This is a genomic window from Pseudoalteromonas sp. SG43-4 (assembly GCF_014164325.1).
GTDB classification, from domain to species: domain Bacteria; phylum Pseudomonadota; class Gammaproteobacteria; order Enterobacterales; family Alteromonadaceae; genus Pseudoalteromonas; species Pseudoalteromonas distincta.
In genome coordinates this window covers 1-115,343 of the sequence record NZ_JACJFB010000002.1, presented here as the reverse complement: position 1 = coordinate 115,343, position 115,343 = coordinate 1, and the positions used below count along the sequence as shown (strand labels likewise).

General features: G+C 38.9%; 93 protein-coding genes, 1 rRNA gene and 1 pseudogene (1 of these 95 running past the window's edge). 35 read left to right on the top strand and 60 right to left on the bottom strand.

Features of this window, described 5'->3' with window-relative positions; all coding sequences use genetic code 11:
• The 7 genes in view from H5160_RS02545 to H5160_RS02515 are tightly spaced (at most 2 nt apart) and all read right to left on the bottom strand, a layout consistent with a single transcriptional unit that may run on beyond the window.
• On the bottom strand, window positions 1-860 hold the 5' portion of the coding sequence (locus H5160_RS02545; protein WP_182736642.1) for a tetratricopeptide repeat protein. The gene continues 283 nt to the left of window position 1, outside the view; 860 of the gene's 1,143 nt are visible here — the first part of the coding sequence; it begins with the start codon at window positions 858-860; its stop codon lies beyond the left edge, outside the window.
• The gene (locus H5160_RS02540) at window positions 857-1,759 is read right to left on the bottom strand and encodes an ExeA family protein (protein WP_182736640.1); all 903 of its coding nucleotides are present in this window, start codon (window positions 1,757-1,759) and stop codon (window positions 857-859) included. Before H5160_RS02540 ends, H5160_RS02545 begins: the two co-directional genes overlap by 4 nt.
• A 2-nt stretch (window positions 1,760-1,761) precedes the next feature.
• A complete protein-coding gene (mshL, locus tag H5160_RS02535; protein WP_182736802.1) occupies window positions 1,762-3,420 on the bottom strand; it encodes a pilus (MSHA type) biogenesis protein MshL in 1,659 nt (552 codons plus the stop codon).
• Window positions 3,404-3,730: an agglutinin biogenesis protein MshK gene (locus H5160_RS02530; RefSeq protein ID WP_182736638.1), complete on the bottom strand. Its 327-nt coding sequence runs from the start codon at window positions 3,728-3,730 to the stop codon at window positions 3,404-3,406. Before H5160_RS02530 ends, mshL begins: the two co-directional genes overlap by 17 nt.
• On the bottom strand, window positions 3,708-4,385 hold the full coding sequence (locus H5160_RS02525; RefSeq protein WP_024598056.1) for a hypothetical protein: 678 nt from the start codon (window positions 4,383-4,385) through the stop codon (window positions 3,708-3,710). Before H5160_RS02525 ends, H5160_RS02530 begins: the two co-directional genes overlap by 23 nt.
• Window positions 4,382-4,981 carry a PilN domain-containing protein gene (locus tag H5160_RS02520; protein WP_259416465.1) on the bottom strand — a complete coding sequence of 200 codons (600 nt, stop codon included), beginning with the start codon at window positions 4,979-4,981 and terminating at the stop codon, window positions 4,382-4,384. Before H5160_RS02520 ends, H5160_RS02525 begins: the two co-directional genes overlap by 4 nt.
• Window positions 4,978-5,901, bottom strand: coding sequence for an MSHA biogenesis protein MshI (locus H5160_RS02515; protein WP_182736636.1), 924 nt, complete (start codon window positions 5,899-5,901; stop codon window positions 4,978-4,980). Before H5160_RS02515 ends, H5160_RS02520 begins: the two co-directional genes overlap by 4 nt.
• A 76-nt stretch (window positions 5,902-5,977) precedes the next feature.
• On the opposite strand from H5160_RS02515, the gene H5160_RS02510 reads away from it, so the two are divergent.
• A complete protein-coding gene (locus tag H5160_RS02510; protein WP_182736634.1) occupies window positions 5,978-6,886 on the top strand; it encodes a 1-aminocyclopropane-1-carboxylate deaminase/D-cysteine desulfhydrase in 909 nt (302 codons plus the stop codon).
• 3 nt (window positions 6,887-6,889) lie between these two features.
• On the opposite strand, the gene H5160_RS02505 is transcribed toward H5160_RS02510, so the two are convergent.
• The 6 genes and pseudogenes from H5160_RS02505 to H5160_RS02480 all read right to left on the bottom strand — a co-directional run bounded on the left by H5160_RS02505 (window position 6,890) and on the right by H5160_RS02480 (window position 15,830).
• On the bottom strand, window positions 6,890-8,578 hold the full coding sequence (locus tag H5160_RS02505; protein WP_182733625.1) for an EAL domain-containing protein: 1,689 nt from the start codon (window positions 8,576-8,578) through the stop codon (window positions 6,890-6,892).
• Window positions 8,579-8,804: 226 nt separating this feature from the next.
• Window positions 8,805-9,820, bottom strand: a pseudogene (gene arsB / locus H5160_RS02500) (ACR3 family arsenite efflux transporter).
• Between the two features lie 9 nt (window positions 9,821-9,829).
• Window positions 9,830-10,546, bottom strand: a complete 717-nt coding sequence (gene arsH / locus H5160_RS02495; RefSeq protein WP_182724166.1) for an arsenical resistance protein ArsH — start codon at window positions 10,544-10,546, stop codon at window positions 9,830-9,832.
• Window positions 10,547-10,730: 184 nt separating this feature from the next.
• The gene (locus H5160_RS02490) at window positions 10,731-13,460 is read right to left on the bottom strand and encodes a response regulator (RefSeq protein WP_182724165.1); all 2,730 of its coding nucleotides are present in this window, start codon (window positions 13,458-13,460) and stop codon (window positions 10,731-10,733) included.
• Window positions 13,461-13,722: 262 nt separating this feature from the next.
• Window positions 13,723-14,442 (bottom strand): single-stranded DNA-binding protein, encoded by a 720-nt coding sequence (ssb, locus tag H5160_RS02485; RefSeq protein WP_182720223.1) that lies wholly within the window; start codon window positions 14,440-14,442, stop codon window positions 13,723-13,725.
• Window positions 14,443-14,462: 20 nt separating this feature from the next.
• A complete protein-coding gene (locus H5160_RS02480) occupies window positions 14,463-15,830 on the bottom strand; it encodes an MFS transporter (RefSeq protein ID WP_182720224.1) in 1,368 nt (455 codons plus the stop codon).
• Window positions 15,831-15,992: 162 nt separating this feature from the next.
• On the opposite strand from H5160_RS02480, the gene uvrA reads away from it, so the two are divergent.
• Entirely contained in the window at window positions 15,993-18,818 is a 2,826-nt protein-coding gene (uvrA, locus tag H5160_RS02475) for an excinuclease ABC subunit UvrA (RefSeq protein WP_182736633.1), read from the top strand.
• A 274-nt stretch (window positions 18,819-19,092) separates the two neighbouring features.
• Here the strand turns inward: uvrA and H5160_RS02470 are convergent, their stop codons facing one another.
• Window positions 19,093-21,234 (bottom strand): helix-turn-helix domain-containing protein, encoded by a 2,142-nt coding sequence (locus H5160_RS02470; protein WP_182736631.1) that lies wholly within the window; start codon window positions 21,232-21,234, stop codon window positions 19,093-19,095.
• A gap of 282 nt (window positions 21,235-21,516) precedes the next feature.
• Here H5160_RS02470 and H5160_RS02465 point away from each other — a divergent pair, with 282 nt between their 5' ends.
• Together H5160_RS02465 and H5160_RS02460 are read left to right on the top strand one after the other, a co-directional pair.
• Window positions 21,517-21,882 carry a hypothetical protein gene (locus H5160_RS02465; protein ID WP_182736629.1) on the top strand — a complete coding sequence of 122 codons (366 nt, stop codon included), beginning with the start codon at window positions 21,517-21,519 and terminating at the stop codon, window positions 21,880-21,882.
• Between the two features lie 36 nt (window positions 21,883-21,918).
• Window positions 21,919-22,839, top strand: a complete 921-nt coding sequence (locus tag H5160_RS02460) for a TraB/GumN family protein (RefSeq protein WP_182736628.1) — start codon at window positions 21,919-21,921, stop codon at window positions 22,837-22,839.
• Window positions 22,840-22,953: 114 nt separating this feature from the next.
• Here H5160_RS02460 and trpS read toward each other — a convergent pair whose 3' ends face one another.
• The 3 genes from trpS to rpe are packed head-to-tail and all read right to left on the bottom strand — an operon-like array spanning window position 22,954 to window position 25,339.
• A complete protein-coding gene (gene trpS / locus H5160_RS02455) occupies window positions 22,954-23,958 on the bottom strand; it encodes a tryptophan--tRNA ligase (RefSeq protein WP_182736626.1) in 1,005 nt (334 codons plus the stop codon).
• A 32-nt stretch (window positions 23,959-23,990) separates the two neighbouring features.
• The gene (locus H5160_RS02450) at window positions 23,991-24,656 is read right to left on the bottom strand and encodes a phosphoglycolate phosphatase (RefSeq protein ID WP_024606487.1); all 666 of its coding nucleotides are present in this window, start codon (window positions 24,654-24,656) and stop codon (window positions 23,991-23,993) included.
• A complete protein-coding gene (gene rpe, locus H5160_RS02445) occupies window positions 24,656-25,339 on the bottom strand; it encodes a ribulose-phosphate 3-epimerase (protein ID WP_002958386.1) in 684 nt (227 codons plus the stop codon). Before rpe ends, H5160_RS02450 begins: the two co-directional genes overlap by 1 nt.
• Before the next feature lie 161 nt (window positions 25,340-25,500).
• Here rpe and H5160_RS02440 point away from each other — a divergent pair, with 161 nt between their 5' ends.
• A complete protein-coding gene (locus tag H5160_RS02440; RefSeq protein ID WP_002958385.1) occupies window positions 25,501-25,797 on the top strand; it encodes a hypothetical protein in 297 nt (98 codons plus the stop codon).
• Between the two features lie 3 nt (window positions 25,798-25,800).
• A complete protein-coding gene (locus H5160_RS02435) occupies window positions 25,801-25,986 on the top strand; it encodes a DUF2970 domain-containing protein (RefSeq protein ID WP_002958384.1) in 186 nt (61 codons plus the stop codon).
• On the opposite strand, the gene H5160_RS02430 is transcribed toward H5160_RS02435, so the two are convergent.
• The 9 genes from H5160_RS02430 to H5160_RS02390 all read right to left on the bottom strand — a co-directional run bounded on the left by H5160_RS02430 (window position 25,943) and on the right by H5160_RS02390 (window position 34,870).
• Window positions 25,943-26,800 (bottom strand): Dam family site-specific DNA-(adenine-N6)-methyltransferase, encoded by an 858-nt coding sequence (locus tag H5160_RS02430; protein WP_002958383.1) that lies wholly within the window; start codon window positions 26,798-26,800, stop codon window positions 25,943-25,945. The genes H5160_RS02435 and H5160_RS02430 overlap by 44 nt on opposite strands.
• 53 nt (window positions 26,801-26,853) lie before the next feature.
• Entirely contained in the window at window positions 26,854-28,206 is a 1,353-nt protein-coding gene (locus tag H5160_RS02425; RefSeq protein ID WP_182736624.1) for an SPOR domain-containing protein, read from the bottom strand.
• Window positions 28,207-29,277 carry a 3-dehydroquinate synthase gene (gene aroB / locus H5160_RS02420; protein ID WP_024596026.1) on the bottom strand — a complete coding sequence of 357 codons (1,071 nt, stop codon included), beginning with the start codon at window positions 29,275-29,277 and terminating at the stop codon, window positions 28,207-28,209. It abuts the gene before it with no gap.
• A gap of 27 nt (window positions 29,278-29,304) precedes the next feature.
• Window positions 29,305-29,823, bottom strand: coding sequence for a shikimate kinase AroK (gene aroK, locus H5160_RS02415; protein ID WP_004589350.1), 519 nt, complete (start codon window positions 29,821-29,823; stop codon window positions 29,305-29,307).
• Between the two features lie 184 nt (window positions 29,824-30,007).
• A complete protein-coding gene (locus tag H5160_RS02410; protein ID WP_024596027.1) occupies window positions 30,008-32,113 on the bottom strand; it encodes a type IV pilus secretin PilQ in 2,106 nt (701 codons plus the stop codon).
• A complete protein-coding gene (locus H5160_RS02405; RefSeq protein ID WP_002958378.1) occupies window positions 32,100-32,639 on the bottom strand; it encodes a pilus assembly protein PilP in 540 nt (179 codons plus the stop codon). The genes H5160_RS02410 and H5160_RS02405 overlap by 14 nt, the downstream gene beginning before the upstream one ends.
• On the bottom strand, window positions 32,636-33,241 hold the full coding sequence (locus tag H5160_RS02400; protein WP_024596028.1) for a type 4a pilus biogenesis protein PilO: 606 nt from the start codon (window positions 33,239-33,241) through the stop codon (window positions 32,636-32,638). Before H5160_RS02400 ends, H5160_RS02405 begins: the two co-directional genes overlap by 4 nt.
• A complete protein-coding gene (locus H5160_RS02395; RefSeq protein ID WP_002958376.1) occupies window positions 33,231-33,803 on the bottom strand; it encodes a PilN domain-containing protein in 573 nt (190 codons plus the stop codon). The genes H5160_RS02400 and H5160_RS02395 overlap by 11 nt, the downstream gene beginning before the upstream one ends.
• A complete protein-coding gene (locus tag H5160_RS02390; RefSeq protein ID WP_024596029.1) occupies window positions 33,791-34,870 on the bottom strand; it encodes a pilus assembly protein PilM in 1,080 nt (359 codons plus the stop codon). Before H5160_RS02390 ends, H5160_RS02395 begins: the two co-directional genes overlap by 13 nt.
• A gap of 130 nt (window positions 34,871-35,000) precedes the next feature.
• Here H5160_RS02390 and H5160_RS02385 point away from each other — a divergent pair, with 130 nt between their 5' ends.
• Complete coding sequence (locus tag H5160_RS02385) at window positions 35,001-37,493, top strand: penicillin-binding protein 1A (RefSeq protein ID WP_182736622.1); 2,493 nt, start codon at window positions 35,001-35,003, stop codon at window positions 37,491-37,493.
• A gap of 64 nt (window positions 37,494-37,557) precedes the next feature.
• On the opposite strand, the gene metL is transcribed toward H5160_RS02385, so the two are convergent.
• Window positions 37,558-39,903, bottom strand: a complete 2,346-nt coding sequence (gene metL / locus H5160_RS02380; protein WP_182736620.1) for a bifunctional aspartate kinase/homoserine dehydrogenase II — start codon at window positions 39,901-39,903, stop codon at window positions 37,558-37,560.
• A gap of 169 nt (window positions 39,904-40,072) precedes the next feature.
• The gene (metB, locus tag H5160_RS02375) at window positions 40,073-41,320 is read right to left on the bottom strand and encodes a cystathionine gamma-synthase (RefSeq protein WP_182693844.1); all 1,248 of its coding nucleotides are present in this window, start codon (window positions 41,318-41,320) and stop codon (window positions 40,073-40,075) included.
• A gap of 289 nt (window positions 41,321-41,609) precedes the next feature.
• Here metB and metJ point away from each other — a divergent pair, with 289 nt between their 5' ends.
• Complete coding sequence (metJ, locus tag H5160_RS02370) at window positions 41,610-41,930, top strand: met regulon transcriptional regulator MetJ (RefSeq protein WP_002958371.1); 321 nt, start codon at window positions 41,610-41,612, stop codon at window positions 41,928-41,930.
• A 64-nt stretch (window positions 41,931-41,994) separates the two neighbouring features.
• Here metJ and H5160_RS02365 read toward each other — a convergent pair whose 3' ends face one another.
• Window positions 41,995-43,236 carry a malic enzyme-like NAD(P)-binding protein gene (locus H5160_RS02365; protein WP_002958370.1) on the bottom strand — a complete coding sequence of 414 codons (1,242 nt, stop codon included), beginning with the start codon at window positions 43,234-43,236 and terminating at the stop codon, window positions 41,995-41,997.
• Window positions 43,237-43,762: 526 nt separating this feature from the next.
• The gene (rpmE, locus tag H5160_RS02360; RefSeq protein ID WP_002958369.1) at window positions 43,763-43,978 is read right to left on the bottom strand and encodes a 50S ribosomal protein L31; all 216 of its coding nucleotides are present in this window, start codon (window positions 43,976-43,978) and stop codon (window positions 43,763-43,765) included.
• A 230-nt stretch (window positions 43,979-44,208) separates the two neighbouring features.
• On the opposite strand from rpmE, the gene priA reads away from it, so the two are divergent.
• From priA to H5160_RS02335, 5 genes are all read left to right on the top strand, one after another.
• Entirely contained in the window at window positions 44,209-46,395 is a 2,187-nt protein-coding gene (priA, locus tag H5160_RS02355) for a primosomal protein N' (RefSeq protein WP_182736618.1), read from the top strand.
• Between the two features lie 20 nt (window positions 46,396-46,415).
• Complete coding sequence (locus H5160_RS02350) at window positions 46,416-46,943, top strand: SPOR domain-containing protein (RefSeq protein WP_024596311.1); 528 nt, start codon at window positions 46,416-46,418, stop codon at window positions 46,941-46,943.
• A gap of 79 nt (window positions 46,944-47,022) precedes the next feature.
• Window positions 47,023-47,541 (top strand): ATP-dependent protease subunit HslV, encoded by a 519-nt coding sequence (gene hslV / locus H5160_RS02345; protein WP_002958366.1) that lies wholly within the window; start codon window positions 47,023-47,025, stop codon window positions 47,539-47,541.
• A gap of 11 nt (window positions 47,542-47,552) precedes the next feature.
• On the top strand, window positions 47,553-48,881 hold the full coding sequence (gene hslU / locus H5160_RS02340) for an HslU--HslV peptidase ATPase subunit (protein ID WP_024596310.1): 1,329 nt from the start codon (window positions 47,553-47,555) through the stop codon (window positions 48,879-48,881).
• A 63-nt stretch (window positions 48,882-48,944) separates the two neighbouring features.
• The gene (locus H5160_RS02335) at window positions 48,945-49,319 is read left to right on the top strand and encodes a gamma-butyrobetaine hydroxylase-like domain-containing protein (RefSeq protein ID WP_182736616.1); all 375 of its coding nucleotides are present in this window, start codon (window positions 48,945-48,947) and stop codon (window positions 49,317-49,319) included.
• Window positions 49,320-49,348: 29 nt separating this feature from the next.
• Here H5160_RS02335 and H5160_RS02330 read toward each other — a convergent pair whose 3' ends face one another.
• From H5160_RS02330 to H5160_RS02320, 3 genes are all read right to left on the bottom strand, one after another.
• On the bottom strand, window positions 49,349-51,229 hold the full coding sequence (locus H5160_RS02330) for a methyl-accepting chemotaxis protein (RefSeq protein WP_165723718.1): 1,881 nt from the start codon (window positions 51,227-51,229) through the stop codon (window positions 49,349-49,351).
• A gap of 109 nt (window positions 51,230-51,338) precedes the next feature.
• Entirely contained in the window at window positions 51,339-52,370 is a 1,032-nt protein-coding gene (locus tag H5160_RS02325) for an MJ1255/VC2487 family glycosyltransferase (protein ID WP_002958362.1), read from the bottom strand.
• Window positions 52,367-52,906, bottom strand: coding sequence for a phosphatase PAP2 family protein (locus H5160_RS02320; RefSeq protein ID WP_024596307.1), 540 nt, complete (start codon window positions 52,904-52,906; stop codon window positions 52,367-52,369). The genes H5160_RS02325 and H5160_RS02320 overlap by 4 nt, the downstream gene beginning before the upstream one ends.
• A 201-nt stretch (window positions 52,907-53,107) precedes the next feature.
• On the opposite strand from H5160_RS02320, the gene rraA reads away from it, so the two are divergent.
• Window positions 53,108-53,605: a ribonuclease E activity regulator RraA gene (gene rraA, locus H5160_RS02315; RefSeq protein ID WP_182736614.1), complete on the top strand. Its 498-nt coding sequence runs from the start codon at window positions 53,108-53,110 to the stop codon at window positions 53,603-53,605.
• Window position 53,606: 1 nt separating this feature from the next.
• On the top strand, window positions 53,607-54,656 hold the full coding sequence (locus H5160_RS02310; protein ID WP_182736612.1) for a formimidoylglutamase: 1,050 nt from the start codon (window positions 53,607-53,609) through the stop codon (window positions 54,654-54,656).
• Here H5160_RS02310 and H5160_RS02305 read toward each other — a convergent pair.
• Both H5160_RS02305 and hutI read right to left on the bottom strand, forming a co-directional pair.
• Window positions 54,653-56,317: an EAL domain-containing protein gene (locus H5160_RS02305; RefSeq protein ID WP_165723729.1), complete on the bottom strand. Its 1,665-nt coding sequence runs from the start codon at window positions 56,315-56,317 to the stop codon at window positions 54,653-54,655. The two genes, H5160_RS02310 and H5160_RS02305, sit on opposite strands and share 4 nt — an antisense overlap.
• A gap of 120 nt (window positions 56,318-56,437) precedes the next feature.
• The gene (hutI, locus tag H5160_RS02300; protein ID WP_182696196.1) at window positions 56,438-57,685 is read right to left on the bottom strand and encodes an imidazolonepropionase; all 1,248 of its coding nucleotides are present in this window, start codon (window positions 57,683-57,685) and stop codon (window positions 56,438-56,440) included.
• A gap of 119 nt (window positions 57,686-57,804) precedes the next feature.
• On the opposite strand from hutI, the gene hutC reads away from it, so the two are divergent.
• The 3 genes from hutC to hutH all read left to right on the top strand — a co-directional run bounded on the left by hutC (window position 57,805) and on the right by hutH (window position 61,790).
• Window positions 57,805-58,512 carry a histidine utilization repressor gene (gene hutC / locus H5160_RS02295; RefSeq protein WP_024596303.1) on the top strand — a complete coding sequence of 236 codons (708 nt, stop codon included), beginning with the start codon at window positions 57,805-57,807 and terminating at the stop codon, window positions 58,510-58,512.
• A gap of 66 nt (window positions 58,513-58,578) precedes the next feature.
• The gene (gene hutU, locus H5160_RS02290; RefSeq protein ID WP_182736610.1) at window positions 58,579-60,252 is read left to right on the top strand and encodes a urocanate hydratase; all 1,674 of its coding nucleotides are present in this window, start codon (window positions 58,579-58,581) and stop codon (window positions 60,250-60,252) included.
• A 2-nt stretch (window positions 60,253-60,254) separates the two neighbouring features.
• Window positions 60,255-61,790, top strand: a complete 1,536-nt coding sequence (gene hutH, locus H5160_RS02285; protein WP_182197460.1) for a histidine ammonia-lyase — start codon at window positions 60,255-60,257, stop codon at window positions 61,788-61,790.
• Here the strand turns inward: hutH and H5160_RS02280 are convergent.
• Window positions 61,787-62,557 (bottom strand): NADP-binding protein, encoded by a 771-nt coding sequence (locus tag H5160_RS02280; RefSeq protein ID WP_182682814.1) that lies wholly within the window; start codon window positions 62,555-62,557, stop codon window positions 61,787-61,789. The two genes, hutH and H5160_RS02280, sit on opposite strands and share 4 nt — an antisense overlap.
• Before the next feature lie 116 nt (window positions 62,558-62,673).
• Between H5160_RS02280 and H5160_RS02275 the strand changes: the two genes are divergently transcribed.
• The 4 genes from H5160_RS02275 (at window position 62,674) to H5160_RS02260 (ending at window position 69,371) form a co-directional block, all read left to right on the top strand.
• A complete protein-coding gene (locus tag H5160_RS02275; RefSeq protein WP_182712157.1) occupies window positions 62,674-64,701 on the top strand; it encodes a methyl-accepting chemotaxis protein in 2,028 nt (675 codons plus the stop codon).
• 371 nt (window positions 64,702-65,072) lie between these two features.
• A complete protein-coding gene (gene secA / locus H5160_RS02270) occupies window positions 65,073-67,781 on the top strand; it encodes a preprotein translocase subunit SecA (protein ID WP_182736609.1) in 2,709 nt (902 codons plus the stop codon).
• 68 nt (window positions 67,782-67,849) lie between these two features.
• On the top strand, window positions 67,850-68,248 hold the full coding sequence (mutT, locus tag H5160_RS02265; RefSeq protein ID WP_007377262.1) for an 8-oxo-dGTP diphosphatase MutT: 399 nt from the start codon (window positions 67,850-67,852) through the stop codon (window positions 68,246-68,248).
• A 22-nt stretch (window positions 68,249-68,270) separates the two neighbouring features.
• Window positions 68,271-69,371 (top strand): phosphotransferase enzyme family protein, encoded by a 1,101-nt coding sequence (locus H5160_RS02260; RefSeq protein WP_182696200.1) that lies wholly within the window; start codon window positions 68,271-68,273, stop codon window positions 69,369-69,371.
• Window positions 69,372-69,407: 36 nt separating this feature from the next.
• Here H5160_RS02260 and H5160_RS02255 read toward each other — a convergent pair whose 3' ends face one another.
• The 3 genes from H5160_RS02255 to pmbA all read right to left on the bottom strand — a co-directional run bounded on the left by H5160_RS02255 (window position 69,408) and on the right by pmbA (window position 73,806).
• The gene (locus H5160_RS02255; RefSeq protein ID WP_182696201.1) at window positions 69,408-71,483 is read right to left on the bottom strand and encodes a M13 family metallopeptidase; all 2,076 of its coding nucleotides are present in this window, start codon (window positions 71,481-71,483) and stop codon (window positions 69,408-69,410) included.
• 421 nt (window positions 71,484-71,904) lie between these two features.
• Complete coding sequence (locus H5160_RS02250) at window positions 71,905-72,384, bottom strand: DUF721 domain-containing protein (protein ID WP_002959934.1); 480 nt, start codon at window positions 72,382-72,384, stop codon at window positions 71,905-71,907.
• A 72-nt stretch (window positions 72,385-72,456) separates the two neighbouring features.
• Window positions 72,457-73,806, bottom strand: coding sequence for a metalloprotease PmbA (gene pmbA, locus H5160_RS02245; RefSeq protein ID WP_165723708.1), 1,350 nt, complete (start codon window positions 73,804-73,806; stop codon window positions 72,457-72,459).
• Between the two features lie 144 nt (window positions 73,807-73,950).
• On the opposite strand from pmbA, the gene yjgA reads away from it, so the two are divergent.
• Window positions 73,951-74,484 (top strand): ribosome biogenesis factor YjgA, encoded by a 534-nt coding sequence (gene yjgA / locus H5160_RS02240; RefSeq protein ID WP_002959930.1) that lies wholly within the window; start codon window positions 73,951-73,953, stop codon window positions 74,482-74,484.
• A gap of 123 nt (window positions 74,485-74,607) precedes the next feature.
• Window positions 74,608-75,981 (top strand): oxygen-independent coproporphyrinogen III oxidase, encoded by a 1,374-nt coding sequence (hemN, locus tag H5160_RS02235; protein ID WP_182736607.1) that lies wholly within the window; start codon window positions 74,608-74,610, stop codon window positions 75,979-75,981.
• A gap of 76 nt (window positions 75,982-76,057) precedes the next feature.
• Here hemN and H5160_RS02230 read toward each other — a convergent pair whose 3' ends face one another.
• The 3 genes from H5160_RS02230 to H5160_RS02220 form a co-directional block, all read right to left on the bottom strand.
• Window positions 76,058-76,573 (bottom strand): DUF2489 domain-containing protein, encoded by a 516-nt coding sequence (locus tag H5160_RS02230; RefSeq protein ID WP_002959926.1) that lies wholly within the window; start codon window positions 76,571-76,573, stop codon window positions 76,058-76,060.
• A 12-nt stretch (window positions 76,574-76,585) separates the two neighbouring features.
• Window positions 76,586-77,170 carry a Der GTPase-activating protein YihI gene (yihI, locus tag H5160_RS02225; RefSeq protein WP_002959924.1) on the bottom strand — a complete coding sequence of 195 codons (585 nt, stop codon included), beginning with the start codon at window positions 77,168-77,170 and terminating at the stop codon, window positions 76,586-76,588.
• Between the two features lie 753 nt (window positions 77,171-77,923).
• The gene (locus tag H5160_RS02220; RefSeq protein ID WP_182682808.1) at window positions 77,924-78,556 is read right to left on the bottom strand and encodes a cytochrome c; all 633 of its coding nucleotides are present in this window, start codon (window positions 78,554-78,556) and stop codon (window positions 77,924-77,926) included.
• 281 nt (window positions 78,557-78,837) lie between these two features.
• Here H5160_RS02220 and yihA point away from each other — a divergent pair, with 281 nt between their 5' ends.
• A complete protein-coding gene (yihA, locus tag H5160_RS02215) occupies window positions 78,838-79,506 on the top strand; it encodes a ribosome biogenesis GTP-binding protein YihA/YsxC (protein ID WP_002959920.1) in 669 nt (222 codons plus the stop codon).
• 9 nt (window positions 79,507-79,515) lie between these two features.
• Here yihA and H5160_RS02210 read toward each other — a convergent pair whose 3' ends face one another.
• From H5160_RS02210 to polA, 3 genes are all read right to left on the bottom strand, one after another.
• Window positions 79,516-80,034 (bottom strand): DUF1285 domain-containing protein, encoded by a 519-nt coding sequence (locus H5160_RS02210; RefSeq protein WP_182716524.1) that lies wholly within the window; start codon window positions 80,032-80,034, stop codon window positions 79,516-79,518.
• Window positions 80,031-80,618: a YceI family protein gene (locus H5160_RS02205; protein ID WP_182694000.1), complete on the bottom strand. Its 588-nt coding sequence runs from the start codon at window positions 80,616-80,618 to the stop codon at window positions 80,031-80,033. Before H5160_RS02205 ends, H5160_RS02210 begins: the two co-directional genes overlap by 4 nt.
• Window positions 80,619-81,107: 489 nt before the next feature.
• A complete protein-coding gene (polA, locus tag H5160_RS02200; RefSeq protein WP_138488411.1) occupies window positions 81,108-83,843 on the bottom strand; it encodes a DNA polymerase I in 2,736 nt (911 codons plus the stop codon).
• A gap of 524 nt (window positions 83,844-84,367) precedes the next feature.
• Between polA and elbB the strand changes: the two genes are divergently transcribed.
• From elbB to H5160_RS02185, 3 genes are all read left to right on the top strand, one after another.
• Window positions 84,368-85,015 (top strand): isoprenoid biosynthesis glyoxalase ElbB, encoded by a 648-nt coding sequence (gene elbB, locus H5160_RS02195; RefSeq protein WP_182716523.1) that lies wholly within the window; start codon window positions 84,368-84,370, stop codon window positions 85,013-85,015.
• 233 nt (window positions 85,016-85,248) lie between these two features.
• The gene (locus H5160_RS02190; protein ID WP_002959908.1) at window positions 85,249-85,644 is read left to right on the top strand and encodes a cytochrome c5 family protein; all 396 of its coding nucleotides are present in this window, start codon (window positions 85,249-85,251) and stop codon (window positions 85,642-85,644) included.
• Between the two features lie 161 nt (window positions 85,645-85,805).
• Window positions 85,806-88,370: a diguanylate cyclase domain-containing protein gene (locus H5160_RS02185; RefSeq protein WP_182736605.1), complete on the top strand. Its 2,565-nt coding sequence runs from the start codon at window positions 85,806-85,808 to the stop codon at window positions 88,368-88,370.
• A 15-nt stretch (window positions 88,371-88,385) separates the two neighbouring features.
• Here H5160_RS02185 and rep read toward each other — a convergent pair whose 3' ends face one another.
• A complete protein-coding gene (gene rep, locus H5160_RS02180) occupies window positions 88,386-90,404 on the bottom strand; it encodes a DNA helicase Rep (protein ID WP_024596949.1) in 2,019 nt (672 codons plus the stop codon).
• Window positions 90,405-90,565: 161 nt separating this feature from the next.
• Between rep and H5160_RS02175 the strand changes: the two genes are divergently transcribed.
• Window positions 90,566-90,829: a ubiquinone biosynthesis accessory factor UbiK gene (locus tag H5160_RS02175; RefSeq protein ID WP_002959905.1), complete on the top strand. Its 264-nt coding sequence runs from the start codon at window positions 90,566-90,568 to the stop codon at window positions 90,827-90,829.
• 217 nt (window positions 90,830-91,046) lie between these two features.
• Here H5160_RS02175 and H5160_RS02170 read toward each other — a convergent pair whose 3' ends face one another.
• The 8 genes from H5160_RS02170 to ilvG all read right to left on the bottom strand — a co-directional run bounded on the left by H5160_RS02170 (window position 91,047) and on the right by ilvG (window position 100,164).
• Window positions 91,047-91,691 (bottom strand): NAD(P)H-binding protein, encoded by a 645-nt coding sequence (locus tag H5160_RS02170; protein WP_182736603.1) that lies wholly within the window; start codon window positions 91,689-91,691, stop codon window positions 91,047-91,049.
• Window positions 91,692-91,695: 4 nt separating this feature from the next.
• On the bottom strand, window positions 91,696-92,358 hold the full coding sequence (gene can, locus H5160_RS02165; protein WP_002959903.1) for a carbonate dehydratase: 663 nt from the start codon (window positions 92,356-92,358) through the stop codon (window positions 91,696-91,698).
• A gap of 30 nt (window positions 92,359-92,388) precedes the next feature.
• On the bottom strand, window positions 92,389-93,564 hold the full coding sequence (locus H5160_RS02160; protein WP_182736601.1) for a methyltransferase: 1,176 nt from the start codon (window positions 93,562-93,564) through the stop codon (window positions 92,389-92,391).
• Window positions 93,565-93,624: 60 nt separating this feature from the next.
• Window positions 93,625-94,659 carry an ABC transporter substrate-binding protein gene (locus H5160_RS02155; protein ID WP_182736599.1) on the bottom strand — a complete coding sequence of 345 codons (1,035 nt, stop codon included), beginning with the start codon at window positions 94,657-94,659 and terminating at the stop codon, window positions 93,625-93,627.
• 97 nt (window positions 94,660-94,756) lie between these two features.
• The gene (gene ilvA / locus H5160_RS02150; RefSeq protein WP_182736597.1) at window positions 94,757-96,310 is read right to left on the bottom strand and encodes a threonine ammonia-lyase, biosynthetic; all 1,554 of its coding nucleotides are present in this window, start codon (window positions 96,308-96,310) and stop codon (window positions 94,757-94,759) included.
• Between the two features lie 2 nt (window positions 96,311-96,312).
• Complete coding sequence (gene ilvD, locus H5160_RS02145; protein WP_024596945.1) at window positions 96,313-98,169, bottom strand: dihydroxy-acid dehydratase; 1,857 nt, start codon at window positions 98,167-98,169, stop codon at window positions 96,313-96,315.
• A gap of 103 nt (window positions 98,170-98,272) precedes the next feature.
• The gene (ilvM, locus tag H5160_RS02140; protein ID WP_002959893.1) at window positions 98,273-98,518 is read right to left on the bottom strand and encodes an acetolactate synthase 2 small subunit; all 246 of its coding nucleotides are present in this window, start codon (window positions 98,516-98,518) and stop codon (window positions 98,273-98,275) included.
• Window positions 98,515-100,164, bottom strand: coding sequence for an acetolactate synthase 2 catalytic subunit (gene ilvG / locus H5160_RS02135; RefSeq protein WP_182736596.1), 1,650 nt, complete (start codon window positions 100,162-100,164; stop codon window positions 98,515-98,517). Before ilvG ends, ilvM begins: the two co-directional genes overlap by 4 nt.
• A gap of 540 nt (window positions 100,165-100,704) precedes the next feature.
• On the opposite strand from ilvG, the gene H5160_RS02130 reads away from it, so the two are divergent.
• The 6 genes from H5160_RS02130 (at window position 100,705) to H5160_RS02105 (ending at window position 107,763) form a co-directional block, all read left to right on the top strand.
• Window positions 100,705-102,375, top strand: a complete 1,671-nt coding sequence (locus H5160_RS02130; RefSeq protein ID WP_182736594.1) for a phosphoethanolamine transferase — start codon at window positions 100,705-100,707, stop codon at window positions 102,373-102,375.
• Window positions 102,372-102,743, top strand: coding sequence for a diacylglycerol kinase (locus H5160_RS02125; protein ID WP_182736592.1), 372 nt, complete (start codon window positions 102,372-102,374; stop codon window positions 102,741-102,743). The genes H5160_RS02130 and H5160_RS02125 overlap by 4 nt, the downstream gene beginning before the upstream one ends.
• A complete protein-coding gene (locus tag H5160_RS02120) occupies window positions 102,734-104,680 on the top strand; it encodes an LTA synthase family protein (protein WP_182736590.1) in 1,947 nt (648 codons plus the stop codon). The genes H5160_RS02125 and H5160_RS02120 overlap by 10 nt, the downstream gene beginning before the upstream one ends.
• A 63-nt stretch (window positions 104,681-104,743) precedes the next feature.
• The gene (locus H5160_RS02115) at window positions 104,744-105,418 is read left to right on the top strand and encodes a response regulator transcription factor (protein WP_182736589.1); all 675 of its coding nucleotides are present in this window, start codon (window positions 104,744-104,746) and stop codon (window positions 105,416-105,418) included.
• Window positions 105,399-106,835, top strand: coding sequence for a HAMP domain-containing sensor histidine kinase (locus tag H5160_RS02110; protein ID WP_182736587.1), 1,437 nt, complete (start codon window positions 105,399-105,401; stop codon window positions 106,833-106,835). The genes H5160_RS02115 and H5160_RS02110 overlap by 20 nt, the downstream gene beginning before the upstream one ends.
• Before the next feature lie 49 nt (window positions 106,836-106,884).
• Window positions 106,885-107,763, top strand: coding sequence for a TraB/GumN family protein (locus H5160_RS02105; RefSeq protein ID WP_182733598.1), 879 nt, complete (start codon window positions 106,885-106,887; stop codon window positions 107,761-107,763).
• 47 nt (window positions 107,764-107,810) lie between these two features.
• On the opposite strand, the gene H5160_RS02100 is transcribed toward H5160_RS02105, so the two are convergent.
• From H5160_RS02100 to rrf, 6 genes are all read right to left on the bottom strand, one after another.
• Window positions 107,811-109,220, bottom strand: a complete 1,410-nt coding sequence (locus H5160_RS02100; RefSeq protein WP_182736586.1) for an ATP-binding cassette domain-containing protein — start codon at window positions 109,218-109,220, stop codon at window positions 107,811-107,813.
• A 76-nt stretch (window positions 109,221-109,296) separates the two neighbouring features.
• Complete coding sequence (locus tag H5160_RS02095; protein WP_154903893.1) at window positions 109,297-111,027, bottom strand: response regulator; 1,731 nt, start codon at window positions 111,025-111,027, stop codon at window positions 109,297-109,299.
• 128 nt (window positions 111,028-111,155) lie between these two features.
• On the bottom strand, window positions 111,156-113,489 hold the full coding sequence (locus H5160_RS02090) for a fatty acid cis/trans isomerase (protein ID WP_182736584.1): 2,334 nt from the start codon (window positions 113,487-113,489) through the stop codon (window positions 111,156-111,158).
• Window positions 113,486-113,851 carry a hypothetical protein gene (locus H5160_RS02085; protein ID WP_002959878.1) on the bottom strand — a complete coding sequence of 122 codons (366 nt, stop codon included), beginning with the start codon at window positions 113,849-113,851 and terminating at the stop codon, window positions 113,486-113,488. Before H5160_RS02085 ends, H5160_RS02090 begins: the two co-directional genes overlap by 4 nt.
• An 88-nt stretch (window positions 113,852-113,939) precedes the next feature.
• Window positions 113,940-114,734, bottom strand: coding sequence for a VOC family protein (locus H5160_RS02080; protein WP_182736583.1), 795 nt, complete (start codon window positions 114,732-114,734; stop codon window positions 113,940-113,942).
• A 499-nt stretch (window positions 114,735-115,233) separates the two neighbouring features.
• Window positions 115,234-115,343 (bottom strand): 5S ribosomal RNA (rrf, locus tag H5160_RS02075); the annotation flags it as partial.

The following is a 115,343-nucleotide window of genomic DNA, read 5'->3' as shown; positions in this document are numbered from 1 at the left end:
TCACTTAAAAGCAGCAATACTCCTTCATACTGCTGTTGCATAATGAGTATTTTGCTTAGCATTACACGCCATTCAAGTACGTTAGGGTTTTGGCGAATACCCGCTTGCAAAACCTGTTGTGCTGAATTTATATCTTGTTGTTTAAAGTAGGTTGCAGCTAGTAAATTTCGAGCCTCTACGTGTAAAGGCGATTGCGCTAAAATAATATTTAAATCGCTAATGGCTTCGTTGTATAAGCCAAACTGTATTGCTTGTTTAGCTGCGGCTAATTGCTCAACCAATAAAGCCTGTGGCGACTTAGCTTCTGCCACGCTTTTAGTCATAGTATTTTGAGACTTAGTTTTAATCATTGGAGTAATTTTTGGTTTGCTGACAATAGCTTCGCTAGTTACCAGCACATTATCTTTAGCTAGTGCAGGGCTTTGTTTAACCTCGGCAATTACAACTGGCTCAGCCGTTGGTTGAGAAACCAGTAATGTTGCTTCACTCAATTCAGATTCAGCTAAATCATTCACTTCTGGTTTTATTTGCTCAACTTGCACAAGCGTTTTCACAACATCTTGCTCAACTAAAGGTTCTACATTGCTTTTTTCATCTTGATAATCAGATAAATTAGAGCTTAGAACAGCGACCATTTTTTTCTGTGGTAACACAGACTCACGTTGGGTCTCTTTTTTGTCGGCGGTCGGTAAATATAGGTATGCTAAAAAAATGACACTTAGCATAATAAGTACAATTACGGCTTTAAATGCAATATTTTTTACATCATATATCGGCTTTAAGCTTATACCTTCTTGAGTACTTACTTGTTTAGCTTCTCGCTGCTCAATATTTTTAAGCATATTATTTATAACGCTCATAACCACTGCCTCCATGCCCATATGGCAGCAATAGCTAAAACACTAAACATTAAAGCACTGTAGCTCCAATATTGTCCGGTTCGATACTTTGCGCAGTCTTCGGTATCTTTTATGGCAAGTTGAATATGGCGATTTGTTATTGTATTTAACCCTTCACCGTAAGCTTGTAATAGTGCTTTGTGGCATAAAATATTAACTAATCTAGGAATTCCACGGCTAGCTCTAGCAATTTTGAGCCCCATACTATTATTAAATAAAGGAGGCCTATTAAATCCTGCAACTTGTAAGCGATGATTAATATAATAAACAACCTCAGCGCCAGTCATCGCCCGTAATTTATACGAAAAACTGATACGTTGGCGTAATTGCCTTACTTTATTGTTTGCCAGCTTTTCATCAAGTTCAGGTTGCCCAAATAACACAACTTGAATTAGTTTTTCGCTTTCTGTTTCTAAGTTTGTAAATAATCTCAGCGCCTCTAGAGTCTCCCAACTCAAGCATTGCGCCTCATCTATCAAAAGCACTACACGCTCATTATCTTCTTGTAAGTCGAGTAAGTGATGATTTATAAGCTGCCCTAGTGCTTGCTGATCTAATGCTTTATCTACGTCCATACCAAGCTCAATTGCAATTGCCCATCTAAGCTCTTCTGGGCTTAAATAAGAGTTAGGTAAATAAGCCACAATGTAATCTGGCTCAAGTTGGTTTAATAGCTTTCTACAAAGTAGCGTTTTACCAGTCCCAACTTCACCAGTGACTTTAATAAACCCTTCACCCATTTCAATAGCTGTTGTTAACACTTGCATCGCTTCGTGGTGCGGTTCAAGTGCACAAAAAAACTCTGTGTTAGGGGTTAACGTGAAAGGCATTTCACTTAAATTAAAAAAGCTTAAATACATAGTTAGTTTTCATACCATGTTTTTAAAAGCTGACGGCTTTCACCTTGTTGTTTTTTCCAAGTATCTGGCATAACAACCGTTGGTTTGATTAGAATAATCAGTTCTTTTTTCTCTTGGCGTTTACGAATACTTTTAAATAAATTGCCAAAAATCGGAATGTCACCTAATACCGGTGTTTTTGATTCTTCATCTTCTGTTGTCGTTTGCATTAAACCGCCAATAACAACTATCTCACCACTTTGTGCACGAATTACCGTATCTGACTCTCTAATATTGCTTTGCGCTAGTGGCAACTCAAAACGCTGATCATCTAACGTGATTACTTTTAATTGTTCTTCGGTTTCAGTTACTGAGGGGTGAACATGCAAAATAACTGAGCCGTACTTGTCAATTTGCGGCGTTACATCAAGGGCAATACCAGAAAAGAACGGCGTTAAATCAATTTCAGGCGAGGTCGTTGTAGCAGTACCCGTTACCGTCGTACTTGATACATTAGTAACAAAATATTCGTCTTGCCCTACTTTTATAACTGCTTTTTGATTGTTTGTAGCGGTAACTCGAGGGTTAGATAGCATTTGCACATCACCTTGCGTTTCAAGCAAATTAATAACCCCGTTAAAGTCTCCTTTTTGAATGGTTAGCGATGACGCTCCACCAATTGCGGCTGAAATACTATTACTAATAGTAGAACCCGCTGTTGTAGCAAACGAAATACCGCCTTCTAAACCACTCGCTATACGCTCCCAGTTAACTCCCTGTTGGTACTCATCTTTTAAAGTTACTTCTATTATTTTTGCTTCTAGAATAACTTGGCGTTGCAGGTTTTCTTGGCTTTGACGCAAAAACTCTTTTAGCTGACTAATTTCGCTTGGTAATGCATTTACGGTTACCAAACTAGCTTGTGGGCTTGCAACAACATAGCGCCCATCGCTTGCGCCAATTAAAGACTTAAGGGCGACTTCTAATTCTTTCCAAAAGTCATTTTTATTAATTGTTTGGATTCGAGAACCGTTTAAATCTAAGCTTTGATTATCGCCGCCAAACTCATTATTTTGCTGGTTACTACTACCTGAACTTGAACCATTCGAACTACTGCCACTTTGTGCAAATTGACTAACCCCACCAGCAACCACACTCACTGTAGACTGACCATGGCGCTGCATCATTAAATAATTTACAGGTATTGTTTCTGTGCGCATTTTGGCTGGCAGTACTTGTACTATTCGTCCTTCATTAACAATATCTAAAGGATACATACGCTTAATAACAGCAATGACTTCATTAAACGTAACGCTTTTAAGATTTAAACTAATTGTGCCATTTACCTCAGGATGCACAGCAACACTAAAAGGCGTATCGTCTGTTAAGCCTGCAAAAAAGGCGCCTATTTCAACGTCATTAGCGGCTACATCAAAACGCTTGATGGATAAATCATCACTTATAGTTTGCTCATTATTTATTGATGATAGTAGGCTTTGTGTAAGCTCACTCGGCATCTGTAAAGGCGCAATAGCTTTAGCTTCTACAGGCTTTTCAGCCAGCTCTTGCTCTATATGAGTTTTAACCTCTTTACCTGGTTTAAAGCTATGGCACGCAGTTAAAAATGTAGGTAACAATAGAAGAACAAGCCACGGATGAGATAAATTATTTTTTAATTTCATAGTCATATAATTCTAATTTTATTTGTTTATCATCATTTGCTAACACAACCTGTTTTGAGTTAATGCTTAGCACCCGAAAATCGTCTACAGCATCACCGACTCGATAAATATGGCCTGAAATAATGGCCTTAAATGCTGTACTGTTTTTAATAATAGATTGCAATTTAAGCTCTGTACTTTGGGCTACACTCTTGTTGTTATTTACATACATATTTGGTTGAGTAGGATCGCGTAATTGCGCTAATGCACTGTGTGCGAAAGTGAATAAAAATAATAAAAAACATAAATTATAATGCGATAAATTTTTCATTAGCGCTCACTGTAGCAATTTGTAAAGTTAATTCAGCTTGAGGGTACTCTAGTACCTGATAACTAAACTCTTGTATTAATAACTTATCTTGATTATTTTTTAATGCGGCTAAATATTTTTGTAAGCTAAAGTAGCTACCTTCTAAAGTAACGACCATCTGATGCTCAAAAAATAATGTTTGCGTATCATGTTCACCTAGTTTTTCTACATCGATAGCCTGTGCTGGTTTGACATTAAAGCTACTCACTTTTACATCGCTACTATCTACGAGCAAATCTTTTAAAACGGCAGGTACATTTTTAGCCGCTACAAAGCCTTGGCTAAAACTATTAAGTTGATTATTTATTTCAGCTAATTCATCTCTGGTTTGTGCAATTTGACTGCGTAAAACCTTAGTGTAGTCGTAGTTTAGTGCTTGATTTAACATGGAGAGTTGCGCATTTATCTGCTGTAACTCCTGCAATGCTGCATTTTGTTCAGAGCGAATATGAGCAACTTCATCTTGCTGTGGAAAAATAACAAACCACAGACCGAGGTAAATCACCATGAATAAGCCTACAAATACAGTGGAATACTTCTCACGCTTTTGCAGCGATGCAAATTGAGCTCGATACTTTGCCCAAATAGGCCAACCTTTGTCTTTCTTGTTGTTCATGGTTTAGCGCCTTTATCAGCAAGGTCGGTCGCCACATTAAATTCACTCAGACCATCTTTTGTTGACAGTTCTAAAACTGAAAATTCTTTATCAATAAAAAAAGGTGACTGCTTTAAATTATTAAACCACATAGGTAAAAATTTTGACTGCGATACTTGCCCTTGAAACGTGACACTTTGCCCTACAAATTTAATATGAGTAAGCCAGATATTAGGCTCGTGATACTTGGCTAAATCTTGCATAACCTGCGCATAGTCGGTTGCGGATTGATCTGAGCTTTGCTCTAAATAACTAAATATTTGCTGCTTATGCAAAACCTCTTGCTGAAGTGTTTTTAGCTCATTAATAAAAATTGTTTTATTTTGCTTCTCTGCTAGCTGCTTTTTTACAACTTCTAACTGAGCTTTTCCTTGTTTGAGATATTCCTTTTTTTGTTCTAAATCAAGCTCACTTGAATAAGTTTTATAACTGTAAAAAGCCCACGTGATTGCAATAATTAATAGCGCACCTAACCACAGTGTAATCATTCCCGATAAAGGGACTGGGTCTCGGCGTACTCGTAAGGTTTTTTGATAAAAATTAATCCGGGTTTTCATAGCACAGACTCCGGATCTGTTAATTGATAGGCTGCTCCGAGCGCATAATAAAAGTTTGGCTCTAATTGCTGCGCTAATTCTAAGTTAGGCGCAAAATCTACAACTTTTACTTGTAAAAACTCAGCAAGACCGGCTCTAAGAGTTAATGAAGACAAATCATCGCACTGTAGCTGTATGCTGCGAATTGGCGGTTGCTTGAGCTGGCTTTCAAAAAAGTCCATCGAACGCTGAATTTCTAACCCTAACGCCTCTACTAGTTCTTGGTTTTGATCCTTGTCAGAAATACCTAAAAAACCATTTAATCGCCTAGCTAATACTAATTGCCCATTACGAATAATTAAGATTCGAGGTTCATGATTAGCATGCTGCACAATCAGCATATGCGCCTCTTTGTATGAGCCAAATAAAGTTACTAAAACCATTTCTTCAGAGGTCATTGCACGCAAAACTGGTTTAGTTTGTTCAAAACTGTCTATAAACGGAAGTAGCTGCAGCTTATTGGTAATAAATACATTCATTTTGCTGCTTTGCATTGGTAACGTTATTGGATAATCGATAAAATCAGCCACAATATTTTCAGAAGCTATATCAACTAAGTCTTTTGTAGTCCAAGGGAGTGACTGAATGATTTCTTCATCACTAAGGTTTGGTTTATCCATTTGCACTATTTGATAAAAGTAGTGCGGTATGACTAAATTAACTGCACAAATATCAGTAGAAACCTCATTTGTACAAGCAACAATTGCAGCGGTATAATCGGTTTGCTCAGACACATTTACACTGTGAGAACTGTGAACCATCCATTGGTCGCGTTGTTTTTTTAAACATACTGCGTTAACAGTATCTGCATACGTTGCAACACCAATAGCTGTATTTGGATCTAAACTACGATTTAACCATGAAAACAGCTTTTCTTTCATATAGCTACTATTGTTAATTATGTATGAAATAAGTGTCGTACATTTTAACTACTTTGCCAAATTGAAAACCAATAAAATGCGTGAAAAATTCAAAATAGATGAAAATAACTATATTCAACAATTAGATAGCTCGTTTCTAAAAAAGAGAAATATTTGTTTAGGTATAAAACGTGATGATTTACTCCATCCGCTAATAAGTGGCAATAAATGGCGTAAATTAAAATACAATTTAGCGTATATGCAAAAGATAAATAAAACAGAGCTTCTGACTTTTGGTGGTGCGTTTTCAAACCATATTCATGCCTGCGCAGCGGCAGGAAAAGAATTTAATATAAAAACTCGCGCGATTATTCGCGGACCAGAACTGGATAACAACAACCCAACAATCCAATTTGCAAAACATTGTGGTATAAACCTGCATGTTGTTAATCGTATAGAATATCGAAAACGCCACAACATCGATTACCTTAATGCTCTGCAAGAGCGCTTTCCAAATGCTTATATTATTCCTGAAGGTGGTACAAATGAACATGCTTTATTAGGGTGTAAAGAATTAGTACAAAGCTTACCCGAACATAGCTACTTAGTTTGTCCTACAGGTAGTGGTGGCACGCTTGCTGGACTAATAGAAGGCAGTGCTTCAACAACACAAGTTATTGGTATCGCGGTATTAAAACAAGCTGAATATTTAAATGAAGAAATAAAAAAGCTGAGCGCTAGAGCTAATAACCAAACTAACTGGCAGTTACTCACAGAGTTTCATGATGGTGGCTATGGTAAGTTTTCACCTGAGTTATGGCAGTTTTGCCAAGATATGAGTCACACTTATAATCTGCCACTTGAGCCTATTTATAGCGGAAAAATGATGTATGCATTGTGGCAGCTTATTGAGCAAGATTATTTCCCATCTGGGAGTAAAATTATTGCTGTTCATACTGGCGGGCTTCAAGGCTTAAATGGGCTTAAATATAGAGGGTTAATCTAGACCTTAATTAAATACCGCTTGCGTAAACTCTTGAAGTGGCTCTGAAAAGTAAAAACCTTGAGCTCCTACCACTCCCAATTTGGTAAGCGTAAGTAGCTCTTTTTGAGTCTCTACGCCCACCGCGTATACGGGTAGATTTAAAAGACTAGCGGCTTCGACTATCCTTTTTATTTTCTTTTGACTTTGAGTTTTTTCATCTAATAAATGAACCAGTTCGTAAGATAACTTAAGCCCACATACTTGGTTATAATCAACTAGCATGGCTACTTTCTCACTGCTTTTTACATTATCAATCACAATATGTGAATGCCCTTTTTTAATAACATTGAGTGCATTAGTTATCGACTCTCTATGAGTAAAAAATTCTGCCTCACTTATTTCAAATTGTAATTTAGTATTTAACTTAAGCTCTGCCATTTGATTGGCTAACCACTCCCAAAATACAGTATTAAACCAATTTTTAGGGTGTAGATTTACACTAACTGTTAAAGCCGAAGACTCACTGAGCATTAGCTTTTTGACTTGTGTTATTACAGCTTTATCTAATATTAAAGCGTCTTGATCACTATAAACCTGCTTAATAAAATAACGAGCGGCCAGTAAACCAAGTTGGCTATGCCTAACCCGAATAAGAGCTTCATGCTGCAGGATATCTCCACTAGAGAGTTCAAATACAGGCTGAAAGAATAATATAAATTTATTCTTTTTAATGTTTTCTATAACCTGTTTGCTAGAGAGGTGTTTTTCTTGGCAGTGATTTAACGTTAAACGGTGGCAATGCTGCAATAGGCTGCTTTGTGATAGCGCGAGTGCTGATTTTGCTAGCTTATAAACCGCCACTTGATCAGCGCCTAATTGATAATCACACGCACCTATTTTAATATTTTTATGAGTAATATTTTTTTGATGATTTTGACATATTAAAAACACATTTTTATGAAGCTTTTCAACGTAGCTATTCAACTCGCTAATAGAAATGTTTGGTAAGGTAACCGCTAAGTAATTAGAGTTTAGTATTTTTACCGACACACCTTTAAGTTCGGCTAATTTTTTAGTAATTAAGACTTTAAAATTGGCTTCTATATCCGTTTTTTTATCATAGCTACAATCACACTCAATAAGTAAAAATAAGTTATGTGATGCAGTATTAACTCCATACAAAGAACTTAAATCACATTTTTTTGCCTGTTCGATTAGTTGAGTATTTTTATACCTTTGTTGAATAATTTTAGTCGGCTGTATAACTGTATTTTTAAGCATTACTTTACGGTTTACTTTTAACAGGCTCCACCAGCGATAAGACCAATTAGCAGCGCCTAATATAATCAGATTCAAAAATATAAATAAGTAGCTTTGTGTTACCCACACTGGATAGTGATAAAGGCTCAAACTTAACGTTTTAAAAGTAAAAACTTCGCGTTCTAAATTTACTAAGTTCCTAAAGTGATCAGAAGAATTTTGCAGCTCTAACTTAAAGCCTTCATTTTTAGCTAATGCGACCAACACTTCATTATTTATAGAGGGAGATAAATTTAATTCATAAACGCGTTTAACAAACTGCTGCCCAGAAACATGTGCTTTTTGATGTAATGCATCATTTAAAATGAAATTAAAACTAATAAGTATCATCAAAAACAAAACAAAAGAGATACCTTTGAAGTACTTTAAAAGCCAGAGTTTACTCTTTTGCATAGCCTGCCACTCGTTATATTGATAACTAAAGTGTTGTTCAATATCTATAGAAGCACAAGGCTGCAAACTAAGTTTAAACGTTTATTAATAGTACTAAACAAAAAACACTCAGATAAACGAGAACTTACAAAAATAAACAGCTATGCCCTTTATTCTGTAAATAGATGAAAGCCATCGACAGATCATTTTAAAAAGTATGCCAGCAGAGATTATGCTGCATACCGCCTTAATTAAACCAATGGCGGGTTTTATTTGCAAAGTATACCAAGCTTAGCATTACGGGGACTTCTACCAACACTCCCACCACAGTGGCAAGTGCAGCCCCAGAATGTAAACCAAATAATGAAATAGCAACCGCAACAGCTAGCTCAAAAAAGTTTGAAGTGGCAATCATACATGCAGGCGCCGCTATGTTATGTGCAAGCCCCATTTTTTAGCTGCAATATAAGCAATCGCAAAAATACCGTAAGTTTGAATTAAAAGCGGGATTGCAATAAGAACTATTGCCTCTGGTTTTTCTATTAATATCTGCGATTGGAAACCAAACAATAGCGCTACTGTCGCGAGTAAGCCAATAATAGAATAAGGTTTCATTACCTTTAAAAAGTTATTTAAACACGTATGGTCATCTTCTTTATCAAGCTTTTTACGGGTAACAGCACCGGCCACCAGCGGGATAAGTACATACAATACCACCGATAATAGCAGTGTATCCCAAGGTACAGTAATATCAGTCACACCAAGTAATAGCCCTGCAATAGGTGCGAAGGCAAAAATCATAATTATGTCATTTATTGATACCTGCACTAAGGTGTAATTAGCATCGCCTTTTGTCAATTGACTCCACACAAACACCATAGCGGTACAAGGCGCAACACCCAACAAAATCATACCAGCTATATATTCTGTAGCTGTTTGTGGGTCAACAAAATCGGCAAAAATACCCTTAAAAAATAACCAGCCTAGTAGCGCCATAGTAAAGGGCTTTATAAGCCAATTAATAACGATAGTGAGCACTAACCCTTTTGGTTTTTTACCTACATCTTTAATTGATGAAAAATCAATTTGCACCATCATTGGGTAAATCATCAACCAAATAAGTACTGCGATTACAATATTTACATGGGCATATTCAAAACCAGCAATTAAGCTAAATGCACTTGGCATTATAGAACCAGCTACAATACCAAAAGTAATAGCTAAGGCTACCCACACAGAAAGATAACGTTCAAATAATCCCATTGTTCTGTCCTAAATAGAGCTTTGATTAACGCGTTGGCTAAGTTCTTCTGCAGATTCCACACGTTCAGAATAACGATCTACAAAGTAATCTTTTTGATCTCGTAATAACAAAGTAAATTTTATCAACTCCTCCATAACATCAACAATCCGATTATAAAGTGGAGAGGGTTTCATGCGCCCATTTTCTTCAAATTCTAAATGAGCTTGTGGCACTGAGGACTGATTTGGTATTGTTACCATACGCATCCAACGCCCTAATACTCGTAGTTGATTCACTACATTAAATGATTGCGATCCACCACAAACTTGCAGCACTGCGAGTGTTTTACCTTGCGTTGGCCTTACACCACCTAAATTGAGTGGTATCCAATCAATTTGGTTTTTGAATATACTCGTCATTGACCCATGACGTTCTGGAGAGCACCATACTTGCCCTTCTGACCAAAGCATTAAATCTCGTAACTCTTGTACTTTAGGGTGTGATTCATCTTCACTATCGGTTTGAGGTAAACCTTCAGGATTAAAAATTTTAACCTCAGCACCAAAATACGTTAATAAACGTGCACTCTCCTCTATTACCAACTTACTATAAGAACGCGCTCTTAATGATCCATATAACAATAAAATTTTAGGTTTGTGCTCAGAAAAACTAACATTAAAATTTTTAGTATGTGGAACAACGCTGTGTATTTTATTTGTATTTGGTAACCCATTAACTTCTGACATTTATAACTCAACCTTTACCAAGTGAATATACGAAAAATCGAATATGTGGAATTTCACATGCAAACACGCGTGAGTCAAATTCTATTTTATAAATTTTTTTAAGTTATTAAAAAATCGGCTCAAGCCAATGGAAGGGATGGCGGAAGGTATTTGATAAAAATATTAAGTTACTTATATAGCGCAACTATTTATTTAAACAGCGAATTATAGTTTCACGTAGTTTTTGTGTTTTAATGGGTTTTGCAACATGAGCATTCATGCCAATAGATAAGTATCGTGTAATATCATCTTTCATAACATTAGCTGTTAAGGCAATTATTGGAATATTTGCGATAGTTTCATCACTATCATTACGAATAATTTGAGTCGCCTCAACACCGTCCATGATAGGCATATGAATATCCATTAAAATTATATCAAACGGCTCTAATTTTACTGTTTGGATGCACTCTAATCCATTATCAACTAAGTAAACCTGAGCGCCGCTATTTTCTAGTATGTTGGTAACTATGAGTCGATTGATTGAATTATCTTCCACAACTAATACTTTAATACCCGCCAGCGACTGTTCACTCACAGTATTTACTTTAGGCACTTCATTAAAAAAACCTAACACTCTACTGCTCACCTCCTTATACAAGACACTCGAATAAACAGGTTTTTGCAAAATTGTGTTTATATTTATTTTGTTAGCCACATCATTAAGTAAAACCTCATGATCCCTTGTAAGTACAATTATATTACTGCAAAGCTGGGGATTAATATTATAAATACGCGTTAAAAATGTTTCACTACTCATCGCTGGCATTATCCAATCGACAATAATGACTTTAAATTTTTCTTTATTCTGTTCAATAATATCAATAGCTTGCTTAGCAGACGAGCACGCAGTACATGCTAAACCCATAGCTGTAAACTGATTTTCAATTACTTTAAGGTCCTCTTCATTATCATCTATAATTAATACATCAAACGGATCAGTAAAGATTAGGTTAGGCGTATCATCAATCAACGCTTGGTTGTTCAATTTAACTTCCACCGAAGCTACAAACTCACTACCCACACCTTGAGTGCTGTGTACTGTTATATCACCACCCATCAATTGGCATAAACGCTTACTAATTGTTAAACCTAACCCTGTACCACCAAACTTCCTAGTTGTAGAACTATCTGCCTGAGTAAATGATTCAAATAAATTACTAAGATTATCCTCAGCGATGCCAATACCTGAGTCTTTAACTGTAAAATATAAGCAAACACTTTGCGGATCGTCTAATAACTTTCTTGACTCAATTAAAACCGATACAGTGCCGTGAGGGGTGAATTTAATTGCGTTAGAGCATAAATTTAACAGCACCTGATTTATTCGCACTACATCGCCGATTAAGTCCAGTTTAACTGCCTCATCAATGACAATATCAAATGTGACCCCTTTACTTTGGGCCAATTCATTGAAGGTTGCTTTGATATAATCAACAATCGAATTTACAGAAAAAGGAAATTCCTCAAGGTTAATGTTTCCAGACTCAATTTTTGAAAAGTCTAAAATATCGTTAATAACCACCAGGAGTTGATCTGAGGAGTATTTAATTTTATCTAAATAATACTCATACTCACCAGGTAAACCTTTTTCGAGCAAAATATTAGTCAAACCAATAATCCCACTCATAGGGGTTCTAATTTCATGACTCATATTTGCTAAAAACTCAGACTTAGCGGATGTCAGATGCTCTGCTTCTTCCTTGGCGTGCAAAAGCTCTTCAGTGCGCTCTTCAACGCGCGACTCTAATCTTTGCTTTTCTTCATCAAGCTCTTTTAAAAGTTGAATGCGGCGTTGGTTTAAAAACAAAACAAAAACTAAAAAACTGCTAAGAATAAAAATAATTACAGTAGCGCTGTAAATTAATATTTTATTTTTCTCAAAGTAAGTTGGCTCGTAATAAGAGATAATTGACTCTTCTGGCAAGCTCTGCGGAGCAATATTAAACTTACTTAATTGTCGCCAATCATATGAGTATGTACTAAGCCCTTCACCACTAATTTCATTTAACGCTTTATTTTCATTATAAAAAACTATTGAATCGGCAATACGTTTACCTATTTTTTCACCCGACAATACATACCCACCAACAACACCTGAACCTAATAGTACCTCCCAATAACTAAAAACGGGCGCTGAACTTGCTTCAGCTAATCGCTCTACTAGCTGATAAGGGCTAAGTGATTTATTATCGTAACGCCTAAAAATGGGGGTAAATAAAATAATTGAATCTGCTGGGGCATTTCTTACTTTGGTGAGTAATTCTGGTAATGGAAGATCAAACCACTTTTCTACACTTAAATACGAAAAATCACGGTTAATAACCGAAAATAGTCCTCGATGAAAGCTCATACCAATATCGTTTTTTGTATCTAAAATCACGATCAATTTTTTAGGCTTCATTAAATTAACAGCATTTGCTGTTGCTTGCGCATAATCTAATTTAGCTTGGATCACAGCTCCGCTGGTCTTTTTTGGTAGATTAAACTGGGCGCCTGGCTCTAAGTATATTCGTGGAGCATTTATAAAAAAATCATCTAATTGAGATAGTAACGTCGCTGCAGAAGGCGACTGAGTAACGATGATATCGATGTGCTTATTTTTATATTTTTGTTTGAGGTAGTCTTTCATTAACTGTTTTTGATTAACTTCATCAAAGCGATTTACATCCATATTTTCGACAAATAGTTCATAACTAAAAGAACGTTTTGTAAGCTCTGTACGCAGTCCAAGCTCAACACTTTTATACCAAGGCATATCTTGATTTGTTGAATTTATAAATAAAATATGAGTAACATTTGAAGGAGTTTGAGCGTGTGAACTAGGGCTCAAGAATTGAAAAACAAGAAATAAAAATAAGATATTAGTTTTCATGTTTCTCATTGTGTAATCAGAGGAAAGTAGTTTAATGGTAAGTGTTAACGATATATATATCAATTAAATACAAGATAAAATTTACTGTAATTTAACATTACCAACAATACTATTTCACTTTACAGCCTAATAAGGTCTTATATTGATAGTTTTTGGATTATCATCACAGCGCAATACGCATAAAAAACCCAGTACGAATACTGGGTTTAGAGTAAAAAGTGTAAAGAATCTAATTATCTTTACACTAATAACTTTATATCATTTAGAACGGGATATCGTCATCAAAATCAATGGTTGGTTCCATTGGGTTTGATGCACCACCTTGCGGAGCACTTTGTGGTTTAGGAGCGAAACCACCTTGCTGCTGCGGTGCACTATTTTGTTGTGGTGCAAAGCCGCCTTGCGGCTGGTATTGATTACTTTGCTGCTGTGGTGCTGGAGCCGGTTTTGGCTGCGCTGCAGGTGCTGCTTGCTGTTGTGGAGCATAACCACCTTGTTGCTGGTTATTTTGGCCTTGATTATTTTGACCGTAACCACCACTTTGTTGACCACCTTGCGGCTGATTACCTTGGTAACCACCACCTTGTTGGCCGCCTTGATTACCTTGGTAACCACCACTTTGTTGATCGCCACCACGTGCGCCTAACATTTGCATTTGACCAGTAAAGCCATCTACAACTATTTCTGTAGTGTACTTTTCTTGGCCTTGTTGATCGGTCCACTTACGTGTTTGAAGTTTACCTTCAACATAAATTTGTGAACCTTTACGACAATATTCACCAACAATTTCAGCTAACTTGCCAAAAAATACAACACGGTGCCACTCAGTTTTATCAACCATTTGGCCAGTGTTCTTATCTTTATAGCTATCCGAAGTTGCTAGGGTAATATTTGCTACACCGTTGCCGTTAGGCATATAACGAACTTCAGGATCTTGCCCTAAATTACCAACCAAAATTACTTTGTTCACACCGCGTGCCATGGAACCATCTCCTATAAATGTTAGATTAAACCAGCGACTTTACGCGCTTGGTCTAGGTCAAATTCTTTATCATTAATCTTTAAATAGCTGCGACTTTCATCGCGAACTACAGTTGCTTCTATTACACCTGGTAAAGCAACTAACTGAGAAGCAAGTACTTGAGCATGCTCTTCAGAATCTAATTTGGTCATTAAACTAATAACTTTACTTTTGGGTGGGACTTGCATTTTCCACGCAATAATAAGCCATATTAACCCAACAAGTGCCGCTGCCGCAAACACAGCTTGCGTCGTTGTAGTTTGTGCTACATAGCCACCTAACATACCGCCTAAAAAGGCCCCTAAAAACTGACTAGATGAGTAGCCACCCATTGCTGAACCTTTTTGGCTTGCAGGTGCTATTCGCGATACAAGCGCAGGCATAGTGGCTTCTAAAAAGTTAAACGCCACAAAATAAAGCAGCATACACACAGCAATGCCTACTACACTATTAACCCATACCGACATTGCTAACATACTAATAGTTAACAAGGCTACTGAGCCAATAAATGCTTGTTTTTCTTTCTCTTTTTTAATGGCCACAATCATTATTGGTACCATTAATAAAAATGCTAAAAATAGCACTGGAATATACAAATACCAGTGATGGTCAGCAACCAAACCATCTCTAATTAATTGACTCGGCAGTACCACAAAAATTGTGGTTAGCGTTAAATGCAATAACAATACACCTGCATTTAATCGTGCTAACTGAGGGTGTTTAATTAATTTTTTAATGTCGCTGAAGCTTGCTAATGTATCGCCTTTGGGCGCTTTATTTACCGCCTTTGGCACTAGCATGGTCACTATAAATATACCTAAGACTGCTAAAATAGCAGTCAACCAAAATACACCAGCAATACCCCACGAAGCGGCGACAATTGGCCCAAGTAACATAGCAAAGGCAAAGCTCATTCCTATGCTCATACCAATAACGGCCATTACTTTTGGTCGTTGCTCATCGCGGCTTAAATCTGAAGCAAACGCGAGTAGCGCACTGGCTATTGCGCCCATACCTTGTAAAGCACGGCCTACGGTAACCATTTGGATAGAGTCAGCTAATGCAGCAACTACAGAGCCAATAGCAAATACAACTAAGCCACCAACAATAACCTTTTTACGACCAATCTTATCGGATAATCGACCCATAGGTATTTGTAGTACAGCTTGCGTTAAACCATACGCACCAATGGCAAAACCAATCCAAATAGGCGAAAAACCTTCAAGCGATTGTCCATAAATAGCCAATACAGGCATCAGCATAAACAAGCCGAGCATTCTAAATGCAAATACACTCGCCAGTGATACAGCGGCGCGTTTTTCTCGTGAATTAAGTGAAGATGCGGTCATTATCTGCGTGATCTTACTCTATGAAAAATTGAGGTTGGGATTCTAACATAAGCTTGGCAATAATTAATCGCCTATAAGTAAGGATTTTTCATTGATCAAGGATTAATATTGCTTCGTATTATGCGATACTGAGTAAATAATTTTGGTAACAAACGAGATAGCATGGAAAACATTGAAGTCCGAGGCGCCCGAACGCACAATTTAAAAGACATCAGCCTAACCATCCCACGTGATAAATTAATAGTTATTACGGGTCTATCTGGTTCGGGGAAGTCATCACTTGCATTTGATACGCTTTATGCAGAAGGACAACGCCGATATGTTGAATCACTCTCTGCGTACGCAAGACAATTTTTATCGCTCATGGAAAAGCCTGATGTGGATCACATCGAAGGCCTCTCTCCTGCCATTTCTATTGAGCAAAAGTCAACGTCTCATAACCCGCGTTCAACCGTAGGTACTATTACCGAAATTTACGATTATTTACGACTTATGTTTGCCCGCGTCGGCGAACCACGATGTCCTACACATGATTTACCACTTGCTGCGCAAACCGTTAGCCAAATGGTAGATACTGTTTTGGCTCTACCTGAGGGCAGTAAATTAATGCTGCTTGCGCCAATAGTAAAAGAGCGTAAAGGTGAGCATGTTAAGTTATTAGAACAGCTATCTAGCCAAGGTTATATTCGCGCCCGTATAGACGGTGAAGTATGTGACTTGTCTGATCCACCAACACTTGAGCTTCATAAAAAACATACAATAGAAGTTGTTGTAGACAGATTTAAAGTAAAAGATGGCTTACAACAACGCTTAGCAGAATCGTTCGAAACTGCACTTGAAATGTCTAATGGTGTTGCACATGTAGCATACATGGACGATAGCAGCTCTGAAGAAATTCTATTTTCAGCAAATTTTGCCTGCCCTACTTGTGGCTATGCAATGACTGAACTTGAGCCGCGTTTGTTTTCGTTTAATAACCCAGCTGGTGCTTGTCAAACCTGTGATGGCTTAGGTATACGTCAATATTTTGATCCTAATCGCGTAGTGCATAACCCAGAGTTAAGCCTTGCTGGCGGTGCAATTAAAGGCTGGGATAAACGCAGCTTTTATTACTATCAAATGCTGCAAGCGGTTGCAGATCATTACAATTTTGATTTAGACGTGCCTTATCAAGATTTAGACAGCGACTCGAAAAAAATTATTTTAGATGGCTCTGGTAGCACTAAGATTGGGTTTAATTACCGTAACGACCGTGGCGATTTAATTACGCGTAACCATGAGTTTGAAGGCGTTTTAAACAACATGAATCGCCGCTACCGCGAGACCGAGTCAAACTCTGTACGCGAAGAACTTGCTAAATACCAAACAAGCCAAGCGTGTCCTAGCTGTCATGGCTCGCGCTTACGCGAAGAATCTCGAAATGTATTTATTGGACAAACCAACTTACCTGCAATCACATGCATGAGTATTGGTGAAGCCATGGAATTTTTTGAAGGTTTAGAGTTAACCGGACAAAAAGGCCAAATAGCTGAAAAAATATTAAAAGAAATTCGCGACCGCTTATCGTTTTTAATTAACGTTGGCCTAAATTATTTATCACTTGAACGTAGCGCCGATACATTATCAGGTGGTGAGGCTCAACGTATCCGCTTAGCCAGTCAAATTGGTGCCGGTCTTGTAGGTGTAATGTACGTACTAGATGAGCCATCTATTGGATTACATCAACGCGATAACGACCGTTTATTACAAACATTGGTCCATTTGCGCGACTTAGGTAACACCGTTATTGTGGTAGAGCACGATGAAGATGCTATTCGTGCTGCAGATCATATTATTGATATTGGCCCAGGTGCGGGTGTTCATGGTGGGCATATTATTGCTCAAGGTACGCGCGACGATATTTTAGCAAGCAAAGAGTCTGTTACGGGCCAATTTTTATCAGGCGTACGTAAAATAGAAATACCAAAAGAGCGTCACCCAACGAACGACAAATGGCTAGAGCTATTTGGCGCAACGGGTAATAACCTTAAAAATGTGGATTTAAAAATCCCATTTGGTTTAATGACCTGTGTGACAGGTGTATCGGGCTCAGGTAAATCAACGCTAATAAACGATACTTTATTTAAACTTGCTCATACAGAGCTAAATGGCGCAACCACTGCCGAAGCGGCACCGTATAAATCAATTAGCGGTTTAGATCATTTTGATAAAGTGATCGATATTGATCAAAGCCCAATTGGTCGTACTCCTCGTTCAAATCCGGCAACCTACACAGGTATATTTACCGGTATTCGTGAGTTATTTGCAGGTACACAAGAAGCGCGCTCACGTGGCTACAAAGTAGGTCGCTTTAGCTTTAACGTTAAAGGCGGACGCTGTGAAGCGTGCCAAGGTGACGGCTTAATTAAAGTTGAAATGCACTTTTTACCTGATGTGTATGTACCGTGTGATGTATGTAAGAGCAAACGCTATAACCGCGAAACGCTCGAAGTCCAATACAAAGGTAAAAACATACACCAAGTACTTGAGATGACTGTTGAAGACGCGCATGAGTATTTTGACAAAATACCGGCTATTGCCCGCAAGCTTAAAACCTTAATGGACGTTGGTTTATCGTATGTCCGCTTAGGTCAAGCCGCTACCACGCTTTCAGGTGGTGAGGCGCAACGTGTAAAACTAGCACGCGAGCTATCAAAGCGTGATACTGGTAAAACACTCTACATATTAGATGAACCAACAACAGGCTTACACTTTGCTGATATTGAACAGCTGCTTGTTGTACTTCATCGTCTGCGCGATCACGGCAATACAATTGTTGTTATTGAGCACAACCTCGATGTTATTAAAACAGCAGACTGGGTTATTGATTTAGGACCTGAAGGCGGTGCTGGCGGTGGTGAAATACTCATTGCAGGCACACCAGAAGAAGTAGCCGAATGTGAGCGTTCACATACAGGGCATTACTTAAAACCTCTATTAAATAAATAGAGGTTAAGTTGTGACAAATCAATCGGCATTAAAGTTATTTAACCGTCGAGATTACACCTAATTAAAAATGGCGAGAAGACTCACTTCTCGCTATTTTTTTGCTCTAACTTTTCATTTATCAACATAATACCAATCCGCAATAATACTTAATCATTTTGCGGGGCTAAACGTGTCGCTACCTGTGTTAAAAAATTCTCATTTAGACAAAATCGAAAATGCTATTAAAGAAAAACAACACACTGCTGCAAATTTAACCTTGAAAGATCAACAGACCCTAGTCATTCCAACTTATCTGTATTATTTGCATGTCTTTATATTTTGATTCTGTAAAGAAAATTTGATTGTTATCACTAATAAAAAATGCGATGGGTTTAAAATCCACGTGCACATCTTTTACTGTTTTATCTTCTAAATTAAGCCGAGCAACTCTTGAAATAGCATCAGAGTAGTAGAGGTAATTACCATTAATAGCAAAAAGTTGTGCTTGTCGCGCGTCTTTGGGTAATTCCCAACTCTGTTTATTTGATAGTTTAATTAACTGATTATTAGTAATTGCATAATTAGTACCGTCAGCGCCTGAAATTAATTTGTTGGCTTTAATATCCTCTAATATAGTTGTGTCTCGCGTTAATAAATTAAACTGAGCAAATAGGTTTTCTGAACCACTTCGCTCTAAATAAATTATACTTTCATTATCTTTAGACCATACATAGTTTAGTATTTTTCGCCCTTTAAACTCAGCTATGGTATAGAGTTTGTTCGACATAACGTCAAAAAATGCAATATCGCTATTAACTCTTAATAAAACACGATCTTGCTTACTCGATACTCTTAGCCCGCCAATAGCAAAGGTAGATTTCCCTTCATAAGTAAAGTTACTAAGTTGCTTTGTAAGTCCATTTTGAGATAACCACAACTGACTGCTGCCAGAGCGCTCGGATACAAAAATATGCGCTGGTCCTTTCTCATTAATGACTTCTACAATGTGGTAGTCGTCTTCATCACTTTTGTAGAGTGCTTCATACTCAGGAACATCGCTAAAAAGATTAGTCGCTTTAATTAACGAAAATGCTTGTGTTTTATTTGCTGAGTAAAAGAGGCTATTAGCAGATTGAACTGCAATATAATAAGGTGAAATTGCTGGGGTAACCGTTAGTGTGCGTTTAATAATATTATTTTCATCAAACACAATGGTTGAAAGGTCAGAGTCTTCAAAAACAATCACGCCTTTATCGTCTGCAAGCCAGTCAAACGCGAAGCTAATTACGCTTTTCTTTGCTTTAAATAACCGCTTAGTTTCATGGGTTTCAAAGTTGTAACTAAATACAGAAAAAGGCTTACCCTTTTGACTAAGTACATATGCTATTTTACTACCAGAATGAGATAAACGAGGCATGATTACGCCATACATGACGCCTGGTGGTGGGATCACTATGAATTCTTTTTTAAGTTCTAAATCATATTTATATAAACCTGAACCCTCATGCTCATTTTTATATTCGGTGTAATAAATATGCTTACCACTTTCGTCTACTTGCGCATAACCTGTGTATCTAAGGTCACACTTTTTAATTAAGGTAGCCTCTCCTATAACAGGAAATTGGCTTAAATCGATGAGTACCATTTCACACTTTTGCTGCTTTAAGTTTGTAGCTTGTATAAGCACTGCGTGCTGATTTAACTGCCACGATAAAATAGATACTTGAAAGCCAGGATAGGTAATTTCAACCTCCCTTTGATCAGATAGTCGCTTTACAAATGCATGCATTACGTCATTTTCAGGTTCAACATTTGTATAAGCTAAATATTGTTTATCTGAGGACATCTCAGGGTGAACCTCACTGCCTATATTCCACGTGCTTGCTACCTTATTAACCGTGATCTGTTTAATCTTTTCGCTAGAAGGTGCATTAATAAAAAACAACCCAAACCATACTAAAGAGCACAGGCAAATAATGACGAGTAAAGAATAGATCAAAAACTTTTTACTGTTCTTTTTTTGAACTGCTTGAGAAGTAGTTGCAGTAGCTATCTCTTCATTTTTGGCAGAAATACCCGTTGAGTCAGGAAAAATATTTGTAGACTCTTTAGAAACATTTGCTTGCGTTAAACGTTCAGGTATTACTGTTAGGCTATACCCTTTACGGTAATGCGTTTTTAAAAGCGGTGCTTTTTCAATTGGGTGGGCAAGCTGCTTTCTTAACTCTGAGATTGCACGGTTAATCGCATTATCATCAACAAAGCTCTGTTGCCACACACTCTCAATAAGCTCTTGGCGGGAAACAATTTGTTGAGGCTTGTCTATAAAGTGAAGTAATAGCTTTACTAAAAGTGGATCTAATTCCCTTTCTAAATGGTTTGAAGTAATCACACAGCGATTACTAATAAATTGCCAAGGTCCGATTTGATAATTCATAGTTTTTACGTATTTTTATTTTTATAAACCGTATCACATCTACACTTTCTTTTATAGAAAAAGCATTTTAAACCTTATATTAGCATTATAAGGTTTAAGGCTAACCCTCTAAATTAAAACAATTATTTAATTTAAAAACCTTATCTATTAATTGCTCATAACTAGATAAGCGACTCTCAATAAATTCAGCGATATTCTTTAAACCGTCATCAACAAGCAGCTTAGTAAAAAATCATTTGTGATTCTAAATTGGCTGCAATTAAAAATATAAAAGGTTTAATTATGAATAGCACAATGAAAAAAGTACTACCGGCTTTACTACTAGCAACTGCTTTTAATACAACTTCAGTTATTGCAGCTGACACTAAACAAGACACCGTTCAAAATAATTTTGAGAAATGCATGATTGGTGAAAGCATGAAGGCAATTAACCCTGCTAATCAAAAACTACAAAAAACAAACAAAATAGACGCCACTGAGTCTTTAAAAAGTAATGTTGATACACAAACGTTACTTTCTTCGATAGATGAAAAAATATCAGCTGAGCTTGACTCTTCAATGAACAAAATAAACTCGCAAATTGATAAAAACCTTTCAAAGGTAACATCCTCAATCACTGCATATTTCAGCACTGTGTTATCGAACTAAAAACAATAAAATTAAAAGTTACATAAAGGAATTATCATGAAAAAATTCACAAAAAAATTAGTATCTGCCAGCGTATTACTTAGCTGTTGTCTTTTAGCAAATACAGCACAGGCTCAAAGCTCTGTATGGCAAGTAAGCAATGGTAATGACTCACTATTTATTGGCGGTACAGTTCACATACTACCTAAAGCTGAAATGCCACTACCCGCTGAGTTTAACCATGCTTATGAACAAGCAGATACGATTATTTTAGAAGCACAGTTACCTGACCCAGCCGACACCAATGCACAAATGCAAATGTTAGGCGCACTATCGTATACAAATAACGAAACGTTAAGTCAAAAACTAGAACCCGAGATTAAGGCATCACTTGAAAATAAGCTTAACGAGTTTGGCGCTAACCTCGCTAAGTTAGATGGCTTTCGCCCTGCTATGGTTGGTATTGTTTTAATGTCGATGGAGCTTCAAAAGCAAAATTTAATGGGTGAAGGGGTTGATGCTTATTTTACTAAAAAAGCGACTGAAGATAACAAAACAAAAAATTACTTAGAAACAATCGAATTTCAGTTAGAGCTTTTTAAAAAAATGGGTCAAGGCAACGAAAACGACTTCATTAAACATAACTTAGCCGAGCTGCACAACTATGGCGATATGTTTAAAGGACTTTTAGCTGCCTGGCGCAAAGGTGATACAGACACACTGAATAAAGTGGCACTTGAAGATATGCAGAAAAATGATCCGAATAGTTATAAACAACTCATTACAGATAGAAATAATGATTGGTTACCAAAAGTAGAAGCCATGTTTAACAACGATAAAAATGAGTTTGTACTTGTTGGAGTTGCCCATCTTGCAGGACAAGATAGTTTACTTACCTTACTTGAAAATAAGGGCTATAAAGTTTCTCTAGTTGATATTGATAGCACGGCAGATATAACAGTAAGAGGGGCTGAATAATGGATAAAACAGACAAACTAGCTATATCGCTACTGTTTCTATTTGGGTCCATCATGTTGATATGTGCTATATAAAAAATGCCGCTAACAAGCGGCATTTTTTATTTTAATAAACTTACCCGCGAGGAATAAAACCAAGCGCATCGTATACCGATTTCAATGTTTTCTCAGCACGTACACTTGCTTTTTCAGCACCTGATTTCATTATGCCATCAAGTAGGTTTTGATCTCCTCTGATCTCTTTAAAGCGTGCTTGAATTGGCTCAATCATATTTACAACTGCATCTGCTGTATCTTTCTTTAAATGGCCATACATTTTATCTTCATACTCAGGAACTAGGTCTTCAATTGAGCGCTTAGTTGCAACACTCAATAAAGTAAGCAAGTTTGATACGCCAGGCTTTTCTGTGCGATCAAAATAAATACGTGCTTGTTCATCTGAATCAGTTACTGCTTTTTTAAGCTTTTTCACAATTTGCTTAGGCTCATCTAATAACATGATGTAACCATTTGGGTTTTCGTCAGACTTAGACATTTTTTTAAGTGGATCTTGCAAGCTCATTACGCGTGCACCAAACTCAGGGATGTACGGCTCTGGTAATTTAAATACGTCGCCATATAAATTATTAAAGCGTGTAGCTATATCGCGAGTCAGCTCTAAGTGTTGCTTTTGATCATCCCCTACTGGTACTTGATCAGCTTGGTATAATAAAATATCTGCAGCTTGCAATACTGGATATGAAAATAAGCCCACGTTTACGTTATTTGCGTGCTTAGATGACTTGTCTTTAAACTGAGTCATTCGATTAAGCTCACCCATTTGCGCGTAACAATTTAATACCCACGCTAATTGTGCATGCTCAGGTACTTGCGATTGTACAAATAACGCAGATTTTTCAGGGTCAATGCCACATGCCGCGTAAAGAGCAATACCATCTAACACTCGAGAGCGCAGTAATTCAGGCTCTTGGCGAACCGTAATAGCGTGTAAGTCTACTAACATAAAGAAACTTTCGTGGTCTTCCTGTAACTTTAGCCACTGGTTAATAGCGCCAACATAGTTGCCTATTGTCATACCACCGGTTGGCTGAATGCCGCTTAAAACTACTGGTTTACTCATGATTTTCCTTTATTTTGCTTAATGAATAATATTTAACGCTGCGTTAGAACAGGTATTATATCTAAGAAGTTATCGCATAGGTACTGCGGATTATAATCCTCAAGACTTTCACCTTGGTTATAGCCATAACTAAGTGCAATTACGTCTATATTAGCGGCTTTAGCTGCAAGTATATCGCTTTTAGAATCACCTATCATTATTGCTTTATTAGGCTCCGCATTTAGTTTTTTGCAGGCAAATAGCAATGGTTCTGGCGATGGTTTTTTTGCCATGTCGTCACCGCATACAACCACATCAAAATGACTCGTTAGTGCCAATTTTTCGAGTAGTTTCTCTGTAAAAATTCGAGACTTATTAGTGATTAATGCTTTAGGCATACCGCGAAGTGCTGCAAGCCCTGTTTCTACATGTTGGTACAAAACACTATACTCACCAACTTGCTGTTCATAATACTTATAGAACTGTAATATTGCTTTGCCACTAAGTGACTCATCTAAATTTTCACTCACTTGCATATCGCCACTCAAAGCGCGTTTTACAAGGACTTCAACCCCATTACCAATCCAACTTTCAACCAAGCGTTGACTAACAATAGGAAAAGCAAAATCGCTCAAGGTTAAATTAATAGCGATATACAAGTCGTAAACGCTATCAACCAAAGTACCATCTAAATCAAATAAGGCGACATCGTACTTCATTACTTAACACTTCCAAGCTGCTCACGCATTTGATCAATCACTACTTTGTAATCAGGTTGATTAAAAATAGCTGAGCCTGCAACAAACATATCAGCACCCGCTCGAGCCGCTGCTGCAATATTATCGACCTTAATACCACCATCAACCTCTAAGCGAATATCTCGGCCTGATTCAATAATACGCTGTTTTGCTTGGCGTAATTTTTCAAGCGTATGAGGGATAAAGCTTTGCCCGCCAAACCCAGGATTTACCGACATTAGTAAAATAGTATCTAGCTTATCAATAACATGGTCTAAATAACTTAGGCTTGTTGCTGGGTTAAACACTAAGCCTGCTTTACAGCCGTGATCTTTAATTAACTGTATTGTACGATCGACGTGCTCACTGGCTTCAGGATGAAAAGTAATAATAGAAGCACCAGCCTCAGCAAATAAAGGTATTATGCTATCTACAGGCTTAACCATTAAATGTACGTCGATAGGTGCTGTAATACCGTAATCTCTTAGTGCTTTACACACCATAGGACCAATTGTGAGATTAGGTACATAGTGATTATCCATTACATCAAAGTGAACCACATCAGCACCCGCTTCGAGAACTTTATCAACATCTTCGCCTAGCTTTGCAAAATCAGCAGACAAAATAGAAGGGGCTATTAAATATTTTTGCTCTGGGTTAAACATGATTAACTCCATCAATAAATAGTGTATTGCGTTAATGTAACTTAATTGAAGATGTTACCCAAGTAATATGGCGTAATAGCCCCCATTTTAGGTAACTTTAAGTTTGATATTTAACCAATATTTGCTATGATTAAAAAAGTAACAAATTATTGGATTTCATCATGCGTGCTTTTAAAATTGGGATATTAATTGCGTCGGCATTACTGCTTATCGGGGCGTTTAGCTTTGGTTCAAGCTCTGAGCAAGAATTAAGCTCAGTGAGTAATTGTCATAATACACAAGTGGTAAGTGCTCAAAACACTTTAACTGCGTGTATTAAAGCTGAAGAAGAGTCATCATGGTTTTCGTGGTTAACTGGCGATAGCCGTAGTGCTCAGTTTCATTACCTTGATTTACTGGAACTACTTACTAGTTCTGAAGATTCTAAAAACGCTCCTTCTTTAAAACCTTTATTTTAAATAATGCTACAATTTTTTAGCGCGTTGCAAAGTGTGCTAGCTGCATTTTTTGGTGTTCAGTCTGAAAATAAACGCCAAGTCGATTTTAAACAACACTCCCCTTTATCCATCATTTTAATTGCGATTGTACTATTTGTTGCTTTTGTTATCGCAATTTACGCAGTGGTTGCTTGGGTGCTAAATACATAGCCATCAACTCGTCAACTTTATTTCTAGAGCCACCTTTGGGGCTAATAGTGCGCTTTACTTGAATTTGTTCAAGCGATGCTTGGCTATAAATTTTACGCGTCCACACGGTATCGTGGTTTGAAATAAGCACAGGTGTGTTATTTTCAAATGCGGCTTGTTCTGCCAAATTAGCTAAGTTAGCCTGATCATCTAAATTAAAACCCCCTTTAGCGTATGACGTAAAAGAAGCGGTTTTACTTAATGGCACATAAGGTGGGTCGCAATAAATAACAGCATTGTTAGGCACTAACTTAAAAACGTCATCGTAATCTAAACAAGTGAACGTTGCTTTTTGTGCTTTTTCAGCAAAAAAATACATTTCTTTTTCAGGAAAGTAAGGCTTTTTATACTTACCAAAAGGCACATTAAAAATGCCTTTTAAATTATACCTACACAGTCCGTTGTAACCATGGCGGTTCATGTATAAAAACAAGATTGAACGTTCGTATACATCACGGCTTTGATTAAACTGCACACGATATTCGTAATACGCATCTGCGTGATTATTCAAATCAACAAATAGCTTTTTAGCGTCACTAATAAGCTCATCTGGAGAGCTTTTAAGCTCTTTATATAAGTTAATTAAGTCTGCATTGATATCGTTGAGAATATAGTGCTTAAAGTCACTATTTAAAAACACAGAGCCTGCACCAACAAAAGGTTCAACCAAAGTATCAGCATGCTTGCTAGCTTGGTTTAATCGCGCATTAATGTTTTCAACTAGGCTGTATTTTCCGCCGGCCCATTTAAGGAAGGCTCTACTTTTTTGCTGCATTGGCTCTTTACTTCAATCTGGTGTTGCGCGATTTTACACTAAAGCAGTGTGTTTTACTGATCAACGACTGCTATTTCTTGCTTTATTTTACTAATTTTTTTATAGAAAGGTTTATTTTTTCTAACCCCTGGGGGTAAAGTACCCATTGCTGATTTTGCCTCGTTTATACTCTCAAAGCTGCCAAATGTAACAACCCACCATATTTGATTATTTCGCTTCGTTTGGTAAGAATGTGCTTGCTGCTGTAGATTGAATTGAGCAATGAAATTATCGCGAACTTCCTGCTGAGTTACCGCTAATAATTGAATAACACTATTTGTATCTGCTTGCTGCATGTACCAAATATTATCTTGGCTGATCTGAGTTTGCTCTGCTGTATTTACTTTCTCTACTTTTAGAGCTTTAGATACAACGTCACCTGCTTCACTGCTTTTGTTTTTAACGCTATTATCAATAGCATTGTCTAATACCTTAACGGTATTTGCAGGTTCGGTAAGACTTTGCATGATAGCAGGCACATCATTAATGTGTACGCTCTTTGGCTCAATATCTGGCTCAACTCCTTCAGGGTCATTTAAGGTAACTACTGAGTCATTTTGCTTTATAACCGGCTCACTTACTTGCTCTACAGATATTGCTGTATTAAGGACTTGTGTGTCTTCCTGCTGATAATATTGTTGCCACCACTGCGTCATATCAGACTTATAAAGCAGACCAATAATTAAAAGCATAATTAACAACATCAAAATCAATAAGTGCAATCGCCAAGATACTTTATCTTTAACGATAATATCGGCTATGTGCTCTCTAGGTTGCCAAGCAAGCAATAAACTGGGGTTACCATGAGCTTCGGCTAAAAAAGTACTAAAAACAGGGTCTTCATCATAAGGTAAATCAGTAAAGTACCACTGCAATAACATCTTGCTTTCTCGAAGCGTCAGTGGCTCCAAGTAAATTTCGACAGCATCATTTAAAGCAAGTTTAGACTGTGATGCAATTATGATATACAACGTATTAGGGCTATTTTTAGAAAGCAGCTCAAGCTCAATTAGTATCTCTTCAGATAATTGCCTACCGCCATCAAGCACCCATAAACAAGGTCCGCACTGCTGTTGCTCAAGCAGCTGGTAATAGTTTTCAGGTAAACTTAAATTATGATCAACTAAAGGGGAATTAAAGCTTTGCTCTAATAAATCGCTCATTAGCTGAGCGTCAGTCATTTGTGCACTTACTTGCACAAACGCTTTATTAAAGTCATTGTATTTATCTGTAATGAAGGTTTCGAGCATATAACTTTTACCTAGCCCCGATGTGCCAAGTAAAACTATTAAATTTTGTCCGTACTCAAATTGCAGTGCGATTCTATCCACCAAAGCCGCACGGCTTGGTAAAATTTGTGACTGCATTTACTGCTCGATTAAGTCTCTAACTTGGTCATCAGAGACATCATCAACTAATGCACACTGGCCAAATTGGGTAGGTAGAATAAAGCGTATAGTGCCTCTTTTATTCTTTTTGTCTTTACGCATATGCGTTAGGAACTGCTCGCTAGTCATTTGCTTTGGAATTTCTGTTGGTAAATTATATAGTTCAAGCAGCTTAATAATTCGATCAACTTCACTTGCGCTTAAATCTTGGCGTGTCTTGGCAAGTTTAGCTGCTAATACCATGCCAGTTGCAACAGCTTCGCCATGTAACCAAACGCCGTAGCCCATTTCTGCCTCAATTGCATGGGCAAATGTATGACCTAAGTTTAATAAAGCACGTAAACCATGCTCTTTTTCATCTTGCGCAACTATAAGCGCTTTTATTTCACAACATCTAAAAATAATATGCTGTAAGCACGTTTCATCTAGTTGCTGCAAATTAGCTACGTTTCGCTCTAAGTATGCAAATAATTCAGTATCGTAAATCAGACCATACTTAATTACTTCAGCCATACCTGCTGCAAACTCTCTTGCTGGTAGGGTGTGTAATGTTTGTGTATCAATAAAAACCGCTTGAGGCTGATAAAATGCCCCTATCATATTTTTACCTAAAGGATGATTTACTGCCGTTTTACCACCTACCGATGAGTCAACCTGTGAAAGCACTGTCGTTGGTATTTGAATAAACGGTACGCCGCGCTGATAACACGCCGCTACAAAACCAGTTAGATCACCTATAACACCGCCACCTAACGCAATTAAGCACGTATCTCGGCCACAGTTATTTTGGAGTAAAAATGCTGATATTTTTTCAAACCATTCAAGTGATTTATATTGTTCACCGTCAGGAATAATAAAAGATAGCGGATTTTGATCTGCTAATGAGTCAAGTAACGCTTGTAAATATAAAGGCGCTATTGTGTCATTAGTAATGATGATAGGCCGACAATCACCAATGTGGTGAACCAGGCGGCCATTATCTTGAAGTGCAGATTGCCCAATATAAATAGGATAACTTCGCTCGTCCAAATTAACTGTTAATTTAAGCATGCTTAGTTATTTCCTTATTATTGGTTTTTAAAAATCTAATTTCTCGATGATTTGGTTAGCAACAACTTTAGCGCTTTGCTCATCGGTACGTACAACAAAATCGGCAACTTCTTTGTATAGGGGCTCGCGTTCTTCTGCTAAGCGCTCTAGTACGTTACGAGGTGCTTCTTCAGTTTGCAGTAATGGGCGACGCTTGTCGCGTTGCGTGCGTGCAACTTGCTTTTCTATAGGTGTCTCTAGGTATACAACGATACCTCGAGCCGAAAGCTTGTTTCGAACTTCTTTGCTCATTACTGAACCACCACCGGTAGCAAGTACAATACCTTGCATCTCGGTTAAATCGCCAATAACAGACTCTTCTCGAAGTCTAAAGCCTTCTTCACCTTCAAGATCGAATACCCATGCAATATCTGCACCTGTGCGGCGTTCGATTTCTTGATCAGAATCAACAAATTCAAGGTGTAATTGGTCAGCGATGTGACGACCAATCGTGCTTTTGCCAGCCCCCATGGGGCCAACTAGAAATATATTACGTTTCTCAGCCATATCTTTTAGTACAAACAAACTCTAAAATTTGAAATAAAACCCCGCCTAACGACCTGGCCCCAAAATTAAGGAGGGGATTATCTCAGTAATTGCAGGGGTATTTCAAGTCAATTAGAATAAAAAGCCATATAACGAGCAATTAATCTAAATAATCACCCGTTGGTTAACATAAAACCACTGTATTTTAATCAATTTGTATTTTCGGTGTCACGAAAATAAGTAATTCACGCTTTTCATTAAACTCACTTGTGGTTTTAAATAGTCTTCCTACGTAAGGAATGTCACCTAAAATTGGCACTTTACTCGTAGTATTAATGATTTGCTGTTGGAAAATACCACCGAGTACTACGGTTTGGCCATTCTCGACTAACACTTGTGTTTGAATTTCTTGAGTATCAATAGACACCGCTTCACCAGTACCTGTTTGTACAGTATCACCACGTGTATCTTGAGTAATAATTAAATCTAGAATTACTTTATTATCAGGTGTGATATGAGGTGTAACTTCTAAGCTCAGTACCGCTTTTTTAAAGCTTACGGTAGTAGCACCGCTTGAAGCTGACTCAGTATAAGGAATTTCAGTACCTTGCTCTATTCGGGCTTTTTGCTGATTAGCCGCTATTATACGTGGACTAGCAATAATCTCGCCTTTATTCTCTTCCTCAAGCGCACTTAGCTCTAAATCAATCAGCGTGCCGTTAGCCAGTTTTGCTATGTGTAAGCCAATGCTAGCCGCAGGGTTAGTGATAGGTAAATTTACATTTAATCGGTCTGAAATACTTGGTGCATCTGAAGTAGATGTCGCATTATAAATACCTTCTGCGCCTTCAAGAGAGCCTGAAATACCAACACTACTGCCTTGGTCACTAAAGCCCCAACGTACGCCTAAGTCTTCAGTAACGTTATCGCGCACAGTTACCATTCGAGATTCTATTACAACCTGCTGCACTGGAATATCAAGCGTTTCAATCATGCGGCGAATGTTTTCTATACTCTTAACAGTATCTTTTACTAACAAAGTATTTGTACGTTGATCAACAGATACACTACCACGGGCAGTTATAATACTGTTTGTATCTGTTTTTAATAGATCAGCAAAATTTTCGGCTTTAGCATAGTTTAATCGGATGTATTCACTATATAGAGGCTCTAAGTCTTCAACTTGCTGTTTAGCTTTTAAATCTTTGGCTTCACGTGCTGCAAGTTCTTCTGCAGGCGCTACCATTAATATAGAGCCATCCATGCGCTTATCTAGCCCTTTAATACGTAGTACTACGTCAAGCGCTTGATCCCACGGTACACCATCTAGGCGCAGCGTTATATTGCCCGTTACTGAATCACTGGTTACTAAGTTAAAGTCGTTGTAACCCGCGATAATTTGCAGTGCTGCACGCACAGAGATATCTTGAAAATTTAAGGTCATAGGGCGACCTTGATACTCAACACCACCATCTAAGTACGCATTTTGCGTTTCATCTTTTTCTACTGTCAACGTTAAAATATTATCTATTTGCTGATACGTAAACGTGAACTGAGCATTAGGTTCGATAACAACACGACTTAAACCATCTTCTTTAAAAGTCTCGATATTACTTACAACAGTTCCAAAATCTAATACATCTAATTCATAAAGTAGATCGTCTAAAATATCGGTGTGATGAAAGTCAGCGTAAATTTTCCCGCCACTTTCATGGACTTCAATTGCAGCTTGAGTGTCTTGTAAAAATACAAGTACTTTTGCTTCACCCTTCTCACCACGTCTAAAATCAATTGACTGGATACGGTTAATGTAATTTCCACTTTCATCACCTGAGTCCATCACTACATCTTCATTTTCAGGTTCTGTAAGAGGGTTATCAGAGACACGTATCGATACTAAATTGTTATGAACTTCAGTCTCATAAATTTTTAATCTATCTAAGTTTACCGTTACCTTTAAACCACTGTTAGTTAAAACATTAGTAACACTGCTAATTCCAGCTTGATTAACTTCAACATCATTTAAACCAACTTCTAACTCTGCAGAATCAAAAAACATTTCGATTCGGGCTGGGCTATTAAACACTTGAACTTTTGGTTCAAAGGTTAACTCTTCATCAAAAACAAGCTGTAATTCAGTTTCGCCTTTAAGTAATGGATTATAACGAACATCATAAAGCAATGGCCCAGCTATGGCTGAGTTTACAGTGACTAAAGCAACAGCAGCCAGTAATGTCCGTGAAATACGATGAAGCCAAAGTACATCCTTATGCATCCTATTTTTACCTTTTTTATTATTAATTTGCGCCATCTGTTGCCGCCTCTAACATTTCTAATTTCGTCAGGCGCTCTTTCCAACAGCCAGACCCATCAGGGATTAATTCCACTAATTCTATATAGTCGTTGCTTACTCTTTTTACTTTGCCATCATAACTTCCAAGATAATTCCCTACCGTTACGCGGTGCAAAGTGTCATCTGTTGCTGTAATTAATGCCCATATTTGTCCACTAGAGCCAATTGTGCCTTTCATTGCTAAATTATCTAGCGGGTATTTCTCTAACGGTTCGCGGCGACGCTCTTGATCTGGGTGCAAACAGTTTTTTACTTGCGTTAGTTTATTTTGAATAATCTCAGGCTGAGGCGCTACAAACGGGCTACGTAGCTGACCAGCACTGTACTCAAATATTTCAAACTTTGTCAGTTCAGGAATCGTCTCAACCTTTGGTGTGGTGCTTGCTTTTACCTGATCAATAAATTCTTTTTGCTCAGAAGTGTCATCATTACAACCAGCTAAAACAAACGCTATAGCTAAAGGTACTACGCGAAGGAGTTTCATTTTTTAACCCCTTCTTCATAACGATATGTTTTTGCAACAACACTGAATGTTAACTGTTTATCGCCCGATGATAAAATAGAAAAGTCATGTAAGCTTACAATTCGGGGTAACTGGGCCACTTTACCTACAAACTCACCAAACTCATGGTAGCTACCTATTACTTCGATTTTAATAGGCAGCTCGGTATAAAATTCTTTTTCAACTTCTGGCAGCCAACCTATTTTTAAAAAAGTCAGACCACTCGTTGTCCCAACATATGATAAATCATCAAGTAAACCAGGAGTTTCATTCGAAGTGGGTAGACGCTTTAATAGCTGTGAAAACTTATCTTCCATTTCAATCATTTGTTGACGATATATTTCAAGCTTGCTCGCTACTGCATACTTAGTTCGATAAGTTGTTCGTAGTTCAACTTCTTTTGCCACGGCACTATGGTAGCTGTCAATTTCATCAGAAACTAATAGGCTATAACTAAAAAACAATACAAGGCCCGCAACAAATGTGCAGCAAATTGCTTTAACAGCAATTGGCCAATCACCAATGTTATCAAGCTCTATTTCATTCCAATCAATTTCACTCAGTGCTTTAAAATCAAGGTTCATCGCTAACCTCACCAATTTTATCAAATGGTTTTACATAAAATTCCATATTAAAATCACTAAGTAAACGCGAAGATTGATCGCCTGCAACAATGCCCTGCATTGAAGGATTCTCTAGTAAATATGAGCTTTGTACTTGGCGGAGCATTGTTGATAGACGATTATTAGATTCACTACGTCCTAAAACATGTATTTGGCTGCCTTTGCGCTCCAGTTTTGTTAAATAAACACCACCTGGCACTATTTTGGCAACTTCATCCATTATTTGCGTACCCAAGTTACGGCTGCTTTGCAATTCTTCAATGAGCCTCATACGCTGTTGTAAATTTTCCTTTCTTTTATCTAAGCTTCGTATTTCACTTATTTTTTTATCTAGCATGCTAATTTCTGAGCTTAAATAATTATTCTTTAAGTTTTGACCGTCTTTTAAGGCACTATAAAAAGAGCTTAATAAATACATACTTGCAAAACAAAGTATAACGACACCAACAAGTATAGTTACAAATTTCTTTTTCGATTCTTCGCGTTGTGATTCACGCCAAGGCAGTAGATTTATATGTGGCATGTTGAAAAACTCCTTAATGCCAACCCTGTTGCAATTGCAAACTGCGTTTTGTGACGCTGCATTATATTACGGTCTACCTTTGGGGAAATTTCCATATTTACAAAAGGCTCTGCAACAACTGAGTGGATACCGAGTTCTTCAATAAGCAATCGGTCGATACCTTTTATCATCGATGTACCGCCCGTTAATACAATATAATCTATTTGCTCTTTACCACTGGTTGTTAAAAACATTTGCACAGCTCTGCGAACTTGTTGAAGTAACGAAGTTTGAAAAGGGGCTAATACTTCAAAGGTATAGTTTGGCGGTAAATCACCTGATGTTTTGCCTATTTCGGCTTCATCAAAGCCTTTATTATAATAAGCAACAATACTATTTGTATATTGATCGCCACCAAAAACTTGGTCACGGGTATAAATGGTTTCCCCAGCTTGCACAACACTCACAAGCATTAAAACTGCGCCAATATCGACCACAGCCACACACTTATTAAATGCATCGCTAGGTAATTGTTGATAGTAAACGTCCATAGCACGGCTCAATGCGTAGCTTTCTACATCTACTATTTTGGCCTCTAAATTTGCGGCTTCTAAAGCGCCCACCCGTGCTTCAACACTCTCAGTACGAGCAGCCGAAAGCAAAACATTCATTTTGCTAGGATCGGCCTCATTCGTCGAAAGCTTCTCAAAATCGAGGCTCACTTCATCAAGTGGGTAAGGGATTAAACTATCAGCTTCAATTTCAATTTGCGATTCAAGTTCAGCATCTGTTAACGATACATCCATGAAGATCACTTTTGTAATAACTGTTTGGCCAGAAACAGCCACTGCAGCAGATTTTAACGACTTCGGTAATTTTTTTCTTAATTTTGTAATAACGTTACCAATCGCTTCAATATCTTGGATTGTGCGCTCACTCATCGCACCTTTTGGCATCGGCTCAATTGCAAGTGCTTCTAGTCGAAATCCAGTTTCAATTTCACGTAAAAGCACCGCTTTGATAGAGTGCGATCCAATATCAATTCCTACCATCATCGGGGACGGTTTTTGAAATAGTTGACTTAGCATGTTTCAACTTGGCCTTTGTTTTAATAATAAACAAGTTATAATTTTTATCTGAAAAAATATTATTCATTTTTTAATCAATATATACTAGCAGTCAAAACTCGCAATTGGGAGTCCATTTAGGGAAATATAAGTGATTTTATTAAAACGAACTTTACAATTTTTTATCATTTGTGTGTTAATTGGTCTGATCACTTTGGTCAGTCTTTATTACTACGTTAAACCTGATATCCCCAGTGTGCAAGTTTTAAAAGACGTGCAATTACAAACTCCTATGCAAGTATTCACAAAAGATGGGCTTTTAATCAATCAATTTGGTGAAAAGCGTCGTATTCCAGTGACTATTGATGAAATTCCTCAAACACTCATTAATGCATTTTTAGCGACAGAAGATAATCGATTTTACGATCATATAGGCATAGATCCTATAGGTATTGTGCGTTCGGCTATTGTTCTTATATCTACCGGCGAGAAAAAACAAGGCGCAAGTACTATTACTATGCAGCTTGCTCGTAATTTCTTTTTAACTCGCGAAAAAGCATATATTCGTAAAGTTAAAGAAATATTTATAGCGCTACATATTGAAGGTGTATTAACAAAAGACGAAATTTTAGAGCTTTACCTTAATAAAATAGAATTAGGTAATCGCGCTTTTGGTATTGGTGCTGCAGCACAAGTTTATTACGGTAAGGAGTTAAAAGATTTAACACTTGCACAAATGGCGATGATTGCAGGTTTACCGAAGGCCCCTTCAGCTTTAAACCCAATTCGTAACCCAACGCGTGCAAAAGCACGCCGAAATGTTGTTTTAGGGCGTTTATTAACTGAAAATTATATTACTCAAGAAGAATATAACGAAGCAACGAGCCAACCTATCACCGCTTATTTTCATGGTGCTGAAATAAATTTATACGCCCCGTATATTTCTGAAATGGTGCGCGCTGAAATGGTCTCGCGTTATGGAATAGATAAAGCTTACAACTCAGGTTTTAAAATTTTCACCTCGGTAGAGTCTAAAGTTCAAAAAGCAGCGCAAAACGCACTTGTAAATAACTTACATAATTACGATATGCGCCATGGTTTTAGAGGACCAACAGATGCTTTATGGGACCCTGAAACACAACCTGCTTTAACTGAGCAACAAATACTCAGTAAATTACAAAGCGTAAATGAGTTGGGTACTTTGAAAGCAGCAGCCGTGCTTAGTGTTAATGATAAAACAGCGTCGGTATTACTTAAAAGTGGCGAGCGCACAACTCTTACTTGGGATAACTTAAAATGGGCGCGTAAATATATTACTCGTTACCGCCAAAGTTTTGCTCCAAAAGCAGCTACAGATATTTTAACGCCAGGAATGCAAATATGGGTGCGTAAAAATGAAGATGACAGCTACTTACTAAGCCAAATACCAGAAGCATCAAGTGCTATTGTGTCACTCGACCCACAAGATGGCAGAATTAAAGCTATTGTAGGTGGTTACAGCTTTGAACAAAGTCAATATAACCGAGCGGTACAAGCAAAGCGTCAAGTAGGTTCTAATATAAAACCTTTTATATATTCAGCAGCACTTGAAAAAGGTTACACGCTTGCGTCTATATTAAACGATGCTCCTATAAACCAATGGGATAAAAGCCAAGGCGTAGCATGGCGTCCCAAAAACAGTCCTGCTGTATATAATGGTCCGATAAGAATTCGCCGTGCTTTAGCACAATCTAAAAACGTTATTTCGGTGCGCTTACTACGCGGCGTTGGATTACAACGTACAGCTGATCATTTATTAAAGTTTGGCTTTAAAGATTCAGACATTAATCGCAGTGAATCACTAGCACTGGGTAGTGCTTCCATTACTCCACTTGAACTTGCTCGTGGCATGAGTGCATTTGCCAATGGTGGCCACTTAATTGAACCTTACTTTATTTCAGAAATTCAAGATGCTTACGGTAATGTATTGTTTAAAGCAAACCCTGCCCTTGCCTGTGACGAAGAGTCTTTACCAACACATAATGAATTCTCACTTCATAATAGTAGTGATGAAGTGGAGCCAACAAAAAAATGTGCACCGAGAATTATTTCTAAGCAGAATGCATTTTTAATTGCTGATGCAATGCACAGTGGTATTTGGGGCGGCGGTAGTTGGGCCCATAAAACGGGTTGGAGTGGTACAGGTTGGCGCGCACAAGCTTTAGAACGTCGTGATCTTTCGGGTAAAACAGGCACAACAAACGATTCTGTAGACACCTGGTTTAGTGGCTTTAACAGTAAAGTAATGACTTCTGTGTGGGTGGGCTTTGATAACCCAGGTAACGCTCTTGGCCGTTCTACGTACAATAACAACTTAGATAGCAGCCAAATATCTGGTGCTGAATCGGGGGCTAAAACAGCGCAGCCTGCATGGATTGAATTTATGAAAGCCGCACTTGAGGGAACACCTGAAGCGCCAATTGAGCCACCTGAGGGGCTTGTTTCGATTCGTATTGATTTAGCCACTGGTTTGCTAAGCCACAAAAATGACTACACCAGCCGCTTTGAATACTTCGAAAAAGGCACTGCACCGACAAAGTATGTGCTATCTCAGCCAAACGATATATTTGAAGAAGACACAAAAACCGAAGAAGAGCTATTTTAATAATATCTCTGTAATACAAAAAACGGCAGCTTATTTAAGCTGCCGTTTTAATTTAAATAATGGCTTATTTTAAGTTTTGAACAAGCCAATATAAGTCAGAGTGTACACCCGCAGCGGTTACTTCTTTCCCAGCCCCAGGCCCCTGAATCACAAGCGCGTTATCACTATACCATTTGCTATTAATTACAAAAATATTATCGCCAGGTGTAAGGTTTGCTAACACATCTCCATTGGTCACATACGTAATTCCTACTTTAGCGATAACTTCAGTTTTTGTTATATCTAATAGGCCTGTGTATCTCAGTACTGAGTTATTAGCTTTTGCTGTATCAGTATGCTCTTCAATGAACGCATCTAGCTGGGCTTTATTGTTTAGAAAGTCTTCCCAGCTTCCTAGCGCAAGATCGCCGGGCATTAATGCCGATAAGCTAATATCATCAAGCTCAAGCTCTATACCTAACTCTCGGGCTAAAATAAGTAACTTACGCTGCATATCTCGTCCAGATAAATCCTCGCGAGGGTCAGGCTCTGTGAACCCCATTTTCTGAGCTTCTAATACCAACTCAGAAAAAGCAGTGGTACCATCATACTTACTACATAACCACGAAAGTGTACCCGAGAACACGCCTTCAATACGCGTAATTTTATCACCACTATTTTGCAAATCAGCCAAAGCAAAATTGATAGGCAAGCCTGCACCTACACTTGTATTATATCGCCAATGTAAATTACGTTCGCCAAGGTTACTACGAAGTGCTTTATACCAAGAAGTAGGTGCTGTACCTGCATATTTGTTAGCACTAATTAAATGACAATCTCGGTCTACAAAATCTGTATATAAAAAGCTAAACTGCTCACTTGCAGTAATATCAATTAAAACTTTATGTTCGTAGTCAAGCTCGCTTATCGCATTAAGTAAATCCGCAGCTTCATAGCTATTCGCCTCATGCTGCCATTGAGTTTTCCATTGCGATATATTTATGCCACTTGCATTAAATAACATATGTTTAGAGCGAACCAGCGCTACCAATTTAATACTAAAGTCGTCTGATAAACGCTCAAATTGTGCCGATAACTGCTCAATAAAAGCATCGCCTACATTGCCAAGGCCCGCAACTATAACGGCTATTTCTTGGCCTTTATTGATTAGCTTATCGTGTAAGGCGCTTTGTATATCGCTATCTATAAATTGGTCTGTTAGTAATAAAGCATAACCATTATCTTGATGCACAAAACGCGGTTTTATAGTCTGCTCAGCTAATACTTCTAAAGCTTGCAGTTTTAATACGCTAACGTCTTGCTCAGGGGCAACAATTGCACAGCCATTTAAATTTGACTCACTAATATTAGCTCTACCAGCAAAGTAATTAATAACTTGATATGTTTGTGCAGCCGGTACTACTAAATACACTTCACCATTATGGTTAAAATGATGAAGGCTATGCTGAATAAGCTGACTAACGCTTGCGACCTCACCTTCACTTAATCCTTCAACCATTAACAAATCAACATTTTGCAGCGTGGTTATAAAACGCTTTTTCTTTGCTGAACCTTCTTTTACTATATCTGTTGGGCTTGCTTGCACATCAAAACTACTACGAACAGCTAGCTTAATATCGCTGTTTTTAAGTGGCGATAGTGTTTTTGCATGTAATACAGGGTTACCCAAACGAGCTAATAAATTAGCTTGTCCGCGACAAATTTTGCCGTACTTAATCGCCTTTTTTACCTTTCGAGGATCAGTGCTAAACACACCCTGTGTATCGGTCCAAATACATACCTGCTTAGCATCACAGTAATTTGCAAGTAGTGTTGCACTATAATCGCTACCGTTGCGTCCAAGTGTTACGGTCTCACCTTTCGTATCGGCGGCAATAAACCCAGTAACAACATTTATCTTATTAGGTAAAATTGACTGTCGACATTGCTGCGCATTTTGCGCATGCATTAATTCACCATCGTTTAAGGTAAAAAGACTACGGGCATCTTGAGCACACGCCTCAATATTTAGCTGCTGTAAATAAGTAGCGAGTAAACGTGCTGACCACAGTTCCCCGTGCGCAAGTAACGCAGCCTCTTTTAGCTGCTCAGCTTGAGCAAGTTCTGCAATATTACTAAGCTCGGTATTTAGTGTTCTAAGTGCGCAGCGCTTTAAATCAGCTTGTAATAACTGCTCAATTAAATCGCTTTGATGGTTATTTAACTGCAGTAAAATATCAGCGACAGCTTGCGTGTCTTGCAGCTGATAACTTTGCCACAACGACACAAGTGTATCTGTAGTTTTACCTGCAGCAGACACCACAACACAGTCGCCCGGCTGAGTATGCCCAATAATTATTTTAGCTACGCTTTGATAGCGCTCACTAGAGCTTAAGCTTGAACCACCAAATTTATGTACACAATTGACCATATTTATACCAATTCGCTTAATTAAGTTGTCTATTTTGAGGTAAGAAAACCGTATCGATAACAAGGCAAAAATTTCGTTATTTAGTTGTTCTATATTAGGAATTTTTAACGATGTTATCGTGCGGTTTAATCCCTCAAATTGATTAGGTATTATTGCGGATTGGTATTAATTACCAAAGCGCTGGACGGGCTGCACTTAATTTAACGTTTCCACCAGAAGTGCCAGCACCTTTGCCTACACGGCCAACATTTTTATTTTGCCCTGGTTTTACAAGTTCAAATACTCGTTCAAAGTCAGCTATTAAATCGTGTATATCTTCAATACCAACCGAAATACGAATAAGCGTATCGCCCACACCCGCTTCTAAACGTGCCTTTGCCTCCATACCTGCGTGCGTCATAGTTGCAGGGTGACAAATTAAGCTCTCTACGCCACCTAGTGACTCAGCTAAACTAAACGTTTTAAGGCTAGTTAAAAATGCTGCCGCGTCGTTTATATCGCCTTTAATATCAAAACTAACCATGCCACCAAAGCCAAGTTGTTGTGCTTTAGCAAGTTCATGTTGAGGATGCGACTCAAGTCCAGGATAGTAAACTTGGCTTACAAAATTGGAACTTTCAAGGTACTCAGCTATTGCTAGCGCATTTTCTTGGTGCTGCCTTAAGCGCACATTTAAAGTACGTAGACCACGAAGCGTTAAATAACTATCAAAAGGGGCGCCCGTAATACCAATATTATTTGCCCACCAAGCAAGCTCATCACCAAGCTCTTGTGTTGCAGCAATAACAGCGCCGCCCACTACATCTGAGTGCCCGTTAATATATTTAGTAGTTGAATGCACCACAATATCTACACCAAACTTAATAGGGTTTTGTAAGGCAGGAGACAAAAACGTGTTATCTGCGGCAACCAATGCACCGCATTGCTTAGCAACATCGGTAACCGCTTTAATATCGGTTAAACGAAGTACTGGGTTACTTGGAGTCTCTATCCAAATAAGCTTAGGTTTAATTGCTAAAATTTGTTGAAGGCTTTCTTCTTTTGTTAAATCTAATACTTCAAGCTTCAATAGTCCGCGTTTTTGTAACGATGTAAATAAACGATAGCTTCCACCATAACAATCATGTGGAATTACTAACGTGTCGTCACTGTTAAGTAGCTGAGTAGCTAAATGCACGGCAGCCATACCAGTGGCCGTAATTATGCCACGAGCGCCACCTTCAAGCTTAGCAAGCGTCTCTGCTAAAATATCACGATTAGGGTTACCACTGCGGCCATAATCATACTCACGCTTAGTATCAAAGTCGGCAAACGAATAAGTCGTTGATAAATAAATTGGCGGCACCACTGCACCATGATGTTTATCAGCATCAACGCCGTTACGTACAGCAATGGTCGCTTTGTTTTTTTCGCTCATATTCGTCACCTGATTAATTTGGATGTTTAGACGTCTAAAAGAGTAAGTTATCCGTTTTAATAAGTCAAAGGATTTTAAAGCTCTAGATGGCTAAAGTTAGGTAAGGCGTTTGCTAGTATCACATTTTAGCTCACAAAAGTGAGCTTATTTTTACATCCCAAATAGGCTTATTAAGATAGATCGGTATCTATTATTTGACTATCTTTTTTAAATCGATAGAATTTCACGCATATTTACACGCTTTTTATACCGTGTGAGAAATTAATAATCTGAGGCAACGATACATCTTATGGCTAAATGGAATGGTGAGTATATTCACCCATACGCAGAACACGGGAAAAAATCAGAGCAAGTTAAAAAGATCACCGTTTCGATCCCACTAAATGTATTAAAAGTTTTAACGGATGAGCGTACGCGTCGTCAAATCAACAACCTTCGCCATGCAACAAATAGTGAATTGCTATGTGAGGCGTTTTTGCATGCATTTACTGGTCAACCTTTACCAAATGACGATGACCTACGTAAAGACAACGCAGAAAAAGTACCAGAAGAAGTTAAAAAGATAATGCAAGAAATGGGTTTAGAAGTGCCTATTTTAAACGAAGAATAAATCATTACCTTTTTAATCAAAAAACCTCAGCATTGCTGAGGTTTTTTTGTTTAAGCGTTATATATTACGCCATATAGTTTTCAGGCAAGTCAATTTGCGCAACACCCGACTCTACCGCAGCAAGTGCTACAGCTTTAGCTATACGCGGTAGTAAACGCGGATCCATTGGTTTTGGAATAATATACTGCGCACCAAACTCTAGCTTATCTACGCCTGCGGCTTTTAAAACTTCTGCAGGTACAGGCTCTTTGGCAATACTACGAATAGCCTCAACTGCAGCAATTTTCATTTCATCGTTAATCGCGCTTGCACGTACATCAAGTGCACCACGGAAAATAAACGGAAAACATAAAACATTATTTACTTGGTTAGGGTAATCAGAGCGCCCTGTTGCCATAATTAAATCATTGCGTGCGCCGTGTGCAAGTGCAGGATCGATCTCTGGATCTGGGTTTGAACATGCAAACACGACCGGCTTTTCTGCCATTAGTTTTAAATCTTCGGCAGCTAACAAGTTAGGACCCGAAACACCAACAAACACATCAGCATCTGCAATTACATCTTGCAATGTGCGTTTATCGGTATTGTTAGCAAAAAGCTGTTTATATTCATTTAAATCATCGCGACGAGTATGAATAACACCTTTGCGGTCAAGCATATAAATGTGTTCACGCAGTGCACCACACTTAATTAACAGTTCCATACACGCAACTGCAGCAGCGCCTGCACCTAAACATACAATTATTGCATCTTCAATTGATTTACCTTGTACTTCTAGTGCATTTAACATGCCGGCAGCCGTAACAATGGCGGTGCCGTGTTGGTCGTCATGAAAAACAGGAATGCTACAACGCTCTATTAATGCTTTTTCAATTTCAAAACACTCTGGTGCTTTAATATCTTCAAGGTTAATACCACCGAATGTGTCAGCAATATTGGCAACCGTGTTAATAAAGTCTTCTGTTGTTTTGTGCTTTACTTCAATATCAATAGAATCAAGCCCTGCAAAACGTTTAAACAATAACGCCTTGCCTTCCATTACTGGTTTAGACGCTAAAGGACCTAAATTACCCAAGCCCAAAATTGCAGTACCATTAGTGATAACCGCAACCATGTTACCCTTACCGGTATATTTATATGCATTTGCAGGATCTGCGGCAATTTCACGTACAGGCTCAGCGACACCTGGGCTATAAGCTAGGGCTAAGTCTTGAACTGTTTCAGCTGGTTTTGTTAGCTCAATGCTAATTTTACCAGGTACGGGATGTGAGTGATAATGTAGTGCTTGTTCACGAAAGTCAGACATAACGCGATGGTATCCTGCAATTTAAGTTAAAGTGAGAGGTGGAGTCTTGGGGTACGATACCCTTATTATTTTTAAATTCCAAGCAATATCAGGTCTATCCTGTTATATGCTATATCCTTTAATTTTAAGAGGTTTTTCAGTAACTTTGCAGGATTATATAAACATTTGATAAATAAAAATTCACCAAAAAAGTAAGTTTTGAGGTGCGTTTATGTCTATTAAAATATTAAAAAAATGTATGTTTAACGCATCATCATAAACTTAAAATAACAGCCTACTACACTACTTTAAAAACAGATAAGCCCACGTTAGCTACTTTTATCAACCTAGTTAAAATTTGTACTATTTAAAATATAGAGAATATCTATCAATTTGTCTGCAAAGGTTTATGCATACTCAGAATAAGAATAGGAAATAGTTATGCAAGGTGTGATGTAGCTCGAGCAAGCTAAATAAGATAAGAAGTGGTAAATTTTAGACACAAAAAAAGCACCCTAAGGTGCTTTTTTTAACTAAACAGCAATAATTACTTCTTGCTGCTAAGTGCACCGAAGCGCTTGTTGAAGCGATCAACACGGCCGCCAGTGTCTAAAATCTTTTGCTTACCAGTGTAAAACGGGTGACACGCAGAACATACGTCTAAGTGAATGTCTTTACAAAGAGTTGAGCTAGTTTCGAATTTGTTTCCGCATGAACATGTTGCAGAAATTACTTCGTACTTAGGGTGAATACCTTCTTTCATAGGAACCTCTAGTTAAGGCCGCATCGCTCTCCAAACCCGAAGTCTGGCACCATACGTCGTTAAAACAAATTTGTTGGTGGCGGATTTTATCCAACAACCTTCCCCTGCACAAGTATTTATTTATCTTTTCGCTAAAAAAGTGAACAATCTCTTTCTCAAGTACTATTGCTAGTAGGTTTTTAGCGGTATTTTTAGTACATTACAGCATTAATTTTACGGGTTGAGTTGTTATGAGTTTTGTTGAAGTTGCTATTAAAGTCCCGCTTCCACGCACCTTTGATTATAAAATAGAAGAGCAGCTCAGTGGCTTATCAACACCCATACTACCGGGCATGCGGGTTTTAGTACCTTTTGGTAATCAAAAAAAAGTAGCTGTTGTTCTGGGTATTAAAAACAGTACCGACGTCCCTTTAGATAAAATTAAGAATATTATAGAGGTAATAGACGACATCCCTATTTTAAGTGCCCAACATTTAGAACTCCTTAGCTTTACTGCCCGCTATTATTGCTACCCCTTAGGCGAAACTATTCACATAGCGCTACCGAGTGTACTTCGCCAAGGTGAATCGCCAGATAAAACCAGTATTAATATGGTTGCCCTGACAGAAAAAGGTGCAAAAGTACCGTCATTAAAAGCTAAAACACAGCTCAATTTATTAAAGCAGTTATCGCAATCGGGGAAATCATCGTTAACCGAATTAAAAGCTCTTGGCTTTAGTAAAAAAACAATCGATAGCCTAATAGATAAAGAACTCATAACACAAACTATTGAGCACGATAACCAATGGCAAAGTGTTGCTCCAACTGTCGGTAATAAACCAGTACTTAATAAAGAACAAGCGGTTGCCTGTACGGCAATAAATCAAAGTAGTGGATTTAGCAGCTTTTTATTAGAAGGCGTAACTGGCAGTGGTAAAACAGAAGTGTATTTACAGTGCCTAGAAGAAGTACTCAAACGTGGTGAGCAAGCATTAGTATTAGTGCCAGAAATAGGCTTAACGCCACAAACTGTAAACCGTTTTCGTCGCCGCTTTCCTGATACACCCATTATGCTTTGGCATTCAGCCCTTACCGACAACGAGCGATTGCAAACATGGCGTTTTTGCGAAAAAGGCAGTTGTGCAATAGTTATAGGCACACGTTCGAGTATTTTTCTGCCATTTTTAAAACTCGGTATGATAGTTGTCGATGAAGAGCACGATTCATCATTTAAGCAACAAGATACCCTTCGTTACCATGCTCGTGATTTGGCCGCATACAGAGCTTTTCAGCATAAAATACCACTTATATTAGGCAGTGCTACACCCGCACTTGAAACACTTCACAAAGCAATTAATAACAAATATCAGCTACTAAGTTTAACCGAGCGCGCGCAAACTGCGACAGATAACCAATTTAAGTTACTCGATATGAAAGGCCAACCCGACCAAGCAGGTATTGCACATGCAAGCCTTGCAACTATGCGCCAACACTTAAATCGCGGTAAACAGGTTATGGTTTTTTTAAATCGCCGAGGTTTTTCACCCACTCTTATTTGCCATGAATGTGGCTGGCTAAGTGAATGTAAACGCTGCAGTACCAGCGCCACATTTCATAAAGCGATTGGGCAAATGATTTGTCATCACTGTGGCGATCAATACCCTGTTCCTCACCAATGTCCTGATTGTGGAAGTACGCAAATATTTCCAAATGGCAAAGGTACAGAGCAAATTGAAGAGTTTTTATCGACCGAGTTTCCAGATACACCCGTTACTCGCATAGACCGCGATTCAACTCGCCGTAAAGGCAGCCTTGAAAAAGCACTAGATGAAATAAACCTAGGCGGTGCACGCATTTTAGTTGGCACACAAATGCTTGCCAAAGGCCATCACTTTGCAGATGTAAGCCTTGTTATAATTTTAGACGTAGATAGCGGTTTATACTCATGCGACTTTAGGGCGACAGAGCATTTAGCACAGTTAGTTACTCAGGTCGCGGGGCGAGCTGGGCGTTCAGGGGAACCTGGCCAAGTATTATTACAAACACACTTTCCAGAACACCCACTTTTACAAGACTTAGTTAATAATGGTTACCAAGACTTTGCTCGCTTTGCACTGAGTGAACGCGATGATGCAGACTTACCACCCATTACAAATATGGCTATTGTCCGTGCACAAGGACACAGCATTAAGCTAGTCGTCGATTTTTTGACGGATTTGGTTCCTGTGAATGGGGTATCTGGTATACAATTGCTCGGTCCGATCCCTGCTCCACTTGAAAAAGTCGCAGGTATGTATCGTTTTCAATTACATATTCAAGCGCAAGATCGCCGCATATTACATCAGTACCTTGCGCAAATGGTTGATTATTTAAGTTCAAGTAAACTTGCACAAAAAGTACGCTGGAGCTTAGACGTAGACCCTATAGACATGATTTAGGTTAAGGCCAAAATAACACCATGGCACAGCACGATTACATTAACAAAAAGCCTGCAGGCAGAAACAGTAAAAAAAACGCACCCGCTAAAAAACCATTTCCTATTCTTTTAGCTGTCATAGCCATCTTACTCGTCGGTGGTTTTGCTTATACATTATGGTTTATAAAAAGTAATGCAGATCCAAAACTTGTCGAAAAACAAGCAAACCCCACTGCGCCCGCAAAAGTAGAAGTGGTTATTCCACGCACACCAGAGTTTATTAAAGAAATTAGAAACCACGAGATTCAAGTTGAAGTGAAAGAACTTGAGCAAAAAGGTCCTTACGTTATGCAGTGTGGTTCGTTTAAAACCCACGCACAAGCGGAATCGCTAAAAGCTAAAATAGCATTTGCAGGCCTCATTTCTGAAATAAAACAGGCTGAAGGCAGCAATGGTACTTGGTATAAAGTGCGCTTAGGCCCATATAAAACCAAACGCCAAGCCGAAAGTGATAAAAACAAACTTAAACGTGTAAAAATAGTCGGCTGCGGAATTTGGGGCTGGACTTGAAAATAAACCATTCACCCATATAACCTCTTCATAATCGTTTTTTACGAGTTGCCTCTGCAGCTCGATGATGAGGAATAACATGACTACTATCGTAAGTGTACGCCGTGGCGACAAGGTTGTAATTGGCGGCGATGGCCAAGTGTCTCTTGGTAATACCGTAATGAAGGGCAACGCCCGTAAAGTTCGACGTCTTTATAATGGCAAAGTAATCGCTGGTTTTGCCGGCGGTACTGCTGATGCCTTCACTCTTTTCGAACGCTTTGAAAGCAAATTAGAAATGCACCAAGGAAACCTGACTAAAGCCGCAGTAGAAATGGCTAAAGATTGGCGCAGCGACCGTGCACTTCGAAAACTCGAAGCTCTGCTCGCTGTTGCAGACGAAACAGCCTCTTTAATTATTACCGGTAATGGCGATGTGGTTCAACCTGAAAACGACCTAATTGCAATTGGCAGTGGTGGTAACTTTGCACAATCAGCTGCAACCGCCCTTTTAGAAAATACAGATTTAAGCGCTCGTGAAATAGTAGAGAAAAGCTTAACTATTGCAGGCAACATCTGCGTATTTACTAATAACTTCCAAACAATCGAAGAATTATAATAGGAACTATCATGTCTGATATGACCCCAAGAGAAATTGTTCACGAGCTAGATCAGCACATTATAGGTCAGGCTAAAGCAAAAAAAGCAGTGGCTATCGCACTTCGTAACCGCTGGCGCCGCATGCAACTCAAAGAAGATTTACGCAGCGAAGTAACACCAAAAAACATTTTAATGATTGGTCCAACCGGTGTAGGTAAAACAGAAATTGCCCGCCGATTAGCAAAACTTGCTAACGCACCCTTTATTAAAGTAGAAGCGACTAAGTTCACTGAAGTTGGCTATGTTGGTAAAGAAGTTGAGACTATCATCCGCGATTTAGTCGATGTATCAATTAAAATGACTCGCGAACAGCAGACTAAGAAATTTAAACATCGCGCCGAAGAAGCAGCAGAAGAGCGCATTTTAGATGCCCTTTTACCACCAGCGAAAGATCAATACGGCGAAACGCAGCGTGATGATAACTCATCAACTCGCCAAACGTTCCGTAAAAAGCTACGTGAAGGTCAGCTAGATGATAAAGAAATTGAAATCGATTTAGCACAAGCACAACCAAACGTAGAAATTATGGCGCCTCCTGGTATGGAAGATATGACCAACCAGCTACAAAGCATGTTTCAAAACATGGGCGGCGATAAGCGCACTAAGCGTAAACTAAAAATCAAAGAAGCCTTCAAACTATTAACGGAAGAAGAAGCCGCTAAATTAGTAAATCCTGAAGAGCTAAAAGAGCAAGCTATTTTTGCAGTAGAGCAAAACGGTATTGTGTTTATTGATGAAATAGACAAAATTTGTAAGCGCGGCGATTCTTCAGGTCCAGATGTGAGCCGAGAAGGTGTTCAGCGCGACTTACTACCGCTAATTGAAGGTTCAACTGTAAATACTAAGCACGGAATGGTTAAAACAGACCATATGCTGTTTATTGCCTCTGGTGCGTTTCAGATGGCAAAGCCATCAGATATGATCCCAGAGCTACAGGGCCGCTTACCGATTCGAGTAGAACTTGAAGCACTTACTGCAGATGACTTTAAACGCATCCTTACAGAGCCTCATGCATCGCTTACCGAGCAACAACGAGAGCTGCTTAAAACTGAGCAGGTATCGATTGAGTTTAGCGACGATGCAATTGAGCGTATTGCCAAAGCAGCTTGGCAAGTTAACGAGAAAACCGAAAACATCGGTGCTCGTCGTCTACACACTGTAATGGAAAGATTGATGGAAGAAATTTCATACGATGCTTCTGAAAAAGCAGGCTCGTCATTAGTAATCGACGCCGCTTACGTTGAAAAACACTTAGGTGCACTTGTTGAAGATGAAGACTTAAGCCGCTTTATTCTATAAAACGAATATAAACGTTATACTAAAAGCCTCCAGATTGGGGGCTTTTTTAATGGGATATATTAAATGAAACACGTAACAAAAGTGCATTACCACAGTGTAAGTAAAAATCTAGATGTTTACTTTGATGATGACAGTAAAGCTGTATTTGGCTGTGAGTTTTTACGTGTACACTCCCCTTCAGCTGAAGTGCAGGGCCATGGCTCTGGCCCAATGAAGCTAGTACTTAATAAGCAAGCTGTAGGAATAAAAAGTATTGTACCTGTTGGGCATTACGCACTTCGTTTAGATTTTGACGATGGCCATAACAGCGGACTATTTAGCTGGCGCTACTTTGAAAAACTACAACAGCAACAAGATATATTGTGGAGTGAATATTTAGCGCGGGTAACTGAACACGAAAAAAGTAAAGATAGCGTGCCTATAAAATTTGTTCCTTAAACTTTATAGGCCCGTTCTATTAAGCGTTATTAAACCTTAAATTTATCAATTGCAGTGAACAGAACGCGAGCCTGCTCAGAGACCTCTTCACTTGTTTGCGCATTGTTAGCGGCATGTTCAGTTGCGTCTTGTGCAATATCGCGAATTCTTACTACATTTTTATTAACCTCTGATGCCACTTGGCTTTGCTCATCAATAGCAACCGCTATTTGAGAGCTCATTTCCATTATTGTTTGTACATCTTCAGTAATTGCGCCTAATAGCTCACCTGCTTTAATTGCTTGCGAGGCACTTTCATCACCTTGAGAGCGACATTTGTGCATAATACTCACCACTTCTTGAGTACGCTGCTGTAAGGTACTTATAATACCTTCAATCTCACTTGTAGACTCTTGAGTACGCTTTGCTAATGAACGAACCTCATCTGCAACAACAGCAAAACCACGACCATACTCACCAGCACGGGCCGCTTCTATTGCCGCATTAAGTGCAAGTAAATTTGTTTGATCTGCAATCCCTCGAATTACATCAAGCACTGAACCAATTGTTTCACCATCTTTTTCAAGTTGCGACACTACATTTGATGCATTCCCCAGCGAATCAGATAGGGCCCTAATGTGCTTAACGGTAGAATCTACTTCACTACGCCCTTGTTGTGCACTTAAATTTGTTGACTCTGCTTTTTTCGCAGCCGCCTCAGTATTATGTGAAATATCCTGAATCGTCGCCTGCATTTCGGTGGCTGCCGTTGCAACCATGTCGGCTTCATGTAGTTGCTCTTGCATACCAGAGCTTGTTGCTGCGGTACTTTGTGATAAATGCTCTGTTGCTACATTAAGCGTGTTTAAAGCACCATTAACTTCGTTAATTAAGTTCTTAAAATCGCCTATTAAGCTATTAAAGTCGACCGTCATGGTGGTAATTTCGTCTTTACCAGTTTGCTCTATCATCACGCTCAAATCATTATTACGACGAATATCGTTAATGGTGTGATAAACCCGCTCAATAGGTACAATAATGGAGTGGCTTGTAAAATAAACGAGTGCTAATACAATCACACCTGCAATCACAAATACCAAAATAGCTAAAAATTGAGCCTGCTCTACACTTTGCTCTACTTGTAACTTAGTGTCTTTAACGATTTTAGAAACAATGGCGTCGCTTTTATCTACACTGTCACGCATTACTCCAAGTGCGCCTGACTCAAGATCTAGCCCTAGCTTAGTTTGCGCCTGCACAAGTGTTTGAAATTCGCTTTGGTATATATCAATCAAAGGATTAATTTGTGCTTTATAGTCGCTTGGCAGCTGTGCTGCAGCTACCTGCTGCTTAAATGTATTAATTCCCTCATTAAAACGCCCTAGGTACTTAATATCAAATCTCAGCATGAAATCTTTTTCTGAGCGTCTTAGTTGCAGCATTGACGACAGCAGCTGGTAATTTTGCTGCTCTTTTAATAGTTGCTCAACTTCATGAACCGAGCTTCTAAGCTTGCCATATAACCCGTCGGTCGGGGTTAAACCAATCTCTTTTTGAAGCTTAACAACAGTTTCAAAATCATTATTATAGCTATTTATTAGTTGCTCAAAGCGCTGGACCTGCTCCTGTGCGATACTTTGGTTAGCCATTAACTGTTGTAACTTTTTTACTTTATCACTTAACTGCTCAAAATCCGTTTCAAATGCAGTTAACGCGTCTTCTTGTTTATAAAACAAAAAGTTTTTTTCATGTTTACGCAATGCTAATGCATGTACGTTGAGCTCTTCTGCTAATTGAATAGTCTTGTTTAAGCTCAAGGTTGTACGTGATTCAAAAATAATCACGCATAAAAGGACCACCATTGCTAAACCAACAACGACTGCGTTTAGTTGTAAACGTCGTTTAATTGTTAAGTTTTGTAAAAAATTCATCGCTAACGCCTTTTTTAAATATGCATTTGTATTATAGCTAATAGATCAACAGCGACTAATTAATTTAACTTTTTATTATTGGTAATTCTAAACAGTTTAAATGTGATGGCTATAAGGCGACACTATCCCACAAACCTTTATGTAACGATTGTGTGTTATTCCATTGTTGTTTAACCAACCAATCAATTAAAGGCGCGGGATCGCTGGGGTAATTTATTTGCTTGTTTTGCGGCGCGCTATTCCAATCATCAAGGGCTTGTGGGTTTAAATAGTTCATAACATGCGCCATGCCCATGGCAAATAAAGTTTGTGCATTTGCTGCTTGCTCAAACTGACCATCTAAAGGCTTTAATAGTAACTTTTTACCTAACTTAAGCGCTTCACTGGCAAGCTCAAATCCCGCATTACCAATAACGCCACTTGTGTTTGCTAAGTCGTTTAAAAAGCCAGAACGTGAAGGGGCTCGTAAATGTATATGTCCAAAAGACTGATTGCTGGCATTTGGGTGATAGCAATAAAATTCTTTTTCGGGAAAGTCTTTTAAATAATCAACAACGCTATCTAAGTTTTCGAAAGGTAAATATACCAATACCTTGTTCATTACTGCTACAGGGTTGTCGTGATTATGATGAGCAATAAAAGGCGGTATTATATTATTTGCAAATGGTTGCCAGTGCACGCCTAAGTAGGTAGTCGCTGGTGCATAATGCTTGATAAGTGATTTTCTCAGTACGCCACGACCAAACATAGGTACGTTATCTGACAAAAATGCTGCTTGGTGACTAATGCCAATAACGGGTATACCTGCCCGTTTTGCAGCCCATGCTGTCACAGGCTCAAAGTCGTTAAGTACAAAATCGTACTGTTTTATCTCAAGCGATTTTATATCACTCACCAACTTACAAATTCGCATGTTTTTAAGTGTTTTTAAATTTTTAACTTGCCCATTTTCAGTGCTAAACGACAAACCACGATACGCTTTATAATCTGAGAATTCGTGCATATCAAAGTAATCTTTATTTGCGCGCCCTGAAAACACATAATCAACATCAATACCGAGCTTATTAAAGCAGCTTGCCATAACCCGAGCGCGCGTTATATGACCATTACCGGTACCTTGTACTCCATACAATATTTTCATGCAGGCACCACGAGTGCTAACGCAAATAAACCACAAAAACTACCAATCGTTGCGCCTATTATAATATCAGCAGGAAAGTGCACACCCAATACCACACGAGACATAGCAACGCCGGTAGCCCAACTAAATAGTAGTAATGCATATTCTGGGAAAAAATGGCTTAATATAATTGCCACTAAAAAGGCTGCAGCACTGTGACCCGATGGTAAACTAAATTTATCGCTTGGTACTATATAGGCATTTGTTACTAAGCAGTCGCATGGACGGATCCGAGCAAATCTATTTTTAGCTAGTAGGTAAATAGGTCTTTCTATAGCAAAACCAATTAATATAGTGACAGGCAATAATTGGTGCTGTTCATTATTACTAAGCCACCACACTGCTAAGCATATTAATATATAAAGCCCACCATCACCGCTTTTAGACAAACCAAAGGCCATTGTTTTAAACCACCTCGGTGAATTGCAATTAAACAAAGTTAAAAATAATTGCTCATCTATCTGAGTTACCTTTTTAAGCATATTATTATTCATCACCATCCCTCATCGCATAACATATGAACACCGATTTAGCTTATGTGTTGTAAATAACAATTGAGTGACGCTTTTAATACACTATTATTGCGATTAATGATTTAGCGCTTGTTTTGCCTAAATTTACTGCGATTAAGTCGTTGTTATTGCTTATAAGGAGGGTATACTGAGATATAAATTAATGTACCTTTTGAGGATAAAATAATGGATTACAGCACTTCTGATTTATGCGACCACTTTGCTGACGTGGTTGACGTGCTAGAGCCTATGTTCATCAACTTTGGTGGTCGACACAGCTTTGGTGGCCGCATTAAAACGGTTAAATGTTTTGAAAATAATGAACTCATCCGCGAATTACTTTCTCAAGATGGTACAGACCTAGTACTTCTTATTGATGGTGGCGGCTCAACTCGTCGCGCACTAATCGACGTTGAACTGGCTGAGCTAGCACTTGAAAACAACTGGAATGGTATTGTTGTTTACGGCGCAGTACGCCACGTTGATGAGCTTGAAGAGCTTGATTTAGGCATTCAAGCAATTGCTTCAATCCCTGTTGCAGCCGACAGCGAAGGTGCTGGTGAAGATGCTATAGGCGTTAACTTTGCTGGGGTATCATTTTTTGATGACGACTTTATTTATGCTGATAGCACAGGCATTGTTTTATCTGCAGAAGAATTAGAGTTGGAAGTTGTAGAAGTATAACGTGACTTCCCATTTAAAAGTATATGATGAAAGCGCGGTTAGAACACTTTGCTCTACCCGCGCAAATGAGAAAAAAGCATGGCAATCAATGGCCTTGCTCGACACCCAAGTAAACCTGCAACAAGCACTTATTGACGCTGCTCAATTTGGTATCCGCTATGTACTTCTGGGTATTTGCGAAGATATCGGCCCAAAAGCAAACTTAGGAAATGGCGGTGCAAACGAAGCATGGCCGGCTTTTTTAAAACGCTTTTTAAACCAACCTCACAATCAATTTATTGCCACTCAAAAAGTGCTTTTATTGGGTGAAGTTAATACTGATGATTTAATGGCGCAAAGCAACCAGCTTAATAATCAGCAAGGCCAGCAGTTAACTCAATTACGAGATTTATGCCAACAGCTTGATGAACGCGTAGAGTCGGTATTGAGCCTTATTTTTAAAGCGGGGCTTGAGCCAATCGTTATTGGCGGAGGTCATAATAATTGCTTGGGAATTATCCGTGCCCTGAGTAAGTCAAAAAATACACCTATTAATGCTATCAACTTTGACCCTCATGCCGACTTTAGAGAATGTGAAGGTCGCCATAGCGGCAATGGCTTTCGCTACGCTTATAACGAGCAACATCTAAGTAATTACCACGTTATTGGCTTACATGAGATAAAAAACAATCAAGCAATTATAGATGCAATGAGTGAAGCTAACTTTACGTTTGATAGCTATCAATCAATACAAGTTAAGCGAAAAATTACACTCACACAGGCAATTGAAAACGCATTAAGTAATTTTAACGATTTACCACTGGGTATTGAAGTTGATTTAGATAGTATTACTTACATGCCGGTGAGTGCGTACACATGTTGCGGATTTAGTGTGAATGACACTGAGCACTTTGTGCATTTAGCAGCAAACCATCGCGACTCTAAGTACTTACATTTATGTGAAGCAGCGCCTAGCCAGCACCCTAACGGAGTTGAGGCCGGTGCTGCCCATGTAGGACAAGTGATCAGTGCACTTGTGAATAGCTATCTACAAGCCAAAGAAAACACTTAGCGCTGTTGAACTAATCGCCACTCTTTTAGCCAGCTCATTAAACCAATACTACTTAGCGGGTGACCAAAGTAATAACCTTGGGCAGCATAACCTTTTAAGCTTTTTACAAACTTAAGTTGCTCAAGTGTTTCTACCCCTTCAAAAATCACTTTTGTTTTTTGTTGGTTATGCATTTCAACCATTCCGCTAACTAAACTGCGTATATTGTTTTGATTACTAAAGTCAGCAGTGAGTGAAGGTGAAACCTTAATATACTCTACCGCTAAGCTTGGTAACTTAGAAAGCAGTACCGGGTTATCACCAAGTCCATCAACACATACTTTTAAGCCTATGTTATTAAGCCTTGCGATCATGCCTCTGCCTTTATCATCTAGTCCCGCAAAAATATGCAAAGGGCATTCAACAATTAAATCGCCAGCTTCCAAGTGATGCTCACTTAAAACAACATCAACAAATTCAATAAACTCTTCGTTAAGCATTTCAGGACCAAAAACGTTAATGCTAAGCGGTATAGAAATACCTTCTATTCTAAGCGCCATTGCAAGCTCAGCAGCTCTCTCTATTACAAATTTAGCGAGTGGATAACCAAGCCCTGCAATTCTAATGTCGTCGATAAACCTGTTAGCGGATAAAATCCCTTGCTTAGGGTGCTGCCAACGCAGTAGTAATTCTAAAAACTCAATTTGACCGTTTTCGTTACAAATAATAGGCTGAAAATAAAGCTCTAACTCGCTCGAAAAATCAATATTTGCTAATTCCTTTAGTCGCGCTTGTTGCTCTCGCAATTCAATCATCATTTGTTGATGATAAGGCACAACCTTGCGATCTGGGTGGCTATCGAGTGCCAGATATGCGTACGATATTAAATTATCAAAGTTGTTATCTTGCTCATTACAATCAACATAACTCGCTCTCGCTTTTACTTCTACAGTGCAGTTAGCAACATTAAATGGCTTAAGCGTTGCACCCAGTATTTGGTCAATAACTAATTCATGTAAGTGTTTTTGATTCGCGAAACTACAAATAAATGCAAAGTTAAGACCCCCTAAGTGGGCTAGCTTTTCTTGTCCAGTTAAAGTCACTATTTCGTCACTTGAAAGTAGCTCTTTTATTCGATTAGCCGATTGCGCTAACAGTATATCGCCAAAGTCGCGTCCAATATGCTGGTTAACTTGCTCAAAGCCTTCAAGGCGAATAACGATTAACGCTGCGCTTATTTGTTTGTTGTCGCACCATGTATAGTAACCTTGGCGTAACTGTTTTCTATCTGCAAAAACTGAAAGCGGAGACTCTTCAATAAATGCATCACCTTCAGGTTCTGGCTCTATAACGACTTCTATTTCAGCACTTTCATCATTTAAAAAGCCAACAATAGCTAATAATAATATTGCTAACACAACCCAAAATAGCGGAACTTCCAATAATAAATGAGCTGAAAATAGAACAACAAATAAAAGACCAGCCATTGAGCTGGTAATTATCATGCTCCAATTATTTCGCTCAAATGCTTGCCATAAGTGAAAACAAAACCCAAAGGCTAGTAAAATAGCAAGCCAAGCCGCACCGCTGCTTAAAATAGCTAAACCAACAGCAGCTGTGCATAAATAACTAAATTTAATACTGGTATTTTTAACAGCAAATAAAGTGGCGATCATCGCCATTAATAGTGCACCACTAAAAAATATTGGGAAATTACTGTCGGTTAGTATGTTCAAATTAACGGCATCCGTATTCGCTAAAAAAGTTTAAACCAAGTTATATGTGGGTAAAAATAATACAAACTAATTAATTCTACCCAAAATCCATAAATTTAACAGTTTATTTACGCCAAATTGGTAACTTAATTGTGATGGATGACTTATTTGCCAATGCGCAATATCAGCTCTTGCGCCAACCTTTAAAATACCACGGTCGTCTAACCCTAGTGCTTTAGCTGCATTTCGAGTAACACCAGCTAATGCTTGCTCAGGTGTTAATCTAAACAATGTGCATGCCATGTTCATCATCAAGTGCACTGAGCATAGCGGTGAAGTACCTGGGTTAAAATCACTCGCAATAGCTATCGGTACTTTATATTGATTAAGTAATTCAATAGGTGGGAATTTAGTTTCTCTTAAAAAATAAAATGCACCTGGCAATAACACCGCTACCGTCCCAGCGTCTGCCATGGCTTTTACACCCTCTTCATCTAGATGCTCAATATGATCCGCCGAAAGGCCATTAAACTGCGCCACCAGCTTAGCACCCTGTTGATTAGATAGCTGCTCAGCATGGCATTTTACTGGGAGGTTATGCTTTTTAGCCGCCTGGAAAACACGTTTGGTTTGCGAATAACTAAACCCAACATTTTCACAAAATACATCGACTGCATCAGCAAGATTATTAGCCACTACCTGATCAAGCATGTCAGTACACACTAAATCAATATATTCATCAGCACGGCCTTTGTATTCAGGCGGTAGAGCATGCGCCCCTAAAAAAGTAGTTTTAATATCAATAGGGTGATGTTGACCTAATAAACGAGCGACTTCTAATATTTTTATCTCGTTTTCAGTATCTAGCCCATAGCCAGACTTTATTTCAACGGTGGTTACACCTTCTTTTAATAACGTATTTAAGCGATCTTTTGCATCAACAAACAATTGTTCACGGTCGGCTGCTCTTGTGGCTTTAACCGTGCTTGCTATGCCACCGCCTTGTGCTGCGATTTGCTCATAGCTTACGCCTTGCAAACGCTGTTCAAACTCTTGCGATCTTGAACCTGCAAATACTAAGTGAGTATGGCAATCTACTAAGCCCGGCGTTAACCACTGTCCTTTTACACTCAATGTCGGCGTTGCAAACACATCAAAACTAGGCAATGTTGATTGCTCTCCAATCCACGCAATTTTACCATTTTTAATGGCTATAGCAGCATTTTCGATTGCGCCATAAGGGGCATTTATATTGCTATCCATAGTGGCAATATTGGCATCAGTTAAAAGTAAGTCGATTTCTTCTAACTCATAATTTTGTGTTGTGCTTTGCATTTTTTAGCCCTTTTTACGCCCAGAGTGATGAAAATATAGTCTAACAACCCATCTTGTATATACAAGATAATTGTGTCATCTTATTTATATAGTTTATTTTTAATGTAACCATAAATTTAATGACGACACCTAAATTTGCGCAAATAAAACAATTCATTGTTGATAAAATTCGCAGCGGTACGTGGCAAGAAAACCAACGTGTTCCCTCTGAAAACGAACTAAGTAGTCAATTTAGTGTAAGCAGGATGACAGCCCGCAGAGCACTAAGCGAATTAACCGAGGCAGGTATTTTAACCCGCAGCCAAGGGTTAGGTACATTTGTAGCTACATTTAAATCGCAGTCATCGTTACTTGAAATAAAAAATATTGCTGATGAAGTAAAAGAGCGTAACGGCAACTACACCTGTAGTGTACTCATACTCGAATCAATAAATGCAGTAGCACCTATTGCCATTGCACTTGGTGTTGAGGTTGACAGTGTTGTATATCGAAGTGTACTTGTGCATAACGAAAACGACAGCCCTTTGCAGCTAGAAGAGCGTTTTGTAAATCCTGCCCTTGCGACTGGCTACTTACAACAAGACTTCAGCACGCTTACACCACATGAATATCTATCTAGTGTTGCCCCACTTACCCAAGCAAGGCATACAGTAGAGGCCATTATGCCAAACAGCGAAATGTGCCAATGGTTAAATTTATATAATGAAGAGCCATGCTTACAAGTGATCCGACGCACCTGGTCTGTTAAAGGCATTGTAAGCTTTGCGCGCCTTGTATCACCAGGCAGTAAATATCGCTTAGGTGGCCACTTAACATTTAAAAAATAACAAACAATAGCGCTTACTGCGCTTTTTTTATAACAAATCACCTTGTATATACAATAGGAGCAAAACATGAACAACCGACTCGACACAAGTCGCGTAATACGTGCACCTCTCGGAGATAAAATAAGTACTAAAAGCTGGCAAACAGAAGCTGCTAAGCGCATGCTAATGAATAACTTAGACCCTGAAGTTGCAGAGCATCCTCATGCACTTGTTGTATATGGTGGTATTGGCCGAGCAGCTCGTGATTGGCCAAGTTATGACAAAATTATAGAAACCCTCGATAGGCTCGAAAGCGACGAAACCCTGCTTGTACAATCAGGAAAACCCGTTGGTGTATTTAAAACCCACAGTAATGCTCCTCGCGTGCTTATTGCTAACTCAAATCTTGTTCCACACTGGGCAAATTGGGAGCACTTTAACGAGCTCGATAAAAAAGGCTTGATGATGTACGGGCAAATGACGGCGGGTTCTTGGATCTATATTGGCTCGCAAGGCATAGTACAAGGAACTTACGAAACCTTTGTAGCTATGGCAAAGCAACATTTTGCAGGTAGCGCTAGTGGTAAATGGGTATTAACAGGTGGTCTTGGTGGTATGGGCGGTGCGCAACCACTTGCAGCTACAATGGCTGGGTTTAGTGCACTGGTTGTTGAATGTGATGAAAGCCGTATCGATTTTCGTATAAAAACAGGCTACGTTGATGTAAAAGCAACAAATCTTGAACACGCACTGCAATTAATAACCGATGCATGTGTTAAAGGTAAAGCCCTCTCAGTGGGTTTACTAGGTAACGCTGCCGATGTATTTAGTACACTGGTTAAAACAGGCATTACCCCTGATGTAGTCACAGATCAAACATCTGCTCACGATCCATTAAATGGTTACTTACCACAAGGCTGGACAATGGAGTACGCAGCAAAAATGCGTGAGCAAGATCCAAAAGCCGTAGTAAAAGCCGCTAAACAATCAATGGCAGTCCAAGTTAAAGCTATGCTAGCACTACAAAAAGCCGGTGCCGCCATTACTGATTACGGTAATAATATTCGTCAAATGGCGTTTGATGAGGGTGTTACCAACGCGTTTGATTTTCCTGGATTTGTGCCTGCCTATATTCGCCCTTTATTTTGTAAAGGGATTGGACCATTTAGATGGGTAGCATTATCAGGCGACCCTGAAGATATATATAAAACCGACGCTAAAGTAAAAGAGCTTATTCCTGATGATGCACATTTACATAACTGGCTTGATATGGCGCGGGAACGCATACAATTCCAAGGTTTACCTGCACGCATTTGCTGGGTTGGCCTAAAAGATAGAGCACGCCTTGCACTGGCCTTTAATGAAATGGTTAAAAATGGCGAACTTAAAGCCCCTATAGTTATTGGTCGCGATCACCTCGACTCTGGCTCAGTTGCCAGCCCTAACCGCGAAACAGAGAGCATGAAAGATGGCTCAGATGCAGTATCAGATTGGCCATTACTCAACGCACTGCTTAATACCGCAAGTGGCGCTACTTGGGTGTCGCTTCATCATGGTGGCGGTGTAGGAATGGGATTTAGTCAGCACTCTGGTGTAGTTATTGTTGCCGATGGTACTGATGAAGCTAAAGAGCGTATTGCTCGCGTACTGTGGAACGACCCTGCAACAGGTGTAATGCGCCATGCTGATGCCGGATACGACATAGCAAAAAACTGCGCTAAAGAACAAAATTTAGACCTACCTATGTTAAACGAGGAATGATCATGTTCGAACTTACTCTCACACCCGGATCACTTGATTTAAACACACTAAGAAAAATTAATAATTCACCGGTAAAGCTGAGCCTTGCAAAGCATGCCGAGTCGCAAATAGCAGCCAGCGCGCAAACCGTTCAAAATGTTATTAATGAACACCGCACTGTATATGGAATTAACACCGGCTTTGGATTATTAGCCAATACTAAAATTGCCGACGACCAACTTGAATTATTACAGCGCTCCATTGTGCTTTCACACGCTGCGGGTATTGGCGAATACATGGATGACAGCACAGTAAGGTTAATGATCACCTTAAAAGTAAACTCGCTTTCACGTGGCTATTCGGGCATTCGCCTGCAAGTAATCCAATTTTTTATGCAGCTGCTTAGTAGCGAAGTATATCCATGCGTGCCTAAAAAAGGCTCCGTGGGGGCATCGGGAGATTTAGCCCCTCTTGCGCATATGTGTCTACCTTTATTAGCTGAAGGTCAAATGCGACATAAAGGAGAAATAATTAGCGCAGCACAAGGGTTAAAAATAGCGGGACTTGAACCCCTTACCCTTGCAGCCAAAGAAGGCTTAGCATTATTAAATGGCACACAAGCGTCGACTGCGTTTGCACTACAAGGCCTATTTAGAAGCGAGAACCTATATGCACAAAGCTGCGTTATCGGCTCGATAAGTATAGAAGCCGCAATGGGCAGTCGCGCGCCATTTGATGCACGTATTCATGAAATTCGCGGACAGCGCGGACAAATAGACACCGCTCAAGTATTTAGAGAGCTACTCGATACGCACTCTCAGATTAGTAACTCCCACGTCAATTGTGAAAAAGTACAAGATCCATACTGCCTTCGCTGCCAGCCTCAAGTGCTAGGTGCTTGCCTAACTCAGATACGCCAAGCTGCAGAAGTGTTGCTATGCGAGTCGAACGGTGTAACCGATAATCCGCTAGTTTTTGCCGATGTAGGCGACATAATATCGGGAGGAAACTTTCATGCAGAGCCCGTTGCAATGGCCGCTGACAACTTAGCAATCGCAATTGCAGAAATTGGCGCATTAGCAGAAAGGCGAATTGCATTACTTATTGATTCAAACCTATCCAAATTACCGCCATTTTTAGTTGAAAACGGCGGGGTAAATTCAGGATTTATGATTGCCCAAGTTACCGCAGCAGCGCTTGCATCAGAAAACAAATCATTAGCGCATCCGGCTTCGGTTGATAGCTTGCCTACATCTGCAAATCAAGAAGATCATGTTTCTATGGCAACCTTTGCAGCAAGGCGCTTAGATGAAATGGCCAATAATACCCAAGGTGTTTTGGCAATAGAATGGTTAGCATCGGTTCAAGGGCTAGAATTTAGAAAGCCGCTTGAACCATCAGATAAAGTGCAAAGCGCTAAAGCATTGTTACGCGAGCATGTAAGTTATTATGATAAAGACCGCTACTTTGCTCCCGATATCGAAGCTGCTAATACATTACTAAGTGAAGGTAAGCTATGCGACTTTATAGAGAGCAGTCCCCTGCCTTCAGCATATTAAATACCGTGCTGATAGCTAAACCCTAAGGCTTCAATGGCTGAGCCTAATATTTTTCGCTCAGCCGAATCAGTTCCTGTAAACGTTGGCATTTCACCACCATGTTGCTGACACTTCATAGCGTAGTATTCAGCTTTTGTGGGGTGCGCAGGATTAACCACATTATAAATATTTTGCCCTACTTGCCAGTGCTCTATCACCGCAAAAATAGCATTAATTACATCTTGTTGATGCACCATATTTACCACTTGCTCACTTGATGTATTGAGCTCTTTACCTGCCACAAAACGCCCCGGTTCTCTATTAGGCCCTAGTAAGCCAGCTAAACGAAGTATTTTGCCATCTTGTTCAAGCACTTGCTCTTCAGCTTCGTAAAGCTTTATTTGGCGCTCGTTTGTGCATGAAATATCGCTACTTTCACTATATACACCAGGCTCTTGATCGTACACCCCGGTTGATGAGCACAATAAAAAGCCCTTTGCGTTTAGCTCCTTTGAAAGCTTAAGCGCTGCGGTGAGTGTTTCAGGATAATTACTTTCACTGTGCCTGCTACGTGGTGGAATAGCACATACCCAATAAGCACCTTGTAAATCAACTTGATGCCTTAATTGTCCATCTTCAAGTGTAAACTGACGCTCAAAGTCAAACTCGTGTATATCTGTTCTATGCGTTCCTTGTACTTGCCAGTCAGCTTTTTGTGCACTTACGCATAAAGCATGTCCTAACCAGCCTGCACCTAATACTACTAATTTATTACTTTTATTTGTCATTTTTGTATAAGCCTTTATTTTAAACGCATAATTAGTTCTTTCTATCTAACTTTATAGAGATTTTAAGTAAGATATGATTAGATATAATTTCATAAATAATAAAAATATGTGTACTCATGCTAAATAATTTATCATTACGGAAGAAAATATTATTATTGATTGGTGGAACAATTACCGTTTTACTAATTATCGCCTCAACATTTTTTGTTAAACACATTGCCAATCTCTCTAGAGAAAACATAGAAAACGAAGCACAAAGTTATCTACAGACCGAGCAACTTTCAATGCAAAGTTACTTCGCGATGTACGGTAAAATGGTATCAACCTTTGTTAATAACCCACATTTAATCAACTTTTTTGAAAATTGGGATACACGCGATCAAGCACTCGAAAGCGCGCCAGGTTACAACGAAGTAAACCAAGACTTTGTGCGTTTAAGCTCAAATGACGAAAACATTTTATCGGCCTTTTTTGCCTCAGCAACCACCGGTGAATACTTTAAAGAAAACGAGCGTACAAGTCACTACAACGGCCAGCCTTATTACGCTTACAAGCGTGGGTGGTGGCAAGAAGCCATGCAAGTTAACAAGCTTTACGTAGGTCCAATCTCTGTTGATTTAACCACAGGCGTAGCATCCGCAGTAGTACAACAACCTGTTTATAACGCTCAGCGAAAACTCATTGGTATGGGCGGTGTTGATTTACAATTAAACAAAATTAACGACATGGTCGAAAATATTCGCTTTAACGGCCAAGGTTATGGATTTTTACTCGATGGTAATCAAAAAGTAGTTCATTTTTCAAAGGCCACTGGGCATAAACTTTCAATTACAGATGAAGGTGCAAACGGTAAAGAAGGGCTCGATGCGCTTGAGCAACAATTTACAAATACAGCAGGCTTTAAAGAGTTAAATACACAAATGCGAAATAACCTTGAAGGCAGCCAAATGGTTACTTTTAAAGGTGAGCAGTTTTATGTGGTTTACCATCGTCTGCAGCTAGAGCAGCCTTATATAGATTGGTATGTAGGTCTACTTATCCCAACTACTATGATTGAAGAGCCCGTAAATGCTGCAGTAACCGCTACAACAACGGCGGTAATTATTATCTTAATCATTATATTAGCCATGATTTTATGGGCTACCCACATGATTTCAAAACCCATTACAACGCTTACGCACATTATGCGTGATATAGCATCGGGCGAAGGCGATCTTACTCAAAAAATTTATATTAATAGTCAAGATGAAGTGGGACAGCTGGCCAACCACATGAACACTTTTATTGATAAGTTGCACGCCATGATGCTTGATACCGCAGCGCAAGCAGAACAACTAAGTAATGCAGCGGCCCAGCTAAGAAGTGTTTCTGAGAAAACAAATTCTGAAATTCAGCAAGAGAAGCAGCAAGTTGATAGCGTGAGCGCAGCGGTAACTGAAATGGCGACTACTGTGCTTGAAATATCACGTAACGCACAACACACAAATAACGCAGCTGAAGAAGTACAAGCAATTACAGCTGAAGGAGCTAGCCGTTCTACACAGGCGCAAACAGTAATGACTGAACTGGCATTACATATTGGCGAAGCATCTAAAGTGGTTGCAGGTCTTGAGCAAGAAAGTAATAACATTGGTGCATTAGTCGATGTAATTAATTCCATTGCTGATCAAACCAACTTACTTGCACTTAATGCGGCCATAGAGGCTGCTCGTGCCGGTGAACACGGTAGAGGCTTTGCCGTTGTTGCTGATGAAGTACGTTCACTAGCAAGTCGCACACAAGAATCAACAGACGATATTCGAAATATGATTTCGCGCTTGCAGCAAATAGCTCAACAAGCCTCAGTAATGATGCAACAAGGACAAGATCAAACCGAGGGCTCAGTGCTTCAAACTAAAGAAGTGCTTAGCTCACTTCACAATATTGCGCAGTCGGTTACTAAAGTACAAGACCAAAGTCATCAAATAGCCACATCTACCGAGGAGCAAACTGTTGTTGCTGAGGATATTAATACGAGCCTTTCGGCAATTAATAACTTAGTGAACAGTACCGCTGACCATGCGCACATCCTCGCTGACGAAGCTCGTGACTTAAGTGATTTAGCTGCGGCGCTTAACAAAACGGTTAATCAATTTAAATTATAAAACATGTATTTAATAGTTGTGTTTAAGCGTAAAACTTAAGCACAACTATAACCCTTGTTTTTAATTTATTTAGCACCATATCTTTACAGTTCGCTGCTATTTTTACTGTAATTGAGTAATACAAAGTGATTTTTACGAACCAGATCAAATTTTTCGATTTTATACACCGATCTTTTTATTGAGATAGTTTGTTGTTTGGCAGAGTCTGGTATAGTAGCGCACGTAATAAACAGTGCTTTTTGAACGGTTTAATACAAAATTGCTAATTAATATGTTCTAAGTGTTACTTAAAAGCACATATTAATTACCAATTGTTAAAAATGGGTTAGCCGATACTCGGCTGACAAAGAATACATTGTAACGGTTTTATCATGATATCTAATTTATTTACCAAGCTTTTTGGTAGTCGCAATGACCGCACTATTAAAAACTTAAGAAAGACGGTCGCGCTAATCAATGCGCTAGAAACGCAACTTGAAGCGCTTTCTGATGAAGATTTAAGAGCTAAAACAGCTGAGTTTAGAGAACGTTACGATAACGGACAAAGCCTTGACGACATTCTACCAGAGGCTTTTGCTGTGGTACGTGAAGCGTCAAAGCGTGTAAATGGCATGCGTCATTTCGACGTGCAGTTATTAGGTGGTATGGTTTTACATCAAGGTCGCATTGCAGAAATGCGTACCGGTGAAGGTAAAACACTTACAGCTACTCTACCAGCTTATCTAAACGGCTTAACAGGCAAAGGTGTTCACGTAATTACCGTGAATGACTACCTTGCTAAACGTGATGCTGAAACCAACCGTGCGTTATTTGAATTTTTAGGCCTTACAGTAGGCTGTAACGTACCAGGTATGATGCCGCAGCAAAAGAAGCTCGCTTATACTGCCGACATTACATACGGTACTAATAACGAATTTGGTTTTGACTACCTTCGTGACAACATGGCTTTTAGCATTGATGAACGAGTTCAACGTCCATTATTCTATGCTGTAGTCGATGAAGTGGATTCAATCTTAATTGATGAAGCACGTACCCCGCTGATTATTTCAGGCCCAGCTGAGGATAGCTCTGAGCTATACACTGAAATAAACACCATCGTTCCTTTACTTGAGCTTCAAGAAAAAGAAGACGAAGAAGGTATTGAAGGAGATGGCGATTACACGATTGATGAAAAGTCTAAGCAAGTTCATTTAACAGAACGTGGTCAAATTAAAGTAGAAGAGCTACTTACTGAGCGCGGCTTAATTGAAGAAGGCGATTCGCTTTATTCAGCAGCAAGCATTACGCTACTAAGCCATGTTTATGCCGCCCTTCGTGCTCATAAGCTATACCAAAAAGATGTTGATTACGTTGTAAAAGAAAACGAAGTAATTATTATCGATGAGCATACGGGTCGTTCAATGGAAGGTCGTCGTTGGTCAGAAGGTTTACACCAAGCTGTTGAAGCAAAAGAAGGTGTAAAAATTCAAAACGAGAACCAAACACTTGCCTCTATTACGTTCCAAAACTACTTCCGTTTATACGAAACGTTAGCAGGTATGACAGGTACAGCCGATACTGAAGCATTTGAATTTCAGTCAATCTACGGCCTTGATACCGTTGTTATGCCAACTAATAAGCCGATGATTCGTGATGATCGCGCCGATTTAGTTTACCTAACGCAAGAAGAAAAATACGAAGCTATTTTAATTGATATTAAAGACTGCCAAGACCGTGGACAACCGGTGCTTGTTGGTACTATTTCAATTGAAAGCTCTGAGTATTTATCGCAGTTTTTACGCAAAGAAAAAATTAAGCACAATGTACTTAATGCTAAATTTCATGCGCAAGAAGCTGACATCGTTTCAGATGCTGGCCTACCAGGAACAGTAACAATTGCAACAAACATGGCCGGTCGTGGTACCGATATCGTGTTAGGTGGTAACTGGAACAGTGAAGTTGAAAAACTTGAAAACCCAACTGATGAGCAAATTGCTGAAATTAAAGCAGCTTGGAAAATTCGCCATGATGCAGTAATTGATGCCGGCGGTTTACATATCATTGGTACTGAACGTCACGAATCTCGTCGTATAGACAACCAATTACGTGGTCGTTCTGGTCGTCAAGGTGATGCTGGTTCAAGCCGTTTTTACTTATCGATGGACGATGCGCTAATGCGTATATTTGCCGGTGAGCGCATGACTAACATGATGCGTAAATTAGGCATGCAACGCGGTGAAGCAATTGAACATCCATGGGTTAACCGTGCGATTGAAAATGCACAGCGTAAAGTAGAGGCACGTAACTTCGACGTTCGTAAGCAACTACTTGAGTACGATGATGTAGCAAACGATCAACGTCGTGTTGTTTACTCTCAGCGTAACGAACTACTTGAAGAAGGCGATATTTCAGAAACTATTACTGCAATTCGTGGTGACGTACTTAGCAATACAATTGATCAGTACATTGCACCGCAAAGCCTTGCTGAAATGTGGGACATTCCTGGCCTTGAAGAGCGTTTAAAACAAGACTTCTTAATTGAGTTACCTATTACTCAGTGGTTAGCAGATGACAATAAACTATACGAAGAAAAGCTTCGTGAGCGTATTGAGCAGGCGATTGAGCAGTCATACAAGCAAAAAGAAGAGCAAGTTGGCGATTCTGTTTTACGTCAATTCGAAAAAGCGATTATGCTACAGAGTCTTGATCAGCATTGGAAAGATCACCTTGCTGCAATGGATCATTTACGCCAAGGTATTCATTTACGTGGTTACGCGCAAAAGAATCCTAAGCAAGAGTACAAGCGTGAATCGTTTGAGCTGTTCTCCGAAATGCTTGAAAACTTGAAAGTAGATGTTGTAAGCATTCTAAGTAAAGTACAAGTACGCGCAGAAGAAGATGTTGAAAAAGTAGAAGAGCAACACCGTAAAAGTGAAAATGCTCCTCGCGAATACCAACATGAAGAAGCTGAGCACGTAGGTGGCGAAGCGCCAGAAACAGCGACAGTAATGGCTCGTACAGAACCAAAAGTAGGTCGTAATGACCCTTGTCCTTGTAAATCAGGTCAAAAATTCAAACAGTGTTGCGGTAAATTAAAATAACCCAATATTGTCAGTAGCTTATTAAAAAGCGGCGCTAGCGTCGCTTTTTTTTATGGAGTTTTAAAGTAATGACTATAGAAATTGTACATGTAGCTGTTGGTGTTATTAAGAAAAATAACGCTATATTCATTTGTAAACGTGCAGATGAACAACATCAAGGCGGTTTATGGGAATTTCCTGGTGGTAAAGTTGAAGCTGGAGAAAGTGTGTTTGTTGCACTTAAACGCGAGCTTATTGAAGAAGTTGGACTAACCATTCACAGCTCTAGCCAATTGATGGTGATTGAACATGACTACGGCGATAAATGCGTTAAATTAGATGTACACGTAGTAAGTAACTTTAGCGGTGAAGCACATGGCGCTGAAGGGCAACCTAGCGAATGGGTAGCAATTACTGAATTAGAAAATTATGATTTTCCTGAAGCGAATGCTGAAATTATCGAAAAAATAGTTGCCAGATACGCATAAAAAAAGGGCATAAGTGAGCACAATGAATATCTCAATACAAAATAAGCTAAGCGAACTGTTAGCACTGCCCCCTGAGTTAACTCAAGTTAGTGCGATTGGTAGCGGTCATATAAATAGTACATGGCTACTTACAAGTATTGATAAACAATTTATTGTGCAAAAACTTAATACTGAGGTATTTAAAAACCCTGCTCAGTTAGTGAGTAATGCAAAACTAATTGAGCAGCATTTAAATGCTAAACAACTGCAAAATAATTACCCTCTTGAAATAATCAAACATATAACTACACAAAACGACGAACACTTAATAAAAATTGATAATGCGTATTATCGCGTCCTTAACTATATTAGCGATAGCTACAGCGAAGACGTTGTTAAAAATACCCAGCAGAGCGAGCAAGCGGCTTACGCCTTTGGCGTATTTGCTCATGCATTACAAGATTTTGATGCGCAACAGCTACACACTGTAATCCCTGATTTTCATAACTTAGCGATGCGCTTTGAGCAATTAAATACCGCAATCACTAACAACGTAGTTAATAGAGTAAAGCACTGCGCTGACGAAATAGAATATTGCTTAACGCAGCAGCATTTAATTACTGAGCTTAGTCAGGTAGCTAAACACATACCGCTTAGAGTGTGTCATAACGATACAAAAATAAATAATATGCTGTTTTGTAATACAACTCACAAAGCAAAAGCAGTTATTGATTTAGACACCTGCATGGCAGGATTTTGGCTTTATGACTTTGGCGACATGGTACGTACATTTTGCTCCCCCGAAGCCGAGGATTCAACAAACTTACACAACGTTGTTATTCGAAAAGATATATTTTCAGCCATTGTAAAAGGCTATGTAACGCCATTAAAAAATAGCATGAGTATACTAGAGCAAGAAAGCTTATTATTAGGCGCTAAAATAATGCCGCTCATGTTAAGTGTGCGCTTTTTAACTGATTACTTAAATAACGATGTGTACTTTAAAGTATCTCATGCAGAGCATAATTTAGAGCGAGCACAAAACCAACTCGCGCTTTATAAAAACATACTGAGTAACGAAGAATGGATGCACGCGTGCTTAGTCGATAAACAAATTCAAGATACAAAAAAACCAGTAAGCTAAAAACTTACTGGTTTTTTGTTATTTATAGCAATGCAATTACCAGATTTTTACGCGATCTTCTGGTTTGATATACATTTTATCACCTTCTTTTACGTCAAACGCTTCGTAAAACTCAGGCATGTTCGACAAGATACCGATTACACGGTAGTGGCTTGGTGAATGAGGGTCTGTTAATAAACGATTACGTAACTCTTCATCGCGGTAGTTACGACGCCAGATTTGTGACCAACCCATAAAGAAACGTTGATCGCCTGTGTAACCATCTATCACGGGTGCTTTTTTATCACCTAAAGATAGCATATACGCTTTATGCGCAACGGTTAACCCACCTAAGTCACCAATGTTTTCGCCAAGCGTTAGCTCACCATTAACACTTGCATCTTCAAATGGTTTATATTCGTTATACTGTGCAACTAAAGCCGCTGTACGCTCTTCAAATTGCTTAAGGTCAGTCTCACTCCACCAGTTACGTAAGTTACCGTCACCGTCGTATTTAGCACCTTGGTCGTCAAAACCGTGGCCAAGCTCATGCCCAATTACCGCGCCAATTGCGCCGTAGTTTACAGCATCATCCGCTTCTAAATTAAAGAATGGTGGTTGTAATATAGCGGCTGGAAATACAATTTCATTGTTTACTGGGTTGTAATACGCATTTACTGTTTGCGGAGTCATGTGCCATTCAGAGCGATCAACTGGTTTACCCAATTTAGCAATCATGTCTGCGTATGCCCATTCGCTATAACGGATGTAATTACCTACTAGCTCGTCTGAGTTAATCTCTAGCTCTGAGTAATCTTTCCACGTGTCTGGGTAACCAATCTTAGGCGTAAATTTGTCTAACTTTTCTTTCGCTGCAAGCTTTGTTTCAGGGCTCATCCACTCAAGATTTTCGATAGCAACGCCATAACCTTTAATTACGTTATCAACTAACTCTTCCATGCGTGCTTTAGCTTCTGGCGGGAAGTTATCTTTAACGTATACCTTACCTAAAATCTCACCTAGTACACTGTTAGATGCATCAACCGCTTGCTTCCAAAGAGGTGCTTGTTCTTCTACGCCACGAAGTGTTGTGCTGTAAAAGTCAAAGTTAAGGTTAACTAAATCTTCGCTAAGTAGCTCTGCATAACCACTTACAAAATGAAATTTTAAGTAGTTTTTCCACGTCGCTAAATCAGTATCTTTGTAAATAGTAGCAAGTGCTTCTAAGTAGCTTGGTTGACGTACAATAATGTCACTTGCACTCACGCCTGCATCTTTAAAGAATGCAGCTAAATCAAGGTCGCCCATCAACTTGCTTGCGTCTGCTACTGTCATCTTGTTATAAGATTTAGTTGCATCACGGCTTTGCACACGGCTCCACTGAGCATCAGCTAGTGTATTTTCAAATGCAAGTACGCTCTTGGCAGCTTCTGCTGCATTTTTAACGCCTGATTTTGCTAAAACATCTGTGATGTATTGCTCGTAAGAAGCACGAATTTTAGTGAATTTTTCGTCATCATTTAAGTAATAATCACGATCTGGTAAACCAAGACCCGACTGAGATAAATACAATGCATACTCGCTCGAGTTTTTAGCATCGTTATTTACAAACCAACCAAACGGTAAAGTACCGCCTTGTTTTTGAATTTTAGCCATTAAACCCACTAAGTCAGCTTTAGATTTAACGCTATCAATTGTATCTAATGACGGTTGTAATGGCGTAATACCTAGCTCATTACGCGCAGATTGATTCATGTAGCTTTTATAAAATGCGCCAATTTTATACTCATCACTGCCTTTTTTAGCGGCCTTATTCGCGGCTGCGTTTTCAAGGGCAATTTTCATCGCTTTTTGTGACTCATCATATAGCTGCGAAAAAGAACCGTAGTTAGACTTATCACCTGGTATTTCAGTTTTTGCTAACCACTGTCCATTTACATGATAATAAAAATCGTCTTGTGCGCGTACTGAACTATCCATATTCGCTAGTTCAATACCAAGCTCTAGTGGCTTTTCAGCGGGTGCTGTTACTACAGGAGTATCGGTTACTTTAGCTTCTTGTTGTTTTTCACCACAACCTACTAGACCAAGTGCAAGCGCTATGCTCGCAGCGGCCATTGTTACTTTATTCATAATGATTCCGTTTGTTAGTTAGAATTAAATCATACCAATCTGCTTATGTATGGGGTCTATTTAACGTTAAGAAAATTACGCTAGAACTAGGCAAAAGTTTTTGTATCTAGTTGTTCTAAATAAAAATTTTTAACGACGTTATAGTGCAATTTAATTCGTTAAATTGATCAAAGATTTATGCAGGTTGGTATCACATACCAACTCCATTAAATTCTTGAATATAGCAGGAGTAAAAATAGCACTGCCTGTACGCTTTTACTTAATGGAATGGGTATCAAGGGAGCTTTAAATAATAAAGCACACCACGCAGTATCATAAACCTCATTAGACCAACAATAAAATGGAATATGTAACAAAGTATTTTGAATGCGGTGAGCTGCAAAAATAGCCCTACCAATAACAATATAGTGGGTGGCTAAGGCTAACTTTTATTCTTCCCGTGGAGCGCTAAACGCTCTAGTTTTTCTTTTAATGAAGGGGGGGCAGAAGCCGCTATCGCATTTAAGTAATTAGCGGTTTGCTCACTCATTTTCCGAGAGTTGGTAACTGTAGGGCTGCCCGATTTATTCGCGGTACTTAATCGCTGAGTTGCTTGAGGGTTTGCAGTTATTTTTATTTGTCCAAGCTCTGCCATTCCAGCAGCTCTAAAGTGTGAAAGCATATCCATTTTTAAATAATTAAGCCTAAGCGCGATAGGCGCAGATACCGCCTCTATCATTAGCGTGCCGTCTCGGTAATTACTAACTCGGCATTTATCACCCAATTTAGGGCCTAAAAAATCTTTTAATAAGGTTTGCTGTGTATCAAGTGCTTGGCTTTTGCCTGCATAAGCCGATAAACGATTATTTAACCCCGCCATAATATCGGTTAGCGGTTTTGGTGCATATCTATCTTTAGCCATTTTACACCTCGTAAAAACTCACTTAGACCCAGAGATAATACTCTGGGTCTAAGTATACACTGCGTATTAATACTACGCGCCGGCTATTTGCATTTGCTCTATTAGTACTGAGCCTGTTTGAATACCACCACGGCGTTCTATATCACCACCAATGGCGGAAATACCTTTAAACATGTCTTTTAAATTACCAGCAATAGTAATTTCACTTACCGGATATTGAATTTCACCATTTTCAACCCAAAAACCTGCAGCACCACGAGAGTAGTCACCCGTTACGGTATTTACGCCCTGCCCCATTAGCTCTGTAACTAATAAGCCAGTACCCATGGTTTTTAATAGTGCAGTTAAATCGTTATGAGTTTGCTCAACGAGCCAGTTATGTATACCGCCAGCATGTCCTGTTGGCATCATGTTCATTTTACGCGCAGCATAACTTGCTAATAAATAAGTTTGTAACTCGCCGCCTTGAATTATTTCTCTATCGAATGTTTTAACACCTTCGCTATCAAACGGTGACGATGCCAACCCTTTTAAAATATGTGGGCGCTCAGCAATATTCACACAATTACTAAATACCTGAGTGCCTAAGCTATCAAGTAAAAAGCTTGATTTACGATAAAGCGCGCCACCACCAATTGCCGACACCAAGTGACCAAACAATGAATTTGCAATATCTGCTCTAAAAATAACAGGCACTTTCATTGTGCCTAACTTTTGGCTGTTTAATTTAGCTAAGGTTTCAGCTGCCGCTTCAAGGCCCACTGCCGCAGCATCATTTAAACCAGCCTGATCGCGAGCAACTGTATAAGCAGAGTCGCGCTGCATGTGTTCGCCATCTTTGCCTATTACCATAGTACTAATACTATGACGAGTACGTGGAAAGCCTGCAATTAAACCGTGGCTGTTACCATAAACACGTAATCCCTGATGCGATGAAAAACTCGCACCATCAGAGTTAACAATACGCTCGTCCGCATTTAATGCAGCTTGCTCAGCAGCATGACAAAGCTCAATGCCTTCCTCAGGACTTACATCCCAAGGATGATATAAATCTAAATCTTTAGGATTAAATTCAAGTAACTCTTTATCAGCAACGCCGTTAAATGGGTCATCAGATGTAAATTTGGCTATATCAATCGCTTTTTCGACTACCGTGCGCAATGTTTTTGGATTTAAATCAGCAGTTGACGCCGAGCCTTTATTATTACCAACATATACACTAATGCCTAAGCCGCCGTCTTGGTTGAACTCAATGGTTTCTACTTCACCCATTCGTGTACTAACCGATAAACCAGACGTGCTAGACATCGCAGCTTCTGCAGCTGTAGCGCCTAATTTTTTAGCATGTTCGAGTACTTCTGCTACCGCATCTTTAACTTGCGATATTTGAGAATAAATTGGATCGTTTTGTTGGCTTTTCATAAATTAAGTCCTGAGCCTTAGAGGCATAATGCACGCATTTCTTATATTTAAATGCTAACACACTCAATGCATCACATCAGCTAATATTCCTAAGTATCATATTCATGTATAATGGCAAAAGTTATTTTTATTTAAGAGCACCCCATGGCAAAGAAAAAAGGCAAGCCTGCTGAAATTGAAGAAGAAATTGAATATGTATCAAGAACGGAGCTTAAACGCGAAGCGCAAGAGTTTCATCAGTTAGGTACTGAAATTGCCAAAATGGGTAAAAAACAGCGCGAACGCCTGCCATTAAATGACGATTTAAAAGAAGCGATGGTTGTTGCTGATAAAATAAGTAACAAAAGCGACGCGTATCGCCGCCACTTAAATTACATCGCTAAAACACTGCGTACTGTAGAAAACATTGATGATATTAAAGCGATTATCGATGTGATGCTTAATAAAAATAACCAAGCTGAAGTATTGGTCAAAAAAATTGAGCAATTACGTTCAGATTTAATTGAGCAAGGTGATGACCTTATCAATGAGACTATTGAGCAGTTTCCATCTCTTGATCGTCAACAAATGCGCCAATTGGTTCGAAATGCGGCAAAAGAAGCGAAAGCTGAAAAGCCGGGTAAAGGTTATAAAGAATTATTTCAATACCTTAAAGATGCTCATACTATTACGTATTAATTAGGTCGTCTTAAGTTATATTTTATTAAAAAAGGTGCTTCGGCACCTTTTTTGTTATAGATCAAACCGCCTCACTGCGTACTTTTTTATAATCACCCCTAAATAAATACTTAGGTGCGCGTGATGATTAAACTTCCACAATGGGATGAAACCCTAATAAACAAATATAATGTGTCTGGTCCGCGTTATACCTCTTATCCCACAGCTTTATCACTGCGTGACGGGTACCAGCAACAAGACCTACTAAGCGCTATAGGATCGTCAACAAGTCGCTCTCTTTCTTTATATATTCACATCCCGTTTTGTAGTCAGCTTTGCTACTACTGTGGCTGTAATAAAATAATTACCCGTCATCAATCTAAGGCAGATACGTATCTCGACTTTTTAGCAAAAGAAATTACTGCCCAAGCGCCTTTATTTAAAAGCTACACGGTTGAGCAATTGCATTTAGGTGGCGGTACTCCCACCTTTTTAACCGCAAAACAAATGACCCGTTTAATTAAACTTTTAGAACAACACTTTAATTTTACATGCACAACAGAGCGCGGTATTGAAATAGACCCACGCTCACTTGCCGATAATATGCTTGTTGATTTAAGAATGCTTGGCTTTAACCGCGTCTCGTTTGGGATTCAAGACTTTAACGACGACGTGCAACTTGCTGTTAATCGCCCGCAAAATGCAGATACCGTTAAGCAATTAATTACACAAGCTCGCGAGCTAGGATTTCAATCTATTAATGCAGATATGATTTACGGGCTACCTCTGCAAACGCCAGAGAGCTTTAAGAAAACTATAGAGCAACTTATTGAGTTAAGCCCTGACAGAGTATCAGTGTTTAACTACGCGCATTTACCAGAGCGCTTTGCTGCACAGCGTAAGATTAAAGATGCAGATTTACCCTGTGCTCATAATAAGCTCACCATGTTTAAAAATACGCTGGAGCAGATGACGCAAGCAGGCTATCAATTTATTGGTATGGACCATTTTGCAAAAACTGATAATGAACTAGCTGTTGCGCAAAATGAAGGCAAGTTACATCGTAACTTTCAAGGTTATACAACCCATGGAAATTGTGATTTATTAGGTTTAGGCGTGTCATCAATTTCACAAGTTGGCACCGCCATTTTACAAAATCAAAAAGAATTAAAACATTATTACCACAACGTAGAAACACAAAGCGGTAGTGCTCTTAATAAAGGAATGCACTTAACACATGATGATGTAATTCGTGCTGATGCAATTAAACAGCTCATTTGCCAATTTGAATTAGATATACAAGACTTTAGTGAAAAACACGCGCTTATATTTAATGACTACTTTGAGGATGCATTAGTAGCGCTGGCGCCACTTATAAAAGATGAACTAGTCACTATAATTGATAATAAAATTAGCGTAACACCACGCGGGAACTTATTCATTCGTATTATTTGTATGTGCTTCGATGCTCACTTACAAAAACAAATTAACGCAACGCGCTTTTCAAGGGTGATTTAGCCTGAACTCTGGATAATAAATACATCGGCACAAAAAAAGCAGACCTAGGTCTGCTTTTTGTATTTAAGTTGTAGCTTTAATTAAAAACGACTTTATCGCTACCTGGAGCGGCTTTAAACTCGATAATAATTTTAGCGCAATCCGCTTTAACTTCATCTTTAAGTGTTTTTTCAGCTTGCCAGCGAGCCTTATCTAGCTTAAAAATCTCTTTTTTAGAGTATTTTTTACGTGCATCGTGCGTCGGCATTTCTTTAACTACCTGATACATTTTATAAATACCAGGATACTGCGTCGTTAAATCACGCTCGCTTTCAAAGGCATACTGAGACATAAGTACCCAAATACGTAAACAGCCTTCAGAAAACTCACACTGCTCTTCATTCATTGCACGTGCGATTAAATGAATACTATCGGCTAGTTTTGCGTTTCGCTTTAAACGCGACTTTTCAAGCTTTTGCTTTTGTTCAGCCTGCGTTTTAGCAATTAACTTTTTTTGCGCATTTAACTTATACAGCAACTGACCCGCATAAAATGCCAAACCAGCTATGATAGCAGCGCCTAAAAGTAAGGCTAAAATTACCGAGGTACTCATTATTTATCCTTACTATTTGTCGTCTTCATCTAACCATTCGTTGGCTAAATCATCAGATAAGTATTGATCGAAATCAGAATTGCCTTGGCTTTCAAGGTCATCTTCAAACTCGTCTTCGTCCTCATCTTCAATACCAAGAATTTCACATAACGCCTGATGACGGGCAATGCGACTATTAAAGTACTTAGCATCTTTACCTGTTAGCATTTCACCTTTTTCATGACGCTCTACTAATTTAAGTAAACGTTCATCATTCTCAAGTGCTTCTAGCTCTTGTTCAGGTGTAAATTCAGGCTCGATTACTTTTTTCAGCTCAATAGTTGGCTTTAAGTTGCGTTTCATTTCAACTTTAGGCTCTGGCGCGGTTGCGATTAACGGCACAGGCTTTTTACTGCCTACACGCTTATCTTTAGGCGCGTGATTACTATTTTGGCTTTCGCTATCTAGTAAATCTGGCGCATTACGAGAACCAGGCTTTGCGCCTTTGGTTTTTTTAACTCGCTGCTCTTTTAATGCGCGCATTTCTTTAAGCTTATCTTGGCTTAAACGAACAGGTCCGTTTGCTGGGCTTTTGCGTGACTTTTTAGTTCTACTCATATCTTGATCATCTCACTTAAGAGGTTTTGAGCGAAGCGCAAATTAATGGGCATCGCAGTGCTGGCCTAGCCAGAAGAATTCAGTTTGCGCTATAGAGGTTGGGTTTCTCATTTAAAAGCGCCTTAGCTAATTAATCGCTAATTTTAAACGGTGGGTATTGTAACAGGACAAATAAAAAGGCGGTAGAGAAAACATCTCTACCGCCTGCTAATCTGAGCGCCATTATCTGGACACTTCTCCCTTCGACTTTTTTTAGTCTTTATTATTTTTATTATTATCAGTCCGTATTGTTATTATTTTTACGTTCCTTGTTACATTCCATTTTGTTTTTGTTATTAAACTTCCATGAGTATTTTATTATTTTCGGTCATCGTGACACTTTTTTATTATTTCCTTTAGTAGCACCAATCTTGTGCTATGTAGTCATGCCGCGCCACTTTCCTTATAGCTTGTTTCCGTTTTGTTATTGTTCTTTTGCGACAGTGGTTAATTTACTCGTTAATGATTTTGTTACAACTGGTTTATATAACTTTTATTATACTTATTACATTTTAAAACAAAATAAACAATAAAATACAATAAGTTAATGATGAATAAAAAATAAAAAGAAGACTTTTCTCACACTAACGCATGGTCAATGTCTTACATTTAAACGGGTGATATCGTTAATTTTGCACACAAAAAAAGCAGCCTGGGCTGCTTTTTGTAAAACATTGTAGTGTATTTATTATTAATTGCTAAATAAATACGACTTTAGTGTAAACCACCTAAGTACTGAGAAAGTACTTCAATATCTTTATCTGTTAATTTCTTCGCTATATCGCCCATCATGCCATTTAAGTCATTGTGACGAGTTCCATCACGGAATTTTTCAAGTTGAGACTTGATATATCCAGGATGCTGAAAAGAAATTTTTGGAAACTTAGCAAGTGATGAACCGTTACCACGTGGACCATGACATGCTGCACATGATGGAATCCCACGCTCCGCATCGCCTGCTTTAAAGAGCATTTCGCCAACTTCAACAACATCTTTAGGTGTAGCACCTTCAGTCATGTTGATTGAAGAAAAATAAGCAGCTAGATCTTTCATGTCTTGCTCGCTAAGTGGCATAGCCATAGCGCTCATTACTGGATCCATACGCCCTTCTTTGCCGCCTGACGTCATACCTAATTTTAAATCCTGAAGTTGCTTAAGGATATAATCTGGATGTTGACCTGCAATTTTAGGGTAAATATTAACCGGCGCATTACCGTCTGGGCCGTGACAAGCCGCACACGTTGCTGATTTTTCTTTACCTGCGTTTACATCGCCATCAAATGCTGTTGCGTTGCTTGCTGACAACGCACCAAGCAATATTGTTAAAGATAGTGCTATTTTTTTCATGGTGAATTCTCTGTTTCCGACCCTGTATCATCTACAATCGTGATGTTGTAATACATATATTCTACACGATAATAAATTCTCTGGCACGTTTTCTACACATATTAAGCTTATAATTTACAGGGTTTTGACTTAGATTAAGCTTTAACATGTTTTAAATGTACCATAGGTGCTGTTTTTAGGTGGTTAAATACGCTTTTTAATACATCCTTTATAGTATAAAATACGCGCCCTGAGTGAATTTGGTTTACTCAATGTTATTTTTTTAAGTTTTAGGAGAGCCTGTGCTCAAATCTCGTATCAAATATAATACTGCGTCTTTCGTAACAAGCGCTCCCGACATTACTAAATTACCTGCTGATACGGGAATTGAAGTTGCGTTTGCCGGTCGCTCCAATGCAGGTAAGTCGAGTGCATTAAATGCATTAACCGATCAGAAGCTAGCACGTACAAGTAAAACACCTGGACGTACTCAGCTAATCAATACATTCGATTTAGCTGATGTTGACGATATGCGCCTTATCGATTTACCAGGCTATGGCTTTGCTAAAGTACCAATCGAAATGAAAAAGAAATGGCAAAAGTCGTTAGGTGAATATCTGCAAAAGCGTCAAAGCTTAAAAGGTATTGTTATTTTAATGGATATTCGTCATCCATTAAAAGATTTAGACCGTGATTTAATTAACTGGGCAATTGGTAGTGAAATTCCAGTATTGGCACTATTAACTAAAGCCGACAAACTAAAGCAAGGCCCTCGTAAATCACAAGTACTGCAAGTTCGCCGTGAATTAAGCACGCTGGATGGGGATATTACAGTTCATGCGTTTTCATCATTAAAAGGCACCGGTTTACCAGAAGTAGCTAAAAAGCTAGATGAATGGTTTTTAGGTCCTGTTATTGCTGTACCACCTAGCGATGAAACAATCACAGACGAAACCAACCCAGAGGCTTAAACGCTGGCGTTACGATAAATAAAACTGCTTTCCTGCAGATTTAATAAAATAGCCGAGCTTATCAGACTCGGCTTTTTCAGCCCACTGATAAAATACACTGCGTGAAACTCGCGCACTACAACCATACGGTAGCTTTAAATAAGGCACCTTTGAACCATTGTAGTCTTTTATATGCAAGGGCTGCTGAGCGCTCACTAACCACTGCCTAGCTAAATTATCAATACAACACAACACTTGCCCTTGCGCTGTATTTTCAAAGCGCCAATCAACAATAATAAACGGCGCATCTTCAACCGTTATTGTTATTTTTTCGACAGGGGTTTTTAAATAAAATTGCTCACCTTCTTTACACAATACAGAAGCAAACAGCTTCACCATGGCTGGGCGTGTTATTTGGCTGCCATCGTAAAACCATTTCCCTTCATTATTAATAACAATTGGCAGCTCCCCACAATGGTTAGGCTGCCAACTATCAAAAGGTTTGCTTGGCTCGCTTAATCGCTTGCTAAGCTCACTTAAAGAAATCACTGTTTTTTAAGTGTTATTGCAAATGTAACAGGCACAGCTGTTGCAATTGAAGGCAAGCCCGCTAACTCTTGCAGCTTTTTAACGCCTTCGGTTACACCAAAATCATCACTATTAATAATAATAGGTGTTAATGATGATACCGTTAAATCACCACTTTGCGTGCTGTTAACGAGTACATCAATTGCCAATGGTTTTTTATTACCATGAAAATCAAGCTCAGCTGTAATACCCTTCAATACATATTGACCAGGCTTTTTGATATTACTTAGCTCTTTAGTTAAATTTGCAGTTAAAACAGCATTGGGGAATTTAGCCGCTTCGAATAAAAATGTAGCTAAACGCTCATTACGAATAGGGATTAGAGTTTCGGCTGATGTTAAATCAACATTAACGCTAAACTCACCTTTATCAGAAAGCATACCTTCAAGGTTAGTAAAATGGTGAGCTTCAGCAATCGAATCTTTTTTAATTGAAACAAAGCTTAGTTGGCTTTTATCATTCACTAGCTGCCAATTGGCCTGAGCAACATTAGAAATAACTAAACTTGATAAAGAAAAACCTGCAATAGCTAATGCTTTAAACATAACGCACTCCTTAGTAATAAAATGAAAAGAATAAAAATGATAGCACTTCGATGGTATCACCTGCGATGTACCCAAACCACCTCGAAGTGACGAATGCACAATACAATTGGTATAGCGCAAAAAAGAATTAATTAGATAGGATTTTTAGGCGTAAAACAAAAAACGGCCCACCAAACAAGTTGGTAGGCCGGTATAGCAAACTGGGGAGAAGCTATCAATTTGTTGCACCCTTTCAGATGCATCATCAACAGGATGTCCTACAGGATAGGACAGGCGGGACTTTAACAAAAGCACGCATTAAAATACAATCATATTCCTGTAAAACAGCTCGAATTGACGAACATATAACTATTTAATACAAATAGTTGCTTAAATTAACCTTATTTTAACTAAAGCTTGCATATAGCTAATTAAATAGCTGTTATTCTCATTTTTATTAAACATAAAAAAAGCGCCAAAAGGCGCTTTAATTAAAATGCTCAAATTGCATTAATGGGCTTGTTCCCAGTTGTCACCTTCGTCGGCTTCAACAATAAGCGGCACATCAAGCGCTGCAGCTTGCGACATCAGCTCACAAATATGTTTTGTGTATTCAGGTGCGCAGTCTGTTTTAATTTCAAATACCAATTCATCGTGTACTTGCATTAGTAGCTTAATCGTATTTGGCGCCTGTTCGTGTACCCAGCGGTTAACGCTCAGCATTGCTTTTTTAATAATATCAGCAGCAGTACCTTGCATTGGTGCGTTTATAGCAGCACGTTCGGCTCCTTTTCTGCGCGCGCCATTACGTGCGTTTATTTCTGGTAAATGTAGGCGGCGACCAAATATTGTTTCAACGTAGCCATTTTCAGCTGCTTTTTCGCGTGTTGTTTCCATGTACTCTAATACACCAGGAAAACGCTCAAAGTATTTATCTATGTAATGCTGCGCTTCGTGGCGCGGCACATCTAGTTGACGTGCTAAACCAAATGCAGACATACCGTAAATTAAGCCAAAGTTTACTGCTTTCGCCTTGCGGCGCATATCGGTAGTTACATCATCAAGCTCTACACCAAATACTTCAGCGGCAGTTGCACTGTGTACATCTAAGCCGTTAGCAAATGCATTTAATAGACCTTTGTCTTGTGAAAGGTGCGCCATAATACGCAGCTCAATTTGGCTGTAATCGGCAGCGACAATTTTGTAACCATCTGCAGCTATAAACGCTTCACGAATTCGACGCCCTTCTTCTGAACGAATAGGAATATTTTGTAAATTAGGATCGGTTGAACTCAAGCGCCCCGTTGCTGTAATTGCCTGATGATATGACGTATGTACACGCTGGGTTTTCTCATTCACCATTAATGGTAATTTATCAGTATAAGTCGATTTAAGCTTTGATAAACCACGATGCTCTATAATTACTTTAGGTAGTGGATAATCATGAGCAAGCTCTTGCAATACTTCTTCTGCGGTAGAAGGTGCACCTTTAGGTGTTTTTTTGATAATAGGCAGGCCAAGCTTTTCAAACAACAATACTTGTAGTTGCTTAGGAGAGCTTAAATTAAATGGTTCGCCTGCTATTTCAAATGCTTCTTTTTCAAGCTCAATTAAACGCTCGCCTAATCGTTGGCTATGTGCTGCAAGCATATTGCTATCAATTGCAACACCGGTTCGTTCAATATCAGAAATCACACTAACAAGTGGCATTTCTATATCTTCGAATACAGATTTTAGCTTTTCATCAGCCGCTATTTTTGGCCAAAGCACTTCATGTAGGCGTAAAGTAATATCGGCATCTTCTGCAGCGTAAGGCGCAGCTTTTTCAAGTTCAATTTGGTTAAAGGTAAGTTGCTTTTTACCTTTGCCAGCAATATCTTCAAAGCTAATATTTTTATGACCTAGATATTTAAGTGCTAGCGAGTCCATATCGTGGCGTGTACCCACACTATTAAATACGTATGACTCAAGCATGGTGTCAAACTTAATACCATTTAGCGCAAAACCTGCATTCGCTAATACACTTTTGTCGTATTTAAGGTTTTGCCCTACTTTAGCTTTGTTTTCATCGGCCAAAATTGGACCTAGCTTTTGCATTACAAATTCCAGACTTAATTGCTCAGGCGCACCCGGGTAGTCATGCGCTAGAGGTAAATACACAGCTTCACCCGCTTTTACGGCAAAACTCATACCCACTAATTGCGCTTTCATGTAATCAAGGCTGGTAGTTTCTGTATCAAATGCAAATAACTCGGCACTATTTAATTGCTCTATTAACGTATCAAATTGCGCTTGCGTTAAAATAGTTTCGTAATGGGCATCTTCTACTTTTGGTAATTCAGTGGCTTCGGTAGGTACAGCTAGATGTGTTTCTGCATCTTTAGGGTTATCTAGTAACTCAGCTAACCAACGACGAAATTCACACTCACCATATAGTGCAATTAATTCGTCTTTATTTGGCTCTTGTAGTTTGAACGTATCAAGATCTGATTCGACTTCAACATCGCACTTAATTGTTGCAAGCTCGTAGCTTAAAGGCAGATGATCGAGAGCTGCAGCTAACTTTTCACCTATTTTACCCTTAATCTCACTTGCGTGATCCATTACACCTTGCAACGAGCCATATTTCTCTAACCACTTAACGGCCGTTTTTGGACCACAGCCTTCAACACCTGGGATATTGTCGACCTTATCGCCCATTAGTGCCAAGTAATCGATAATAAGTTCGGGGCCTACACCAAACTTTTCCACTACGGTAACAGGATCTGAAATACTGTCGGTCATCGTGTTTATTAATGTAACGTGTTCATTTACAAGTTGCGCCATATCTTTATCACCAGTGGAGACGAGGACATGCCGTTTTTGCTCAGTTGCAATGCGTGCAAATGTGCCAATAACATCATCAGCTTCAACGCCTTCGATACTAATTAGCGGAAAACCCATCGCTTTGATAATGCTATGTATTGGTGCTATTTGCGTACGTAAGTCATCCGGCATCGGCGGGCGATTTGCCTTATATTCGCTATACATATCGTTACGGAACGTTTTGCCTTTAGCATCAAATATAACCACCATGTGTGAGGGATCATATTGTCTGATCAAGCTTTTAAGCATGTTGATCACGCCGTAAATAGCGCCCGTAGCCTCACCTTTAGAATTAGTTAAATGCGGCGGAGAATGATAAGCACGAAATAAATATGACGAGCCATCAACTAAAATAAGTGGGTTTTCGGGGATCTGAGCCATGGTGAATTTGGATCCTAAATGCAAAAAATTAAGGTAATTATAAGCATGCCATAAGGTAGTAAATAAAACGACAGTGAATTACTGTTTATCGTGTTATTAAAACTAGAGCAAGCTGTGGATAAGTGTGTAGATAACAGCCACGAGCTATTCTTCCAAAGCATTATAAAATGCCTAGAAAATACTTTAACTGTATGTTTTAATTTAAAAAAGATAATACGAGGTTCTTTTTTTATTATTTTAAACCAATGTGGAAAAAGGTTTTCTAACGACTGCTTCTGTTGTTATTCACTTTGATTATTCGCGTCCATTTAAATAACCGGAGGAGTATTCTAGCACAATGGATCGAAGATCATAGCGATCCTTTATAATTTTTTTAAAGGCAAAGTGATCGCAAATGGCATAAACCGCAAAACGACTTGCACTGCGAATGATTTTTGTACTAAAAATTTATTTTCGCGAGAAATTTTGAGCATGTTAAACTCCATCCGATCGACTTATAAAAAAGACTTTAGGGGCACAAAAGCATGAAAAACGTAGCAGTAATATTAGCAGGGTCTGGTGTGTACGATGGTAGTGAAATTAATGAAGCAATTTTAACTTTATTACATATAGCCAAAAATGGCGCAACGTATCAGTGTTTTGCACCAGATATTGAACAACTTCATACCATTAACCATTTAACAGGTGAAGTAATGCCTGATAAACGCAATGTATTAACAGAAGCTGCTCGCATTGCACGAGGTGACATTAAATCGCTGATTGAACTAGACGTGACTCAGTTTGACGCATTAATTGTACCTGGCGGTTTCGGTGCTGCAAAAAACTTATGCGATTTTGCAATTAAAGGCGCAAAAGCAAATATCAATCAGGACGTCCTTAATGCTTGTAAATCATTTGCAAAAGCGAATAAGCCTGCAGGTTATATGTGTATTGCACCCGCATTGATCCCATTTATTTACGATAACGCCGCACTTACTATTGGTAACGATGTAGAGACAGCACAAGCGCTAAGCACATTAGGCGCTAAACATATAGATTGTGCTGTTGACGGTGTAGTTATCGATGAACCAAATAAGTTAGTTACCACCCCTGCTTACATGTTGGCAGAATCGATTCTTGAAGCCAACGCAGGGATCGCAAAACTAGTTAGTAGCGTATTATCAATAAATTGATTTTGATCTTAGGATCTAAAAAGTTAATTGTATGACTGATTACGCTTATTAAATTGCTTAACAAAAAACAGTAAATAATTAAATTTTATTGCGTTAACGCAAAAAGTAGTCAGTTTTATTAATAAAAACGGCTCTTAGCATTTTATAAATTGGCCCAGAGAGTTATAATCGGTTTAATTTCCATCATCTTTAATCGTGATTGATCACGTTCAAATCGAAGTGAGCAAGGCAAAATGAAAAAATTAACAGCTGCAGCATTATTATTGCTAGCAACCACTGCATACGCACAGCCATATGATAACTCTATGACTGAAGATGCAATTAAAGCACGTCTCGCGCCGGTTGGTGCTGTATACCTTGAAGGCGATAAAGCTGCAGTTGCAGCGGCGCCTACAGGTCCTCGTTCTGGTGAGCAAGTATATCAAGGTGCATGTTTTGCATGTCACGGCACTGGTGCACTAGGCGCGCCTAAATCGGCTGACGATTGGGCTCCACGTATTGCTAAAGGTAAAGATACTTTACTTGAGCATGCGCTAAATGGCTTTAATGCTATGCCTCCAAAAGGCACGTGTATGGATTGTTCTGATGATGAGATTAGCGCTGCTATCGACTTTATGACATCTAAATAAGCTCGATTGAAATATAAAAAAGGTTTACTTCTGTAAGCCTTTTTTAATGCCTAAAATAGTGTATCTAGCTACTGCTTTAGTAGGAATATCAACTTGACGATAAGCACTAAAAGTGAAAGTATAAGGCTAATAACTATACAATAAAATAGCCGGTTAGATCATTGGAAGATAAACTATCAGTATCGAGTAAATTGGCGTATCAAAATAAACGCCTTAGAGCGCTTCTCGAAAAATACAAACAATCACATCACTTACAAAATGCCCTGATCCAATTATCAGAGCAGGCAAGTACTGTGGCCGAGCTAACCCTGCTATACCCCGCCATCCATGACATTTTACAAAAGTACGTACCTAGTAAAAGTTTTTATGTGGTGCTGCTAAATCAATACAGCCAATCACTAGAGCTTTCTTACTTTTCAGATGAAAAAGATGGTATTGCCGTCGCCCTTAACCAATCAAATAGCTTTGATGAAGGCGCCACGGGTTATGTATTTAAACAGGGTAAAACCACATGTTTTACCAAGCAGCAAATGCAAGATGCTGCAGCAGAAGGTTTATTTAAAGCATTAGGCACTCCTGCCGAACATTGGGTAGGCGTACCTGTTTACCAAGAACATAATATTATCGGTGTATTAGCAGCGCAAAGTTACGATACAAAACAAGGCTATAGCTCACAGCAAATACAATTACTTGAGTTTATGTCGCTTTATTTGGCAACAGCAATAGAGCGTGTAAAAAAACGAGAGCTTCTTGAGTCAGAAGTTAAAATTCGCACCCGCGCACTCACTCAAAGTAACGATGCACTAAACCTTGAAATAGAGCAGCGTAAACGCGCACTTCAACGCCAACAAATTCTATTTAAAATATCTGAGATAGCAACACAAGCTAAAAACCTTGATGACGCTTATTTTAAGATACACGAAATAATAAAAACAATTACCTACGCAGAAAACTTATATATTGCGCTTTATGATAAAGAAACAGGGTGGATTAGTTTTCCTTATTGCGTAGATGAATTTAAAGAAAATACACAGCCAAGACGCTTTGCTAAAGGTTATAGCGAACTGGTAATAAGCACCGAAGAAACACAACTAATACACCCATGTAGAGCAAAAGAATTAATAGTAAGCGGTGTGGTACAACGTTCAGCACCTGTACCAAAAGAGCAAATGGCCACTAGCTGGTTAGGCGCTCCACTTAAAACAGCTCAAGGTGTTATCGGCCTTATTGTTTGCCAAGCCTACGATAACAAACATATTTTCAGCCGAGATGATTGCGAGTTAATTACCTTTGTATCGCATCAAATTGCAGCTGTTTTACAAACAAAGCTCGTCAATCAAGCAATTGCAAAAAGCCATCAAGAACTCGAATTTAGAGTAAACGAAAAAACCAAAGAATTGCGTCAAACTAATCTGCACTTACAAATGCAAATAGATGAGCGAAAAAAAATAGAGCAGCAGCTTTATCATGATGCACATCACGATTCACTTACGAGCTTGCCTAATCGTAGTCTATTTTTAACTCAGCTCGAAAAAACGCTACAACATTATCAACGTTTTCCTGAGCACCACTTTGCTGTTTTGTTTATCGATTTAGATAAATTTAAAGATATTAACGATCAGCTTGGCCACCAGGCAGGCGATCAATTTTTAATTAACGTAAGTGAGTTATTTGCTCAATGTATACGCGAGCATGATTTACTAGCACGTTTAGGCGGGGATGAATTTGTTATTTTATTAACCCATTTAACTGAGCCTCAACAAGCAGAAGATGTTGCAAATCGTATTATAGATTTAATGAAAAAACCCTTTTATCTTAAAGGTGAGTCTTTACAAAGTGGCGCAAGTATAGGGATAACCTACTCAAAGAAAAGCTATACGCATACAGATGAAATTATTCGTGATGCCGATGCCGCCATGTATCACGCCAAAAACTCAGGAAAAAATCGTTACGAGTTATTTCATCCGCTATTAACGCAATCAATACCTGCGCAGACTCTAAAAGCACAACATCACCTTGATATATTACCTATGAGTTTTAGAAGCTCAGAAATAATTACGCTTGATGAGCAACAACAGTCTGAATCTTTATTTGAAGCATTTGGTGAACACCCAATACTTGGCTTTACTAGCTTTGATATTTTGAAAAAGTTTGCATCAGATAAAGAGCAGCATCTGCAAGTAGAGTTACAACTATTACAACGCGCCTATGCACAAGCAATTACTGCAAATGTAGCTATGGCATTGGTTCCTTGCTCTGGTTTGCTACTTGAGGAACACGAATTTGTTTTATTTACCGATACGCTAAATAAACAACAAGGACAAAGCCAACTCTGTTTATTGTTTGATGAACAAGAAATTCGCCACGCATGTGCAACGCAAATAAAAAACCTCAAAACGCTATCACAACTTGGTTATTCAATTGGTTTAAACAATTTTGCTAAAGACAGGTGCGAACTTAATTTACTAACCGATATTAATTTTGATTATTTACTACTTAGCTCGACCTTTAGTAAACGTGTTTTACAACAAGAAAGTTACGATTTTCAGCTACAGGGCGTGCTTGCAATTACAAAGCTCAAAGCAATGAAGGTCATTGCTAAAGGCCCATCAATACTTAATTTTAGAGCTTTATTAGATAAACACGGTTTGGCATTTTTTGTAGGTAAACAACACGCTTTAGTATGCTCTGAGTTACCTGAAGTGCAAGCAACCCAGTCTTTATAAAGTTAGCCTGAGGTATTACTCAGGCTTTTTAAACATCGCTCGTAAGTTAGCGACTCTTGCTTGGCCTTTTTCCATGCGCTCTGCTTGGGTATTTGGCGCCTTTTTGTTTTCGAACGCAAGATCGTCCTGCGGTAACTCTTGTACAAATCGGCTTAATTCAGTTTGTGAAGTTTCACCAAATTGACGACGTATCTTTGCATAAGTAAGTGTTAACTCCTGCTGTGCGCGAGTAATACCAACATAAGCTAAGCGACGTTCTTCATCTACGTTGTCCTCATCAATACTTACCTGATGCGGAAGTAAACCCTCTTCCATACCCACCATAAATACGTACGGGTACTCTAAGCCCTTTGATGCATGTAGTGTTGATAAGTGCACTGCATCGGTTTCATCTTCTTCTTCGTTACGCTCAAGCATATCGCGAAGGGTTAGCTTGCTAACAACCTCGGCTAATGTCATTGGTTCGTTGTCGGCATCACCGGTCAACATATCTGTTATCCAACGATACAGCTCTGATACGTTTTTCATACGCATTTCAGCCGCTTTTGCACTCGGTGACGACTCGTACAAATATGCCTCGTAATTAATATTACGCACTAAGTCTTTAACAGCTTCGAGCGTATCACCGCGTACTGCGTTATCAGATAGCTCAACAACCCAGCGTGCAAATCCAGCAAGCGCATTAAAGCCACGCCCTTTTAGTCTGTAGCCTAAATCGTTATCAAAACAGGTAGCAAACAAGCTCGCGTGCTTTTCATTAGCAAGCGTACCAAGCTTTTCAAGGGTAACCGTGCCTATTTCGCGTCGCGGTGTATTTACGATACGTAAAAACGCATTGTCATCATCTTGATTAACTAATAGGCGTAAGTACGCCATAATATCTTTAATTTCTGAGCGAGCGAAAAACGACATACCGCCACTAATTTTATAAGGGATACGGTTACTCATTAGTGATTTTTCAAAGCCACGTGCTTGATGATTACCACGATATAAAATCGCGTAATCTTTATAGCTGGTTCGCTTCATAAACTTATGTGAAATTATTTCAGCAACCACACGCTCAGATTCATGCTCTTCATCGCGGCACCCTATTACTTTAATCGGCTCACCATAACCTAGTTCACTAAATAACTTTTTCTCTATGTCATGTGGGTTATTGGCAATTAAAATGTTAGCCGCTTTTAGTATTCGCCCTGCACTTCGATAGTTTTGTTCAAGCTTTATAAGTCTAAGCCCTGGGTAGTCTTTACCTAATAACACTAAGTTTTGCGGGCGAGCACCACGCCATGAGTAAATTGATTGATCGTCATCACCTACCACAGTAAAACGGGCACGCTCGCCTACTAGCAATTTAACAAGTTGATATTGGCTTGTGTTGGTATCTTGATACTCATCCACCAGCAAGTATTTAAAGCGTTGCTGCCAGCGCTCACGAGATGTGGCGTTATTAGTAAGTAACAAAGTAGGGATCATAATTAAATCATCAAAATCCAGTGCATTATAAGCACGCAGCTGGTTTTGATAGCGCCCATATAACTGCGCGAACAATGCTTTTTGCGGATCACGCGCTTCGCGTATTGCTTGCTCTGGCAGTACTAATTCGTTTTTCCAACTGCCAATTTCCATTTTAAGTAGTTTAAGTAAGTCCTTGTCTTTTTTGAGCTCGTCTTCGGTGAGTTCACTAAGAAGCTGATTGGTATCTTGATCATCAAATAACGAAAAGCCGGGTTTAAACCCTAATGTGCTTAACTCTTTTTTTATTATTTCTAAACCGAGTGTATGAAACGTTGATACCCATAAACCTTTAGCGTCTTGTTTACCGAGCGTTTGCAGTACTCGCTCACGCATTTCTTTGGCTGCTTTATTAGTAAAAGTAACGGCGGCTATATTTCGCGCTTTGTACTCACATTTTTTCACTAAATAAGCGATTTTATTCGTAATAACACGGGTTTTACCAGAGCCTGCGCCCGCGAGTACTAAGCAGGGACCACTAATATATTTTACGGCTTCATCTTGTTTAGGATTGAGTTTCATAACGACCAAAGAAATTTAAAAGACGCGCAATTTTAACGTAACCATTACAGCGAGCATAGCAATTGCCTTAATTAATTAAGGTAAAGATGATCATGTGTTAAATGCCGTGGGTATAAGGTAATATTAGTTATTATCATTTAGGCAATGCCGAAGGGACAAATATGATCAACCCAGCAAAACTTGAAGAAATTGCTAAGCAAATTACTAGCAATATGCCGCAAGGTGTAAAAAACCTAGCAGACACACTCGAAGGTAAAACAAAGCAAGTTCTACAAAACAAGCTTGCTGAGATGGACTTTGTGAGCCGTGAAGAATTTGATGTGCAAAGCCAAGTACTTATTCGTACTCGCGAAAAGTTAACCGAACTTGAAGCTAAAGTTTCATTGCTTGAGCAACAACTTAGCGCTAAAACTGACGCTGAATAATTATACCAATTGCATTAAATTAGTGTTCTATTATAGCGATAAGAAAATAGCTCAATAACAAGGCTAAAATTATGGTACGTAGTTGTGCTATATAAATAATTTTTAACGTAGTTAGTGAGTTATTTAATACACAAGGATGATCATTTTTTTAATAAGATTGGTATTAATTTAATGTACAAAAAAGGCAGCTTAGGCTGCCTTTTGCATTTTACCAAGTTTATTCAAATAGCCCATCAAGTACATAATAAGACAACTTAGCCTGCTGAGCTAAACTCACACTCAGCATTTTTTGCGCAACTTGCTCGCCAGTTATTGGTTTGTAACGCTTTAAAAACGCAAATCGTGTAATAACAGGAAAAATAATACTGCCTATCTTTTCTGCCACTCTAAATTGCTCACGATCGCCTAATAATAAAGATGGTTGTAAAATACTTATTTTACCAAAAGGGAGTGCTTTAATATGTTGCTCAAGCTCTCCCTTCATTTTCAAATAAGCACTATTACTGTGCGTATTCGCCCCGCTTGATGACACTAAGCAATAATGCGTAACGCCATTACATGCCGCTAACTGCGCCGCTATAAACTGATAATCAAAATCAACTTTACGCTGAGCGTGTATCGAGCCCGCTCGTTTACGGGTTGTGCCCAAACACGAAAACAATACATCCCCTTTAAAAAGCTCAACATATTGAGTTAATTTTTCAAAATCAATAACGTGATTAACTAGCTTTGCATGTGTGACAGGCAGAGCTCGACGGCTTAACGTAACTACTTTTGTATAACGATCGCTATTAAGTAACTTATGGAGCAACTCATTACCGACCAAGCCTGTAGCACCTATTAACACCGCCGTTTTAGTCATGGATTTATTTATTTTCACCCACTTTTTTAAATACGTGTTGCACTGCTTTTTTGTAGCTTTGCGTTTCTTCACTCGCGCACGTTACTACAGATTCTAAATCATGAAGATGGCCGTTTTCTAAACCATAAACCCAACCATGAACGCTTAGTTCTTGGCCTCGCTCCCAGGCATCTTGCACAATGTTAGTACGACACACATTACGTACTTGCTCAATTACATTTAGCTCAATAAGGCGGCTTAAGCGTTCGCTTTCTGGCATTGCGTCGAGTTGTTCAAGATGCTTTTCTTTTACATCTCCTACATGGCGTAGCCAATTATCAATAAAGCCAAATTTAGCATTGTTTAAAACGGCTTGTACGCCACCACAACCATAGTGACCTACTACCATTATATGTTTTACTTTTAAAACCTCTACAGCGTACTGCATAACCGATAAGCAGTTATGGTCAGTGTGTACAACCACGTTAGCAACGTTACGATGTACAAATAATTCGCCTGGTAATAAATCAACTATTTGATTTGCAGGTACACGAGAGTCTGAACAACCAATCCATAAATACTCTGGATTTTGTTGCATAGATAAAATTTTAAAAAACTCAGGGTCTGCTTCACTTGTACGAGCAGCCCAACGTTTGTTGTTATCGAATAAATTTTTTAACTTTCTCATTGCATCTCTTATTAAGTCGAGGACGGAAATTTAATGGACATTAGCAAGAATCAAAATATTACGAGGCGTTAACTGCTTTTTACAAAACGTTTTAACGCTTACTTGATAACCTTGCTGTTGCAAATATAAAGCACGATCGAGCACAAGCCAAACTTCAATTGCCCTTCTGAACACATGTCGAACCAGTTCAACTCGGTCAGTTATTTTTTTTCGAGCCACCCCAACCTCTAAATACTCAATATAATCAGTGTCTTGAGGTAATTTTAATGCCTTTTTATCTGCAGCCCATGCACAAAACGATTTAAACGAATCTGAGAATATAGCTTTGTTGACCGAAGGTACGCTTACGTAATATTGCTCGCCAGTGATCGACTTTCTTAGTGCATCAAAACCAAGTCGCCACTCAAGTTCTGTTTTACGTACTTTTTCCAGACGAGAAGGCGCTGTGACAGTTTCTTGTAATGCGAGCTTTAAATCACGATGCGTTAGATTAAGCTCACTTTTATTTGCATCCTCACTCATTGCAAGGTACTCATTAGTCGTGAATAAATGGTAGCAACAAGGTGAAAAGCTAATTTGCTGTACTTTCGCTAAACTTGCTTGGCGCATAAATGCTTGGTGTAAGCCACCGCATGCGTGAAGTGCTACAGCATGCATATCTGTATTAAAAAATTGAGTGATATCGTCTTTTAATACATCTGCTTGGCTAAAGTGCATTGCTAAGCCTTGTTGCTGTGCACTTTTTTGTCCTTGCTCGCATAAGCTTTGTTGCAGTTCAATACTATGCACATTACTTGCGCCATTAAACGCAAGCATTCGACCTAAGTGCCCTTTACCCGCGCACCACTCTAAAACAGGTTGCTTGGTATTAGGTAGTGCAGATACAAAATCTTGTAACTGTGCAAACTTACGACCTTTAATGCCGTTACTTATCCAAAATGGATAATCAGCTCGAGAGTGGGCTGTGCTAGGTAACTCGCATAACTTTGCAAGTTCATCAAGTTGGTTTATGTGCTGGCTAAAAAATTGGTATAGCTGGTTTTGATCGTTATCAAGAACGCTTACCTGATCATCAGTTAGTTCGCTAAGTATGCCTTGTAGCTCTGGCCAAGGTATAGTGTCAAAATCAAATGCAGTGCACTGCCAATACTGACGATGATGCATTAAAAGTGAATCAAGTGCTAAAAATTGCTCAGCTAAAGTCATAACAGCTTAAAAAATAAAAAAGACAATTAATTATATCAGTTTCGTGAATTACCTAAGCAGTTAATTTTTACTAAAAATCAGCCGTAAATACAAAGGTATTGAAATAATACTTACCAAAATAGCTGCCATGAGCATCCACGATAACTGCATTTTTTCAGGCTCTTGATATTTATAAATAAAGTGAGGTTTCACTTCGTCAAATTCGTTTTGCGGTATGCCATATAAGTCCGCAATTAAGCGCCACTTTGCTATCGACATATGCCCTAAAGTGGTAGTGGGTGGGGTTATATAACTTTTTAGTACTTCAGCCTCAAAAGCGAGCTGATAAAAGCTTTTACCCGGTGCATAGTTTTGCTGGGTGACTGCAATGGCTTCATCCATGTTCATCATTGCATAACGCCACCCTTTTAGGCTCGCTTGGTAGAATTTTTCGACCGTTTGAGGATTTTTCTTAAGCATGTTTTCGCTGGTAAATAAAATGTCGCTATATACATCCATACCATAACGCTGTGGGCAAACAAGTCGATGAGCTACACCTTGTTGAGTCATATAATAAGGCTCTGTAGTAACATATACTTGCATAGCATCTAGCTTGTTTTCAATCCAAGCCTGGCCTGGATTTTCGCCATCGTAAACTTTGAGTTTATCCACATCAACGCCACTGCGTTTAAGCATAATAAGTAGTTCGGTACCATCATTTTTGCTTACCGCAGTGATACGTTTATTAACAAAGTCACGTGGATGAAAAATATCAGACGTGTCTTTAACCATCCAGCAGTAAGGTGAAAATTGCAATAAGGCAGCCATAGCAACAAGAGGTTGTCCATTAATACGTTGCTGTAAAATACCAGAGTGCCCTACTCCAAATTGTGCTTCGCCACTGGCGACAGGAGCAAAGGTATCAGGTTTCATTGGATTAGCTTGTTTAATGGTTACATCAAGGCCCGCTTCATTATAAAAGCCTTTTTGCTTTGCCATATAGTAGCCAGCAAACTGAAACTGATGTGTCCATTTTAGCTGTAATGTGACTGATTCTTGCGCCGCGATATGGCTACAAAAAAAGCACAATCCAATGATTAATCCTTTAAATAGCAACTAGGTGTCCTCAAAAAGTATGACGATTACCTGTAACTATATGTAAAACGTGTAATAAAGCAAGCACCCTAGTTAGGTGCCTGCCTATAAAGTAGGATTATACTGAGGCGAGTTTTTCGGCTTTTTCTGCTTGGGGCTTTGATGTTAAGAATTGGCTAAAGCACGGATTTTGTGTTTCATCTTGTACACTGTAACCTAAACGATTTAAGTGCTCGTTAAACATCTCATACTGACTCGGCTCAATAGCAAAACCTGCCAGTACATTCCCCATCGAACCACCGTGATTACGATAATGGAATAAGGTAATGTTCCAATTACTACCTAAAGTATCTAAAAAGCGTGCAAGCGCACCTGGATACTCTGGAAATTCAAAGCGAAGTAAGCGCTCATGTAATTGCTCGGGTGCTTTTCCGCCAACCATGTAGCGCACATGTAATTTAGCGAGTTCGTTATCCGACAGATCGCAAAATTGGTAGTCATTATTTGTTAAGTCTTGCTTTAGCTCATTAAGCTCTTGCTCGCCTTGGCGCAGGGCAATACCTACAAATATTTGTGCTTCACCAGGTCCTGCATAACGGTAGTTAAACTCAGTAATAGCACGGCCACCTAAAGAAGCACAAAACTGTTTAAAGCTGCCTTTTTCTTCTTTAATAGTAACCGCTAATAACGCTTCGTTTTTTTCACCCAGCGCAGTGCGCTCTGCAACATAACGCAGGCGATCAAAGTTTAAATTAGCACCGGATAAAACAGCCGCTAAATGTAACCCTTTTAAACCCGACTGCTGGCTCCACTTTTTAAGCCCTGCCGTTGCAAGTGCACCTGAAGGCTCTGCTATTGCACGGGTAGATACAAAAATATCCTGCATGGCAGCACATATTTCGTCGCTGGTGACGGTTATAACTTCATCACAAAACTTTTGCGCTAAGCGAAATGTTTCAGTGCCAATAATTTTAACCGCTACGCCATCAGCAAAACTACCAACGCGCTCAAGCTCTACCGGTTTGCCTGCTTTAAGTGCCGCTTGTAAACATGCACTTTCGTCGGCTTCTACACCAATTACTTTTATATCTGGACGCAGCGATTTAATATAAACCGCCATCCCACCAAGTAAACCGCCGCCGCCAACAGGAATAAACACCGCATCAAGCTCGTTTAATTGCTGCATAAGCTCACGTGCTACAGTACCTTGACCAACAATGACGTCTGGGTCATCAAATGGTGGAACAAATATACCGTTTCGTTGCTCTGTAAGCTCAAGCGCATGTGCTTTTGCGGCATCAAAATGATGTCCATGTAGCACAACTTCACCGCCAAGCGCACGTACCGCACTTACTTTTATTTCAGGCGTTGTTACTGGCATTACAATTGTGGCTTGATGCCCTAAGTGAGAAGCACTTAGTGCAACGCCTTGAGCATGATTACCCGCTGAAGCAGTTATAACCACTGAGCCTTTAGGTAATTTATTTAATTTGTTATACGCACCGCGTAATTTAAATGAATACACGGGCTGTTGGTCTTCACGCTTTAACCAAACATGGTTACCTAATTTAGCACCAAGCTCAGCCATTTCGCTGACCTCGGTAACTTTAGCCAAAGGCTCCATGTTTGCTTGAATAATAGCGCGAAAATAATCGAGCTCTTGAGAGACCATAATTAACTAAGCGCCTCCAATTTAGCTAAGTCACGCACTGCGCCTTTATCAGCACTTGTTGCAAGTAATGCATAAGCCTTTAAAGCAGACGATACATAGCGCTCACGATCAACTGGTTTGTACGCCAGTTTTCCGCGTGCTAATTGTTTTTGTTTACGTGCTTCAAGCTCTTCATCACTTAACGCTAATGTGATTTCACGTGTTGCGATATCAATAATGATTTTGTCGCCATTTTCAACATAAGCAATTGCACCACCACTTGCCGCCTCTGGCGACACATGACCAATTGATAAACCCGAAGTACCACCCGAAAAGCGACCATCAGTAATAAGTGCACATTTTTCAGCTAGGCCTTTTGATTTTAAGTAGCTAGTTGGGTATAGCATTTCTTGCATACCTGGACCGCCTCTAGGGCCTTCGTAACGAATAACCACGATATCGCCGGCTTTTACTTCATCGTTTAAAATACCTTCTACAGAATCATCTTGTGACTCGTACACGACTGCAGTACCTTCAAAATGTAGCATTTCATCAACAACGCCAGCGCTTTTAACAATACAGCCATCAACTGCTAAATTCCCCGAAAGTACAGCTAAGCCACCATCTTGACGAAAAGCGTGTTCGACACTTCGGATACACCCATTAACACGGTCATTATCGCCCTCGTCCCAACGACACTCTTGGCTCATTGCTTTAGTGGTACGAATGCCCGCAGGGCCAGCACGGTAAAATTTGCGCGCTGCTTCGTTAGTAGGATCTGTTGCATCCCATTTTTTAACGAGCTCAGCCATAGTTGACCCAGCAACATGATTAACTGACATATCAACTAAGCCTGCTTTGCCAAGTTCACGTACGATTGCCATCATGCCGCCTGCGCGGTGCACATCTTCAATGTGATATTCAGGTGTCGCTGGTGCAACTTTACATAAAAATGGTGTTTTACGAGAGAGCGCATCAATGTGCGACATATCAAAATCAACGCCCGCTTCTTGCGCTGCAGCAAGTAAATGCAATACCGTATTTGACGAGCCACCCATTGCAATATCAACAACCATTGCATTCATAAAGGCTGTTTTGTTAGCAATAGCACGTGGCAATACATCTTGATTATCTTTTTGATAATACTCACGACATAAATCAACAATACGAGCCCCCGCTTCAACATAAAGTTGTTTACGGTCTTTATGAGTCGCAAGCGTCGTACCGTTACCTGGCAATGCTAAACCAATCGCTTCTAGCAGACAGTTCATTGAGTTTGCAGTAAACATGCCTGAACACGAGCCACATGTTGGACACGCAGAGCGCTCTACTTGCTCTGAATCTGCATCACTTACCGATTCATCAGCGCCTTTAACCATGGCATCTACTAAATCAAGTTTAATATCGATGTTAGCAAGCTTAGTTTTACCTGCTTCCATTGGACCGCCTGATACAAATATTACCGGAATATTTAAGCGTAGTGCTGCAAGCATCATTCCTGGAGTAATTTTGTCGCAGTTTGAAATACAAATCATCGCATCAGCACAATGACCATTTACCATATACTCAACCGAGTCAGCAATTAAGTCGCGTGAAGGCAGCGAATAAAGCATGCCGCCGTGACCCATTGCAATACCATCATCAATCGCAATAGTATTAAATTCTTTAGGGACGCCACCGGCTTGTGTAATGGTTTCAGCCATAAGTTCACTTAGCTGATTAAGGTGAACATGCCCTGGTACAAATTGTGTAAACGAGTTAACTACGGCAATAATCGGCTTACCAAAATCGGTGTCGGTCATACCTGTTGCGCGCCATAATGCACGAGCGCCTGCGCGTTTACGCCCTTCAGTTGTTGTTGCACTTCTTAATTTAGCCATAGTTACCTCAGTTTTTGCCGCAAAATAAGCGGGCATTCCTCATTCTAAAATTGGTGAGTAACCGAGTGATTCAGTTACTCGTAAATTGTTTTTCAGTTCGTAATTACACAGCCTGTTGTTGCTGTAAATTTTGTAAAGTGACTTCTTTGACATCCACCAGCTTATTTAACTGGCTGGTTAAAAGGTGAATTGGTTTATCACTATCTACCGTCATGTCTACATTATAAAAACCATCGTCCATATTGAGCTGAAAATGCGTAAGGTCAAAACCACGATGACGCACCACTCGTAAAAAGCGCTCTACCGCTATACTTTGGCTTTTTAATGCAATAGTTAGGCTATGTTTCATTTTGCTTTCTCCGTCATCATTTCGTCGTTAGCAGCCCCAGGTGGTACAAGTGGCCAAACATTTTCTTTATCATCAATACAGGCATGTACTATGTACGGACCTTTACTGTTAACTAATGCAGTTATCGCATCATCAACTTGGTTAGCGTGAGTAATTGTTTGCCCTGGGATACCAAATACAGCAGCTAATTGCACAAAGTCTGGGTTATCCGACAGGTTAGTTTCAGAATAACGCCCTTCAAAAAATAGTTCTTGCCATTGGCGAACCATCCCTAAACGCTGGTTATCTAAAATTAATATTTTTACAGGTAAATTGTTACGACGAATAGTGGCCAGCTCTTGAATATTCATCATTATAGAACCATCACCCGATACAGTGATAACAAAGTCATCAGGGCGTGCTACTTGTGCACCAATAGCCGCAGGTAGACCAAAGCCCATTGTGCCTGCACCACCACTGCTTAAATGATTACTCGGATGAGTAAACTTCATGTGTTGTGCTACCCACATTTGGTGCTGACCAACATCGCAGCACACAACCCCTGTATTTGGCATGCGTTGGCTTAGTTGGTTTAATAAGTACGGTGCAAAAACCTTCTCACCTGGGTAGTCGTAACGCCACGCATGCTTAATATTCATTTCTTTATTTGTGTCACACCAAGCTTTAGGTGTTACAAAGCACTCAAGTGCGGGTAACGACGTTTTTAAATCGGCAATTAATGAAGCTTTAGCAGGTTTTCGCTTACCAACTTCAGCAGCATCTATATCTAAATGGATTACTTTAGCTTTAGCTGCAAATTTAGCTAAGTTGCCTGTTACGCGGTCATCAAAGCGTGCCCCTATACATACAAGTACATCACATTCTTGCACTGCGATATTAGCAGCTTGACCACCATGCATACCCAACATACCTAAGTAATGTTCGTAATCTGGTAATACACTGCCCAGCGCTTTAAGTGTTGATACAGCTGGCATCTGAGTTTTATTTAAAAATTGCATTAGTTCGTCTTGCGCATCAGCGGCTTGTACACCACCACCTACATACGCTACAGGCTGTTTAGCCTCACTCAACAATTGATTAGCAATAGCAACTTGCTTTAAATCTAACTCTGGTAAGTATTCATTAGCTGCTAGCCAAGGTTTAAAAGGGACTTGAGCCATTTGAATATCTTTTGGGATATCGACAAGTACAGGACCTGGGCGGCCGCTTTGCGCTAAATGAATTGCTTCTTGTAATATCTCTGCTAAGTCTTCAGCTCGTTCTACCATGTAGCTGTGCTTAGTACACGAAAGCGACATACCTAGTACATCTATTTCTTGAAACGCATCTGAACCAATCGCTGCAGTAGGCACTTGGCCGGTGATCGCCAATAATGGCACTGAGTCCATCATCGCATCAGCAAGAGCGGTTATTAAATTAGTTGCACCTGGGCCAGATGTTGCAAAACATACGCCTAATTTACGTGTGCTGCGAGCATAACCAACTGCTGCAAACCCTGCACCTTGCTCATGGCGAGTTAGGTAGTGTTTGACTGGCGCGCCATACAGCGCATCGTAAATTGGCATAATAGCTCCGCCTGGGTAGCCAAATACTTCATTTACGCCGTGTTTGGCCAATAAGTCGATTGTTAGTTCTGCGCCTGTCATTAATAAACCCTCATTCCTCAGTGACAACCCAATTACAAATTTTACCCTTAAAACTAAAAAGCCCTCCGAACGGTTAAGTGCGGAGGGCTTTTTTAATGCTTAAGTTTTTAAAGCACTACGAAGCCCTCGCGGGAATAATCACCACGATAATAATCAGGACTAGGTTAAGTGCGTTTGCAAGCATGTAATTAATACCAAATTTTGTTCAATTATCGCGAAGGTTATTCCTTCGCTCTCTTTTTATATTAGTACCGCGCTAGGCCCTTTAAGTCAACACCAAAGTTAATCTAACAAAAAGACTAAAAGGCAATTTATCAGGTTTTAAAATTCATTATATAAGCTGGTAGTGGTTTTTTTATGCTCTAATTTTAATCTCAGAAATTCACTATTCTTATATCCCTTATTTAAGGTTTGATTAATTTTTGAGAATATTTTTATAAATAAAATTATTTATCTCCTTCAGGTAATGCGTAGGTTCTCTTAAGCGACTCTTAAGTGTTGTTGCATAGCATGGCGTTGTTATTTTAAACGAGCCTAAATATGAACATAACTAGCCAAACACCAGCACAAAAAAAGCCAAATCGTAGTAAGCGGTTTTACATTCACTGTAGTGCAAATGCCTTTGTAGTGATGATTGCCTGTTATTACTGTTTAGTTATAAACATTCCTTTTATTCAAGGTTCGTTTAGCGCCATCACCTCCCTGGCATCTTTTTCATGGCTATTTTTACTTTCAGTGCCACTGCTGTTGTTATGCCTTTTAATTATTTTCTTTTCAATAGTGTCGGTTAGGTGGTTACTAAAACCAATTAACTACCTTTTACTGATAATTTCGAGTGCCGTACTTTACGGCTCATTAAATTACGGCGTCGTGTTTGACTATTCAATGATTCAAAACACGTTCGAAACAGATTCAAGCGAAGCACTGAGCTATTTAAATCCGCAGCTCATAGGCTTTCTACTACTGTTTTGTGCGCTACCTGTTTTTATATTAAGCAAAGTAAAAATACACTTTACCCGCCCTCACCAAGAAGCGATTAGTCGTATAAAACTTATTGTAGCGTGCTGCTCACTAATTGCTTTAGTGGTCGTAAACTTTTACGCCGACTACGCAGCCACTGGCCGCAATAACCGCATTTTGAAAAAAGAACTCATCCCATTTCAGTATCTCTCTAGCGGTTATAAATATATGCGCGATCAGCTGCTGTATACCAATATGGAATTTAAAAACATAGATGCAGCACCTACCCTAATTGCGGCTAATACCACCAGCGTAACAGTTATAGTTGTTGGCGAAACCGCACGAGCAGAAAACTTTTCTTATCAAGGTTATAAGCGCAACACCAACCCTTATACACAAAAGTATAATGTGACGTATTTTAATAATGTGGCGTCTTGTGGCACCGCTACTGCAGTGTCTGTGCCGTGTATGTTTTCACTGCAAACACAAGATAACTTTGATCGATTAGCAGCCGACAACCAACAAAACCTGGTTGACTTAGCACAACAAGCTGGCAGCGACGTACTGTGGGTTGATAACAACAGCGGCTGTAAAAACGTATGCACCCATGTTGTTAACATTGATATCCCAACCACCCCATCAGCGCTTTGCGATGGAAAATATTGTTTTGATGAAGCACTGCTTGCTCCACTTAAGCGCAAACTCGCTAATTTAAACCAAGCTAATACCGTTATCGTCCTACACATGATGGGCTCACACGGACCAACCTACTTTAAACGCTACCCAGAAAAATTTAAGCAATTTACGCCCACGTGCGACAGAAGCGACATTCAAAACTGCTCACTCGATGAATTAGTTAATACCTACGACAACACAATTACGTACAGCGACTTTGTTAACGCCCAGGTAATTGAGCAATTAAAAGCGCTGCCAAACAACATAGATAAGCAGTTTTTATATGTCTCTGATCATGGTGAATCACTTGGCGAAGCCGGTGCTTATTTACATGGTTTTCCGTATAGCTTTGCACCTAGCACACAAACGCACGTTCCTCTTTATATGTGGGCTGATGAGCATAATCAGCGCATTACTAATACCTGTTTAGCTAATTTAGACACCCGCGCTGCGCGCTCACACAACAATATTTTTCACACCCTTTTAAATTTAATTGGCATTAAAAGCAAAACGTATCAGGCATCGCTCGATTTACTTGCTAGCTGCCAAACAACACCAAGCGAAATAAAACTATGAGTAATAAAACCGTTATAAAACGCCAAGGCTTAATGCGCCTTATTTTTACCTTAAGTCATTCTTTTAACGGCTTAAAATGGATGAGTCGATTTGAAGCGGCGTTTCAACAAGAGCTAGCACTGTTTTCATTACTCGGTGTGTTTGTGTGGCTACAAGAAATTGCACTAAGGGATAAATTACTGCTTATAGCTAGCCTGCTTTTTGTATTGTTTGCTGAACTTGTAAATACGGCAATTGAGGTTGTAGTTGATAGAATTGGCAGTGAATACCATGAGCTTTCGGGGCTAGCTAAAGATATAGCCTCTGCAAGCGTGTTTATAGCTATGCTAATTGCCGCTCTTATTTGGTGGGCTGTGTTATGGGCATAAAGCTAACTTTTATACCTAAAATACAAAATGCACTTGGCCCTGTATGGATTTTTGTTGTATTTGCTGTTTTGGCACTTAGCTTTTTAACACTTGCTCGCTTTGGATTAAGTGTATGGCAAGGGGAGCGTGTATTTGGATTGCATGCGTGGTTATCTATATTTATAGGTGGTTTAAGAGTTGATATAGCCACTCTAAGCTACATTATTATGCCCGCATTACTACTTACTTTACTGATGCAAAGCGTAGGTTGGCAAAATAAAGTACGCGGCCTCATTAAAATTTATTTAGTGACGATGTCTGCTTTACTTGTTTTTTTTGAAGTGATTACGCCTACGTTTATAAACGAGTACGATTTACGCCCAAACCGCTTATTTATAGAATATTTAATTTATCCTAAAGAAGTCTCAAAAATGATTTTTTCAGGCTATAAGGTAGAAGTATTTATTGCTGTTATAGCACTTATTTTAAGCTGTAAATTTGCAAGTAAAATATTTAGCAATCAATGGCAAAGCAAGTCATCACTAACAGGTTTAAATCAATCAATTTTAGCGCTTGTTTTAGTATGCTTAACTATTTTTGGCGCCCGCAACTCATTAGGACACAGACCACTTAACCCCGCCATGGTCTCGTTTTCTACCGATCATTTACTTAACGACTTAACCCTTAACTCACTTTATAGCGTCGCGTTTGCAGTTAAGCAACTTTCTAATGAGCAATCGAGCCAAGACTATTACGGTAACATGCCCACCGATGAATTACTTAGTATTGTGCGTAGTAACATGCAAAATACGCAAGGCACATTTAGTGATGTAACCGCCCCTACAAAAACGTTTCATGGCGCAAGTAATACAGGTAAACCCAAAAATTTAGTCATTATTTTACAAGAAAGTTTAGGTGCTCGTTATGTAGGCACGCTTGGCGGTTTACCGCTTACACCTAATATAGACGCCCTTTATAAACAAGGCTGGGGGTTTGATAATTTATACGCCACGGGTACACGTTCAGTACGTGGAATTGAGGCGGTAATTACAGGATTTACACCAACGCCTTCGCGTGCAGTTGTTAAACTTGATAAATCACAACGTGACTTTTTTACCATTGCTGATTTTTTAGCGAAGCAAAATTACAACACGCAGTTCATTTATGGTGGCGAAAGCCATTTTGATAACATGCGCAGCTTCTTTTTAGGCAACGGTTTTAAAAGTATCGTAGATACAAATAACTTTAAAAAAATAGACTTTAATGGCTCGTGGGGCGCATCAGACGAAGACTTGTACGACCAAGCCGACATAGAACTTACTAAGCTTAAAAATCAAAACAAACCCTTTTTTAGCCTTATATTTTCAAGCTCTAATCATAGCCCGTATGACTTTCCTGACGATAAAATAACGCTGTACGATAAACAAAAACAAACCCGTAATAATGCTGCCAAGTATGCCGATTACGCACTAGGCACCTTTATCGAAAAAGCTAAAAAATCGAGCTACTGGGATGATACTGTATTTATAGTTATTGCCGATCACGACTCGCGCGTATCAGGTTCAAATTTAGTACCGGTGGATCACTTTAAAATTCCGGCCGTTATTTTTGGAAAAGGTATTACCCATAAACGAGATAGCCAACTAGCCAGTCAGCTCGATATTCCTGTTACTCTACTGTCTTTAATTGGCGCAAGTGGTAAGCACCCAATGATAGGTCATGATTTATCAAAGCCAATTAGCGACAACAAACAACGCGCAATGATGCAATACGACAAAAACTTTGCCTACATGCACAATAATAAAGTGGTGGTGTTACAACCACAAAAACCAGCAACCACCTATACGTATAGCAATAACCAGCTTGTACCATGTGAAAACGATGAGCAACTAGTTAAAAAAGCCCTAGCCCACGCGAACTTAGGTAATCTAGCTTATACAAATGGTTGGTATCATTAACCAAGTGACTTGATAATAAAGCCTTGTTAAAGTAACAAGGCTATTTTTATAAACCGAGTAAACATGAAAATCCTCGTTATTGAAGACTCTGAAGCACTAAGACGCAGCTTGCAAGTTGGCCTTAGCAACCTTGGTTTTACCGTAGATGAAACTGGTGATGGCTCAGAAGGGTTGAGTATGGCACTGAGTGGAAACTACGACCTCCTCGTACTTGATTTAATGCTACCGAGCGTTGATGGCATGAGTATTTTACAAGCACTGCGCAGCAGTAATAGCCAAAGCCGTGTGCTAATTTTATCGGCACGAAGTGAGCCTCAAGATAAAATTAACGGCCTTATGAAAGGCGCTGACGATTATTTAACTAAGCCATTTTCGTTTGAAGAACTCCATGCTCGTGTCCTTGCATTACTTCGTCGCGGTTCACTGCAAAACCAACAAAATACCCTAACCGTAGGTGATTGCGTATTAGATCTCTCCCTTAAAACTCTTCATTACGAGCAACATGCCATTGAGCTCACGCGCAATGAATACAAAATAATAGAATGCTTATTTAACGCCCCAGAGCGAGTATTAGGGCTCGAGCTTATAAGTGAAGCGGTGGTAGGTCAGTTTGATATGCTCTCTAAAAATGCGCTTGAAGCACACATCTCAACCATACGTAAAAAAGTAAGACAGTTTGATGGCGAGCTCCCGATAAAAAATAAACGTGGATTTGGTTATGTCGCAACAACAAAATAAAAATCACTCAATAAAACGTAAACTCGTTAATAATATTAGCGCTGTGATCTCAGTTATTTTATTCACCATATTTTTAACCGTTGATTTAAGTGTTGATACTTGGGTGGAAGATCAGTTCAATCAGTCTTTAACTAATAAAGCTAACTACTTAAAAACCTTAGTTGAAGATGACAACAACGTGGTTGAATTTGATTTTGCTGGTGAGTTTATGTCGGAGTATGAAGCAGCCGATGCCACGGAGTTTTACCAGTTATGGCATGGCCGTGATGTGTTTGAGCGCTCGGACTCATTAGCGCTTTATGAAAATGCTAACCTGCCTTTTTTAGAAATGCCGATAAACGAATCTAAAATTATAGATTACGAGCTTCCTAACGGGCGTAATGGTCGCGCACTTATAAGTCACTTTGTAGCCCAAAAAGATGATAGAAATCCCACTCACTCTGCTGTTTTTAATACCATGACTCTTGCGATTGCAGCGCCGACAGCCGAACTTAATAAAGTACTGATTATTATTGATGTGGTCTTTATTTTAACCTGTGTACTTGGTGTGTTTGGTGTGCGCTATTTAGTGACACGTATTGTAAATAAAGGCCTGCACCCACTACACAACTTAAACGATCAAATTAAGTTACTCGATATTACCGGTGTTGCGCAAACAATAGAAAGCGACTTTAAAGTGGAAGAAATAGAACCTATACGTAACGAGCTAAATAAGTTTATTACCGTTAATCAGCAACTCTATAGTAATGAAAAACGCCTAACAAGCGACATTGCACACGAGCTTAAAACCCCTATAGCTGAACTCATAAGCCTTTCAGAAGTGGCTATTCGCTACCCTGACGATAAACGTATTAGCAACACCTATAACAGTGATGTACTTAATATTTCACAGCGCATGAAAACAATTGTTAGTAACCTATTACTGTTGCAGCGCTCAAGTAGCAGTGCAATGCAATTAAATGCACAAAATATCATGCTAAATAACTTAGTAAATCAAATTATTGATGAGCTGACCTTTAAGCATCCAAGTATCAAAACGCGTTTAAATAACGAAATAAGTGGCGAACTTACGCTTAATGTTGACGAATTTAGTTTAAATACCATTTTGTGTAACTTAATCGATAACGCACTATTTTATGGACTCCCTGAGGCGCCAATTAAATTAACTGCCGTAAATAACAGCACAAACATGAGCATCTCTGTTAGTAACAAAGTAAATAAACCACTAAGTGGTGAACAGCTAACTGCTATTTTTGACCCGCTCTATCAGCTAGATTCATCTAGAACTAATAATCAGCGCCATGGTTTAGGATTATCTATTGTACAGAGCTTATGTAACTTAAATGGCTTTACTATTAAGGCCAGTAATACCGAAAACAATACGCTAACGTTTATATTAACGTTACCTCTGAAGTAAATTTAGGTTAGTATTTACACTACTAATTTTGAGATTTTAAGGACAAACCATGAATGCTCTTACCCGTATTAGCCACTTTTTTATTGTGGCATTACTTATAACATTTAGCCTTAACAGCTACGCTGCTCCTGCCTTATATAAAATAGAAAAAAATGGCGTTAGCTCTTACTTATTTGGCACCGTACACGTTGGTGATGCCAGCATGAAAGGCTTACCTAAAAATGTAACCGATGCAATTAGTGCAAGCAAAGAAGTGATTGTTGAAGTTGATATAAGCAAACTTACTCCACTTGAAATGCAGCAGCGTTCAATGCCATTTATGATGCTAAGGGACGGTAAAACATTACAAACTGAGCTTTCAAAGCAAAATTATACCAAGCTAAAAGATTACTTTGCTAAAAAGTCGATTGATATTGCTATGTTTAATGGCTTAAAGCCTTGGGCTGTTATGGTGACTATGATGCAAATTGAATTTCAAAATGCAGGGTATTCAGATAAAACCGGCATAGACAAGCAAGTACTTGCTTACGCTAAAGAACATAAAATAAAAATTGGTGAGCTTGAAACCCTAGAACAACAACTACAAATGTTTGATGGTATGGCGCTATTAAGCAATGAAATGATTGAAGAAACTTTTGAGCAACTAGCCGATATTAATACTTACTTTATCAAGTTAGTTAATGCATGGAAAAGCGGTGACATGGATACACTAACCGATTACTACAACATGAGTTTTGATGACAGTAATTACGGTGAAATTAGCGAGCAAGTAATGCTAACTAACCGCAATAATAATTGGGTTAAACAACTCACACCGCGTTTAGCAAACGAGCAGCTATTTATTGCTGTAGGTGCTCTGCACTTACCTGAAAAACACGGGTTACTTAAACAGCTTCGAGATAAAGGTTTTAGCGTTACTCGTCTTTAAAATAAAAATGGGTTGAGTGAATTCTCGCTCAACCTTTCTCTAAGCTTTTAATGAAAGTCTTCCATTTTTAAGTAATTCTCTATTCCTTTAATTTTGTCTGCCGCATGATGATTTACATAAATCACTGTACTTGTATTGGCAGCACAAATTTTCTCTATTAGTAGCAGTACACGTTGCCTATTTGCTTCATCTAAGCCTAAGCAAGGTTCATCTAAAATAAGTAACGTTGGATGTTTTACCATAGCCCGCACAATTAATAACATACGCTGATCGCCGTACGATAGCTGGGTGAATGAGGTATTTTGTTTATCACTTAAACCAATAAATGCCAGCCACTGCTTAGCAATATTAATTTGTGCGTCGCTCGGTTTTTGATATAAACCTATGCTGTCGTAAAATCCTGAAATAACAGTATTTAAAGCCGATATACTTACGCGGTAATCCATATGTAGCGCGTTAGATATAAAACCAATATGCTGTTTTATATCCCAAATACTCTCCCCGGTTCCGCGTTTAAAACCGAACACTTCAATGTCATTGTTATAACACTGTGGGTTATCACCTGTTATTAAATTTAATAGGCATGTTTTGCCTGAACCGTTCGCTCCACTAAGCTGCCAATGCTGATGCTTTTTTATAGTCCAATTGAGATTTTTGAATATACTTACATCACTATAACTAACTTTAGCATTACTCAATTTAACTAAGGTATTACCAGTGAATGCCTTTTGCTCTTGTTCGGTATCAGGAGATGGCACATCCAATGAGGTATGTTCTAAATGAAGTAGTTTTAGTAAATCACTCAATTGCTCACTGTCTGGCTTTGCCAAAGTATGTAACAAGCAACCTTGGTTTACATAGCCATAGTGAGTAATGAATGAAGGGATTTCGTCTAGGCGGTTTAGTACAAAAACAAAAGTAATAATTTGGCTAAGTTCTATGAGTATTTTATTAAGCTGCTGGCAAGATTGTACGTCGAGTCCATGAAATGGCTCATCAAGCACGACTAACTCACTATGGGAGCTGAGTCCTTTTATAAGTAGGAGTTTACGAGTTTCACCCGTTGAAAGGTCTCTAAAATGCCTATTTAGTAATGAGCTAAATTTAAATAATTCTATTAGCTGCGCTAATAATTCATCATTATTACTATGCCCTGTAAAAATAAGGTCTTTAACGAGAGTGTGCTTTTCATGCTCTAATTCTTGAGCTAGTAACTGTTTATGTGAATCTGAAGACACGAGCATAAGCTTATTAATACTACTTATACGCTTACCACTTTCGCACTTAGCCTCACCGATTAACGCAGCTGTCAGAGCAGATTTACCAGCTCCATTAGCACCTAAAAGTAACCAATGTTCTCCTAGGTTTACTTGCCAATCTAGGTTGCATATATCGTAACGGCTTTTACCTTGCCCTTGTAAGTAACCATTAAATTGCTCAAGCGTAATTGACTGCACTAACTTTTCCTAATAAACCTTAAAACAGCAAGTTAACGTATATTAAAAGTGCTTAGCAAGCTTGTTATCCGCAAAATTAATTTATTTCACTAACAACGCTAATACTATTTAATGCGTCTTTAATTGCTTGCTGGCTTATTGGCTTATGAATATGGAGGTTAGCTCCGTATTCATAAACTCGCTCTATATCATTTTGTGAGGTATTTGCTGTTATAACAATAATTGGCATTACTTTATTAAGATCGGAACGTATTTTTTTAATAGCCTCAAACCCATCCATTACAGGCATATTTAGGTCCATAAAAACAATATCGTACTGATTTTCACTCACCATATCACACGCGACTTTACCATTTTCTGCGCAATCATAGCTTAAACCTAATAAACTAAGTATGCGGGTTAATAACATAGTGTTTAATGGGTTATCTTCAACGACTAAACACGTTAGCTTGTCGTTTACTTTAAGAGGTGTTGGGAGGGCTTTACTTATAGTCACTGGTAAATACAAAGACACCAAAGCACCATGAGTTTTATTATTTGTAAAAGTAATTTCACCATGCAGTGCTTTTACAACGTATTGAACCCGGGTTAGGCCAGTTCTTAACCCTTGAAAGTGATTGGTTTGTTTAAATGAGTCAAATTCAAGACTGGTAATCTTCTTCGAAAAGCCACTGCCAGTGTCACTCACCGTTAAATGAAATTCATCATTTAAAAGCTTAGCTGAAACAGTAATTTCACCTTTTTGTGTAAACTTAATAGCGTTACTAATTAACTCTGTAAGTGTGTGCTGCAAACGTTGATGATCCAGTTTACATACACAATTTAACGATTCATCTAAACGACTAACTAGTTTTAGGCCTTTTTGCTTACACGCATGCTTGTAAGCTATTACTACTTTATTACACGACTCTAAAAGGTTTTCATCATTTAAATGCGGTACCCATTTACCTGCACTTAAAGCCTGCAAGTCTTGTAATTCATCTAATATGGCTATTAACCTAAGCGCGCAATAGTTAGCTTGGGTTTTAACGCTTTGCTGTTTATCAGAAACCTCTAGCTCCTCAATAGACGTAATAAGTCCCTGCAAAGGTGTTCTAAATTCGTGACTAGCTCTGGCAATAAAATGCTCTTTATTTTGACTTGTTTGATAAACAAAATCTTTTTGTTTTTGTAGCTCTAAAAGCGTGTCTGAAACCTCTTTTTCCATTGGTATAAAAACAAATCTTAACTCAATAAGTAATAATGTCATTGCCAATAACCAACATAGTATCTCTAGGTTGGCGACCCAATTTACTTTTTTAACAGCTTGAGATTCAAATAAGCTCACTGCCTTATCAAGCTTTGTTAATAACGTTTCAACATGCTCTATTGAAAATAGAGACTGGTTTACCTCACCTTTTTGATACAAAAGCCTTTCAGTTTGTTCTACATATTCTAATACGGTCTTATCCAAGCCAGTAGTTGCACCAAAATATAAATCCACTAATGCTGAATCTAAATAAATGTATTCACCATCAGAATTTTTTGTTAATAATGTTTGGTGGGATTTTTTAAATGTATTGAGAGATTTCTCAAGCGATTCAGTATGAAGTGGTGAGTAATTACTAATGTTGAGTATGGCATTGCTATGCCACGCTATTTTTTGCGACAGCATTCTTTGCTTACCAGCAATATTAATAACTTTTGCATCGTACTTTTGAACGGAGAAGCTATATTGTAACAATAGAGCAGAACCACTGATTAGAAGAGCAATAGTCAATAACGCCCATCGATATCGCTTTCTAACACTTTTAATAATATCGAACATGCAACAGCCTGTTTTTTTATTTAAGTGTAGACTAATTTTATAAAACAAAAAATCAGTCAGAGTAATTATGTTTTTAAGTTAATAAGCAATAAAAAGCCCAGCAAAAACTGGGCATATTAAGGTAGGCGTTAACGGTTCTCTAATCGATTATAGTCAAACATTCCATATTCTATACCTCGATATTGTTTAGCCGTTTCGTGCAATATATCGCTGTATTGCCAAAACTGTGGGTGAGTGCGGCGAATACCATATTTACTTTTTAAAGCGCGATAATCAGCTTCAATTTGCATCATTGGTAATTGCTCAGCAAAAGCATTCACTTGTTGCTCGTTATTTAAATACCAAATAGCTGCTGGGTAATCACCGATAAAGCCAGGAACAATAGTCGCGGTATCTTCATCATAAGCACGTTGGCCATCTTCGTTTAATAAACTAGATATATTGTAGTGCGCATTATGATGAATAATAGTGTAGCCCTTATGACTATTATCTTTTTGCTTTACAAGTACAAAAGAAAGCTGGGGTAACAAGTTTACCGCTTTTGCTGGCATATTACTTACTACATTTAACGGCTTTGGTACTTCAGTGTAGTTGTATCTTTCACTTAAAACTGGCGCTAAGGCTTCTTTCATCAAAGTATATAGCTCATGCTGTGGATCATCAGTTTTATAGTTAATACCACTTGGCTGACTAAATTCTCGGTTATTTTTAAAGAACTTAGATAAGTCAGGTGGTGAATTACGATACCACTGCTTTTTAATTTGATTACGTTTAGCCTCAGGTAACAATGCTAAAAAGTTTTGCTCTCCCTCTAAACGTAAAAAATCCATATATAGGCGTGTCACTAATTGATGGCCTATATTTCCGTACACATCAAAGCCTGCTACAAGCAAATAGTGAATACGCTCAAACAAAGCATAATCTAATATCCAGGTGGTTTTAGGCTCTTGACCAATAAAACCTTTAACTACAGTTGCACTATCAAAATGGCGGAAAATAGTTAGTGCCGCATTTTTATTATGCCCATCACCTTTCCAAAGTAAGTCTGTTGTAAGGTGCTCACCACCTTTGAACATTTTGTTAGCCAGCTCAACTTTCGCCTGTAAATACTTTTTCTCGCGAACTGAATATTTAACCCAGCTAGAAATGGGTAAGGCATTACTCTCCTCAGCGGCAGGAAGTTCTAATGCCTCTTCATGTTGCATTAGCATTTCCCCTACAGCCGGAGTCGCTACTTTATTAGGATCAGCAAAAGCCACCCAAAAATGATCGTTTATAACATTTAAAGCAATCTGACCACGACAAACAGGCCCTTTTATAAAGCCCATAATAATTAACTCTGCCTCATCAAGCATAAATTGATACTTAGAATTAATTGGAATAACTTCGAAAGTTTTAAAAGGGTTAGATGCTGCCTTAGCCTCATAACTAGGCATTTTCGTAACAGTATAATCTGGCGCAATAAACTGCTCATATAAACGCAGTAATTTAGCTTCATTAAGCTCAAGAGGTAAATGTGTTTTAGAAAGTATGGTTGTACGCTCTTGCATAAAACGATAATAAACACGGCTAACTTTAGGGTCATCGTATGGGCGGCGCGTGTTTATTAACTTTATTTCCTCACCAGGAGGCGTACTTGAGCGAACTAGTTTGAAAAAGCTTTGTGGGTTTTCTGAAGTAAAATAAATATGTGCTAAAAACCAATGCTCATAAATATACCGTGCTGATAACTGATACTTTAAGCTATCTTGATTTAAAAATGCTTCCCAGCCCGCTATTTTATTCTGATCATATTTACTTGGTGGCTGAATATGTGACATTTTACCACCACCTTTAAGCCAGTTCTGTAAGTGATTAAACTCTTCACGCGAAACACCAGGTAAACCATAAGGCATGCCGCCATGAGGTTGTTCACTTGCCAATCGATCAAACTCACCCATTGTTGCGCAGGTTTGCGAACGCGCTAACGAAAAGTCAAACTCATCATCTAGCACTTCATTTACTGGCAATTCATGGCTTTGCTTTAGCACCAGGCTATTAAATAACACACTGCCCGCTAAGTTAGCTTCTTCACTTTGCACGCGCTCATTTAGCACTGGCGTAAAGTTTTTCTCTCGCCATTGCTGAGTATTAGTTGCATCAAATAATAAACGGCTTGGGGTTGTTGCCAATAAACGAGTTCCATCGTAAACGAGCTCTTTACTCAAACCTCGGTCAATACCTTCAGGGGATGAGAGCTTCAGTTGACATGGTGCATCGTAACAACCATGACAAACTACGCAGCGGGTATCGAGTACAGGTTTTACATTTTGTAAAAAATCAGCACCAGCACCTGTTGTATGAGGCACCATTCTCTCTTGTGTTTGTTCAGGTCCAAAAAGATCATCGTAGTGAGCATTTCCCAAATATGCACAACCACTTAAAATAATGAGTACTATCGTACTTATTAGTATTTTTCTCATTCGTCGTCCTCATCACCTAAATCAAAGGTGGGCATCATATCCATTTGAGGAGAAACGAATGTATTCTGACCTTCAGTATTCAAAACAATACTTAAAAGAGGGCCATGCGTTAATGTTATCTGCGCATCGTGCTCTTGATCTAATATAGCTAAGTACAGAGGATTAGTTATAAGCAACTCATAACCGCTAACAGTAATAGCGACACTGCTATCTTCACTTGGGTTCTGGCAAATTTGAGCAAGTAACTCATCATCAAGTCCAATTGATATTTCAAAATCAGGCTGCTCTAAGTCTCTATTACTTAATGATTCATCTAATAGAAATAAAGGGAGGGTTAAATTACTATCTTGTTCAAATTCCATTGCGTTCTCTGCACTTTCTGACGATTTAATTGACGAGTATTATATCAAACTAGCGAGCAAATTAACGCTAAAGCTAATTTAACTGTGTTTAAACGTCATCCATAACAGATTCGATCACCGAAAATACAGCACCTTGAGGGTCGCATATAACACTAAAACGACCAACATCGGGGATATCTGTTGCAGGAACACATACTTGTCCACCTAAGCTAGCGGCTTTACTAACAATTACATCGCAACTCTCGACTGCAAAATAAATCATCCAATGAGCAGGGGTATCATCAGGCCATTCACTTGTTATTTCAAGCATACCGGCAATTGGTTGTCCATCGACTAAAAATAAAATGTAGTCCATCCCTTCCATAGGCTTTATTTCGCTTTCCCAGCCTAGTAAAGCACAGTAAAAGTCTCGACTTACTTTACTATCTCTTGTTGCTAACTCATGCCAATAAGGCGTATTTAATTCACCTAAGTGCTTACAACCTTTATGCTCATTCCCCTGCCATAGTGCAACAGTTGCGCCTACTGGATCTTTTAGCATCAACATTCGTCCTGCATTCATAACATCATGAGGACCGGCAATAACCTCAGCACCTAGTTCTTTTGCTTTTAGCGCACAATCATCAATATTATCGACGGCAATGTAAGCCAACCAATGACTTGGGATACCTGCACTAATTTGCTCTTTAGGCATTTCGTACATTGCAGCGATATCATCACCTTGCTTTTGTAGCATGGTGTAGTATATGTTCTCTCCAATAGGTTGATCGTCATGCCCCCAATCAAATAATGATGTATAAAACGCCTTACCGTCTTTCCAATTGTGCGTACAAAGCTCTGACCAACAAAAAACACCATGCGGGTGGTTTTCAACTTTACTCATGATTAAGCCCTTATTATTCTAATTTTACCTAAACGAACTCTGTCACATTTTATAAACTACATAATTGAACAGATCATAAATTGAGATTAGAGCAATAACTAAGCGGAGTCGATAAAAGAAGGACAAAAATTCGTTATCCAGTTGTTTCATATTTGAGGTTTTTAACGCAGTTAGGGTCAGATTTAACCTCTCAAATGGATTAAATATTATTGCTGATTGATATAAATGATTTACTAAGAAGTCCTTCGCTCTAGAGGAATCCCTGAATCACTTTTCTGCAGACGTAAAAAAGCCCGACTATTTCTAGTCGGGCTTTCTACAATTTGAAGCCTGGTAATGTCCTACTTTCACATAGCAAATGCTACACTATCGTTGGCCGGGGCTCGCCTTCGAGCTGTTTGGTTTCACTACTGAGTTCGGGATGGGCTCTTGACTATTTACTAAATCCCAGAAAGCAAAAAACCCGTCACATTGCTGTAACGGGTCTCTACAATTTGAAGCCTGGTAATGTCCTACTTTCACATAGCAAATGCTACACTATCATCGGCGCTGTTTCGTTTCACTACTGAGTTCGGCATGGAGTCAGGTGGGTCCAAAACGCTATTGTCA

Excerpts from the sequence above, each read along its gene's own strand:
- H5160_RS02540 (WP_182736640.1), bottom strand. The coding sequence starts at position 1,759 with ATGTATTTAAGCTTTTTTAATTTAAGTGAAATGCCTTTCACGTTAACC.
- mshL (WP_182736802.1), bottom strand. The coding sequence starts at position 3,420 with ATGAAATTAAAAAATAATTTATCTCATCCGTGGCTTGTTCTTCTATTG.
- H5160_RS02530 (WP_182736638.1), bottom strand. The coding sequence starts at position 3,730 with ATGAAAAATTTATCGCATTATAATTTATGTTTTTTATTATTTTTATTC.
- H5160_RS02525 (WP_024598056.1), bottom strand. The coding sequence starts at position 4,385 with ATGAACAACAAGAAAGACAAAGGTTGGCCTATTTGGGCAAAGTATCGA.
- H5160_RS02520 (WP_259416465.1), bottom strand. The coding sequence starts at position 4,981 with ATGAAAACCCGGATTAATTTTTATCAAAAAACCTTACGAGTACGCCGA.
- H5160_RS02515 (WP_182736636.1), bottom strand. The coding sequence starts at position 5,901 with ATGAAAGAAAAGCTGTTTTCATGGTTAAATCGTAGTTTAGATCCAAAT.
- H5160_RS02510 (WP_182736634.1), top strand. The coding sequence starts at position 5,978 with ATGCGTGAAAAATTCAAAATAGATGAAAATAACTATATTCAACAATTA.
- H5160_RS02505 (WP_182733625.1), bottom strand. The coding sequence starts at position 8,578 with ATGCAAAAGAGTAAACTCTGGCTTTTAAAGTACTTCAAAGGTATCTCT.
- arsH (WP_182724166.1), bottom strand. The coding sequence starts at position 10,546 with ATGTCAGAAGTTAATGGGTTACCAAATACAAATAAAATACACAGCGTT.
- H5160_RS02490 (WP_182724165.1), bottom strand. The coding sequence starts at position 13,460 with ATGAAAACTAATATCTTATTTTTATTTCTTGTTTTTCAATTCTTGAGC.
- ssb (WP_182720223.1), bottom strand. The coding sequence starts at position 14,442 with ATGGCACGCGGTGTGAACAAAGTAATTTTGGTTGGTAATTTAGGGCAA.
- H5160_RS02480 (WP_182720224.1), bottom strand. The coding sequence starts at position 15,830 with ATGACCGCATCTTCACTTAATTCACGAGAAAAACGCGCCGCTGTATCA.
- uvrA (WP_182736633.1), top strand. The coding sequence starts at position 15,993 with ATGGAAAACATTGAAGTCCGAGGCGCCCGAACGCACAATTTAAAAGAC.
- H5160_RS02470 (WP_182736631.1), bottom strand. The coding sequence starts at position 21,234 with ATGAATTATCAAATCGGACCTTGGCAATTTATTAGTAATCGCTGTGTG.
- H5160_RS02465 (WP_182736629.1), top strand. The coding sequence starts at position 21,517 with ATGAATAGCACAATGAAAAAAGTACTACCGGCTTTACTACTAGCAACT.
- H5160_RS02460 (WP_182736628.1), top strand. The coding sequence starts at position 21,919 with ATGAAAAAATTCACAAAAAAATTAGTATCTGCCAGCGTATTACTTAGC.
- trpS (WP_182736626.1), bottom strand. The coding sequence starts at position 23,958 with ATGAGTAAACCAGTAGTTTTAAGCGGCATTCAGCCAACCGGTGGTATG.
- H5160_RS02450 (WP_024606487.1), bottom strand. The coding sequence starts at position 24,656 with ATGAAGTACGATGTCGCCTTATTTGATTTAGATGGTACTTTGGTTGAT.
- rpe (WP_002958386.1), bottom strand. The coding sequence starts at position 25,339 with ATGTTTAACCCAGAGCAAAAATATTTAATAGCCCCTTCTATTTTGTCT.
- H5160_RS02440 (WP_002958385.1), top strand. The coding sequence starts at position 25,501 with ATGCGTGCTTTTAAAATTGGGATATTAATTGCGTCGGCATTACTGCTT.
- H5160_RS02435 (WP_002958384.1), top strand. The coding sequence starts at position 25,801 with ATGCTACAATTTTTTAGCGCGTTGCAAAGTGTGCTAGCTGCATTTTTT.
- H5160_RS02430 (WP_002958383.1), bottom strand. The coding sequence starts at position 26,800 with ATGCAGCAAAAAAGTAGAGCCTTCCTTAAATGGGCCGGCGGAAAATAC.
- H5160_RS02425 (WP_182736624.1), bottom strand. The coding sequence starts at position 28,206 with ATGCAGTCACAAATTTTACCAAGCCGTGCGGCTTTGGTGGATAGAATC.
- aroB (WP_024596026.1), bottom strand. The coding sequence starts at position 29,277 with ATGCTTAAATTAACAGTTAATTTGGACGAGCGAAGTTATCCTATTTAT.
- aroK (WP_004589350.1), bottom strand. The coding sequence starts at position 29,823 with ATGGCTGAGAAACGTAATATATTTCTAGTTGGCCCCATGGGGGCTGGC.
- H5160_RS02410 (WP_024596027.1), bottom strand. The coding sequence starts at position 32,113 with ATGGCGCAAATTAATAATAAAAAAGGTAAAAATAGGATGCATAAGGAT.
- H5160_RS02405 (WP_002958378.1), bottom strand. The coding sequence starts at position 32,639 with ATGAAACTCCTTCGCGTAGTACCTTTAGCTATAGCGTTTGTTTTAGCT.
- H5160_RS02400 (WP_024596028.1), bottom strand. The coding sequence starts at position 33,241 with ATGAACCTTGATTTTAAAGCACTGAGTGAAATTGATTGGAATGAAATA.
- H5160_RS02395 (WP_002958376.1), bottom strand. The coding sequence starts at position 33,803 with ATGCCACATATAAATCTACTGCCTTGGCGTGAATCACAACGCGAAGAA.
- H5160_RS02390 (WP_024596029.1), bottom strand. The coding sequence starts at position 34,870 with ATGCTAAGTCAACTATTTCAAAAACCGTCCCCGATGATGGTAGGAATT.
- metL (WP_182736620.1), bottom strand. The coding sequence starts at position 39,903 with ATGGTCAATTGTGTACATAAATTTGGTGGTTCAAGCTTAAGCTCTAGT.
- metB (WP_182693844.1), bottom strand. The coding sequence starts at position 41,320 with ATGAGCGAAAAAAACAAAGCGACCATTGCTGTACGTAACGGCGTTGAT.
- metJ (WP_002958371.1), top strand. The coding sequence starts at position 41,610 with ATGGCTAAATGGAATGGTGAGTATATTCACCCATACGCAGAACACGGG.
- H5160_RS02365 (WP_002958370.1), bottom strand. The coding sequence starts at position 43,236 with ATGTCTGACTTTCGTGAACAAGCACTACATTATCACTCACATCCCGTA.
- rpmE (WP_002958369.1), bottom strand. The coding sequence starts at position 43,978 with ATGAAAGAAGGTATTCACCCTAAGTACGAAGTAATTTCTGCAACATGT.
- priA (WP_182736618.1), top strand. The coding sequence starts at position 44,209 with ATGAGTTTTGTTGAAGTTGCTATTAAAGTCCCGCTTCCACGCACCTTT.
- H5160_RS02350 (WP_024596311.1), top strand. The coding sequence starts at position 46,416 with ATGGCACAGCACGATTACATTAACAAAAAGCCTGCAGGCAGAAACAGT.
- hslV (WP_002958366.1), top strand. The coding sequence starts at position 47,023 with ATGACTACTATCGTAAGTGTACGCCGTGGCGACAAGGTTGTAATTGGC.
- hslU (WP_024596310.1), top strand. The coding sequence starts at position 47,553 with ATGTCTGATATGACCCCAAGAGAAATTGTTCACGAGCTAGATCAGCAC.
- H5160_RS02335 (WP_182736616.1), top strand. The coding sequence starts at position 48,945 with ATGAAACACGTAACAAAAGTGCATTACCACAGTGTAAGTAAAAATCTA.
- H5160_RS02330 (WP_165723718.1), bottom strand. The coding sequence starts at position 51,229 with ATGAATTTTTTACAAAACTTAACAATTAAACGACGTTTACAACTAAAC.
- H5160_RS02325 (WP_002958362.1), bottom strand. The coding sequence starts at position 52,370 with ATGAAAATATTGTATGGAGTACAAGGTACCGGTAATGGTCATATAACG.
- rraA (WP_182736614.1), top strand. The coding sequence starts at position 53,108 with ATGGATTACAGCACTTCTGATTTATGCGACCACTTTGCTGACGTGGTT.
- H5160_RS02305 (WP_165723729.1), bottom strand. The coding sequence starts at position 56,317 with ATGGCGATGATCGCCACTTTATTTGCTGTTAAAAATACCAGTATTAAA.
- hutI (WP_182696196.1), bottom strand. The coding sequence starts at position 57,685 with ATGCAAAGCACAACACAAAATTATGAGTTAGAAGAAATCGACTTACTT.
- hutC (WP_024596303.1), top strand. The coding sequence starts at position 57,805 with ATGACGACACCTAAATTTGCGCAAATAAAACAATTCATTGTTGATAAA.
- hutU (WP_182736610.1), top strand. The coding sequence starts at position 58,579 with ATGAACAACCGACTCGACACAAGTCGCGTAATACGTGCACCTCTCGGA.
- hutH (WP_182197460.1), top strand. The coding sequence starts at position 60,255 with ATGTTCGAACTTACTCTCACACCCGGATCACTTGATTTAAACACACTA.
- H5160_RS02280 (WP_182682814.1), bottom strand. The coding sequence starts at position 62,557 with ATGACAAATAAAAGTAATAAATTAGTAGTATTAGGTGCAGGCTGGTTA.
- H5160_RS02275 (WP_182712157.1), top strand. The coding sequence starts at position 62,674 with ATGCTAAATAATTTATCATTACGGAAGAAAATATTATTATTGATTGGT.
- secA (WP_182736609.1), top strand. The coding sequence starts at position 65,073 with ATGATATCTAATTTATTTACCAAGCTTTTTGGTAGTCGCAATGACCGC.
- mutT (WP_007377262.1), top strand. The coding sequence starts at position 67,850 with ATGACTATAGAAATTGTACATGTAGCTGTTGGTGTTATTAAGAAAAAT.
- H5160_RS02260 (WP_182696200.1), top strand. The coding sequence starts at position 68,271 with ATGAATATCTCAATACAAAATAAGCTAAGCGAACTGTTAGCACTGCCC.
- H5160_RS02255 (WP_182696201.1), bottom strand. The coding sequence starts at position 71,483 with ATGAATAAAGTAACAATGGCCGCTGCGAGCATAGCGCTTGCACTTGGT.
- H5160_RS02250 (WP_002959934.1), bottom strand. The coding sequence starts at position 72,384 with ATGGCTAAAGATAGATATGCACCAAAACCGCTAACCGATATTATGGCG.
- pmbA (WP_165723708.1), bottom strand. The coding sequence starts at position 73,806 with ATGAAAAGCCAACAAAACGATCCAATTTATTCTCAAATATCGCAAGTT.
- yjgA (WP_002959930.1), top strand. The coding sequence starts at position 73,951 with ATGGCAAAGAAAAAAGGCAAGCCTGCTGAAATTGAAGAAGAAATTGAA.
- hemN (WP_182736607.1), top strand. The coding sequence starts at position 74,608 with ATGATTAAACTTCCACAATGGGATGAAACCCTAATAAACAAATATAAT.
- H5160_RS02230 (WP_002959926.1), bottom strand. The coding sequence starts at position 76,573 with ATGAGTACCTCGGTAATTTTAGCCTTACTTTTAGGCGCTGCTATCATA.
- yihI (WP_002959924.1), bottom strand. The coding sequence starts at position 77,170 with ATGAGTAGAACTAAAAAGTCACGCAAAAGCCCAGCAAACGGACCTGTT.
- H5160_RS02220 (WP_182682808.1), bottom strand. The coding sequence starts at position 78,556 with ATGAAAAAAATAGCACTATCTTTAACAATATTGCTTGGTGCGTTGTCA.
- H5160_RS02205 (WP_182694000.1), bottom strand. The coding sequence starts at position 80,618 with ATGTTTAAAGCATTAGCTATTGCAGGTTTTTCTTTATCAAGTTTAGTT.
- polA (WP_138488411.1), bottom strand. The coding sequence starts at position 83,843 with ATGGCTCAGATCCCCGAAAACCCACTTATTTTAGTTGATGGCTCGTCA.
- elbB (WP_182716523.1), top strand. The coding sequence starts at position 84,368 with ATGAAAAACGTAGCAGTAATATTAGCAGGGTCTGGTGTGTACGATGGT.
- H5160_RS02190 (WP_002959908.1), top strand. The coding sequence starts at position 85,249 with ATGAAAAAATTAACAGCTGCAGCATTATTATTGCTAGCAACCACTGCA.
- rep (WP_024596949.1), bottom strand. The coding sequence starts at position 90,404 with ATGAAACTCAATCCTAAACAAGATGAAGCCGTAAAATATATTAGTGGT.
- H5160_RS02175 (WP_002959905.1), top strand. The coding sequence starts at position 90,566 with ATGATCAACCCAGCAAAACTTGAAGAAATTGCTAAGCAAATTACTAGC.
- H5160_RS02170 (WP_182736603.1), bottom strand. The coding sequence starts at position 91,691 with ATGACTAAAACGGCGGTGTTAATAGGTGCTACAGGCTTGGTCGGTAAT.
- can (WP_002959903.1), bottom strand. The coding sequence starts at position 92,358 with ATGAGAAAGTTAAAAAATTTATTCGATAACAACAAACGTTGGGCTGCT.
- H5160_RS02160 (WP_182736601.1), bottom strand. The coding sequence starts at position 93,564 with ATGACTTTAGCTGAGCAATTTTTAGCACTTGATTCACTTTTAATGCAT.
- ilvA (WP_182736597.1), bottom strand. The coding sequence starts at position 96,310 with ATGGTCTCTCAAGAGCTCGATTATTTTCGCGCTATTATTCAAGCAAAC.
- ilvD (WP_024596945.1), bottom strand. The coding sequence starts at position 98,169 with ATGGCTAAATTAAGAAGTGCAACAACAACTGAAGGGCGTAAACGCGCA.
- ilvM (WP_002959893.1), bottom strand. The coding sequence starts at position 98,518 with ATGAAACATAGCCTAACTATTGCATTAAAAAGCCAAAGTATAGCGGTA.
- ilvG (WP_182736596.1), bottom strand. The coding sequence starts at position 100,164 with ATGACAGGCGCAGAACTAACAATCGACTTATTGGCCAAACACGGCGTA.
- H5160_RS02130 (WP_182736594.1), top strand. The coding sequence starts at position 100,705 with ATGAACATAACTAGCCAAACACCAGCACAAAAAAAGCCAAATCGTAGT.
- H5160_RS02125 (WP_182736592.1), top strand. The coding sequence starts at position 102,372 with ATGAGTAATAAAACCGTTATAAAACGCCAAGGCTTAATGCGCCTTATT.
- H5160_RS02120 (WP_182736590.1), top strand. The coding sequence starts at position 102,734 with ATGGGCATAAAGCTAACTTTTATACCTAAAATACAAAATGCACTTGGC.
- H5160_RS02115 (WP_182736589.1), top strand. The coding sequence starts at position 104,744 with ATGAAAATCCTCGTTATTGAAGACTCTGAAGCACTAAGACGCAGCTTG.
- H5160_RS02110 (WP_182736587.1), top strand. The coding sequence starts at position 105,399 with ATGTCGCAACAACAAAATAAAAATCACTCAATAAAACGTAAACTCGTT.
- H5160_RS02105 (WP_182733598.1), top strand. The coding sequence starts at position 106,885 with ATGAATGCTCTTACCCGTATTAGCCACTTTTTTATTGTGGCATTACTT.
- H5160_RS02095 (WP_154903893.1), bottom strand. The coding sequence starts at position 111,027 with ATGTTCGATATTATTAAAAGTGTTAGAAAGCGATATCGATGGGCGTTA.
- H5160_RS02090 (WP_182736584.1), bottom strand. The coding sequence starts at position 113,489 with ATGAGAAAAATACTAATAAGTACGATAGTACTCATTATTTTAAGTGGT.
- H5160_RS02085 (WP_002959878.1), bottom strand. The coding sequence starts at position 113,851 with ATGGAATTTGAACAAGATAGTAATTTAACCCTCCCTTTATTTCTATTA.
- H5160_RS02080 (WP_182736583.1), bottom strand. The coding sequence starts at position 114,734 with ATGAGTAAAGTTGAAAACCACCCGCATGGTGTTTTTTGTTGGTCAGAG.